This window comes from Bacillus sp. 166amftsu (genome assembly GCF_900107445.1).
Lineage (GTDB): Bacteria > Bacillota > Bacilli > Bacillales > Bacillaceae_G > Bacillus_A > Bacillus_A arachidis.
Genome location: NZ_FNQA01000002.1, coordinates 692,057 through 807,399 on the forward strand (window position 1 = coordinate 692,057; position 115,343 = coordinate 807,399).

Consider the following 115,343-nt stretch of genomic DNA (forward strand, 5'->3'; position numbering starts at 1 on the left):
AGCAAAGTAAATCACGCATTGAGCATGAACTAGCTTGGATTACTTCTCTCATGAAAAAAATATAGAAAACTACAAAAAAGAAAATACAGTGAATGAAAATGAAATTTATTATCAATACTATAATTATTAAAAGGGCAACCACCTGCGGTTACCCCTTATTATTTAAGCTTCAGGAATGAAGGTTTTGCAATCAGTTTCTTCCGTTGTAGATGCTTTGTTACCTTTATGGCTCACTACATAAATTGCCTCTGCATTACATTTGTTTCCGTTACCCCAAAATTGACAGTTGTTTACTTCACATAAAACATCTTGTGCCATAAGTATCACACCTCCTTATTCTTTTATCATTAACAAATTTGAGAGGTATGATACTTCTATTTTTTATTTGTATTGATACTACGCTTAAGAATGATCATGTAGAATTAGACAAGAGAAACATTTTCCTCAAACTTTTTTTCTGTTATATAATTGATTTATTATTTTATAAATGATAAAGGAGATTGCATAATGAAAGATCCGTGGAATCCAACAACGAAAGAAATTATTGAATGGGCTTATACCGAAGATGCTATTTTCCCTGAACAAGACTGGGACTTATCGGTATGCAATATCACTAATGTCGCGGAAATGATACTGAATATTGCAAGTGATACAAATTGCCCCAACCAAGTTTTTTTTCTTTATTGTTTATATCTATTAGTTGGAGATGCTATTCGGACTAGCGGAAATACATATAATATAGAATCACTTCAAAATATCTTACAAAGTGCTGCAAATTCAACGAATACAGATATTTTAAGGTGGGTTGAGCGCTCCCAAACCCTTCTATCTAAACCAGAAACATTTTGTTACGACTTATGGTGTGATGGTGGTTTTGTTTATAAAATTGATAAAATGAATGAAAAAAGGAGGACTCATCTTTAATCATGGAGCCCTCCTTTTTTGCATATTTTTCACACTTAAGCGTCTGATAATTTTTTCAACGCTTCCATATCCCCACTTACAATCGCATTAATATTTTCAGAAATAATTTTTATATCCAAGTGCCACCACTTTATTTCTAATAGTCCATTTATGATTTCGTCTGAAAATCTCTTTTTAATTTCAACGGCAGGATTGCCACCGACAATTGTGTACGGTGGAATATCTTTAGTGACAACAGATTTTGTAGCAATAATTGCTCCGTCCCCTATCTTCACTCCAGGCATAATTGTCGCATCCATACCAATTCATACATCATTTCCAATAACCATATCTCCTTTAAATGGTAAGTCAGAAAGTTCCGGTGTGAATCTTTCCCATCCATGACCGAAAATATTAAATGGATACGCTGAAAATCCATCCATTCTATGATTTGCGCTATTCATTATAAATGTAACACCGGGTGCTATGCAGCAAAATTTCCCCATAACCAATCGGTCTCCAAAAATTTCATAATGATATAGCACTTGATCTTCAAATGTTTCCCCGTTTTTCGAATCATAATAAGAATAATCTCCAACAATAATATTTGGTTTTGTTATTGTATTTTTAATAAAATGAACACTCTTGTTACTTTCGATAGGATATTTCACATTCGGATTAGGATTCATGTTGGACGACACCCTCCTCATTTGAAGTTCCTACTACTGGTTTCAAATTATATATTGGTAAAATAAATAATGAACCAATAATAAATAGTAATGCTGTTCCTTCATACATTGTACTTAGTGAAAATACTTCTTTTAATGAACCAGCAATGCTCATCGTTAATACCATTGAACCTGTAAATAAAGGACTCAAAATTCCATTTACCCGTCCAATAAAGTCTGTATCCGAATTTTGAATAATAAGTGTGTTTATCCCAATTTGGATACAAGGAAGAGCTAAACCACTGAAAAACTGAGCGATAAGTGTGATCCATAAATTTGTAGAAAACCCAATGATACCGATGCCAATTGCCTGTGCTAACATTCCTAAAATTAACATCTTTTGCGGCGCAATATTTTTCGCAAATACCATCGCTAAAGCTCCGCCAATAATCATTCCAGCACCATTTACAGTTAATAGCCATTGTAAGCTTTCTTTTGATAGATCTAATTGTTCTGTCACGATAAAAATACCGAGTGGCTGAATCAGTCCAATCCCTAATCCTGCTGCCATAAAACAAATACCGAGTAATGTTAATGCTTTCTTTGCTTTTACATATTTAATTCCATCCACCATTTCTTGCAGCAAACTCATTTTTTTCTTTTCTTCTTGTTCTTCAACATCTTTTGGCAGAAATAACAAAACTAAAGCCGCAAATAAAAAAGCAATACCTGTCACAATAATAGAAGTGTAAATTCCGAAGGCTTGAAATATAAACGTTCCAAGTATAGGACCTAATACCATGAAAATCGCAAAAATGGTTTGATATAATGACATAGCCAACTGTACTTCTTCTGTAGATAGATGTTGTTTAAATAATTTCATACCTGAAGGCTGTGAAAATTGCGAAAGAATTGCAGAGATAAGTGTGACGAAAAATACAACTTTCCAACTTCCAAAGATCAGCGTAAGCAATACTGCAAATACTGATAAAGAACTTAAAGCTTCGCACCAAATCATCGTTCTTTTTGGTTTCCACCTATCCGCGAATGTGCCTCCTATAAATGAAAAAATAAAAATTGGTGCAAATTCTGCAACTGAAATCATTGAAATAGCAAATGCATCACCATTCGTCATATCCATTACATACAGCAGTACCGCAAAGTTTCGGATCCAAATTCCTATCTGGAGAAATAATGCTGAAGCAATAATTGCTTGCACAAATCGATTTTTTAATACTACAGATACACTAGCCTTTTGTTTTGTTTCTACATCCATTGACATAAAAAAGCCTCCTATTCCACATTCTAAATAGGAGGCAGCACAATCATATTATAAAAGACAGGTCTATTCGCAGCGCGAAAATACATCCCTTTTACATATAAAAATGTACATACTAATCCTATTCAGAAGAATATTTCGTTTTTTAACGAAGATTTCTTGAAAAATAGAATTAGTTGATCATTGGGATGTCTTCACCCTTCCGTTTCGATTTAAAATTACACATACATACTCTATGTGAACAATTTAAAATATATGCATGTCTCAAATACCTATTCTAGAAAGATAATGGTAATTCCTCTAAAGATCGCATTAAATAATTCCCCTGCCACTTAATTTTTTCTCGCTCACCTTTTATTTGTATATTAGGCATACGTTTTAGCAATGTAGCAATTGCAATTTTTGCTTCTAAACGAGCAAGCGGTGCTCCTAAACAAAAATGACTTCCATGTCCAAATGCAATGTGGCGGTTATTTTCCCTCGTAATATCAAATACGTCCGGATTCATAAAGACATTCTCATCACGATTTGCTGATGCTAGTGAAATGATTACCATATCCCCCTTTTGAATCTCTTGATCATGAATTACAAAAGGTTCAGATGCCCAACGTGCCGTCGTAATTTCAACTGGAGAATAATAACGTAATCCTTCTTCAATTGCTGAATCAATAAACTCTGGCTTTTCTTTTAATAACTGTAGTTGATCTGTATTCTCTAGTAAAGCTAATACAGTATTTGTAATTAGATTCACAGTTGTTTCATGCCCGGCTACAATAAGTAACATAATCATTGAATAAAGCTCTGGCGCACTTAACTTACTTCCTTCACTTTCAGCTTGAATTAATGCACTAACTAAGTCTTCTTTCGGCTCTTTTCTTTTCACATCAACCAAATATTGAAGATATGTAATAAACTCAGATAATTTTATTTCATTATCCTTTATCTCTTCTGGCGTTTCAGGTGAAGCAATTACCTCATGTGACCACACTCTAAATTTTTCTTGATCTTCTTTTGGAATACCGAGCATTTCACTAATTACATTGATTGGTAATGGGAATGCATAATCATTCACAAGGTTCAGAGAATTTGTATGTTCTACTCGGTCTAATAAAGTATCTGCGATATTCTGAATACGTTCATCTAATTGTGAAATCATTTTAGGAGTAAACGCTTTTTGAACAAGTGCTCGCAAACGACTATGATCAGGTGAATCTGAATTTAACATATGCTTCGTTAAATAGTCACTATTCTCAAGAGAATGAAATGGTTTTAACCCCTCTTGAGAAAATACATTTTCGGGATTTTTTTTCAAGCGAGAATCCTTTAAAAGTGGTAATGCATCTTCATATCTTGTAATAAGCCATTCTGTCCACAATTCACTCTTACATACGAATAAAATAGGTTGTAATTTACGTGATTCTTTATAAATCTCATAAGCATCTTCTTTAAAATCTGCAGAAGCTAAATGAATACCATCTTCTATTTTTCTACCAACCTTGTTTTTTAAAGACATTGCACTCCCCCACTTTCATGTATTTGTAAAAATCAATTCAATATAAATTATAACTTAACAAAAATAAGAAAATTGTAAATTTTTTGTTATAATCTTACTTTATATATTGAAAAACAATTAAATAATGGCATTTTCAAAAAAAAGCAGGCAAGAAGAAAGCATTTTCCTCTCGCCTGCTAAAATTCTTTTTTCTTAGTTTATTTTTTGCTAAGCAAAGCACATGAAATTACTAATTTGTTGATATCGATAACTAACTTTTTGGCGACGACCAGCTCGCCATGTGTAACCTGATACTCCATTTCTTCTTACCTCAGTTGGGAAAAACCATAAATCTCTTCCAAACGGACCTGGTCGGTGTAAACGTAAGTATCCCCATCTCCCTAAACAATTACACATCCATGATTTTATATTACCGCTTTGTGCAGGAGCAGCGAACGTTGATGGTACAGAAGGAGCTTGAGATGGTGGTGGTGACGTGGGTGCATCTTCTGCATCATCAGGTCGATATTCCTCAAGTTCCACATCCCTCATTTCATCAGATGTTTCATAGCCAGAAATTTGCGGATTATAGTATGTTGTTTGATTATAATCTACATATGGAAAATAAGTTTGTTGATTATACATAACAAAATCACCTCCTATGATTTATTACTTTATCCAACATATGTTGGATTGCTTTTATATGTAGCTTATTTATGTAGCCCAAAATAACGCGGAGAGATTTAAGGATTCAATCAACCACTCTTCTCTTCTTGAAGTAAAAAAGATGTAAAACTTTATCTCTTAAATCAAAGAGGTCGAAATGAGTTTTGATTAAACTTTTTATAAAGCACAGAGATTTTTAAATTCAAACGTCAATACGATATCTAATATAAAAACTTCTGTATACAAAAAAAGTGCCTATGTGACATGACATAAGCACTTTTTTGCTATTAATTAACCAGTATACATTACCTACACTACATTCGAAACAGCACCTAATGTTTGTCACTTTTTTAACCGAACACTATAATAGCGCATCCCTTCCAAAGTCCCTTCCATTTCGAATACACCTTGTTTAATTAACGTACGCAAACGATATTCAAGAAAAACATCGCCAACTGACTGTTCTATCTGACCAAGAACTTCTCCAATAAGCCTCGCTGATTTATAAAATTGTTCTTCTGCTCTTTCTCTCTCCAGGTTCTTTGCACATTCAATGATAAAAGAATCGAAGTAAGTTTCTTGCACAGATGAAACTTTATGATTTTCCCAAATTCGTAATAAATTTTTCGTTTCAGAAAACCGCTGCCATTCTTGTTCAAATTGTTGTCGCGATTTTTCAGTAAGTACTGTACCCTTCTCATACGTCTCATAAATTGTTGCTAGCTGCTCGGGCGTTAACGCACTCGTCCCGTGAATCCCATAAATTTCATTCTCTTTTTGAAACAACCCTTTATGAGCCTCTGCTGTATTAATGATTCGAATATTTTTCTTATTTCTCAAATGAACAATTGCAAAACATAGTCCAACATGTTCATTTGCATTCTCTCCACTCCAAATCGTAATTGGCGTATCCCTTGGAATAGACTGTAGTTCTTTTAATGATTGAATAAACTTTGGTAAATATTCTTCTTCAAAATATAAATCTTCTAAATTTAAGTTTTTCGATAACCATTGCTGTCTCAAATGTTGTCCAGCGATTGTCTCCAGCTGATTGATTGGACCAATCGAAAAAAACTCTGAAAATGAAATAGCATACTCTTGCTGCAATTTCTTTTTCTTTAACATGTACTTTAAACAACCTGCACTAGATTCCCCAAAAGTAATATGAATGTGCGTGCTCTCGGATATATTTTTCTTATGCAATTTATCATCTATCAATTCGTTCGGAATGCTCGTTAAATATGTAAATGAGTCTTCGTTGTAATTATTTTTTAACAAATCTAATTGCACTAAAATACCTTGAAGTAACTCTTTCGCTTCATCTTCTTGCATTTCATTGACGACTTTTTTTATTTTTTCTATTGTTTCTATCATTTATTTCCCTCTATTCATAAAATGCTATAATGTTTAGTGTAACATATATAAAATAACCTCTTTGTTTTTTTATGAAATAATAGCTAAAAAGAATGAAAAAGATAAAAAAGCACATAGTGGAATAAACAACATGCTGTCCATTTTAGCAAAATACGTATCTTTTTTCTTTTTAAAGATGCCAAAATAATTAAATTCTCCAACCACTCTTAACCCAAACACCAACATACAAATCCAAGAACCACTTCGAATGATCATTTGAGGGATAAATGAAGGAATTATTTCTATCTCCCATAGTAAAAATAAAGCTGCAATGCTTAATAAGAGCGCAACTAATAATGTCATACCCATTCCAGGAGTGAAAGTTTTTTCTCCTGACTCAGTTGGAATCACTGCATTTATCCCCCATTTTCCGCCAAATGCCCAGTAAACATGCAATATACTAATACACATTAAAAGACATGCTGATATAGCGATGATAATAAGCAATATTAACACCTCCAACAATGTATTCTCTACCCCACTTAAGAATATTAAATAAAATAATACTTAGCAACCTATTTTAAAACCGTACAATAAAGTGAAACTTTAATCAGAGAGGGGCCTTAATTATTAGTTGAACCAAATGCTCGTTAATGCGGGATAAATGTAAGTATGCTAAATTCACAAGAAAAAAACACATAGAAAAGCGATTTTCTGCCCAAAACTGAACCGAAAATCGCTTTTTAAATCCTTCGACATACATTTATTTTCGATTATTCATTTCAAACACTTGTTGTACATCTTTATCACCGCGTCCCGATAAATTAACAATAATACTTTGATCGTTTCGTAAAGTTGCTGCTAATTTCATTGCATACGCCACTGCATGGGAACTTTCTAATGCAGGAATAATACCTTCTACACGAGACAATTTATGAAACGCTTCTATCGCTTCGTTATCATTAATTGCTACATATTCTGCACGACCTGTTTCTTTATAATAACTATGCTCTGGTCCAACACCTTGATAGTCCAATCCCGCGGCAATGGAGTGTGCATCTGCAATTTCTCCATTCTCGTCTTTCATCATATAACACTTAAATCCGTGGATAATACCAGGCTCTCCTGCTGTAAGTGGTGCTGCATGCATACCTGTTTCAATCCCTTTACCACCTGGTTCAACACCTACCATATTTACTTCTTTATCATTATAAAATGGGGCAAATAAACCAATCGCATTACTTCCACCACCTACACAAGCAACCAAATAATCAGGTAGACGTTGTTCTTTTTCAATGTGCTGTGCTCTTGCTTCTCTTCCAATTACCGCTTGGAAATGACGAACAATTGTTGGATACGGATGTGGTCCCAGTGCAGAACCTAATAAATAAAATGTACTTTCATAGTTTTGAGCGTAATCTTCAAGCGCCGCATCTACTGCTTCTTTCAGAGTGCGTCCCCCTTCTTGTACAGCAATTACCTTTGCCCCTAATAATTCCATACGAAATACATTTAATTGTTGACGTCCTGTATCCATTCCTCCCATATAAATCGTGCAATCTATTCCGAACATAGCGCATGCAGTAGCTGTAGCCACTCCATGCTGTCCCGCTCCAGTCTCTGCAATGATACGTTTTGCTCCCATTCTCTTTGCGAGTAAAATTTGTCCTAATACATTGTTAATTTTATGTGCTCCAGTATGATTAAGATCTTCTCTTTTCAAATAGATTTTTGCACCACCAATTTCTTCACTCAAACGCTTTGCATAGTAAAGTGGATTAGGCCGCCCTACATATTCTTTGAGATAGTATTCATATTCTTTTATAAACTCTGGATCATCTTTATATTGATTAAATGCATCCTCTAGATGAATTAAAGCCTCTTGTAGTTGTTCTGGTACAAAACTACCTCCGAATTTTCCAAAATATCCATTTTCCGCATGTAATAAATTCATGTTACTTCCTCCCTTTAGTTATTAATTGTTGAATAAAAAAAGCGTGTGAACGCAAAAAGCCCCCTACATGCATTAAAGCATGTAGAGGGCGATATATACGATTATACCGTGGTGCCACCTCTTTTGATTCTTTGTCACATAGACTAAGAACCCTCTCGTTTTTGGATACGGAAAAACAAATTCGATATCCTCATCCTTATAACGGCGGAACCCGGGTCGCATACTCCTAACGTTTCAGCGTACCTCTCCTAAGCCCATTCAGTATAATCTATCGTACTGGATCGCACCATCTCCAGCTCTCTGTAACGCATCAATTAAACGTACTTTTCTTAGTCAACGATTTTTATTATTTAAATTTAAATATGATATTATCCGATTGTTTATGTTTTGTCAATAAAATTTGAAAATTCAATCGCTTTTTTCATCAGAATCTAGAAGGAATATCTAATATACGTAATTAAAAAAACGCAGTACCCTTTTATCATAAAATAGGGCATTGCGTTTTTAAATATTTGTCTAGGAATCTCCTCTACGCATTATAACGATTTCTTCTTCGTTCCATTCTTGTTTGACCTTGCGTTGTTTCTATTTCATGATGTTGATGCTCCGTTTGCGTTGTATGATACATTGGCACTCTTTCTTCACGATTTGGTTCATACGTACGTGTTTCTTTTGGGTTAGAAGATTTTCTACTGAACTTTGGTATCTTCACCTTCAATCTTGGTAAACTCGGAATGCGAATTTTAAAATTCGGTTTAATTCGTTTCTTTTTTTGTTTGAATAGATTTGTTGTTTCTTGTTTTTCATTGATACTACCACGCTTTAGCATGTTGGCAAACAACCCACCAAGTATAAATCCGACTACTAGTAAGAGTAGATACAGTCGTTCTGAAGTTAATAAGTTCAGAACACGTCCAAGAACAGCTAATGATTGGGTTTGTTTTATATCCCACAATAAACCACCCCATAATGTCAGTAATCCTAAAGTAATTGCATAGGTACGGAATCGGAGTATAAGTGGAATTACCGCAATACATGCAGCGATTTTTGCGTTTGCTAGTAACGAGCTAGTTGTTACGTATTGGTTCCAAATTGAGAGCAAGAATGTGATAAATATAGTGTAAGCGAGCCAACTACATATTCGTGAATACATTCGTTTTGCATAATAGCTTCCAAAGCTCGTGAAAAACAACAGTCCTCCTAAATAAAATGACAATTCAAGAGGAATTTTTTTCATAATACCTGCAATTGGGAACAGGAAGCTGAGTACCATTAAAAGCACATCAAGTTTCTTCAAAACTCTCATCCCTTTCTTTTTTCTATCTTTCTTCTATATTACTAAGCAAATTTTCTTGTTTTTTAGCATGTTTCTCACTTCCACCAAATTTTCGTGTATATGCATGCAAATAATAACATTCCTAAAAAACATCTTAATCCTACTAGTACTAAAAAGTAAACAAAAAAACAAGGCTATACTTGACAATAGAGATCTAGATTTGTATAAAGAAATGACAAATCCCGCTATTTGTAAATTAGCGGGATTTTCAAATTAGCCTATTGTACTACTTCTTGTTCTTTTTCTATCCAAAAGTTGGTATTTTAAAAATGATTTTATCTTACATGTAAAAAATCGTAATTAAATGATACTGTCCTTATTCTTATTTCGATCTTTCTTGCATCCAAGTAGCGATATCATTAATAACATACTCAGGGATATTGGCAGGACTATAATATTCATCCGGTCTACTTAATTCCCCATCACCTTCTGTAAAGAAGTGATTTAACTTCGGATACAGTCGATAATCTACGTTATCTCGTTCTTTTAATTGTTCTTTCCAAAGAGGAATTTCGATTTTTGATTGAACTTGATAGTCTCTTTCTCCTTGAATAATAAGAAGAGGTGTCTTTTGTTCTTTGGACATTTCTGCTGCTTTAGTTTTACGGATAGAATCCCAAAATACTGGTGATCCTAAATAAAAATCTTTTGGAGGGTTTTTGCTAGAAAAATTAGGATCATTTAATAATTCAAATTGCGATTTGTAAAATTTATATTCTTCAGGTTTCATTCCTCCAATAGAAAAAAGATACTCAAGCTGATCCAAAACAACATCTTGGATCGTACGAGCCGGTCCTCCCATCACAATTGCTCCAGCAATATTTTGATTTTGGTCTTTTTCGATCATTTTCGGAACCATCATTCCACCTTGACTATGGCCAAGAATATAAATTTGATTCTTATCTATCATAGATTCATTTTGAAGAAAACGAGTTGCAAGAAGTGCATCATCCGTTGTCTCTTTATCAACTGTATAAAAAGGACTAAATTGTGTCTTCAATCCATGTTCATATGTTCTTTTATTATAACGAAGAACAGCAATTCCCTTCGAAGCAAGACCTTCAGCTAAATCGCGAAATGGTTTTAAAGCAAACGCAGTTTCATCCTGATCGCTTGCTCCAGATCCTTGAACAAGAATTACCGCTGGGAACGGCCCCTCTCCCTTTGGAACAGACAATGTTCCTGGTAATGGAAACGCGCCACTTCCGACTACTACTTCTTTTTCAACAAATGATTCCGGCTTACTATATGATGGTCGCTCTGCAACAGTACGATACGACATACTAAGTTGAAAGTCATCTGTTTTTCCAGATGGATCTAATTTAATTAGTAAAGGCACAGTAAATTTTTCAAAAACCAATCCAATCTCTACATTTGTATGAACGGAATTTGTCTCTTTTTGTTTTACCTCTCCAATGCCAATAAAAGAACCTGCTTGTAATTGTACCGGGAGTCCCTTCCAATAACTCTCCAGCCATTCTTCAGATATTATCTTCTGTAAAGAGCGAGAAGTTAAATCAAATGCAGATTTATAATTTTCAGTATGCATATAACGGATAAATTTAAGAGTAGTAGATATAACAGGATTTTCATCATCCGCATTGTCTATTTCTTTCATATTTGAGTTTGACTCTTTTAACATTGAGATGAATGGATGGTTGAACGGATTATTATATGTATTGGGATAAAAACTTGTTTTCAATACATCTGTATCCCCCCCCTCATACAGACTTGAAGAAATAGCGAAATTTGTAGGTGAAATTTCTTCCTCAGCATGTGAAACAAAAGGAACACTTATCATACAAATTGTACTAACGAGTAAAAACTTATTCCCTATTCGTTTTCTCATTCTCATATTTATTGACTCCTTTCAAAATTAAATTTTTTTAATACAACATTTAGTATTGTAAGGAAATAAAAAGTGTTAAAGAGATTAATAATCTCTCCTCCCTAACATTCAATATAAACTACCTTCTACCTCTTTTTTATTGTGTAATTTTTTTATAATATGTAATCAATTAATTACTAAAATTAATTGATTACATGGATAAATCCATACAAAAAAATGACTAAACTAAGTTAGTCATTTTCTATACCCTTGCATCTATCTTTTCCTTATACACCTACATCTTCTACTTGTTCTTCCACTGGCCACTTTTCTAATGTGTAAGCCATCTCCCAAAATGAATATTCATATTGACTGCTAATTACAAAGTGTTGTTTCATTCGCTTACGATCAGCTTCTGTTACTGTTTCCGCAATCGCATCTAATCTAGCAATTTGCTCTTCTACTAAAGTACGGAACCAGTCAGAGCCATATGCGGAAATCCATTCTTGATAAATCGGTTCTTTAGGTTGACATTCTTTTAAACGTTCACCAATTTCATAATAAAGCCAATAGCACGGCAAAATTGCTGCGATAATATGCCCTAAATGTCCTTCATATGCAGCACGATACATATGTGATGTATATGCATAAGCAGTTGGAGCAGGAACGAATGATTCTTTTTCTTCCGCCGTAATACCTAGTTTTTTCGCAAAATTCTCATGTAGTGATAATTCAGCCTGATATGTATTTTGTGCATGGTGTGCCATACGAGCCGTTGTTTCTAATTCAATAGCTTTCGCTGCTCCTAACGATTGGACTCTTGCGAAATGACTTAGATAATATGAATCTTGCAGAACATAATAGCGGAAACTAGCTACATCTAATGTTCCATCTCCTAGTTTTGTAACAAACGGATGATTAAAACTTGCTTCCCAAATCGGATTAACTTCTTTACGTAATAACTGTGAAAATGACATGATAAACCCTCCCATAAACGTTTTGATTAAAACTTGCACCTACTTCAAATAGATGTACAAAATAAAAAAACTTTCTTTACACACGTAAAGAAAGTGGTTTGGACATCATCAATATTTTAATAAATATCCTCTTCTGTCACTTCCACTTCCCTACGCCAGTATTACCCAGATCAGGTCCTAAGGGTCTCAAAAATATATTTTTGATCTCAGCCTATATAGAGGCACCCCTAGTGGATCACATATAAACTATTTAACTCGATATTTATCATAACATATTCTGGAATACTATCAAATATGATTCATAAATTTAACACTTATAATATATAAGTGCACAAATGTTATCTATCTTCTACTAATCTCTCAATTTGCTCCTTCACATTTGAATTACAAATACCACCGTGATAACAAATTACCGTCTCTATATCAAATTCTAAAAATCTTCTAAGTGATTCTGTAGCTTTTTTCATGTCTGGCGTTGTGTGCGGAACAGGTCCTTTTAAGTTTCCATCAACGCATACCATCGCGTCACCCACAATTAATGTTTTATATTTTTCACTATATAAACTGATATGTCCTGGAGTATGTCCTGGAGTATGAATCACTTCGATACCCTCTAAAAATGGTAGTCTTTGTCCATCTTCTAATGTCCAATTTACTTTAGCTGTCGGCGGATTTTTATATAGTGCTTGCACAACATCTGGAAGTGCCGCCCATTTCTCTTCACTCATTTTATTTGGATCTCCTTTAATAAGGGGCAGCTGTCCTTCAATGTAAGGTTTGTCCAATTCATGGGCGTACACTTCAATAAAATGATCTGCTTTCTGCTGTAATTCAGGAAGACTTCCAATATGGTCTATATCTTGATGGGTTAAAATCACTGCTTGTAATTGTTCAAAAGGCACTCCAATACCAATCATCGTATCGCAAATCGCTTCTAATTGGCCCGGCATACCAGTATCGACTAATATAGCTTTTTTTCCATCCCAAAGTAATGTTGGATTTAATTCGAATTCTTGAATTTTTAATTTCAACACAGCTAGACCGTTTTCTATTTTCATATTACAAGTCCCCCTCGGTACATAAATTAGTGAAGTTATTTTACTTACTAAAATGTATCACGCCAAGGTTTTTAAATCAATTGTTAAATAATTGATAATAACATAAAAACATTTATTTGTCAATGTATTTTAATCTAAAACTAGATTTTTTCATCACACATCTTTTCGATACAAATTAATTAAGTCTTTCAGAGCTGCCGCTGCTGCTCCTCTTGGACTCGAGGCTCCCCCGATTGAAGTAACTTTCCCCATCGTATCAGTATGAAAAGTAATTCCTTTTTCCGTTCCATTTACATAAGCCAATGGATGTCCTTTCTCTATTTCACGCGGGCATACTTCAAGTTTCAGATTTCCTGAATGATCTTTATATACCGATCCAATTAGTTTCAAAGATTTACCTTGTTCTTTTGCTTTCAGTATATCTTGTTTCGTAATGCTCTCTATTCCTTTTATAGATATAGAATTTAATGAACACTCTGCTTGCAGCAGACTATTTGCCAATAATAAGAGTTTACATGCACTATCCATTCCACTTATGTCTAATGATGATTTTGTTTCAGCGATTCCTTTTTGCTGAGCTTGATACAATGCTTCCTCAAATGTTATATCTTCTTCGTACATCTTTGTAAGAATATAATTTGTCGTCCCATTTAAAATACCTTCTATACTCTCAATTTGACATCCAGCTAAACTAAATTGTCCAATATCTAACGTGGGGAGTGCAGCTGCAGTTGCCCCACCGTAACGAATGCTTGCGTTTGCTTGTGTTGCTTTTTCCTTTATTTCTTTCCACGCGGTAACAAGTGCTCCTTTCGAAATAGCTACTACATCCATATGGTTTTCAATCGCTGTTTCGATATACGTTCTTCCAGGTTCACCAGTTTGAAAATTAGTTGGTGTTGATTCTATTAATACATGACCAACAGGAATTTTTTCACTATTATCAAGTGGATAGCGGCTGAGATATTTCCCCAACGCATAAGAACCTGTACCATACGTTAATAATTCTTTTATATGTAAACCGTTGCCGTTATAGAGATTGACTGTACTTCCAATAACTCCAGTACAAACAAGTTCTATCCTGTACATCTCTTTTATATATGAAGCTTTCTCAAATACTAATCTTACAAACTCTTTTCCAACAGTTCCATATCCAGATATCACTATATTTATCCTCATATTATCACCTCAGGCTATTATGCTATTTTTAAAGTTAACTTCATTATACTCTGAAAGTACGCTGTGATTCACGAAGTAAAGCTCCCTCAAAAGAATTTGAAGGAGCTGTTACATTTCAATATAAATATGGATCCAGTTATTTTGGTAAATCTTTGTAACGTTCAAAAACAGGTAAAGTAAATTGTTCGTCCCCAATCATTACCATGCCGTTCGTAGGCCGTTTATTTTCTTCAGAGGAAGAACAGGCACTTAGGCTTGTTACGATTTTTTAACCATTTTTTCATTTCTTTCTTATAACCTCTACGTAAACATATACTACCATATTTTTTCTTACTTATTTTTAAGAAATCATTGCATGACTATTTTAATACTTCATTTCTTTTCCTATATGACAGGTGTCATTTGCTTTAACTGACACCTGTGCATACAAAATATTCCTTTTTAAAGATACAATAATGACAAAATCATAAGAAAAGAGGAAAATAATGAGTAATAACAACAAAAGAATTCGTTTGCTTGATATATTAAGGGGCTTTGCTGTATTAGGAACACTTGGTACAAACATTTGGATTTTTGCATATCTAGGGGATGTTTCTTATATCTTTACGTTCGATCATGCAATTTGGTGGATGTCAGTTAATGATTTCATTCGTCTATTCGTTCTATTTTTTGTGAACGGAAAACTTCTCGGTTTATTAACAATTATGTTTGGTATAGGACTTGAACTCAAATACCAACAATCTTTACGCAAAGGCAATACATGGCCTGGCGTTTACCTATGGACTTCTTTTGTACTTTTATTAGAAGGTTTCATTCATTTCACCTTAGTTATGGAATATGATATTTTAATGAGTTACGGAATAACCGCAATAATTGTTGCTTTTATTATTAAACTTGGTGACAAATGGATTAATCGAGCTATGAAAATGATAGGTATCTTTCACGGGACTGCTATGCTTTTCATTCTTGCTATATTTATATATTTAAAATTCATAGGAAGTAACATTTCACTAGGTAACGCTAATGAAATTATAACCCTTTATAGTGATGGAACTTGGTTTGAACAAATCCATTATCGCCTAACAAACTTTATCGCAAATCGACTAGAAGTAATTTTTGTTATCCCAATGAATATTGTCCTTTTCCTATTAGGAATACGTCTTATGCGCGCTGGCGCCTTCTCCCCTGATGAAAAAGGGAAAAGAATTCGTACAAAAATGCTTAACATCGGCATTATGATTGGTGTCCCTCTCAATCTGTTAATCTTTATTCCAGGCGGTATCTTTGATTTACCAGCTCGCTATTTATTTGCACCTTTCCTTTCTATTTTGTATATTGCATTGATTGCTAAAATGATAGAAAGATTTGAACACTTTTGGTTATGGCAGCGCCTTGAAAATGTAGGAAAAATGTCTCTTAGCTGTTATGTTCTTCAAAATATTCTTTCTTCCATTCTCTTTTACGGTTGGGGCTTTAGCCTTGGCGGGAAAATGAACTCATTATCGATTGTCTTTATTTGGCTTTGTATCTGCTTCTTTGAAATGTATTTCGCAACATTTTGGCTAGCAAGATTTAAATTTGGTCCAATGGAGGCCGCACGAAGATACACATCTGGTTTCATTAAGTAAAAATGATTCTTAGTGGGATTTCACCATTCTCACTAAGAATCGCTCTTTTTAAGATTTTGTGTACTTTACCATGAAATAGAACTTATTATAAAGTCTTATTCCATCTTAGTAGGAGGATAGTAAAATGTTTAAAAAAATTTATCCCCACGATCAAATTGAAAAGTACTTATACTTAGATATTATTTTTATTGTCCTTTTGATTTACAATGTAATTCGAGCAGAAACAACCATTAACTTATTCTTAAAAATTGTTCTTTTACTGCTCGTTTTGTTGTCTTTTTACTTCGCATTGTGGTATAGAGATTGGCGCCTTCTCTTTTCTAGTTTATTTAGCTGCGTATTATTTGCACTACTTGCAATATTCATCGAATCACGGCTACTTTTGTATGGTTTTGTCATCGGGAATTTATTAGGAAGAGCCCAATCTAAATTGTATATCAGCATCGGTACAGTAGGTATCGCAATGATGTTTTTTCTAGTTAGTTGGTATACCTTTGGTCAGCCTTTTTCCATATTAAAAACTTCTTTTCTTCTTGTCTTTATTCTTCAACTTATACAGCCATTTGTCATCCACGTCCGGGAAAAAGCAAAATCTTTACAAAAAGAACTAAGCGCCGCAAACTCTCAAATTGAAAGATATATCCAAGAAGAAGAAAGACACCGCATTGCCAGAGACCTTCATGATACACTCGGACAAACATTAACAATGATTAAACTGAAAAGTGAACTGACAATACGATTAATAGAAAAGGACACAACACAGGCGAAACAGGAATTAAATGATATTTTAGACACATCACGTTTTGCATTAAAACAAGTACGTGAACTTGTTACTGATATGAAATATATATCAATTGAAAGTGAATTAAATCACCTACGTGAGTTATTACGAACAGCCGGTATCCAATTCACAATTCATGCAACCGGAAACGCACCTTTGCTGACAAATGTTGCGGAAACAATGGTTGCCCTCTCTATAAGAGAAGCCATTACAAATATTCTAAGGCATAGCCAAGCAAACCATTGTACAATCGTTCAAAAAATGGATACAAAATGGTTTCAAATAAAAATACACGATGATGGGATTGGCTTTCAACATGATTCACTTGGATTTGGAGTTCAATCAATTCGGGAACGAATGAAGATGATACATGGCACAGTAGATATACATACATTAAGAAACAACGGCACAACGATAATTTTAAAGATACCTATTTCAACAAACCTAGTAAAATCAAATTAGTCTTGTAAAACGATACAAGAAAGGCGGCAGTAAAATGATTCGTATCGTAATTGCGGAAGATCAAAAGATGCTTCGCGGAGCCCTCGTTTCTCTATTAAAACTAGAAGATGACATTGAAGTGATTGCAGATGTTTCAAATGGGCTAGATGCTTGGAACATTATTACAAAACATCGACCCGATGTGTGTCTTCTCGATATCGAGATCCCCGACATTACTGGACTTGAAATCGCAGAAAAATTAAGAACTATTGGACATCCCTGTAAAATAATGATTGTTACAACTTTTGCTCGTCCAGGATACTTACAAAAAGCTATGGACGCAAAAGTGGAAGCATATTTACTAAAGGACGAACCAATTGAATTTCTTATTGAAGCGATTCATAAAGTAATGAATGGTGAACGTATAGTAAGTACAGATCTAGCTGCTACGCTGTTTTTAAAAGAAGATAACCCACTAACTGACCGTGAAGCAGAAATACTCCGTATGGTTAAAACTGGAATGACAACGAGAGAAATCGGTAAAACATTGTATTTAACAAACGGAACGGTTAGAAATTATTTATCATCCTCCATTCAAAAACTTGAAGCTGAATCAAGATTTCAAGCCATTCGTATTGCTGATGAAAAAGGTTGGATATGATGTAAGATGCGGTGTAGAAAAAGGGATGCTATTACATCCCTTTTCCTCCCTTTTAAAATACAAGTTTATTATTAGTTAATTTAAATATTATTTCTCATATCAAAAAATTCAGTGTTTTTGAAGTCTATTTTTTCCTTAGTGCAAATACTATAATCAAATGAAAACTACAAGAAAGGAATGGGATAACCAATGAAACAGCAAAAGCAATATTGGAACGAGGTCGCACATGAAAAGCAATTTACAACCCCTTTTCGATTTGATTTATTTCAAACACATGTAAAGCAAGGAGCTACTATTTTAGACTATGGATGTGGCTACGGAAGGACATTACGCCAGTTAAGAAAAGCACATTTTCCCAATCTTTATGGCGTTGATTTCTCAGAAGAAATGATTAAACGAGCAAAATTAGACGATACAAGTATTCATTTTAGTGTCGTTGAAGATAAAAAACTAGCATTTTCTGATAACTTTTTTGACTCTGTACTATTATTTGCAGTACTAACTTGTGTTCATAGTAACGAAGAACAACAAGAAATTTTAGATGAAATTAAAAGAGTCTTAAAACCTAATGGAGTGGTCTATATTAATGACTTTCTATTAAATCAAGATGATCGTAATGTAAAACGATACGAACAATTCTATCAAAAGTATGATGTATACGGTGTATTTGAATTACCAGATGAAGCTATTTTGCGTCATCATAGTGAAGAGCGAGTAAAGGAATGGATGAGGGATTTTAAACAACTAGCATATGAGAAAGTAGAGTATACTACAATGAATGGAAATCGATCTAATGGGATAGTTTGTATGGGAAAGTTAATAAAATAAAGTATTTAGCAATTTAAAAAATATTGGTTTTATAAACTAACCGATGATGAATGTCCAAAAACCTATACGCGATAACATCTTTACAAAAATGCAGTAATCTTTCAGTTACATTCTTAAGAACATAAGGGTTCGTAAATACAAGTCCTTATGTTCTAGTTATGTTATTAAAAAAATATTTAACTCTTTTTCACGTTCAAGCTTGTTGTAAAATACTCGATTCCCCTTCTTCTTCTTTTTTTAACTGTGATCTATTTACCATTCTACTTAGTCTTGAAAATCTAATAATGATACCATTTTTTCAACACCTATTACATGTATAAGTAAAGGTATCCTCGGACCACTCGGTTGATTGAGAACAAGTCTATAAATGATTTTAAAAAGTAATTTTTGATTCTCTTTCATTACCTTTTTATTTTCATTCTGACAAATTGCATAAATATGTTCCATTAAATTGAGATTATTTACATTCGTACGAACTATTTCACAAACTTCCAAGACCCATTTTTTCTGTATGTCTTCTAATAATTCGTAAAAATCCCAATCTTTCTCTTGGTTCACTTCAATCATTTTTTGAGGCTGTAAATTTCGAATCCAGTGTTCTACACGGTTACTTATTTTCATGATGTCAATCAAGCTATAGTCTGCATCTGTTTTTGCTAATACTTCCTGTAAAATTTGATTATCAAAATTCACTAATGGTAAGATACCTGCTACTTGATTAAACTTTGGTAGTCTAGCTTTTTCAGTATTCGTTCTTGAAAGCTTCAATGCACCACATAAATCTTCATTATTTAACATTTTATTTTGATAACATTCCGTGTACCTTTCATACTCTGTATAATTGCGAAGTACATCCTCATCCATACCAATATGGAATGTAGCATTTGGTTTATATTTTGAAAACATAAATAGAATGACTTCTGGCACATACACATTCAATAACTCACTTGGAGTAATTATATTCCCAGCAGAACTAGACATTTTTTGATTGTCACCTTTTATTCCGATAAAATCATAGGCAACATAATGTGGTGCCTCATAATGAAAGATTTTTCTAACTATCTCCTTCGAAACATTATAACTACCTGTTTCAGCTGAATGATCTCTACCTCCTGGTTCAAAAATCACATCTTCCATCATCCATCTCATCGGCCAATCAATTTTCCAATTTAATTTTATATGACTCGTTTGCATTATTGATAATACATTGCGATTCCCACACTCACATTCATATTGGATTGTTTCCAATGTTTCATCAAAATTTGTTATTTTTGTTGAATCTTTGCAGCATTGCTTACAATATAGTGTAATTGGATAAAAAGTTTTTCGCTCATCTTCGGACGATTCGCTCGTTTTAAATTTCATTAATATATCGTAGATTTCTTTTCTTCTTTTTAATGAGTGTAGTATATGTTGATTATATCTCCCAGTTCTATATTCTTCATGTTGATAAATAAACTCTACTTCAATTCCAAAAGCCTCCAACGATTTTTCAAATTCTTTTTCAAAATGCTCTGCATACGATTTATGACAACCATATGGATCTGGAATATCACAGTATGGCATACCTATATACTTCTTAAATGATGGATCAATGTTTTTCGGAACTTTTCTAAACCGGTCATAATCATCCCATGAAAATATAAATCGTGTCTTTTTGCCTAAATCTTGAAGTGCTTTTACAACAAAGTAAGTCGTAATGATTTCTCGAAAATTACCTATATGAACAGAACCGGAAGGACTAATTCCAGATGCGCATACAAATGTTTCTTTATTTGGATATTTTCGAATCAGTTCATGTGCTATTTGATAAGCCCAATGCATGTACAATTCACCCCTATGAAATTTAATATTTATTTTCTACCTTCTTTTTCAAAATAAAAAAACTCCCACCCCCAAGATTATTCATCTTGAGGACGAGAGTTGTTTACTTCGTGGTACCACCTCAGTTTATTAATATGTCACCATATTAATCTCTTCAGGTACGGCTCAATTCGCTTATACCCTATCTCTATAACGGGAGAACCCGCCGCATCATCCCTAAATTAATTAGTTCCTTGCGAAGCTCCAAGTCTTTTTTCATTAAGATTCTTACTCCTCCTTCTCAGCTACCGGAGTTCTCTGTATGCAATCATTCTTAACTACTCTTCTCTTCATTGCTATTTTTGTTATAAGTTATTTTTACATATAATAATTTACTACACTTTTATTGTCAAATTTTTCTGAGACAAAGGGTGTATGCCCCCTTTCAACGAATGTATATAGGTTAGCTTTTTGGAAAGGAGAAAAATACATTGTTAGAAAAATTAGAATTAGTTGTCGATGCACGAGCAAGTTTAGGAGAAGGCCCTTGTTGGGATGAACAGAAACAACTACTATACTGGGTTGATATTCTCGAAAAAAAGTTATTTATATATAACCCGGCTACAAATAGTAATCGCGAAATTTTATTTGACCAACAAATCGGGTGTGTCGTTTCAGATACATCCGGTGGGATGATATTAGCAATGAAGCAGGGTTTTCATTCTCTTAATCTTGAAACAGAGGAACTGAAGCACATTCATGACCCAGAACCTCATCTGCTGGAAAATCGCTTTAATGATGGAAAGTGTGATCCTGCCGGACGATTTTGGTCGGGCACTACCGATTTATATGGAGTCAATACAGCAGGTTCTTTATATTTCTTAGATACTGATTTTAGCGTAAAAAAGCAATTAAATAATGTAAATACATCCAACGGCTTAGCTTGGTCACCTGACCATCGGTATCTTTACTTCATTGACACGCCTACTAAAAAAGTCACTCGTTTTGATTATGATATACACACTGGAACAATTAGTAACCCAATTGATATCATTAGGATTCCTAATGACGAAGGATTACCTGATGGTATGACAATTGATGAAGAAGGTTGTTTATGGATTGCACATTGGGGCGGCGCTAAAATCACAAGATGGAATCCAATGACTGGTGAAAAGATTTTAACAGTGCCAGTTCCAGCACTCAATGTAACTTCATGTACATTTGGAGGATCTAACTTAACAGAATTATACATTACTACTGCCCGAACAAGAATGAATCCAAATCAATTAGAAGTGTACCCATATGCTGGTGGCGTATTCCGAATAAAAACACAGGTGAAAGGCTGTCCTACTTATCAGTTTAATCATAAGAAATCACAGAAAAAAATGAATCGAGTAACAGACAATAGAAGTAAATTTCCCCACTGAAATGATGATAAATATACTTAAGAATACATATAAGGAATGGAAAGAACTCCATATAAAAGTAAAAATCATTATCATACAACATCATGTGTAATGGAAAGTACATTCAATTCAAAACAAATACGATAACCTTTATAGGGTACAATTTCTTGTAACTTCTTTGTTCATTCCCTATAGGTAATACGTTTCTTTTTTTCTTTATAGGCTCGAGCTTTAAAGCGTTGTTCTTTTTATTCGGCCGTTAGTTTATAAATAACAACACGGACAGGAAATTTATAATCTCGACCAACATAAGCTAGTAGAATCTCATATAATTCACCGGGTTGTAATTGTTGCATGATTTCTTCTAGAGCTATGTTGAAAAATTGAGAGTTCTTTTTTAAAACGCCATTTTTAAAATACATAGCGGTTACATTCTTTTGATAAAGCTTTGTATTCATTTTTAATCTTGAAAGATAATAAGTTCCCTTTTGTTGGATAGCATCAAAATCAGATAAACTAAAATAGCCTAAATCTCGAATACATAGATCTTGTAAATCTACTGTTGATTGAATTTCTCTTCCATAGTTCACATCGTTTTGTTTACCAGGCGCAATCTGAACATGCAGAAATTGGCCACTTAATAAATCATATTCTAATTGGATCTTTACATCAGACGCTTTTCCACTTCCACCGGAACCAGGATATACAGTGGACAACATGTCTGAAACATCACCCCAAATAGTAGAAAAGGTATAAGTACCCATACACATCCATTAACAATTTAATAGACTGAGCATATAAAGTAGTATAATACCTCAAAAAATTAAATAAACAAATTAGGAGTGTTATATCATGCCATTTGGAATTGATGTGAGTCACCATGAGGGAAATATTGATTGGAACGAAGTAAAGAATAATCCAAATCAAGTAAACTTTATGATTGCAAAGGTAACAGAAGGTTCTGAGCAAGGCACCAATTTTGTCGACCCAACCTTTCAATACAATATCAATGGTGCAAATAGTGTTGGCATCCTTACAGGAGCTTATCACTTTTTTCGGGCAATCTCTGTTAATGATGCAAGACAAGAGGCTGCTTTCTTCATTAAAAATTTACAGAGCGTAACATTAACTGCACCTGTATTTGTCGATGTAGAAGTTAATGATGCAAATTTAGATCCGGATACATTAACAGATGCTGTGAATGCATTTTTAACAGAATTGAAAAATGCAGGGTATATAAATACCGGCGTTTACAGCAATCTATATTTCTTTCAAAATAGTCTAAACGTTTCACGCTTACAAGATACTTTATTGTGGGTTGCACGTTATAATCCAAGAGGGGCAGGAATGGAATGTGATATTTGGCAATACACAGATACCGGAAGTGTACAAGGCATTAATAGCAATGTCGATTGCAATATATCCTATGTGGATTTGGATAACGGAAATAATAACAACAATGGACCTAATAGCTCCTATATAGGAATTGCTACTATCGCAGGTGATAATGTGAATTTACGAGATCAACCTTCTATGAGTGGCAATGTCATTGGAACATTGCATCGTAACGAGTCCTATAAAGTATTTTACGAACAACATGGCTGGTTAAACTTAGGTGGGAATGAATTTGTTTTTTATGATCCTAGTTATATTTGTTACTGTAACTATATAGGGATTGCTACAATTACAGGCGATAATGTAAATTTACGAGATCAACCTTCTATGAGTGGCAATGTGATTCGAACATTACATCATAACGAAGCTTATAAAGTATATTACGAACAAAATGGATGGCTAAACTTAGGTGGAAACCAATTCATTTACTATGACCCTAGCTATATCGATTATCAATTACTTTCTGCATGTTCCGATTGTTAAATAGTGGACAACCTCTACTAGGGGCAACTGAGATACGTGCATCTCAGCTGCCTCTCTCCTTTTTACTCTACACCTTCTTCTGCTAAGATATCAGTTTCTAGATTTTCTCTTGATAATTCATCTGTCATAAAAAATAGATTCTAACCTTGAAATCCAATTATTTTTTGCTCCCTTAATAAGATGCTCAATTACCCATAAAGAGTTTATTCTTTCTGGACTATTAGGATAGTTTATTAGGGGATCGCCGCATGTCCATCAAGCTATTATTTTGAGGTATCCTCATTTTTTCGTATTGAAGAACAATATGTTTCTTAACTTGATAGCAATAGGGTACGGCAACAATTCTTTCTTTTTGGAGCCATAAAAAAACAGATAGCATTCAAAGAACATATTGAATACGATCTGTTTTTATTTTTTTACATAAAGAACATTGAGACTGTTTATATTCTTATCAGTCAGATGGTTTACTAAAACATCATCATAACAGTAACAGATAAAATGTCCTATATTTAATCAATATACGAATGCTTTTGACGAGTTTTCCTCTAACAAACTAGAGTTATAATTAGGCGCTAGTACAATGTTTGTATACGTTCCTGTACCTGAAAGGTACTTGTACCTATGTTTTAACCCTGCTGGAATAAAAACAGATGCAGGACTCTCAATGATTTGTAATTCTTCTTCAATTTCCACTTCACATATAAGACCTGTACCATCTACTCTATTCCCCCAGAAAATAAAAGCACTATCACAATGATGTGCGTGAGTATCTACATGTCCCGCTAAGTTCTCATCCATATGGTTGTCATAAAATACACGTTGTATGACATAAAATGAAGCACGTTCATCAGTTCTATAATCCATCTGTACCCAACGTTCTCCTGGACCATCGCGATGGTATAAAAGTTCAGATGCTCCCTTTACAAATGGTTTACTAATTCGAAAAGACTTTGAAAGCTGAGGTCCTTTTCTTTCCATGTTTTTTTGTTGCATCCTCCGTACTCTTCCTATCATTTCAGGTTGAACACCTTCATAGGCAGAAGAATTTTGCTTAACGGCTTTTTTATGATATGGTGCGGTATGGGTAAATACATTTTTTCCAATAATCGGTCTCCAATGATCTACCTTACAACCGGTTGCCAATTGAAGAGATTGGGTTAATTCGGGAATCATTTTTAGTTGAAAGTATTGATTATATTTTTGAGATAACAATACTGATAAATTTAGTAAATCAACAATCCCGGCCCGTTCACCTATTCCACACAAAGTCGCGTCAATGACAGATGCTCCGGCATCAATAGCAGCAAGAGCATTTGCCATTGCTAGCCCTAAATCATTATGAAGATGAACTTCAATTTCACAAGGGAATGCCTCAACAGCCTTTTTCACGATTTCCGCACAATGACTCGGCTCCCAAATTCCTACAGTGTCTGCTAAACTAATTCGATTTGCTCCAGCTTCATACGCAACTTCTCCAAGGTGGGAGATATCCTCCCATGCAGTTCGTGAGGCATCTTCAATCGTAAATCGGATTTTCATTCCTAAAGATTTAGCCTCTTCAATCGCTTGTTTCACTTGATTTACAACGTAATCTTTTGATCGATTCGTATACTTTGTTTGTAAAGAAATAGGATTGATAGACGCCCAAATCCCTACCCAATCAGCCCCAGCACGATAAACCGCATGAACTTCTTCTTTTTTCGCACGAGCATGCATCAATATGTCAGCTTGCTTTGCAGAGGCGGCAACTTCCCTGCAAATTTCTTCTTCTTCTTTAGAAATGCCTGGATGTCCAACCTCAATAAGGGGTACTCCGAAATTTTCCAACATATGAAGTAGTGTAATTTTGTCTTCCTTAGAAAAACGAACACCACATTGTTGTTCCCCTTCACGTAAAGTTGCATCTAATATTGTTATGTGCTTGTTCATTTCTTTTTTCCTTCTTTCATTTCTATAAAGTTTAATACTTGTTCAAATAGGATGGAATGATTTTTTTCATAAACAGCCCAGTGTGTTGCATCAGGGATAACAACTTCTTTTTTTTGTTTTGCCCCTGTTAATTTTGACATCATATTTCGATCTGCAAATAGATCATCTTCTCCATAAATGACAAGTACTGGAGCAGTAATCTTAGATACATCATATAAAGGACGATTATTCCAAATAGAATATAAATCTTCTAGTGGACCGACGGGTCGACGGATCATTTGATTGTTGTTCTCACTCATAGGATCCGAATTGATAAATACTTGTTTTACGGCATCCATCGCTTCATTTGTAACGATTTTTTTATTTCCCATCATCATATGCCAATGATGCATTCCTTTATCAAAGTCCACCATTTGATAGGCTGATGCCTCAGGATTAAATTGATTAGGTTGTAATGGATTTTCAAGAGGTTTTGTCATCATAGGTAGCTCGAATCCATGCGTATATCCGTATAGAATGATTTTGTTAATATCTTGAGGATGGGTTATCGCATAATTACCAGCAACAACGCCTCCATATGACCATCCAACGATATGAATTTTTTTCACATTTCTCTTCTTTTTGATCCAAGTTACGACTGTTTCTAGATCCTTTGTCGCATCATTCAAATGAATAACCGGGCGATTTTTGGAAGGAGGTTCTGACATTTCTTGAGGGTGAGAAGAATGACCAAACCCTCTGAAATCCATAGCCCAAGTATCATACCCTTTTCTAGCATACTCATCCATCCACGAATATTTTGGTACATCAAATGCTTGAGCAGTCGGTACACTAAATGGTTCTAAAAATAAGATTACTTCATCGGATGTATACTGTTTTTTATTATTTAAGTTTTTATGAAGTAAATGTAATTTTTCTTCTCCTTGCTGAATTTCTAATTTTTCTTTTACCACTTTAGAAGTTTGAGCGTTTTGAGAAGTTTCTGTACTATTAAAGCAACCCGACATAAGAATTATCAAAAATAAACCTACTAAACTAATATGTGTCCATTTTATCTTCATTTAGAATGTTCCTTTCATTTCATAGAAACAATAGTTATTATTCCAGCAGCAATAATTAATCCTGCCGGTAACCCTTTTGTAAATAATACGGCAACAAGAGTCCCTACTAAGACACCTAACAAAATCGTAGGGTTCATAGTTAAAACTCCTACTCCTTTTCCTCCTATGTATGACACAGTAAAACCTGCTAGAATGGAACCTAAGCCGATAGGAGAAGTAATTAATTTTATTACGCTTTCACTTGTAATCTTTCCAGATGTAATTGGCACTAAAAGGAAGAGCATGAGAAAGAAAATACCAATTGGAAAAGAATATTGTTGAATAAGATGTAATAAAGTTCTTTGTCCAACAGCAAGTAAAACGCCTAATAAACAAGCCACACCAGCTAGCGCATAATCCTTTACAAGCAGAGAAAGTATAACAATAATTCCAAGTAACAAAAAAGGAAGCATATTCTCTTACCTCATCTATAATGTTGTATAATCCCAACTATCATTTTCAGGTGCAGATACATGTACCATATTTTGATTGGAAAGATTAATTTGTATTAGATTTGGACTTATGACAGGTTTTAAATCTTCTCGATTTATTATAAATTTAAATGCTTCAAAGCTTGCTAGAATACCTACAATATTTGCAACAGGAGACAGTACAGTCCATGGAAGATCTTTTTGTACGTAACTATTTGCCCATTTCTCATCCGCACCATGCTTGACAGAATGAAGAGCACGTCCATTTTTTAATTCATGAATTATATTTTTCATTTCTGGTGTTAGTTCTTGCTGATAAGATGGATATCCTAATGCAATTTCATAGGGTACAGAGTCAGGAGTTAAAGACATCACGCCACCTCTAAAAGGAGGTGTAACTGCAATCCATATAGAAGGAATCCCTAATATCCTGGCTGTACGATGGATAATGACTCTCGCTACTAAATTATCAGTTGCATCTATAATGAGATCTGTATTTTTCAGAAGCTCTAACGCATTCTCTTCGGTAACAAATTCTTTTGTTACGTCTACTTGTAATAAGGGATTAATGTCCTTTAAAACTTCTAAAGCGACGTCTGCTTTAGATTTTCCTAATCTACTAATAGAACTTAGCATTTGTCGATTGATATTGCTTGTTTCAAATACATCTTGGTCAATTACATGTAGAGAACTTACGCCCATTCTTGCCAGTTGGATGAGTGTAATTCCTCCTACCCCCCCTGCTCCAACTACAGTAACGCGAGCATTTTTTAATTTTTCTTGCTCTTCTACAGAAATAACACCAATATTTCGCGTGAAACTTTCTTCATACATCTTTTGCGTATCTTTATTTTTGGTTAACATATTATTTTCCTCCTACAGCGTTTTATAATCCCAACCATCCTTTGGGGCTTCTTTTACTTGAACAGGGATATGACTATCCATATCAATAACAATTCCTTTAGGCGCTCTAGCTAGAGGTTCACGACCAGTTAATACTTGTATTGCTTCATGAAAACTAAATAGGGATAATAGATGAGCACGCATTGGTGTAATGATCCATCCCACTTTTCCATCACAAAAATCTTGTGCCCACTTTTTTGGTGCCCCTTTTTCTACAGAATACCAAGCACGACTTTTCTTTATATCCGCAACTTGTTGTCTTAATTCTGGATTTGTTAATTTATGTCCTACAATTGATACATTCAATGCTTCTTCATAAGGAACTCCTGTTGGGAAGAATGTAGAAACAAACCCTCTTGTAGGAGGACTACCTGACATCCCTACACTTGGTATACCTAATTCTCTAGCAGTTCTATGAATAATAACTCTTGAAGGCATATCATCAACAGCTTCTACTACAATATCGTGCCCTTTTATAAGTTCGGTTACATTATCTTCATCTACTTTTGTTTGTAAGAAGTTTGTTGATATATAGGGATGTATATCTTTCACTACCTGTTCTGCAACTTTTGCTTTTGGTTCACCTACAACACTAGAAAGCGCTAACATTTGTCTGTTAATATTAGAGACTTCAAATTCATCTGGATCAACACCAGTAATATGTCCAACCCCCATCCGAGAGAAGAGAATTGCTTCATATCCTCCTACCCCACCTAATCCAAAAATAATGACCTTCTTATTTCGAAGACATTCTTGTTCCTGTTCAGAATATACACCAATATTCTTCTTGACCATTTCCCAATAATATGAATCCATATCCATTTTGTAGTCTCCCTTATATGTAGTAACTATTTTGAGTAATAATACTTACCAAATAATCCTTATATATAAAGTAAGATAAAAATATGTTACTTTTGTGAGTTATTTGTAAAAAAATTAAAAATTTTCACCCCTTATTGCGATTAAAAGCTGCAAATTAGATTAAAAATAGCCACAATCTTTTCTAAAACAGATTGTGGCTATTTTTAGTGACCCCAAAAGAATGGATCGTTGCTATACCCCCTTATTGTTCAAAACTGTAATCAACAAAAAAAGCCCACCCCTAATTTCATATGTAAAGTGGTGGGCAATCTATTTTGATTTACTTTAAAAGTATGGACAATCCAACTCATTAATTGACTCCCAAGGTGTATTTTCTACACATTCGGTATTTTTGTTCTTTCTCCTGATTACGTTTCTTAAAGGATTTACTTCGATTTTAAACATAGAAGTAGGTTCAACATACGTAAAGAAAACATGATCACTTGGTAAAGTTTTAGATACATCAATATCTCCTACTTGTTTAAACAATTGCTCGGCGCCATATAAAAAAAATCTCGTTATATCAGATTGCTTATTAATCCAAGCTAGCATCTCAGGAGATACAGATTTATTTAAATATACTTTTACCCGATCGCCACATTTATACCTCTTACACCGCATACTCACACCAGCTAACTAATTGTTAAGTTTGTAAATCCTAATTCTTTTTGTTTATGTTCTCTATATCGCGGTGAACATGTATAAACTAATAATCCGCGTGCATTTGTAAAAAGAGGATTATCTACAAATATCACATTTTTTAAACGGCCTTTTTGTTTTAAAATAAGTTCCAAACTATTTTTAATGATAACCGCGCCTCCACCATAGATAAATACATATGGATCATCTTTCATATCATCAATTTTATTAATAATATCTGTCGCAACCCGTGCAGCTAAGCCTAGAAGTGCTTGTTGGGATTCTGCTACTAATAGTGCATGCCTTGGGTGTTTCTCATATAAATAAATTTGATTGAACTCTGTAATACTATCTATTGTTTTTGTTGGATACTTCCGATTCCATCTCGTAATTATTTGTAATAAGGTTTCTTTCACACCGTATGACAGCCCTTTACTTAATTGCGGTCTAAAATTCACTCCAAACGAAACGACTTCTTCGGTTGTCCCCGCTCCTATATCAAATGATAATAATGTTTTGTCAACGAAATCTATCTCAGTCGTTGAATTTTTTTCACCTTCCACTTTATGTTTTAAGACATTTCCATCTTCATCGTATATAATCCCCCAAGTACCAGATGCACCTTCAGGTAAACATTTGCAAAACTCAATGGAGACATTTACCGTTACATCTCTTCCGTTCGGATAATGAAAAATAACTTTATGATTTCCCATATAACGGTTAGCGTTTTCCGATGCAATTTCTTGTGTAATAATTTGCATTGGAAGAGCAACTGATAAATCGTAACGAATATTAATATGATCCAATTTGGGACTATGACGCATAGCACTAATTGCTAAACCTGATAAAATCGTTAATACCATTAATTCATCTGTAGATTTATCAGATTTTTTCTCAATCTCTGTTCCTTTTAGCTGATCATTAATCACTTTCTGCCCCACAATATAACGCACGTTGTTTAACATAAGAGATGGGGAACAAATTGTTACATCAATATGTTTTTCAATTTCAGAAATCGGTACATCCTCTTCGTCTAATAAACCTGTAGGCTCCCCAATATATAGTGAATAAATACTTGGAATATAAATCGGCTGTTGCCCTTTCACCATTAGTTTCAATCCGTTATTTCCAGCATCTGCACCAGCTTTTAACAGTGTGGACATATATACCCCCTGATTTTATCTGACATCCCTTCCAAATATATGCGAACATTAACTTTTACATTCAAATTAGAGTGAAATCTTTTTTTAGCTTCTAATACATTACTAAATTATAATGTAAAGAATCACTATAAATTCCATCTTTGTGTAAAATGTATTTGACATTACCCTCTACCAATTTTATACTATTAATTTGTAAAGAGTTTTTTACAGTTAGTGAGTAAGGAGGGACTATATTGAATCAGAAGAAGTTTATTTTTCTAATTTCTGTACTATCATTGCTTGGGGTATTCATACATGGTACATATAAATATATAACTGAGGGAGCGATTTTAGGAGGAACGATTTGGGGAGCTTCTTTAATACTTAGTTATTTAATCAATCATATTACATGGGGCGATCCAAACGGCGTTTCAAAAGAAAGTCAAGATGAAATGGGACAACAAATTACATATAAAAGTTTCAAAATTGGATATTTTGTATTAGTCATTATTATGTTTATTTTATTGATTTATTCAGAAGGATTTTCGACCTTATATTCACTTGATAATATTCAAAATCTCCCTTTATTTATTGCACTTTGTTCTTCATTCATTGTTATTCCACTAGTAGAATTTATTGTTTCAAAACGATATCAATAAATGTAAATAAAAAGAGAAGGCGTTTTTTCTTCTTTCTTTTGTTCACAGCCAACGATTAAGCTTAAGCAAAGACTATGACTATAAACTATACATACGATTTTCTTTTTCATAATTGCAACTATCCCCCTCTTAAATATTATTACATCATATATTCCGCTTTCAATAAGCTGAATATTAACAATCAACAAAAACACCCCGTGTTCCTATAACACGGGGTGTTTCTTACCTTTTCAGATGATTATTCGATTGATCCTCTTGTTCTTTTCTTAATTCATTTTCTTCATCCTTCGGTAATTGTTTATCATTAGCTTTAATCGGATTTGTTTCCTTATTTTCTATCAAATCATTTGGTACTTGTGGCATAACACGTCCAACAATTGCAGCAAGTTCTTCAAGAATTCCTTCGCCAGTATTTCCACGCTTAATTTGATTCCCCATTTGCTTTAATCGTTCATACGTATCAATATCAGCCACAACAACTGCATTTGCACCATTTGGATCATGTTTTAAGCTTTCAGCTACAGAATATTTGATGGACTCTACGCGAGAGCGATCCAATTTCGCTTTTACATCTATACCAACAACAGCGTATTTCCCTATAACTACCGCAGTTGCATCTTTCACCCCTGGTATACTAGAGGCTAAAGATGCTAAATGATCTGCAACCTTTTCATTGGGTTTATTATTATTTGCCTGATAATTAACATTTCTCATGGAAATATTTTTTTGCTCTGGTTTTTCTTGAGCATTATTTTGCTTCCCGATGCTACATCCTGTAACAGCTAGACAAATCATAAGCATGTATATAAGAATTTTCATTATTTTCACCACTTTATCATTGATGTTTAGTCATAAACTTTTTCTACAGCCTGCATCTTTTTCACTTTTTCTTCCGTTCCGTCATTTGCATTAATAAAAATTTGATACGTATCTTTTCCTAATGTTCCAACAAACTCATAACATAAAACTTCTTTATGAGTAGCATTCACAATAATCGCTTTACGTTCTTCCATTACTTTCACATCTGGATTGATTTTCTTTCTCGCATCAGCAGCTGTTAATTTTGCAGCTGGAATGGTCCGTTTTTGATGAGATGCTAAATATTCTTTTGCCGAAAAACCAACAATCGATCCATCATCTAAGGCAATTTTCATTTGAATCGCTTCTGGATAAATACGCACATCATTCTCATTCACAACGTACGTAAACACACCAATATTATCATATTGTGAACTATCGAAGAGCTCCATATTAGTAAACTTATGGTCCTTTAAAAAGGTTAATCCTTTACTTCCTGCGTCATGTAAACTGATTTTTTGTTCCTTAATTTCACGGTTATTCATTACCCATATTGGATATCCACCTTTTTCGGTAATATCCATATAAAATTCATTCTTTGTTTTAGGATCTTGAATCTTTACACTATAAAATGATTCTTTCGCACCTTTACCACTTTTCTCAACTTCTACTTTTTCATCGCCTTTTAAATTTAAAAATGATTTTGCAATTTTTGCCGCTTCATCTTTTGAAATCGCTTTGCCTGTTGCTTCAAAGCCACCTTTTTTCGCCTTTTGCATACTTGTGAAAGTTGGACCAAAATTATCTGAAGAATAGGATGTTACATTTTTCTCAACCGTCTTAAGCCCGTCAATAATCGTGTTATCCGCTGGATCTTTATCTGAAGCAAGCGCAAGTTCTACATCCATCCAACGTAAATTATTTTTTAAGACAAGATGTTGTACTTTCCGAAGTTCGTCTTGAATATCAGCTGCATTAGAATATAAACCTTGCAATGCTTTATATTCTTGATCGTTTAAAGGCTCTTTCTCTAAATCACGAATTGCAGTACGATAACTAAAATCACCAATATTCGCGAGAAATTCTTCTGTTTTATTAAACGGCATTAATGTTAAAGGAAGTTGTCCTACATCAGAACGGGCTTCTGATGTTAAACGCCATACATCAGCTAATGCCGGTGATAACGATGTTCGCGAGTTCATTGCGAGTGTTGTTCCAATTTTATCGTGTAATAAATCAACCTCATATGCTAGATCATGGAAAGCACGCTGATAGCTGTTTTCTGCCCGGATTAAAACTGCATTCTTTTCTTGGTGTTCTTTATAGCCCCAATACCCAGTTCCAACTACGCCGATTGTTAACAATACAATTATGATACCTCTTAACATTTCTTCACCTCCACTCTATTTACAGAAAATATGTTTGCCGATTTTTTTAATTTGTGGTCGACTCCAAATCCATTTACTCGTTGCAGTATCTGGATTGAAATAATAAAGTGCATTTCCAGTAGGATCCCAGCCATTAATCGCATCTAATACAGCTTTTTTCGCAGTTTCATTCGGTGTTAAATAAATTTGACCATCAGCAACTGCTGTAAAGGCACGTGGTTCAAAAATCACCCCAGATACTGTATTTGGGAATGATGGACTCGTTACACGATTCAAAATAACTGCCGCTACTGCAACTTGTCCTAAATATGGTTCACCACGAGATTCACCATATACTGCGTTCGCCATTAATTGAATATCATTTTGTGAGTAACCATTTGGCACATTTGTACCTTTATTTTGAGTTGGCTTGCTACCTTGTCCACCACCTGTGTTTCCTTTATTAGCAGTCGATTTCTCGTACTTTGTTGCTTTCGCAAGCATTTGCTTCGTCTTCGCTCCCGCTAAGCCATCTACAGGTAAACCAAACTTTTGCTGGAAATTTCGTAGTGCCCAATATGTACCCCAGCCAAACACACCATCTACTTTTCCTTTATAAAACCCGTTAGATTTTAATCGCGACTGTAATTCAATGACATCTTCTCCAGAGGCACCTCTTTGAATTACTTGATTAGAAAAAGCTTGCACATTTCTTGTTTGCCCACTACTTACAATTACAGATATACCGATTAATACAAATAAAATCAGTATTTTAAAAATTGCGGTAGAACGCATATAATTCCCTCCTTATTTGCAGTGATGATTTCATGGTTATGTTTTGTAAATAAAACTCTTTTATGTAATGAAGACAAAAAAATCCAAACTTATATGATTTAGACAGCATGTACACAATAAGAAAAACGGCTAAAAGGAGTTTATTATGAAGCGTATTTTTACATGTTTCGTATTAGGAAGTGTATTTGCTACAACATATTGCAATATATATATGCACTCATCAGTTGTTCACGCTCAACCACCATATGCAAAATGGGGTAAACTTGCGGTAGAAAAAACGAAAGAAAAATATCCAAAAGCGCAAATTATTGATTACCTTCATATTGGAAGAAAACCAAAGACAGTAAATGTAACAACAGAAAAATTTAAATTATGGCTGCGTGAAGATGGAAAGGAATATGGCGTTTTTGTTGATGTAGAGTTTGATACAAAAACAGAGAAATTTTTGAAGATTATATTTCAGAAAACCAGTAGATAACATGCATTGGCTTTCAATCAAAAGTAAAAACCCCTCTGTTGACAAATGTTAAACAGAGGGGTTTTTACTTTTAGAATAGACATATTAAATTTTTTGGAATCTTAAAGATCGATTTCCTAGGGTTTTTACAAGTACACAAATGAATCCAATTGCGATCCCGATTCCTACACTATATAAAAAGACACTTCCGTAACCATTTATTCTTGGATCCAAGAACAAATATGAGTGCCAATTAATAAGAGCTCCTTGTATTAAACTATAAATTACATATAATAGCGGAAATAATAGCCAACTTACCGCATGTTGCCATTTAATTTCTTTCGTTTGGGGATTTAGAGCCATGCCCATCAAGTTAAGAAAATAGATTACCGCATACCCATCAAGCTAACCAGAAATCTTACATTTTTGTAATATTAGAGATTACAGGTCGTATTTTTGAATATTTTGTGTATTATGTTTATAATAAATTCTTTCACACAAAGGAGATTATACCTATGTCATTTGAACAAACATTAGAAAAGTATGCTACTCTTGCAGTAAATGTCGGTGTTAATATTCAGCCTGGACAAATATTATCTATTAATGCGCCACTTGAGGCAGCTCCATTTGTCCGCCTTGTTACAGAAAAAGCATATAAATCAGGCGCAAAGCATGTATATGTAGATTGGAACGATGAAGTATTAACACGTTTAAAATTTGACTTAGCTCCTGAAGAATCATTCTCAGAATTCCCTGCTTGGAAGGCGCATGCACGTGAAGAGCTTGCAAAAGAAGGCGCTGCATTTATGTCTATCTATGCAGAGAATCCAGATCTATTAAAAGGTGTAGATGCAAAGCGAATTGCAAGTTCTCATAAGGTTGCTGGAGAAGCAATGGAAGTATACCGCGGTTATTTACAAGCAGATAAAGTAAGTTGGTGTGTGATCTCTGTTCCTACGAAAGAATGGGCAGCAAAGGTGTTCCCTGATGTTACATTAGAAAAGCAAGAAGAAAAGCTATGGGATGCAATTTTCCAAGCAACTCGTGCAAATCTAGAGAATCCTGTGGAATCATGGAAAAAACATGATGAAACATTACATAAAAAAGTAGATTATTTAAATGAAAAACATTATAAGGCGCTTCATTATACAGGTCCTGGAACAGATTTAACAATTGAACTTCCAGAAAAACATGTATGGGCTGGAGCTAGTAGCTTAAATGAAAAAAATGTACCATTTATGGCTAACATTCCAACAGAAGAAGTATTTACATTGCCATTAAAAACAGGTGTAAATGGGCAAGTATCAAGTACAAAACCATTAGCATTTGCAGGTAACATTATCGATAACTTTACACTTACATTTGAAAATGGACGCATTGTAGAATATAAAGCTGATATTGGTGAAGAAGCATTAAAACATTTAGTTGAGACAGATGAGGGTTCTCATTTCTTAGGAGAGGTTGCATTAGTACCTCATGATTCACCAATTTCTAATACAAATATTTTATTCTATAATATGTTATTTGATGAAAATGCATCTTGCCATTTAGCAATTGGGCATGCCCATGCAACTAACTTAATCGGTGGTAAGACAATGACAAAAGAAGAACTTGCAGAAAATGGGGCAAACTCTAGTATTATACACGAAGACTTTATGATTGGTTCTGCCAAGCTTAATATTGACGGCATTACAGCAGATGGCACACATGAACCAATTTTCTGTAAAGGAAACTGGGCGTTTTAATAATAAGTCAGGAAAAAAGTACTGTCTCCTGAAAGAAGGCAGTATTTTTTAAATTTTGGCTATGTTTTAAATAGATGTTGAAAATTAATATATTAATAGTAAATATACTATAATTAAGCCATATACATACAGGTTTGGAGGTATTATTACGGCAAGTGTTAATTCTTTGATTTCAGATATTCAAAAACTATCAGTATCTCAACAAGAACAGTTACTTTCCTATTTAGAAGACCTACTTGTATTAGGTACACAAGTAGGTCAAGTAACACAAGAAGTCAAGGAATTTAGATTTGCCAAGGGAAAAATCTGCCCACATTGTAGTGCTGAAACTGTATCAAGAAACGGCAAGTATAAAGGGAAGTAACGATATATTTGTAAATCCTGCAATAAGACTTTTACTGACTTCACAAACTCTGCCACTTACAAAAGCAAGAAAACATTAGATAATTGGCTTAAATACGCTAAATGTATGATTGCAGGTTTTTCCATTGGAAAGAGTGCTACAATTGTAGAGATTAATATTGCAACAAGTTTCTTTTGGAGACACAAAATACTTGATTGTATAAGGTCATTTTTTGGTGTAGGCTCTGTTGAGGGTGTAATTGAGGCTGATGAAGTATCCTTTGCAGAGAGTTTCAAAGGTACAAAACCTTCTAAAACGCCGAGAAAATCTCGTAAAAGAGGAAAACATAAAGAAGGAATTTACCATATTCAACACATTAATGCTGTACACAGCAAATTAAAAAAGTGGATGAATAAGTTTAATGGTGTTGCAACTAAATATATCAGCAATTATTTTTATTGGTTTAAATGGCTACAATTATTTGAAACTGACAAAGAAGTTGTTAAAATCAGGAACTTTATGGTTCAATGCAATGTAGCCCATTCTTATACAAGAATAACAGATTTTAAAGAAAGAGAGCCAATATTTATTTAGGTATATACATTTGTAATATTAGGAATGACGAATTATTTGTATTTCATGGAGGATAAATTGTAATGATGAAAAATAATTTTAAAATAGAAAATATTCCAGCGGTTTTGTGGGGTGACAAATCAGATAAGTTATTTGTGGTGGTGCATGGTAACATGTCAAACAAGGCAGATGACTCAATTATTGTATTTGCAGAAGAAGCAACAGCAGTAGGTTATCAAGTGCTTAGTTTTGATTTACCTCAACATGGTGACCGTAAGGATGATACCTATCTTTACAAAGTTCAAAACTGTGTCCAAGACCTTAATACAATTATGACCTATGCAAAATCGTTATCAAATAATATAAGCATTTTTGCTTGTAGCATGGGAGCGTATTTTAGTCTATTAGAATATAGCCATGAGCCGTTGAAGCAGTGCTTGTTTCTCTCTCCTGTGGTAAATATGGAACGTATCATAAATAATATGATGACATGGTTTAACGTAAGTGAGAGTAGACTAAAAATAGAGAAAGAAATTTCTACACCTATTGGACAAACTCTCTATTGGGATTACTACTGTTATGTGAAAGAACATCCTATTGTTGCTTGGAATAATCCAACTTCAATTCTCTATGGTTCAGAAGATAACTTATGTGAGTTTGACGTTGTATCTGAATTTAATAAACGTTTTAACTGTAATTTGCAAGTAATGGAGAATGGAGAACACTATTTCCATACTGAGGAACAGTTGCAGTATTTCAGACAATGGCTGAAAAAACATATATACGTTAAATGATAATAAAATAAAAAATGATTGATGTATAATCTTCTTTAAAAGCGAATTAAGGGAAGTCAAAATGTCTTCCCTTAAAAGTTATATAATTTCAACATTGTTTTAAAACATCGCCTAAATTTTCTATTCTCTTTAACCTTCACCACTTTACTCCTTTTTATAAAAAACAAAAAATCTGATTTCAAATGAAATTAGAAATAAAAGTAAGTCTATGACCTATTTTTACACGTATCTCGGCTGTACCCCAATTACTGATCAAATCTCTTTACGATTCTCAAGCCAAACATCATAGTAAAGAAAACAACTACCATTACATAGACTAGTACGTATTCTACTCGTATCATATATATAAAACAAACAGTATTACAGCACCAACTAAATGAGAAAGACCGAAGATTTGAGCCATAAATTTCAAACTCACCGTTAACTTGATGGGTATGGGATTTAGAGCTCAATCTAAAATTTATGTATGTTTATGTATCTCTTCTAAATACTCGATAAATAATTTAAGTGGTACTAATCCGCGCTTTGGCATTTGACTACTTATTACTGCCACAAGTTCTAACTGCGGAACAATGATAATATATTGCCCACCATATCCCATTGCAAAATATATATAATACGGTATGTGAAATCTTTCATTGTCTAATATCCACCAGTGATAGCCATATGCCCCAACATGCTCGTATGTTAAAAAACGCGGCTTACTCGATTGTTCAATCCAACTTGAGGATACAATCTTTTCTCCGCTCCAAAATCCATTCTGTAGACATAATAATCCTATTTTTAACAAATCCTCCCCTTTCATTTTCACACCAAATCCACCAACATAAATATTTTGTGGATCTTGTTGCCACTCATATTCGGTAATTTGTAAAGGATTAAATAGATATTCCTTTGCAAACAGCTCCGTTGTCTTTCCAGTTGCAACTTGTAGGATATAGCTTAACAAATGTGAAGAACCTGAATTATAATTCATTTTCGTTCCTATCTCTTCTATTAATGGTTTCTGTAAAATGTATTTTATCCAATTGTCTGATTCCACAAAATCGTTTGGAAATACAACTCCATTACCAAACTCCTTCCATTCTTCACCAGTTGTCATTGTCAGCAAGTGATAAATGGTTAATCCCTTCTTTTCTTTCGGTACATGTGGAATCCACTTTGCTATAGAAGTATGTATATCACTTATGTATCCTTTATCTATTGCTATACCGATTAAAATCGACACGATACTTTTAGTAATAGAATTAATTTTATATAAATTGTTTGCACATTCTTTTGTTTTATAATATTTGGTTGTTAACTCACCTTGTTGATAAACGAGAAATGTATTTACTTTCTTACTTTTAAACATATTTTCTAGCATGTAAAAATCCAATATTCGTTCCTCCAAACACTTGCTTTCTTCTAATAGTCTTTACTATTCTACTGTGAAATAGTGAACCTTTTTTTCTTTAATGGTATTTTTTAATTTTTTTGTTGATTAATTTAACGTTACTAATTGCTTTGCTCTAGGGATGTAATAAAAAAGATGAATGCTATAGTATCTTTTGATGTACTAAACAGCTTATGAACACGATAGTTTCCCTACAGAAAAAAGGAAGTAAATGATTAAAATTTACTTCCTTTTTTCTATGTTTACATACCTAAAAGAATACAACTACATATTACGATTAGAAATAAAACCAATAAACTTTTAGGGAAATTATTCATAGAATACTCCTTTAATTGTGAGATGTGTAACAGATTATAGCATGAATTAATTGCAACGTGTATCACATATATTTATTTTCCAAATATATACAACCTATTGTTTACATCATGCAGAAATATGATTTTTATTTTTGTAAGATTGTTCAAGACCCATCATAAAATGGTAAAAAATACACCTGTATACCAAATAGTTACCATTTGATATCACTCAAAAATATCAAAATTCCCTTCCATACAACTCTTAAAAAATCACATAAATTAAAGTCTTATTTGAGTATACCAAATGTAAAAGCTTGTATTCTATATCTAACAAAAATAAGCCCGATGCTTTCAGTATCAGGCTCATTTTTGTTAACTTAATGGTTATGTTCTTTCGATCATCTTTTTGCTACTTTTTTACAATTTCGTTCTCACATTCCAAAGCTCTGGGAAAAAGCGTTGATCAAGAACACGTTTTAAATAAGAAACACCAGATGATCCACCTGTTCCCATTTTATGTCCAATAATACGTTCTACTGTTTTCATATGGCGGAATCGCCACTGCTGTAACCAATCTTCAATGTCGATTAACTTTTCAGCAAGTTGATATAAATCCCAATATTTTTTTACATCTGCATACACTTCTAACCATGCAGCTTCAACTGTCGCATCTTCTTCATAAGGCTGTGTAATATCACGATTTAAAACATTTGGATTGATTGGGAATCCCTCTTTTACAAGCGCCTGAATTGCAACATCGTAAAGACTTGCTGAATGAAGCGCTTTATGCAAACGAGCATGTAACTCTGGATCTTTTTCATAAATTTTTAATGCATGAGGCGTTTTATAACCAAGTGCATATTCAATCATACGGTATTGATAGGACTGAAATCCCGATGCTTGACCGAGTGAATCACGAAACTCAATATATTCAGATGGCGTAAGCGTTGCAAGAATATCCCAAGATTGAATAATTTGCGATTGAATTTTTGAAACGCGTGCAAGCATTTTAAATGCCGGTGCTAACCTTTCATTTTGAATCGATTCAATCGCTGCGTTAAGTTCATGTAAAATGAGTTTCATCCACAGTTCACTTGCCTGGTGAATAATAATAAACAACATTTCATCATGGTGATCAGATAATCTTTTTTGACTTCCTAACAAACTATCTAATTGTAAATACTCTCCGTATGTCATATTTTCTTTAAAATCCGTATGAATTCCCTTTTCCATAATTACTTTTTCATTTTCTTTCATAAAAATGAACACCCCTTCTATGCATCATCTGCTTGCTCTTATAGTGGTCTTAAAACTGCACGAACCGGACTACCATCCGCATCTGTCAACGCAAGTGGCAAGGCAATCAGTTCATAATCTCCGTCTTGTACATGGTCTAATACAACATTTTCTAAGATATGAATACCGTGTTTAAATAATTGATGATGGGTTGCTAATTCTTTATCATCTAATGGGTCCACAGAAGGTACATCTACCCCGATTAATCGAATGCCTTTTTTCGAAAGAAATGGTGCAATATCAGCACGTAAATACGGAATTACTTGCGGGAACTCCTGTGCATTTCCATGTGAAGAAGTCCGAAGTAATAACCTCTCTATTCCATCTAAAGGGAATTTTTTTAATTCTTTTGCGCCAATACTTTCGATACCTGATACATCTATAATTCGAGCTTTACCAACATAGACGTTAACATCTAAATCTAGTACTCTTTTTCCGTTATTATCAAAATGAAATGGCGCATCAATATGCGTACCTGTATGAATACTCATCGTTAATTTTCCAACATTAACAGATCCGCTTTGTTCTTTTGACCATGAGACTTCGTATGAAAATGGCGTATCTCCTGGCCATGTCGCGATATCATTATTTAATGGTTGTGAAATATCAATCCAATCAGATTCTTTCATCGCTTATGCCACAACCTCTCGCTTATTTTCAAATTTTTTATATTCTTCATCTTTCATGATTTTCTTCAAAATTTGCACAGACTTCCACACTTCTTCATACGTGTTATATAAAGCAACTGGCGCAAGGCGAACTCCATTTGGTGCACGAAAATCAGGAATAACTCCATTTGCCTTTAATGCTTTACATATACGCGCAGCTTCGGGATGCTCTAAATAAATATGTCCCCCGCGTTTCTCGTCCTCTAATGGATTTCCAATTGTGAATCCGAGCCCATTCAGTTCATAGTTGATTAAATCTAGCATATAACGAGTAATGTGTAATGATTTTTCTCGTAATCTTTCAATGCCAGCTTCTTTGAAAATCTCAAGAGAACCAATTAGCGGCGCTGTACTTAACACATGAGGTGTACCAATTTGATATGCCCCGGCGTGTTCAGCTGCCATTAATGTATGTTCCATATCGAATTGCTTATCTTTTCTCGAACTAAACCAGCCAGAAAGCCCAGGAAGACGATCAAAATGTTTCTTGTTTACATATAATCCAGCAACACCACCAGGCCCTGCGTTTAAATATTTATAATTACACCATACTGCGAAATCAACATCCCATCCCTTAAAGTCATGCGGGATTGAACCGATGGAATGGCATAAATCAAAACCAATATGGATACCACGTTTGTGCGCTTCAGCTGTTAATCGCTTCATATCAAGAATTTGCCCACTTCGATATAGCACTGCAGGCAATAAAATTAACGCAATATCATCAGTCATCGCCTCAATAATATCTTCCTCTTGAAGCATCCTACCATCCCTGCTCTTCACTCGTACAAGATGTTCATCTGGATTTAATCCTTTTAAACGGATTTGGCTTTGCAACGCATAAATATCTGATGGGAATGTCAATTCATCTGCAAGAATTTTTGTGCGAATTCCTTTCGGTTCATAAAACGTCGCAATGACTTGATGAATATTCGTTGTCGTGGAACCGGTTACAATTACCTCTTCAGGTAAAGCACCAACAAGAGGAGCAGTTAATTCACCTAATTGTTCAGAGAGAAAAAACCAAGGATGTTCTCCTTCTGTCCACCCATCAATACCATACTCTTTCCATGAATCTAGCATAGTAAGTAAAGATTTTTCCGCTCTTTTTGAAAGTAATCCTAATGAATTACCATCTAAATATATTGTATCTACTTTCTTATAAAATTCTTTTTGAAAATTAGCAAGTTCATCATATTTATCACATTCAATCGCATAGTCGCAAGATGGTTCAAATGGCTCTCGATACATTCTTTCACCTTCTCTTAATTTTCTTTTTATTCCAACTAATTGAAATGTAACATCAAAATTGACATAACGTCAATGATATTATGTCAGTTGACTTTTTGTATTCGATTCAACTAGAATAAAAATATATTTTCAGATATTTCAGTATAAGGGAGTGTCCAGTTTGGAAAAAGGTCTTCTTTCAACAAGACAACAGCGATCTATAGAAACGAGAAATAAATTATTAAAATCTGCCCGCAATGTTTTTTTAGAAAACGGATTTCACAAAACAACAATCTCTCAAATTATTAAACATGCTGAAACTGGTTATGGTACGGCATATGTATATTTTAAAAATAAAGATGAGCTCCTTATTATCCTTATGGAAGATATTATGAACCGCTTTTATCAAATTGCCGAACGTTCCTTTTCGCCTAAAACAAAAAAAGAAGCTCACAGTATGATACAAAATCAAACGCGAGCTTTTTTACAAATAACTGAAGAAGAAAGAAATATATTACAAGTCGTTGAAGAGGCTATCGGTGCGTCAAAAGAAATTCAACGAAAGTGGAATGATATTCAAGAACGTTTTATAAATCGAATTATGCAAGATATCACCTATTCTCAGGAAAATGGATTGGCACGAAATGAATTAAATAAAGCAATAGTAGCACGTGGTTGGTTCTCTATGAACGAAATGTTTCTATGGGAAATTGTTCGAAAAGAGAAGGAAATAGATGTAGAGGAAATTGTATTTACACTAACAGAGATGTATACCTCAGGACTATATAAGAAATCTTAATTTTTCTCATATTAAGAGTAAGCGCGCATTTTTTTGTTTATAATGAATGAATCATTATCCATCTTAATGTTACAAATACGATCGCACTACTTTCTCATTATTCGACTACAAATAAATCCCAGTGTATCAGTAGCAATTTTATTACGATTAAGTACAATTCCTGCGTGACCAGAATTATAAATATATCTAGTTGGCTTATCCCAAGAAGTCCATAAATACTCAGTATCCTGAAAATGTACATATTGATCATATTTTGCTGATAGTAATAGAATGTTTTCTTTATTCACCTTTGGTAGCGCTTGACTAGGCTCCGTAATCTTCCAATATTGGATTAATTGTTCGTATGTGACACCATAATGTTGTAAATCAGCTTTAATGAATTTCCCAGGACTTGTATTCCATATTGAATAGGACAATTGGTTAGCATAGAGTATAGAAGCTAATACATCAATGTTACTCTCAACAAGAGCCGTTAAATTTGTTATAAACCCACCTAAACTAATACCTATTAATACTATTTGTCCTTTCTTATTCCTTTTTATCCAGTCGATTAATGCTCTTAAATCAACTACAGCTTGTTGGACCGATTGAATGGTTCGTTGAATATTTGCGCTAATCATATATTCGCCACTGTATAGAGATTCCTCGGGTTTTCTTTCAAAGTGATATGGAAGTGTAAAATAATACATATTCCATCCTAAATCCATAATTCGTTTATGAAAAATATTTTTAACTCGGTCATTTGATTCCATTCGCCAACCATGAACAAAAATAACATTAGGAACTTCTTTATTTGTATTTAAATAGGCCTCTCCCTTTACAATATCATTATTTAAATGGTCAGATTGAATAGCACTTTCATATTTAAATTCCCCTATTTCATATCTTCCTTCCTGTAATTCATGCGAATTAAAGGCAATAGCAGCTGGATATAATTTATAAAACTCCTCTATCCTCTTTTCACCTTCTAGTTTAGGAAAATTTCGATCAAATTGTAAATCCTTACTTTTTTTCTTGTGTAAATCATATAAAGCAAATTGTTCTATCATTTTCCATATAATCATATTAATTCTCCCTAAATTGTAAATCTTAGTTATTTTTAAATTCAATTATAATCATAAGATATTTTTTAAGATATAACAAAGCTAACTGTGGTATTTCATTTATTTTAAAGTATGGAAGCTTGTAATATTCCCTATCTATTAAAAAAGAACCCTTAATTTACAAGGATTCTATGAATTATTTGCATCTTAACCTCCTATTTCGAAAAAGAAACTTCAATTAGACATCTTTTTTATTATATCCTACTCACAATTCCCAAAATAAACTTATATTCATCCCGCTTCTTTTTTGATTTCTTAAACCCTTCTTTTGAGTCTAATATAAAACAAGTTTTTCGAAACCAAACTCGTAAATAGCATGATTCAAAACAAATAGGTTTCACAACTCCTTTTTGCTCAAATTCAGTCCCATCTTCTCGTTCTATTTCTGTTCGAATAAACCATCTATTTCCGATTCCAACCTCTATATACTTCATTTATAACGCTCCTTTCGCATTACTTCTAGGAAATTTCATTATAAACACTTCTACTATTTCCCCGGTAAGCGCACGTTTTGACAGATTCTCCTTTATTTTTTCTTTATTTATGTGAGCTAAAGGAAAAATATTTATGGTACCGAATAACTCAAAGGTATATAAATATTTCTTAAGAAAGGTATGTATATTATGAATAACCAATTTACTACTCTATTAAGTGAAATGATTTTTATAGAAAGACAATATAAATTTCCTAATCCAGATGCTGTTCTCTATCATCCTGGTCATTACACTGAATTAAATGAACAAATTATCACATTATTTCATGAGGAAAGCTTTAAAACCATTATGATTCCCAGTGTACATAATACATTTTTAAATGCAAATGAGTTTACTTTTCATAAAGAAGTCCTAGTTCAATCAGGAATTCCTGAAGAACTCGTTATTCCAATAACAGGAGAAGCTAATACTGCTAATGATGTTATAAAAAACGCAATGCTTCTTCTATCAAAAACAACCGAAAACAAAAATATTTTATTAGCGGGAAAAACTTTTTTTATGAAAAGATTCTTGCTTATAGCGACCGCGTTTGCTACAAATGACATGACTATCGATGTTCTTCCTTTACAAGATCATAGAAATCTTACGAAAGAAACATGGTACTTAACAGATATCGGTAGGAAACGAGTATGGAATGAATACCATATGATTTCAAAATTTCTTAAAGAAAACTATCATTAAACCGTAAAGTAGTAGACTTTATCGCGTTGACCAACTTAAAAGATTTCCCCTCTCTATAGAAATCATTTCATTCTACTATTTCCCCGGTAAGCGCATATTCCGACAGAACATGCATCTACATACAAAAGAAGTAGATTTACCGACATCTACTTCTTTACAATTGGAACCGTTGCATTCGTTTATAAAACGTACTAGACGGAACATCTAATAACTTTGCCACAGGTGATACATTTCCCTAGCATCCATCCTAATTATATCTAGGTCCTTCCATCTGGCCTCTAAATCCGTACTGTAATAAATCATCTCCCTTTTCTTCATTGTTGGAGATTCATTTTTAGGAGCTCGTGCGAGGAAATATAATTTTATTATAAAACCTCATAAAAACGTTTCCGATAAAATCAGGAGGATGACACAAACATGTTAACAATTCGAATATTTTAATGAACACTTTTGTATTTTCTATACATCACTACATTTTGCACAATAGAACTCACTGCAATAAAAATCCATAACCATTTCATCGGATGATTATTTAGAAAAAATATTGTGCTTGCTATAATGAACAAAACAGTGGACACGATACTAATGCATCATTTTGTTCCTAGTTGTAAGATTCGCACTCCTTTTCGCCTATGTTTCTACTTTATTTTACTCGCTTAGAAACGTCTATATGTAATTTCATAAGCTATTCTCCATTAAATCTTCCCATAATAATAGTATTATAGTATTTACCATCAGCAAGCCTTTTATCATTTTTTAATATTCCTTCTATTTCAAAACCAAGTTTTTCATACAATTTAATTGCTTTACCGTTTGTTTCTAAAACATTCAAAGCAATCTTTTTGATCCCGTTGCTGTCAGCCCAAGAGATAGATTCTTTTAAAAGGTTTTTACCGATACCATATCCCCAAAACTCTTTTAATACACATATTCCAAATTCTACCTTATGCGAGAATCGCTTTAAATTCACTCCCTCACACCTTGAAAAACCAACAATCCTGTTATTCACTACAGCAACTAAAAATAGGTTTCTTGGACTTTCAGTGTCTGTTTGTATAATCTCTTCAAACCCCTTTGTATCTATGAATCCCTCTCCTTTTTCTCTATCCAAATTTTCAGTCTCTCCATCAATCTGTAATCTTAACTCTGATAAGTCTTTTGCATCTTTATCCATTGCAGATCTAATAGTATACATTATCCCATTTACGTCAAACTCTTGTTTGCTAATAATCATAATATACCCCTTTTACATTAAATTGATTTAGAAAAATAAAACAGCTAAAGCCCTTAATAATTTACTGCAATTCTAGCTAAATACCCCCCACCAATTTGTTCGATAAGATATTGTCCTAAATGGTAAATCTTGATAATCACAGTTTATCATAGGTTCCATCAGTTAAGAATAAGTAGCTATTATCACTATCTAAAAAAATGTTTTATTGCTTCAAGCTGTATTTTATGATTACATTCGTCACAGCAATATTTACCTTTCTGGTCTTCCTTGAATTTCTTATATTTTTCAGTTCCTTCATATACCCGAAATACATTTTTACAACAAAAACAAATAACCTCATAAAATATCATGTCCTTCCCCCTTCTTAAGGTAATACGTTACTTTTGAATTACCCGCTCAAAGATCTTGATAAGTTCTTTCGTGTAATCTTTAACGTTAAGATCGGAATTTCTCATTAGCTCTAGGCTATAAGGACGATGTGAAAAACTCTCGAAACCCTCCTTCTGCATGCCCAAACGTAGAATATTTCCAATAGGAAGAAAAATAGTTTTAGTATGGTCTGCTGCAAACCGAACTTTCCCTTCATCTGTTCTTTCATTCGAAACAATTTCTATAACAGCGAATATATGTTTTCAATTTTCATCTATAAATTTCAGATTGGATTCAATATATCTTTGAAGCATTCCTTTTGGAGACATTTGAGTTTCAATTTGCGGACAAATAAAGGACTGGCAAGCTATATAGTAATCAATAACAAATGTATGTAAAGAAACAATATCTATGCTTGACGATGTGATGTAAGAGAATGATAGATTTTCTACACGTAAATCGTTATGATGTAAGAAAAAAGAAAGTGAGCGAAAAATGAGTAAAATCGCGATTATTACAGGTGCATCCAGTGGATTTGGCCTTTTAACTACCCTTGAACTTGCAAAGAAAGACTATTTCGTCATCGCTACAATGCGTAACCTTGATAAACGAGCAGAATTATTATCTCAAGCTACTGCATTACATTTAAAACAAAATATCAAAATTCATCAATTAGATGTTACAGATCAAAAATCTATACAGGCATTTCAATTGTTTTTAAAAGAATTAAATCAAGTAGATCTTCTCGTTAATAACGCGGGATATGCGAGCGGTGGATTTATAGAGGAAATTCCAATAGAAGAATATCGCAAACAATTTGAAACGAATGTGTTTGGAGCAATATCAATATCTCAAATTGTATTACCGTATATGCGAAAACAAAAAAGTGGAAAAATTATTAATGTAAGTAGTATTAGTGGCCAAGTTGGTTTTCCTGGTTTATCTCCTTACGTTTCCTCCAAATATGCATTAGAAGGTTGGAGTGAATCCCTGCGCCTAGAGGTAAAACCGTATGGAATAGATGTTTCATTAATTGAACCCGGTTCCTATAACACAAACATATGGGAAGTTGGTAAAGAACTTGCAGAAAATTATGTAGAAACAACCTCTCCCTATAAAGAATATATGGATAAAATACAGAATCATATGAATAGTAGCAGTGAAACATTTGGCGATCCGATAGATGTTGCTCAAAAGATTGTAGCAATTGCTGAAACAAAAACGGCAACATTACGATATCCAATTGGAAAAGGTGTAAAATTGATGATGGTTGCGAAAAAATTTCTTCCTTGGAGAGTGTGGGAGTTTCTTGTTTTGAGAAGTCTTAAGAAGATGTAATGCAGAGGACTACTAATAAATAAGAGTCGTTATACACATTGAAATTGTGATAACGACTCTTATTATTTTACTCTTTTAACCAACAGGTTGGAATACATATATCATGAAATAATGTAATAATTAAACAAAACAAGAATACAAGTAGAGTCAACACAATCACTTTAGTGAGAGACATCCATTCTCCACTTCCCTGTAATTTACTATAATCACTTCACATGCTGTTTCACTGAATTCAATCGATCCACCCGGAAAGCGATAAAATGTTTCTTGCTTGTCACACTAAACAAGAACTTTAGAATGATCTCCATTCATAATAATCGCTTCTGAACGTAATAACAGCCTTTTCATTTTTCCTCTCTCTGTTGTACTGAATTTACAGATCGGATTTTCTCCGGTTGATCGCTCGGATAAGTAGCATACACACGATTATCATAATCCCAACTCATTATCGTGGCACTATCTCGTCCAAGTTGATGATGAACATGTTCTAGGACATCTTGAACACATTTTGTTAATTCTGGTTTATTTTCATACATATCTTTATACAAATAAAATGGATTTTCATAACGGCGTTCTCCGCATTCTAGTACACCATCTGTTACCATTATGATTCTATTTCTTCCTGTACGTAGTTCTCGAATACCAGAAGAATAACACGGGACTGGTAAAGAAAATGTATTCACATGCCCAATCCATTCATAAAAATGACGTTGGTTCAGCATATATTGTCCTAACTTATGTAATTCTTCATGAAATACATAAACGAGGCAGTCTCCTATAGAAAACCACCAAATATAATTTTCTTTTCTTACACATATTAAGCAAGCTGTTTCACCTTTTACTTGCTGGCACGACTGTTTGAATGAATTTGATTGAAAAAGTGCGAGTAAATGATTTTCAACAGATCGAAATACCGTTTCAACAGGCTTTTCTAATAAAGCTTTTATATTTTCATATTCATTTTTTATTGTATGTACTACTAAAGCAACACTTTCTGCACTATTGTGACCATCTAATATCATCGCAAATTCCCAGTTTCCATTTGACCAAACGAAAGCACCGTCTTCATTCTTCTTTGCGCCTGCACTCTTATTCCCACCATATCTGCCCAGCACTATCTCACCATGTTGCTGAACTGAAATTTCCCCTAAATACATTTCGTCACTACCAACCCATGAATATTGTGTATTATTTGTTGTATGCATACTCATTCACCATATATGTTCGTATTCTTTCACATAGTTTTTGTATTTGTTCTTCTTGTCCATATGGTGCACCTTCCCAATTTGCTACCTTAGTTGGTGACCAAAATTCCTTTGGTGTATTTGGATAACGTGGAATTATATGCATGTGCATATGATTTACTCCATTACCAGAAACGAAAGCATAAATATGTTCTGCACCCTCGCATTCTTTTAATGCACGGCTTACTCTGCTCGTAATTAAACCAAAAGCTTTCGCTTCTTCTTCTGTTAATTCAGCTAATCCTGGCGTATGTCTTTTTATATCAATCATTACATATCCGAGATACGTCTTGTCCTCTTCCCAATAGACATGTCCTACATATACAAGGTTATCTTCATAAATTGTCCCACCAGGTACTTGAATATTTCCGTTATGTTTTTGACAAATGAAACAGCTTTCTTCAGAGAAGTTTTGAATAGACATATGCATCCCTCACATTCCTTAAATTTATATTTTATAATATCATAAAAACGGAATGCAAGTTAGATTTTTCCTAAATATCAGATTTTTTCGGTTATTCATTTACAGAAATGAAAATCAAAATGATCTCGTATTTCGCACTTATTACCTTATTTTTCACAAGTCACCTTTACACGTATATAGGCATTTACTATAGAAAGCCATCTTTTACTGAAGGAGGAAGAAATCCCATGCACCCCTATATGAATTCACATTTCAATCACCTACCTATCCCCCATCAAAACCAAGCTGTATGAACTACACCACCGCTTCCTAACGATTCTTATTATATGATGCAGCAAATGACGAATCTTGAAAATCAATTAGCAAAATTAATCGCGTTAATGAAAAAACAACCAATTAATCAAATCGATGGAACAACAACAAAATCAAGTTTGTGCCCCGGGTGGAGGTTCGGTAATTGTTCGTATGTAATCTTTTCCGATCTTTCATCACAATAAAAAGCACGCATCGTATATGAGAAGATCCATTATGATGCGTGTTTTTATTTAACCTTTTCTTTTCCGGTGAAACCCTTGCGTAATCCGATCTAATATAATCGCAATGACTACAATAGCTAGTCCAGCTTCAAACCCCATTCCAATGTTAACTTGCGTTACAGAACGATATACATCTACACCAAGCCCCGGTGCTCCTACAAGTGAAGCTGTAACAACCATTGATAAGGACAGCATGATACTTTGGTTTACACCAGCCATTATAGTTCCCGTTGCGAGAGGTAACTGAACTTTAAATAACTTTTGCGATGTAGTTGAACCAAATGCATTTGCAGCTTCAATTAAATCTTCTGGTACTTGTCTAATTCCTAAATCCGTAAAACGAATTGTCGGTGGCATTGCAAAAATAACAGAAGCGATAATACCAGGAACAACGCCTACTCCGAAAAATGTAATCGCTGGAATCAAGTATACGAACGCCGGCATTGTTTGCATAAAGTCTAATGTTGGTTTTAATATTTTTGAAAACCGTTCATTTTGGGATGCTAACACACCTATTGGAATCCCGACAATAATGGAAATAATGACTGATGTGAGAACAAGCGCCAATGTTTGCATCGTTTGTCCCCAATAGTTAATGTTTAGAATAAATAATAAGCCGATTAACGCAAATACCACTAAAGATATTTTCCTTGTTGTATACCAAACGAGAAAACATACGATTATAATCATTAAAAATGCTGGAATCAATGTTAAGAAATTTGTAAGTAAATCAACAAAACCACCAATGACATATGAAAACCCTCTAAACAGTCCTTCAAAATTCGCATATAAACTAGCAACGAATGCATCAACCCATTCACCTAAAGGAATACGCGGAATACTATTCACCGTCATTCACCTCTTCTTCAATATTTCCTGCGAGGGCTTGAATGACACTTTCCCGTTTTATTATGCCTCTTAACCTTTTCTTTTCATCAATTACTGGTAACGGCAGCTTCATTTCCGCCATTTTTGCATATGTTTCTTCCAATAATGTATCTAAATAAACATGCGGAATATCCTTCAAGAGTAAATCTGCGATTGGCCATTGTTTTTGAACAGCTTTACTGGCATCATCAGCCGTTAAAATACCTAAAAATTCATGTTTTTTATTTACAACATATACAGTGGACACACCTGCATTTCTCATAATTTGTAGTGCTACACGTGGTCCGCGGTCAATTAGTAATGTTTCTGGTCTTTTCAAAATAGATTCAGCAGTAATCACTTTCCCCAAATTCACATCCGCAACGAATTTCTCTACGAATTCATTGGCTGGGCTTATCATAATTTCTTCTGGAGTACCAATTTGCACAATTTCTCCGTCTTTCATTAATGCGATACGATCCCCAATTCGTAGCGCTTCATCTAAATCATGTGTAATAAAAATAATCGTTTTTTCCATCTTATCTTGCAGCTCTAACAATTCATCTTGCATCTCTTTTCGAATGAGTGGGTCTAATGCGCTAAATGACTCGTCCATAAGTAGAACATCTGGATCATTTGTAAGAGCTCTGGCAATTCCAACGCGCTGCTGCATTCCACCACTTAGTTGCCCTGGATAACTATTTTTATGATGATCTAATCCTACTAATTTAAGTGATTCTAGTGCCTTTGCTTCTCTTTCTTCTACTGAAACCCCTTGTATTTCTAATCCATAGGCAACATTTTGTAAGACGGTACGATGTGGGAACAGTGCAAACTTTTGAAAAACCATACTCATTTTCGTTCTTCTGACTTTCCTAAGCGCCTCTTTCCCCATTGTTGCGATATCTTCCCCGTCTATGTATATGTGGCCTGCTGTTGGCCTTATAAGCTGATTGAGCATACGAACAAGAGTTGATTTTCCGCTCCCAGATAGCCCCATAATGACAAAAATTTCTCCGGTATATACTTCAAACGTTGCCTTTTTCACCCCAACGTTCATTCCTGTTTCTTTCAATATTTCTGATTTACTTTTTCCTTCTTTTAATAAGGCGACTGCTCTTTGAGGATTTTTTCCAAATACTTTTGTTACGTTTTCTACACGTACTTTTGTATTTTCCATAAAACGACTCCTTTTCTGCCTATCTATTCACATAGTGTAACGATTTTAAACAGAAATATTACATAAAGAGGATTTTTTTAAAATTCTTGTTTCCGTTCATAATAAGAAGGTTCACTTATAGATTTATTCCTACTAACAACGCGATCCAAAACGAAATGAAAATTTCTATTTATGAAACGGGAGGATTCAATGAAACGGAAAATATGGCTTATAAGCATTTTGTTATTTATCAGTATGATTATTGCCTCTTGTAATGCTACAAATGCAAATACGAAAGGGAAAATTAAACTTGGTGTAACAAGTTGGAAGGAAAATATTGCGGCTGCAAATATGTGGAAAGTTTTATTAGAACAAAAAGGCTATAAAGTTGAACTCATGTATTTAGAAAAAGCAGCCATTTGGACTGGTGTCGCTCGCGGCGATGTTGATGCAAATTTAGAAGTATGGCTTCCGGTTACCGATAAGCCCTTAAATGATCGGTATAAAAATGACATTGTGTTAAAATCGAAATGGTATGAAGGCACTGGACTTGGATTAGTTGTTCCTTCTTATATGAAAGATATTAACAGCATCGAAGATTTAAACGCCCATAAGGATGAATTGAACAACAAAGTTGTAGGGATTGAACCTGGTAGTAGCCTTATGAACTTAACGGATAAAGCAATGAAAGAATATGATATCAAGCTAAAACTTGTCCAATCTTCGGAAGCGGCAATGATGAGTGAGCTAAAAAAGGCTTATACGCAAAAGAAACCAATCGCTGTAACGCTTTGGAATCCACACTGGGGCTTTTCAGAATTTGATTTGAAATATTTAAAAGACCCTAAAAAAGTATATGGTGAAAAAGACGACATTTATTACTCTGTACGAAAAGGTTTTGAAAAAGATTATCCAGAGATTGTGAAATATTTCGATAGATGGAAAATGAATGACGAACAACTTGGTACTTTAATGGTGATGTTAAATAAAACAAAGGACCCTGAAGAAGCTGCACGAAAGTGGATTAAACAGAATCAAGCATTAGTTGATGAATGGACAAAAGATTGATTTATGGCATAAAAATAGGCCGGAGAATCATATATTCTCTGGCCTATTTTAAGTTATTTTTTTTCAATAACAGCGTCAACAATACCATATACTTTCGCTTCTTCTGCAGTCATAAAGTAATCTCTTTCTGTATCCTCCGCTACCTTTTCAACTGGTTGACCTGTTCGATCCGATATAATTTTATTAATATCATGTTTTAACTTTAATATTCGTTTTGCAGTTATTTCAATCTCCGTCGCTTGCCCTTTTACTCCGCCAAGTGGCTGATGAATCATAATTTCACTATTTGGAAGCGCAAACCTTTTTCCTTTTGCTCCAGCGAGTAACAATAAGGCTCCAAATGACGCTGCGAATCCCATACAAAGTGTTTGAACATCGGGTTTAATCAAATTCATTGTATCTAATATCGCAAATCCCGCTGTAGTTGAGCCTCCTGGGCTATTGATATAAAGAAAAATATCCTTCTCCGCATCTTCTGCCTCTAAAAATAATAACTGTGCCACGATACTGCTTGCTACTTGATCATTAATTTCTGATCCGATCATGACAATACGGTCTTTTAACAACCTTGAATATATATCATAGGAGCGTTCTCCTAATTTTGTTTGTTCTACAACATACGGAATTGCATTCATTATAATCCCTCCATCTACTTTTTAAGCTGCACATAGCATATAACCGTAAGAAGAAGGTGCTTTTGTATTGAATAATAGTACAGGCTGCTTAGGTGATACGTGTTCAAACTGTATTATCGGAAGAAGTTTTGTTAACAATTGTGGTTTTTGTTCACGAATAGCTGTTACAATTACTTCAACGTCATCATCCTGCCCGGCTAATTCAATCTTCTCTTCTTCACTTACCGTTTTCAATCTATTTCTACTACGAAACAAGGAAGCCTTCACTGCGCCTTCTGAGATTGAACATATTTCCGCAATATCTGATAAGCTGTATTGAAAAACATCTTTTAACAAGAAGATAACGGATTGCTGTACATTTAATAAAGACAAGACTTTCTCTGCCATCTCATGCAAATCAGCAATTTTACCATGCGGTTCTTCAAATGGAATCTCCTGCTCTAATTTCTCTTGAACTGATTTTGTTTTTAGTTGATCTAGCCATTTATTTCGAGCAATTTTATATAGAAGCGTAATACAAATATCTTTCTCCACATATTTTTGAAGTACTTTACAAACCGTTTCTTGGGCAAGATCTTCTCCATCCCATTTACTTTTGGTTAAAAATGTACAGTACCTTTTTAACTCTGCGTAATTTTCAATTAAAAAGTTTTTATTTGAATGATTCATATCGATAGGATTTCTTAACATCTGAGTTACTTTTGTGCACAAAATAACCACTCCTTTTCAGCGCTTACTTAATTAACGATTGAACAAATGAAAAAGTTACGGGTCAAATAAAAAAATCATGTTTATGTTTGTAATTGTGCGGTCATAAATATGTTATGTAGAATTTTACACGAGGAGGCTGGAATATGCCAAAATTAACTGTTGTAGGTAATGGCACATTTGATGTAAAAGAAGGAACAAAATTAGTACTAGCACTCGAAGATAATGATATCCATATTCTTCATCGCTGCGGCGGAAAAGCACGTTGTACGACTTGCCGTGTAGAAATCGTATCTGGAGACTTCTGCGAGCCTACACATATTGAGAAGAATGCTATTACTGAAAAAGGAATTGAAGATCATTTGCGATTGTCATGTCAAATGCGTGTACAGACTGATTTAACCGTTCGCCCAATATTGACTGTTGAAAATTCTGGATTAGATGCTGGGCCGCGTCCTGTGGAATGAAAAGGCAACAGAATGAAACATTTAAAACGCTTAGTTGGTGAATATGCTAGTGATTTTGTAAAAGATGGGATGAAAATCGGCCTTGGTACTGGTTCCACTGTATATTGGACAATACAAAAATTGGGACAGCTAGTAAATGAAGGTTTATCTATTCAAGCTGTACCAACATCAATAGAAACTCAAAAATTAGCAGAGCAACTGTCTATCCCCTTAATCTCTTTAAATGACGTAGATTATCTTGATCTCACCATTGATGGTGCAGATGAGATTAACCCGGATTTACAGTTAATTAAAGGGGGCGGTGGTGCACTTCTTCGCGAAAAAATAGTTGCTGTGTCTTCCCAGAAACTTATCATAGTCGCTGATGAATCGAAACTTGTAACGAATTTAGGTATTTTTCCTCTTCCTATTGAAATAGTACCTTTCGCTTGGGAGCAAACTGCAAAACGAATTCAATCATTTGGTTGCCAGACATTTTTACGTATCCAAAACAATAAACCATTTAAAACAGACAATGGAAATATGATCTTAGATTGTATTTTTCCAAATCAAATAACCAATCCACTCGAAACTCATCAGCAGTTAAAAATGATAACGGGTGTAATTGAAACTGGTCTATTTATTAACATGGTAGATAAAGCAATTATTGCAACCGAAAAAGGAATAAAGGTATTATGACAAAACTAAAGGGCATGAGCCCGGTACAATACCGAGTTCATGCCCAAGAAGTTACCTAAGGAAGGAATCGTCTAACTTTTTAGGACACTTCACTAATAGTGGCTAACTAAACGAATTTAGCTAACTCACATTGCAATCTATATCCTTCTAATTCCCAAATTTTATTTACAATACGTTCTTTACAACATTCAATACCAATATTCACATCATAATCAGCAGGATTAGTACATGAGCTGGATTCGGTTAAAATAAATCCATTTGGCAATTTCGCAACCACGACTGTACATTTACCATGAAATTCTTCCACTGTCCATTTCGTTTTTTCTAAAATATTATCAATATCCTGTTGAGTTACCGTATTTTCCATAACTCTATAACCTCCCAATCTTCTGCTAACATATCAGTTTATGAAGCTAACCAAGGAACAAAATTTTCTTGTACTGTTTTCATTGCAATATATGCAACATATGGGACATTATGTCCTGTATGCTTGTTTATCATAAAGATTGATAAAATGGGTTTGTGTAATTACTTAACTAGCTGACAGGTTATTTGAAGAAAAGTATTTTTTCCTTATTCTATAGAACAGTTCGATAAACTCTAAAACATCTCCTCTCCCTAATACCAAAGAGCCGTAAAACATAAAAATCATGGCTACGAAAATACTAGGTACCTATATGAGTTTGATAATAAATGAGAAGTCCTTATTGGATTTTAGCAGAAGGGATGGATGAAAATGGACATTAGGAAAATACGATATTTCATAAAATCCATCTTGTATTACGTGAAATGACAACGGAGCAGCAACTAAAAGCACTCTATGAAAAACAAATTCATATTGGATTTTTTCGTTCTAAACAGAACAATGAGATACTATCTTCTGAAGTTTGTGCTGAAGAATCTTTAAGATTGGTTTTACATCAAGATCACCCTTTCGCCTCATTACCCGAAATTCCACTCCAATTGTTAATTGATGAACCATTTATTTTGTTTCCACGTCATTTTGGTCCAAATTTTTATGATTTAATTGTTAGCTACTTTTTGGATTATGGTGTACGTTTAAATGTTGTTCAAGAAGCTATTCAACTGCAAACTATTGTTAATTTAGTTGCAACAGGAATGGGTGTTTCTGTCGTTCCATCGTCGGTGGAAAGTTATAAACGTCCTGGTTTTGTAGTACCCAAGCTACTGCGAGTTGAGCGAGGGTAAGATCAATCTCTTGTGCGATGGGTTTGAGATTCTAGATAGCAGTGAGCACATTGTCGTTCATCCAACGTTGTGCAAGTTGATTTAATACTTTTCTTTCAGCCAACAACTGCCTTTTGAACTTTTTCTTTTAATATATAATTTTACTTATTCCTTATAATCTTCGTTACTTTCGGTTGGGTCGTTTCTACTGTTACTTGCTCGTCTTGAAACCAAAAATTTGTAATATCTAATATGTGTTCCATTGTACATATACCCCTTTATGAAATCCGAAGCCTTTTATACTTTTCGAAATATGAATTCAAAAAGCATACCTATTCCAACTCCAATTGTATACGCTAATAAATCACTCCACAAAAAACCATATCCTAATATAAGTCCACCTAATGTCGTTGCCCGTATACTATCTATCCATTCCGCATGATATAATTGACTCATTTCAATCCCATAGCAAAATAGTAAACTTAAAAATGCAATCTTTTTAGTCTCCATTTTATGAAAAAGAAATCCAACTCCAATGAAAATCATCAGCGCCCATAGTGCATCTCCTAAATAGGCATTTAATAAATCTGGTAAAACATACGCGAACTTTCTTGATCCCAATCCAAAGATAATTACTATTATGGTTAGTGCCGCATACAGTACCCTATTTCGTTTATATTCCATTCTTAAATCCTCTCTCATCACACCAAACCTTTCACAAAACCTGTACCCCCTATTTTTATAAAAGTGATGTGCATGTTCCCTTTCAGCACGATTTCCGATATATAATCTAATTGAAACTCCTCATTGTTCTATCTATGTACAGCGTCTAAGCGTGTATTTCTGATTTCCACATCTCATTCTACTCTACTGTTCAAAGCCCCTATACCATTATTCATTTATTCCTCATGCAATACTTGAAAATCAGTTACCAGTGAAACTATATTTCCCTTCTCATCAATCCCCCAATAGGAAGGATAAAAACCATCACCATAACCCGAACGGAACATAATAATATTACTCCCCGTTTCCTCACACACTACACAATTCCCCCACTCATCATCATGTTCTGTTAGTACGTCATCTATTAGATCATCATACAAACTAATAAATTCGTCTCCTAGTTCTTGTTGTAGTCTATCTTCTACTTCTTCTAACTTATCAATTGCTTCTACATCTGCAAAACACCCTAGTCCCGTATCAACTGGATAGCCAAAAATGTAGCCTTCCTCTAGTTCACTTACATTCTGCCCTGGCTTTGTTGCCATCTTCCACTCTACCGCTTTTGATTCCGATACTTTCAATTCAGCACCAGCAATTACACCATCTTCCTCGTTCCACCAAGCAATAATTGGATATGTACCTAGCTTAGTTGTTTGTTCGAAGTGATTTTTATTAAAAATAAGAGGATCACAAGCAACCAATTTTCCTGAAGTAACTTTTAAATGATCTAATACTTCAGAACGTAATATTTCACTATTCAATTTAGATAATTCATGTAATAACTTTGACATACTATTTTTCTTCCTCTCGTTCATTTATTCATAGACTTTCCTAGAATTTAAGCTGAGAAATCATCAATAATTTCCACCACTTCAATTTTCCCATTAATTAAAAGCTCTGGAAGCTCATTTTTTACATTACCCTTCCAATATTCTTTAGCTTGTTCAATTTTTCGAGAGAAAGGAACACCATCTTCCTTTGGTAAAAGGTTTCCATCACCCTCAAAAGAATTCCCCATAACTCGAAGCTTAACAATCTGCAAAACTTTCCGACTATAAGAATCAAATAATTTTTTCCATTTCAAAGCATCTTCATAACTTTTCGCAGCGTATAAGCAAGACAATCTTGAAGGATATTCAGGATATTCTTGTAGTCTAACCATTTCTACTATCACTTCTCTAATTGCTCTGATTGTTTGGTCTACATACTTAATCGCTACTTCGGCATTTTCTTTATTCATGTTCAATCCTGTATTTGTATAATGATCTTGTATAATCTGAATAAAGTCTTCACCTTTTGAATTCAATTGTTCTCTCTCAAAAAAGAAGCGATATAAGGTATTATTTTGGTTCTTATCAAAGTTAATTATCTGCCCAAGAATCATTTTTTTCCTAGTAACGATGTGATAAACATACAATTCGTTCTCTTTCATGGCCTGTCTCCTATTGGTCTTCATCAGACTATATTATATAATTTCCATCACTCTTGTCCGCAAAGAATAATTTGTTTCAGGTACTTGATTCATCAGTGTATCAAGTACAAATATTTTATTATGAATTCTCATACATGTAGCATTCCATCCGTCTAGAGAATCTTCGTTACTTTTCTTTTTGAAAAGCAGTATGTACGTGTTGCTTCCTTTGATCCCTTCCCACCTCGTATTCTCTTATCTTGTAAGCTGATTACGATGCATGACTATTTGCCTCGTTGCTTTGAATTGTTGTTTTCCATAGAATTTTATTAATTTTTCTTCACAAAATAGACTTACAATATCTATATGAGCAAGCTCATGAAGCAAGATTGTCATCATTTTCTCACCAATTTCCTTATTCCTTACACTATTATGTACTACAACATCTTCAATATACGCTCGAAACACACCATCAGTTACTGCTCTTGCAAATCCTATTAATTGCTTCTCTTTCCATACACCAATCGCTATACTATTCTCTAACATTTTAGAAATATCTTCTTCATCTCTTTCAGGCCACCAACCAACAGAATTGTACAGTAGCTTCACTTTTTTTGCAGTAATAGGTTGTTTATGATGAAATGTATAATTGTACATTCTATTTACCTCCCAATATTCAATTTACATAATATAATTATTTCACAATTTTAATTGCTTTTCTAAAAAATGTTGACTATACCCTTTAGGATGATCTTCCACTACGCCAAACTCCCTGTAACCATGTTTCTTATAAAATTCAGGTGCTTGAAAACTAAATGAATCAAGTAGTATAAGCCTACAGTTTTTCTCTTTGGCAATTTCTTCGATTTTATTTAATAGTTGACTACCATATCCTCCATGACGTACTGACTCATCCACCCATAAAAAATCGATATGGAGGTGATAAAAATATATTGTGCCTGTTATGCCTCCAAATATTTTGCCAGCATTGTCTTTTAATAGAAAACTTACATGTTCTAGTGGACTTTTTACTTCATCTGGTAGTACAGACATATTGTATTGGATTACTTTATTTTTAATGTACTCGCTGTCTTTTGAATTGTTTTGTTGTGTAATTTCCAAGTCTATTCTCCTTTCTCTTCATTATAAATAGCATCCTGTATACTCTTTATACAAACATTGTAATGTTTCTATTATTTTCATATCAGCTTCTTGATTCTCATACCGATTTGGTAACTCCATTCCACCAATTACATAAAGCAATGGATTTTCATGAAATGTTCCTAGTATACCAATATTCATAACAGCTGTAGACAATCCACCTGTCATATGTGCCAAGTGGTAACTTCGTATTCCCTCATATTTCCCTTGTTGTCTTACCATTCCATTTATAATGGGTTCCCATAACACTGGATCCGATTCATATCCTTGGAATATATGAATTAAAAGTTTAAGAACTTGTTTTAATTTCCCAACGTTTTTCACATCCCTTGGGTCTTTCGTAACATTAATCTTTGAAAAGGAACATTGAATTCTCTTATTTACTTCTTCCCATCCACCGCAAAAGTTCACAACAGATTGTGCAATACAATTGTCATGACATGCAATCATTACTTCCACAGCATTTCTTAATGTTAATACAGTTCTTTTTTGTAGATGTGGATATATTTCTTTACTATCTTCTTTCGGATTAAATACGATATTTGCGATTTCATCACTCCAGCGAACTTGATTCTCTTCAACCATTTTAGCTACCACAAATCCAATTGCCACTTTTGCGGCAGACGCTAGTGGAACCAATATATCATCATTATATAAAGCGATAATATTTTGGCTTTCTGGTGAATAAACAACGATACCTACCTGACCCGATTTTATTTCTTTTATTTTCTTGATTACTTCCTCCATTTGTACGCCTCTTCTCGATTTCGTTTTTATCCCTTTCAGTATTTCGATAATACAAATCAAAAATCCTTTTATGAGGTTAACAAATAGGTATTCTACTATTTTTATTCCAACTCTACTGGTAAAACATAGACGCCATTTTCTTTCTGAAGTTCTACTACTTTCACAACAGCATGAGTATTTACAGTTCCGTATATATGTGGATAGTTTTGACCATTAGAAGCCAATTCATATTTTATCTCCGCATCAACTAATGACGAATCAATTAGAAGTAGTACTAACTCCATTTCCCTGCTAAAATGTTTTTCTGCCACTTGAAGAGATTGTTCTAAAAAAGAACAATGAATAAATCCTTCTTGCATTAGTGAAGCTTCAATTATATTTCCTTTTGCTTTTGCTACTTCCCATTCTCTTTTTTTCATTATCTTTGTAATCATAGTCATTTTCCTTCTTCCCTTCTTAGTTATAGAAAAAACAAGAGGATTTTCCCGCTAGTCACTTGAAAATCCTCTTTAAACATCTATTATTTACTTTCATATAACTCTTCTTGTATTCCTCGAATTAAAGGTGATGCTTCTCCAGAATAGAAGATTCGTAAGTCATGGAGAGCTCTTGTACATCCAACATATAATAATTTTGCATCATGCTTTGTACCTTTATAATGTACTTCATCAACATCGATAAGAAGTACCGCATCAAATTCTAATCCTTTTGCTAAATACACAGGCACAACTGAAATGCCGCCTTCATATTTATTTTGGTTTGCTTCGATGACATTAACAGTGATTCCTTCAGCTGTTAACTTCTCATATAAATCGCGGCATTCCTCATCTGTTCTTCCTATAACAGCGATCGTTTTCACATTTTCATTCTGCATATGTTGTAGAGTCTTTACAATTGCGGCAAATTGGTCGTCAGTCGAAATAACTTTTACTTTCTCACCACTGCGGAAAACAGGGGTTGCGAATCCTACTGGAACTTCAGCATTTTTAATCACTTCATTTGCAAACTCAATAATTTCTTTTGTAGAACGATAACTTCTCGTCAGTTCAAAATAACCCGTTTCTTGAAACACTTCTTTAAAGTCATTCCAGTCTTCAATTCCTTGATAATCATATATAGCTTGCGATAGATCACCTAAAATCGTAAAGGAATTACCCATTGTAATTTCTTTTAATATATAAATTTGGAATGGTGAAAAGTCTTGCGCTTCATCTATAACAACATGGTGGAATTTTTGCCCGATTTCAATACCTGCTAATCTATGGTGAATATGAATAAGAGGTGCTAAATCTTCTACATACACTTCTTTTTTACGGCAACTTTTTTCTGTGTCTTGAACAAGTTCTTCAGGCAAAAGTTCCAATATTTCTTTTCGCTGCATCATCGAACTATAAAATGATAACGGACTCATTTTAGGCCAAAATTTCATATAGGCATTTAATCTCTTTGTAGCTTCTTTTTTTAATACTTTTTTCTCATTTGTTCCTTCAAACTTTTTAAGTTCAATCTCAATCCAGCGTTTTATTCGGCCAACCAATCTTTCTCTACGCTTCATTAATGGATAGTGTTTATATTCCACTTGTATCCATTTTTTAACCTCTTCTACTGTAATAGCAGCTTTATCCCACGCTTCAAAATCTTTTACTGGTACTAAATTCTCTTCAAATTGAGCAATACTTTTTTCAATAAATGACTTAAACTTCAGCGTTCCTTTTAATTTACCAAGCATAACCTTGCTATCATCACGATTTATTGCAAAAGCTTGTTTCAGTTTTTCTTCTGTATTTTTTACTTTCACCGCATCATCTAACGTACGTAGCGCCCAATCTTGAAATGTTGTTTGCCTAATATTTCCGACGCCAAGCTCAGGAAGTACACTAGAAATATAATCTAAAAACAAACTGTTTGGTGCAAATACAATCATTCTCTCTGCCTCTAGCTGTTCACGATATTCATAAATTAAAAAAGCAAGGCGATGTAAAGCGATTGTTGTTTTTCCGCTTCCTGCAACCCCTTGAATCAATAGTGGCATGTTTTTCTCTGCACGAATAATATCATTTTGTTCGGATTGTATCGTCGAAACGATATCTTTTAATTTATTATCTTTATTTTCACCTAATCGATATAGAAGAAAATCATCCGCAAGAGATACATCTTCACTTCCTTTTGTATATGTATCAACCACACGTTCTAGTTCTCTTTTGCGAATGGCGATATTTCTTTTTAAATACACATCTCCTTCTACTAGTCCGTCTGGTGAATGATAAAAAGCCGATTCTTCACCACCAGTAAATGAATAAAACATGCTCGCAACAGGTGCACGCCAGTCAATAACAATTGGTTTCATCGTTTCTTCATCTGAAACACCTACTTTACCAATATAAATTGGATTTGGTTCTAATTGTCCATCCTCCTGAAAATCTAGTCGTCCAAAGTATGGTTCTTGTACACCAACACGTAAGTTTCTCCGACTTGATTCCCTCATACTTTCAAGGATTTGCTCTTTAAAATCTTCTCCATAATAAACTGGGATCTTTTCCAATTTCTCTAATTGCTCATCCATTGTAGCTAAAGTCTCTTTCATCCGCTGGAATTCTTCTTCAAATATAGTACTCATTGTGATGATTCCCTCCTGTCCGTTCGAAAATTTCAGTCGAAATACAATTGTATAAAAAATACGTTTACAAAGTCAATAGATCGAGTAAGAATTTTCCAAAAATAAAAACAGACAAAGGGTTTACGCCCTCCGCCTTTTTGTTTGCCTGCTCTATTAAATTAAATAGATAAGTAACATTCTAAATTGATTTTCCAAATAGTTTATCTGTAAATCTGCAATTTTGACCAATTCTCTAGAACTTGAGCTAAGGACATGTTGCATAATTCCTAAAAAACTTAATTAGTCCTAGCTATATTTTTTGGTAACGTGTCCAATCGCCAGAAGAAATGAGTTTTTGTAACATTTCGTCATTCTGCGCAACATAAACATATGCATCCCTATTATAATCTCCAAAATAGATAGTCTGTATAATACGCTCATATAAATCTTGTTCTGGATTACCTGTATACACTTCCAGTTCATCTAACTTTTTTAAAATCTCATCATCTACTTCATATACTTCGCCATACACTTTATCCTCTTTCGATCGAATCATTGCAGGATAGCCTTCATTTGTATCAAAAAGTTTCCCATGAGTCCATGCTTCTTCAGCTATACACGTTGCCCTATGTAAGTAATGAGCATTTGATTGTTGTTTTCTTAAAGTGCCGTAAACAAAAACATAATGCATTTCCTTATCCCCTTTGTACTTCTCTATTTTCTTATTTGTAAATAAGCACGAATCATAAAGTAACTCACTTCAGCAGGAAGCAGTTCTTTAATCGACTTTAATCCGCCTTCTGCATGTTGCATTGCTGTTTCAATAAGAGATTCATATTCTGCTGGAACGAAACTATGCCAATCCACTTCCATTCCTTCTTCATAACAGCGAATTAAGTGGTTTTCGACAGTTTGACTTGATAAGCCTCGTTCTTTTGCGATTATACTTAACTCCGTTCCTTGTTTATACATTTCATACGTTTCTAAGTGAGAATTTGTCGATGATTTTCCAGGCTTCTTGCGTTCCGTAACAACTTCTGTCTTAATCGTATCCGCGTAATCTGGATTTTCTTCAATAAAATGAATGACTGCTTGTAAAAAGTGCGAACCATACTTCGCAAGTTTATGTTCTCCAATCCCTTTAACTTGTAAAAGTTCTGCATCGCTTTGTGGCATTTTCGCACACATATCTTTTAGCGTTTGATCAGAGAAGATAACAAATGGTGGTACGCCTTCCCCTTGCGCGATTTCTTTCCGAACTTCACGTAATATCTCAAACAATGGATGATCCTGTACAATTTGTCTTGTTGCCACTCTTTCTTTACGTAACACATTTTCATTTCCAAGCAATACTTCTTTCCCTTTTTCTGTTACCTTTAAGGTTGGATACGTCCCGTGTTCCACCGCAATTAATTCTTCTGAAATTAAAAACTCAATAAACTCACTTACTTCTTTTACGCTACGATTCGATAAAAGACCGTAAGTAGGTAATGTATGGAAATTGAATTCAACTACTTTTTTATTTTTTGATCCGGTCAATACTTGTGCAATCATTTGCTTTCCAAATCGCTGGTTTGTTCGAATCATACATGATAAAACCATTTGTGATTCTCTCGTAACGTCGACGCTCTCACGTTCATCTATACAATTCCCACAGCGTCCACAATCTTCTTTTGGTTCTTCACCAAAATACTCTAGAATAAATGATTGTAAACATTGTTCTGTATGGCAGTAATCTGTCATATACTGCAATTTTTCAAGTTCATTTGAGAAACGTGATTCTCCAGTGGATTGATCAATTAAAAAGCGCTGTACTTGTACATCCTGAGAAGAATATAACAAAATACATTCACTATCTAATCCGTCACGGCCAGCACGTCCTGCTTCTTGATAATAACTTTCCATATTCTTCGGGAGTTGATAATGAATAACATAACGAATGTTTGATTTATCGATCCCCATACCAAATGCAGATGTCGCTACCATTACGCTCACTTCATCACGTAAAAATCGCTCTTGCTGTCCATTACGATCATGATCATTCATTCCGGCATGATAACGAGCAACTGAAACCCCTGCTTTATATAAATCTTCATACAACTGATCAACAACTTTTCTTGTCGCTGCATAAATAATTCCAGATTCCTTTTTATTTTGACGAATATAGTCCGCTAAATATGCATTTCGATCCTGTCCCTTGATTACTGAGAACGATAAATTTTCCCGTTCAAACGTTGTCATAATTGTATTTTTTTGATCAATTTCTAGCGCGCGACAAATATCTTCTCGCACTTGCGGTGTTGCAGTCGCAGTTAACGCTAATACAAGCGGCTTTTCTGGAAGATAGTCTAATATACGATGTATATGTAAATAACTTGGGCGGAAATCATGTCCCCACTGCGAAATACAGTGTGCTTCGTCAATTGCAATCATCGGTATCTTCATATCAATTAATTGATCCACAAATTCCATTGAATCTAGACGCTCTGGCGCCACATATAGCAACTTATAATGACCTTGTTTCGCTAATTGGATTCGTTGGTTTGCTTCTGTAATTGAAATAGAACTATTAATGTATGTAGCTGAAATTCCATTTTGTACTAACGTATCTACTTGGTCCTTCATAAGTGAAATAAGCGGCGATATAACTAATGTCGTCCCCTCAAATACTAATGCCGGAATTTGATAACAAATCGATTTACCACCGCCTGTTGGCATAATACAAACGGTATCTTTACCATCCAATACATTTTTAATTGTCTCATCTTGCCCTCTGCGGAATGACGTGTAACCAAAATAGGACGCTAAAAGTTCTTGTGCTTTTGTAAACAAAAAAGATTCACCTGCTTTTCTTAGTCTTTCATCTAGTAATATTATATCATTACTCGAAAATCATTGTACCCTCTACTTCTCTCCATCGCTTCGCATGCTTACGAATAATCGTTACAAACTCATGCAAAGCTGGAGAAAACCATTTATTTTTATGATACGCAAGTTGTGTCGCAAACTTTGTTTCATTTGCAATAACAGCGTGTAATCTCTTATCTTTCCACTCTTGCTGGACCGTAATAATTGGTAATAAAGAAATCCCTAATCCGCACATTACACATTGTTTTATCGCCTCAATACTCCAAAATTCAAATGTACTTTCATGTTGAATTCCTTGTCTTTGTAAATAATGTTCAAAAAACGCTCGGTAACTGCAATCACGTTCCGTATACAAAAAGGTTTCCTCTTGAGAAAATTGGACAACTTGTGAATCTGTTTGTCTTACAATATAGTCTTTAGGAAAAACAAACGCCATTTGCTCCATGACAAGTGGTTCGATATGTAAGTCCTCTTCATGACGCTCTGTGTCTAAGAGAAAAGCAATATCTATATTCCCGCTCTTTAAATCATTTCGTAATTCCCAACAAGTTGAAGCTTTTAATGTGATCTTTACTTTTGGATACTTCTTTTTATATTCGTGAAGAATAGAGGGCAATCGGTAAATTGTTAATGATTCTGGAGCACCAATTACAATTTTTCCAGTAATCTCATTATCCATGCTTGGGATTTGTTTTACTTTCTCGGACAAAGCAATCATTTCATTGGCATAAGGCAGTAAATGCTTCCCTACATCTGTTAACACCATTTTTTTCCCTAACCGATTGAATAAAGGCTGTCCCATTTCTTGTTCAATTGCTTGAATATGTCCTGTTACAGTAGATTGCGCATACCCTAAATAGTCTGCTGCCCGTGTGTATCCTCCTAACTCAACAATTGTTTTAAATGTTTTTAAATGCCGAATCTCCACTTCAATATCCCCATTCTAACATCATAATTTCCGATAATTAACTTCATATATATCTATTTTACTGATAAATAAACCCGATTTACAATAAAAGAAACAAATTTTTTTAATTTTTCAAAAGGAGATGTATGTACATATGAGAAAGAAAAAATTAGGGCCATTACTTCTCAGCAGCTTAATTATTGGTCCCATTTTAGGATCGGGAATCATTTTACTTCCCCCACTTATTTACAAAACAACTGGAGATTATGCCATTATTGCTTGGCTATTTATTATGGGAGTTGGATTTCTTTTTGCTTCATTGTTTGGTAAGTTAAGCATTCGCTTCCCCAGTGAATCTGGAATTGCACATGCAGTCGATCAAGCTTTTGGACCTTCTATAAAACAATTAACTTCTATTCTCTTTATCATAGCAGGTTGTCTAGGACCAACAGCTGTTCTGATGACAGCCAGTCAATATATAGCAGCTTTATTTTCAAACTTTAAATTTCCGTTAGAGGGAATTGGTTTTCTTTTAATGAGCGTTTGTATATTCATTTTATTATTAGATATATCATCTATTGGAAAAATATCATTTATATTTTCAACAGCTGCAACCGTTCTTTTATTAAGTGGAGGAATCAGTTCTATTCCTCATCTTCGATCAGAACATCTATTTCAAACATCTTTTTCTTTTGGTAATTTTGGATATAGTATTTTACTGCTCTTTTGGGCTTTAGTAGGTTGGGAGATTATTGGGAATTACAGTATGGAGGTCAAAAATCGAAAGAAAACGATTCCGCAAGCAATTGCGATAAGCACATTTACTGTAACGGTTGTTTGTCTTGTCGTAGCAGGCGCTACACAATGGATTGAAATTCCAAGTTCAAATCAAGAAAATTTACGAATAACAGTCATATTAGCTACTTTATTTGGTGAGTTTGCTATCCCTCTTATTGCCTTTATTACTACTGTTCTTTGCATGAGTACATATTTATTGGTTGTTGGCGGTGTCTCACGTCTTATCGCTTCTGAGGCGAAATATATAAAGAAATTCTCTAAACTTTCCTATCGTACGAAATCGAATGTACCAATCTTTTCTTTACTGTTATTAGTAAGTATACATACTGCCGTATTTATCTGCCTATATAACCATCTCATTACAGTTGAACAAATCGTAGCCATTGCAAATGCTTTCTTTATCTGTAATACCATATGCGGAATCTTTGCAGCATATAAATTATTACCAGGTTTATTTAACAAAATTCTCTCTTTAAGTTTAATTGTCTGTTTCTTTATCATTCTCTCTTTCTCTTCCATCTGGATTTTAATGAGTATCGGAATACTAGTTGCTTTCTATGGATTACAGTACTTCAAAAACAGACCAAAACCTTATGAAAAGGAAATTTCAATAAGATAATGAAAAGAAAAGATTCTCATTTGAACTATTTCTCACACAAATCACACATTCATTTCCATAATATAACCGCATCAAATTAAAGGAGGTTTATTTATGAAACGCAACAATAATCTAATTGCCTTTCGCTCTTCGGATAAACAACTCAAAGTCTCTAATAATGATGCCTGGAAATATGAATCTATTTATAAATATCGACCTTTATTTTCCTACAAAAAGCTTTTTAACATCTTTTTTAATGAGAAAAAACATGAATAGCATTCATACAACATTTCTCAATGCGCGACCCATGGACTTCATTCATCCTAATTGTTAATATTTAATGAATCTATTGGATTAAAGTCCCTTCTTACGACCTGCCTTTTATTTGCAGGCCTTTTTTATTCCCCCATGACCCTATAAATGTAACAAAAGCATGAATTTGTTACACGTATAAAGTAACTATTGATGACAGCTAAAATTTTTTTCTCAATACACAAACCCCATTCTGTTTGTTACTATAAAGATACTCCAGATGGGTTATTACTCATCAACATTATCTAGCCAAAGAGACCTGCCCGCGGGAAGTAGGTCTCTTTGACTTTGTTTGAAAGATTTCTTATAGCCTCCGCACTAGGCCTCTCTTCATTTGGACGCATTTACCAGCACTATTTCCAAGAAATTCATGTTATGCTTACTTTGTCGAGCCCGACATTCTCGGCAATATACCCTTACGAAGCCCTGTAACTTCCCTTGCAGGGCTTCATTTCTTTTATATCCCCCTTATTAACATCTTCAATTTACTTTCCTACAATTGACTTAAAAAAATCCCCTTTAAGATCCATATAAATTCCCACATCTCTTTATAAAGTGAAACTGATTATTAGCCCTCACCAATCGGACTTTTACGGACAGTTAATCTCCCGCCTAACTTCTTTAGAAAAGCAGAAGCAGCTCGATCGGAATCACAGGTGTAGCTTTAAAATAAAGTTTGATCAAATTAATGAGAATGACGCTGATAAAAGACAAATAGAAAGAGCATGTTTAAAAAAAGATTAATCAAAACATGCTCTTATTTCATCTAATTGCTCAAATGTTTTATGAACATCTAGCACTAACAAAATCAGAGGCTGTATCTATTTTAAATAAAGATTATCAATCCAGTGTTAAATTGTATGACAAAATAGAGAAAGAAGCCTTAGAAATGGCTGACGCTATTACAGCAGCGATCGTAAAACAATTCCCTCAAGTTTTTCAATAACAGAAGATACCGATTCATTTTTGAATCGGTATCTATTAAACTTTTTCTCCCTATCAACTCGTAAATTCCTTTACATAATTATTACCAACCACCTTATCTCTTTACATTTAACATGTATAGAGATATTTTATTAATATCCTTATTTATATTTATAGGAGGAAAAATATTGATTAACGCAGTAGGTATCGCTTTTATTCTTTCTAATAAGCCTGAAAAGAAGAGAAAAGTTTATCTTAATGATAGATTTGCACTAATAGACATTTTTGAATCTAAAGATGTGTATGATTCTGAAGGCATCCCACTAGTAGAGCTAACATGTAAATACAGTATTTATTTGGATGAAAAATACTATTGTAAATCTCTCGAAGACTACACTGGACAAGTATTTCCTTTCCTTAGTTCAAAAATAGGAAAAGGTCTTGTTAGAAATTTAAATTATTATTTTTCATATGTTGATGTGTATAATAAAAAACCACCAGTTAAAGAAATAAGAAGCCTTATGGAGGAAGTAATCAATTACAATTGAACTACCCCCACCTACCGTTACACGCTTGAGGTAGGGGTCTTCTCGCTAAATATGATAAAGGGGATTTCTACATCCCTTTTTTCTATGAATGATTAATCTTCATCTCGATATGTTAATACAGATAAAAATCCTTTTAGTGAATCACTATGTAAAAGTGGCTCCCACTCACCCATGCCATGTTCAGCTGTATACACTGGAAAATTAATATCTTTTACATCAACAAAAAATGGATCTCCCATTAATTCCTCATATCCAATAACAAACCAGCTTTCTTTCCAATCCCCTTTTTTGTTTCCAATAAGAGATTCATTTTCTAACCCTCCTACACGATAACCTAATTGTCCTTCTTCAAAATCAGCTCTAGAAAATAGATAAACAGGCAACATTTCTTCTGTAATATCTAAAATTTCTACCTCTTGATTTTCTAACCGATCGAGCATACATAGCAACTTATCAATTTCATTCTTGTAGGACATTTTAACATCTCCCCATCCAACTTCTCAGCTTATAAGCCTGTATTTCTAACGATACACAACACTTTTTTATACAGTATCAATCGATTTCTTTAACTTTTACTAAATCTCGTTATGATTTTCAACCGCACATTTCAACCTCTGCAACATATATCCAATCCCTTTACATCCCTCTAGCGGGTAAGAAATAATCTCTTCTGGATATAATTTTGTTACTACTTTTTTATGTTTCTTTCCTGCAAGCAGGACAATTTCATCAAAATTTAGCAGCTCTTTATCAATCATCTGTTTTTTTAATTGTTCTATACAAATAATTTCATCGCTTTTTGAATCAAAAGCAAGATCATAGTTTTTTTCTATTATATCAGTTGGCAATAAAAATCCATGTTTAGCTGATAAAATAACCCAGTGTGTAAAAAATTGAGAAGCATATGCTTGGCATGCTTTTCCGAATGGACTAATGTATACACCCTTCGCTTCTGTTGGTCCCTTTTATCCCAAATCTTCTTTTTCCCACATGGAATTATGCATAGTCTTGTCATTATTACGTTCTTTCCCCTCTTCTCTTTCAATCCCATAAAATCTACTTCATAATAAAATCATAGCATTTTTCATTCACGGATAAAAATAGTAGGTTTTTCTTTTCTTCCTGACCAAGGTTTATTTTTTCTAAATGAAATAGGAAAAGAATAGACCTTGATATCCGAAATTTTATCCTTCCTAAAAACAAAAAAGAACAAGCAGACTGTATATCTGCTTGTTCTTTTACATCCGAAGTACTCTTATAGAGCTTGGAACGTTTCTGTTAATACAGGAACGATTTGTTTTTTACGAGACACAACACCTTTTAAAGTTGCTGTATTGTTTTCTAACGTTACGTTGTATGCTTTCTCAACAACATTCACTGCTTTACCGATTGCAAGACCAACTGAATCGTTCGTTAAGATATCAGTTACAACGAATAAGAATAGGTCTAACCCTTTTTCTTCTACTACTGCAGAAATTACCTTTTCTAATTCCGCTTGGTGTACAAGAACGTCGTTTGTATCAACAGCGTTTACTTGTGCAATTTCAACTTTTGCATCGCCCATTTGGAATTCTTTTGCGTCAAGTGAGATTAATTGCTCCATTGTTTTACCGCTTAAATCTGCACCAGCCTTTAACATTTCTAAGCCATAGCTTTCTGCGTCAACACCAGCGATTTCTGCTAATTCACGAGCTGCCGCTACGTCCTGTTCTGTGCAAGTTGGAGATTTGAATAGTAAAGAATCTGAGATAATTGCAGATAACATTAAACCTGCAACCTCTTTACGAATTGCAACGCCATTTTCTTTGTACATTTTGTTTAAGATTGTAGCTGTGCAACCAACTGGCTCACAACGATAGTATAAAGGATCGCTTGTCTCAAAGTTAGCAATACGGTGATGATCGATAACTTCTAACACACGAACAGATTCGATATCGTTAGCACTTTGTTGACGTTCATTATGGTCAACTAAAATAACGTTGTCCACTTCGTTTGCTACTGTCTCAACAAAACGCGGTCCTTCTACTTTAAAATGATCTAACGCAAATTGAGTTTCACCGCTGATTTCACCTAAACGTACAGGCTCAGCATTCATTCCTAATTCTTTTTTTAGCTCTGCATAAGCAATTGCAGAACAAATTGCATCTGTGTCTGGGTTTTTATGCCCGAAAACTAGTACTTTTTCCATGATTTCCACCTCTTCATGAAAAGGATATCTTAAAGAAGCAAATATGACAATATTTTAAACACATTTTTTATAAATAAAATCAAGTTTTTATCATATTCACAAAAAACATCCCTCTTCTCCTATATTAAAAGGAAAAAATTTTGGGAAAACGAATAAAATCATGAAAAGGAGGTTTATTATTATGCCTATTATAAAGCTTGAAAATGGTGTGGAATTATATTATGAAGAACAAGGAAAAGGTACACCTATTCTTTTTCTCCACGGTGTTTGGATGAGCAGCCGTTTTTTTCATAAACAAATTCCTTATTTCAGTGAAAAATATCGTGCGATCTCGATTAATCTACGAAGTCATGGGCGCTCTCCTCATATTGAAACTGGACATACGATTGCAAACTATGCCCAGGATGTACACGCTTTTATAGAAAGCTTATCATTAAAAGATGTCATCTTAGTAGGTTGGTCGATGGGAGCATTTGTTGTATGGGAATATATAAAGCAATTTGGAGAACAAAATATTAAAGGTTCTGTTATTATAGATGAATTAGCGTCTGATTTTAAATGGCCTGATTTCCCTATTGGTGCCTTTGATTTCGCAACACTCATTCACTTCATGAGAGAAGTTCAAACAAATCAAGCGGAGCTTCTAAAGGGGTTTATCCCTCTCATGTTTAAAAATCCTCTTTCTACAGAAGATGCAACTTGGATGCTTGAAGAAGTAACAAAAGTTCCAGCTTCTATTGCGAGTGCTATTTTGTTTGATCAATCTGTTGTTGATTACCGTGAAGAATTAAAGTCAATTACCAAACCAACTTTACTTTGCTTTGGTAGAGAAGAAAAATTAATTCCAGTAGCTGCGGGCGAACATCTGCATGAACATATCCATAATTCTAAGCTTGTTATTTTCGAAAACAGCTGTCATTGTCCATTTCTAGAAGAAACTGATCATTTTAACAATGTGCTTCATTCTTTCTTCCAATCACTTTTATAATAATATATTTTAAAACAAAAGGGATTTTCAGAATCAAAACTTTACACTTTGATCAATCGTAACTTTTTCCTTAGCACTATTTCTTTCTAGTTCTTTACATTTTTCTTCCCAAAATTCAATGCCTTCACATCCTGCTTTTTTCTGACTTTCATAATCCTTCAACATTTTTTAAGCAGATTTTGTTAAAAGTAAAATTGCAAGAAAGTTAAGTTAAGCCATACTTCCTATCCTTCAATCACCAAGATTCCATCAAAAAAGCAAAGGCATTCACCTTTGCTTTCTTTTCTTTCCTTATAGATGCTCTAACTAATTATTTGTAGCCTTTCCCATTGGATCTTTAGATAAAAACAGTATAATACCAAATAAAGCTTTTTCCCCATCTATAATTGCACCATACCTAAAAGTTCATAAGCATAAGAAATGAATTCGATCCTCTCCGCTTTCAAGTTCCAGGTTTATTTCATTTTAAAATATACATACTAAAAAAGAGCTGGCGAGATTACTCTCAACAGCCCTCTTTATTACTCATCCGAGTTATTTAAATTCGCTAATGCGAAAATACCTTCATTATCATCTAATTCAAGTTGTAATCTTGCTGCAAATGGATTGATATTGTATTCCCTATCAAGCCATAAGCGAAGTGCTTCAATTAAGTTTGCTTGAATTAAAATTTGCTGGCGACCATTTACTTCTACTTCAGCAGAAAAACCATAGTCATCATCATACATCAATTCAACTAAAACTGCTTCTGGACCAACTTGACGCTTCTCTGCAATATATACACATAGTGCATTTATAAGCTCTTGTTCAGAGATTTTTATCGTTTCCATACTGCTTCTTCCGCCTGTTTCTTACGTTGATTTTTGAAATATTTAAATGCTCGAATCGCTAACATGACGATACCAGCCATTACTAACATATTTACCATGAACGCTAACACAGAACCAAGTGCTCCCATGTTTGCAAATAAGCTTCCCATTAATAAACCACCAAGACCACCTAGTAATAAACCTTTCATAAAGCTTCCTTTATTACTCTTTGGTGCTGTGTTTGATGCTTTTGTTTTTGAATCAGGGTTTGTTTTCTGTGCATTCACATTAGAGTCTTTTTTGTTTAAATCCACTTTCGAATTCTGTCCTGAACTTGGTGTAAATGATTTTTTACCTGATTTGTAACTCTTCGCTGCTGCATGATCTACGAAAACAAAACTGCTAGCTCCAAAAACAACCATAAATGCAGTCATTACTGTAACGAGTTTTTTCAACATAGTATATCCAGTCTCCTTTTACTATAGATATATGTGAAATCTATCTTTCTCTAAAATAAGAATGATAGATTTATTTTAAAGTTAAATAAAAAGTTCTTATGAACCTATTATATGAACTTTTATTGAAATAAGCAAGCGTTATTTACTTAACTTTATTAATAATTTAAAAAAACTTAAGTTAACAGGAAAAATAAAGAAAAACAGAATTGACTTTACAAGCAACTAAACATAATATAAGTTCATAAGAACTTTTATAATTTTGGAGGTGAAAAGATGGAAACATTTCATCTCACACGAAACGAAATGGCGACGCTCCTTCTTTCTCTTAGAGGATGGAATACAAAAAGGCCTCTCGTTATTTTGCAAGAAGCTTGGGCAAAGTCACATAAAAAAGATATTGAGTGTGGTCAAAGTGTTACAGCTTTTATTACAACCGCTCTTTCACCTATTTTTGAAAAACTAATTAAAATTGAAGATACAGATATTGGTTTTTCATTAAATGAGATTGTTGCGCTTGGTAATCAAATTGAAAACACCAGTTTTTCGGTAACAGCTATGCAAAACTGGGTAAAACGAGATATAAAAGAAATGATCGGTTCACCACAAAAAGGAAAAAAATATTCAATTGAACAAGCAGCATTATTATTTATTGTAGAAGATTTGAAAACTGCACTAGACTTTGAATCTATACGTAAGTTATTAAGACTTATTGTAAATGATCCAGCTGATCGAAGTGATGATTTAATTAATCCTGTTCATCTATACGTTGCTTACTCCTCTTTATTTGAAGAGTTAAATCAAGGTGGTTGTTTACAATTAAACGCGACTGATACCATTCGTACAATTGAAAATATTGTAAAAGAAAAAGCAGATAAAATCGCAAGTAAATTTGACCAAATCAACAATGAACAACGGGAAGCCATTCGTAATGCGATTATTATCGCAACGCTCTCTGTACATACCGCATATGTACAAATGTTGGCAAAACGCTATGTATCGGCAACATTATTTCTACAAAATTTAGATGTGAAACCATAAAAAAGAGGAGCGAAATTCGCTTCTCTTTTTTTCTTTCTTATTATAAATAGTACATATACTCTCTTTTTGGCAAAGCGACCATTTCTTTAATGTATTTGGATAGCTCTAAAATATCCATGAAATGCGAATTTTTATTTATATAAATACCACCTATGTATGAACTATACCCTTTCTTTTCCTTCATAACTTCCGATATATATCGTACTTCTTTTTTATAACATGCAAAGTCACCTTCTAATCCCGATTCCCAATCTAAACTTCGTGATTTTGAAAGATATAATTGAGCTAACTCTGCTAATTGCTCATGTTCCGATACTGCAAAATACTTCATTTCATTTAAAATAACCTCATCAACTAAATGGACAAAATCTTTTACTTCTAATTCTTTTTCTCTTTTTTGAAAAAAGTTTTGTAATAGTGGGCTATAAAATGAAATGTTATCTTCTTTTATCTTCTGAAAAATAAGTTGAAATAATAAATCTTTTCCCACTACAAATGGATGACCAAATCCATTATGATAAAGAGCGCTTTTCACCTTTACTAGATGCTCTATATACGGTACTCCAGATTCTTCAATGACAAGCTTTTGATTCACCATACGCATAGTAGAAATGAGTTTCTCAATTGGAATTCTTTCTACTTGTAGTGATGAATAATATAAATCACGATTCCAAAAATCAAGCTGATCCATACCCAATGAACAAAATAAGAGTTCATCGATAATTGGAAAACTATTTTCTTCTGACAAGGCTTGGATTACACCTTCTAATAAATTAGGTGTCCGTTCTAAGATAGTACGTACATCTCTATCTTCTTGAATAATCTGTATCGTCCAATCACCATGATCTTGACCAGATATTCGTTGGAAGCAATGTGAATATGGACCATGCCCAATATCATGAAGAAGAGCTACTATAGAAACAACTTTCTGCTCATATTCTGTCAAATCAATGTCACTGATTGTAGTAAGATGCGTTATAACTTTATTTACAAGTACATATACCCCTATAGAATGTTCTATCCTTGTATGTGTTGCATTCGGATGTAAATAATATGTATGTCCTTGCTGTTTAATATGAGCCAATCTTTGAAATGCTTTTGTCTTTATTAATTCAATGATATCTCTATCTTGAATCGAAACCCTTCCATAAATTGAATCTGTAATCTGCACAGTTTCCCCCTCCTCAAATAATAAAATTTCTATTATATTATATCGAATTTTCTGTTTATTAAAAACTTCATTCTCCTTTAAGTATGAGAAATTTTTAATATACTTTTTATTGTCTCTTCATGAAATTCCAATTTGTATACCTTACTATAAAGATTAGAAACAAGATCGTACTAACACTATCTTTCACAAATACGTAAAAACCTTAAAATAGCTATACGGTAAACGTTTGATGTATAATTTATATATGAGAAATCAATTATATATTATTTCCCTAAACAGTAAGTGGCATTTCACCTCTTACAATTTTTAAAAATTTATGGACTAGAAGGTGCAACATGTTAGGTAGTTTTATTCATTCCGTATTATCATTTTTAGAAGGCCTTGGTTATTGGGGCGTTATGCTTGGACTTATGATTGAGATTATCCCAAGCGAAATCGTTCTCGCCTATGCAGGTTATTTAGTATTCTCAGGAAACATCTCATTTGTAGGAGCCGTTGTATTTGGTACGATTGGTGGTGTTATCGCCCAAATCTTTATTTATTGGATCGGGCGTTACGGGGGAAGACCTGTACTAGAGCGCTATGGTAAATACATTTTCATCCATAAAAAACAAATTGATGCCGCAGAAGCATGGTTTAACCGCTATGGAACCGGTGTTATTTTCACAGCACGATTCATTCCAGTCGTTCGCCATGCCATTTCGATCCCTGCCGGAATTACTAAAATGTCACCTATACGCTTTATTACACTTACAGCTCTTGCAATTATCCCATGGTCTATCATCTTTATCTATTTAGGCGAAAAGCTAGGAGAAAATTGGGGTAATATTAACGAAGTAGCTGGACCATATGTGACATCGTTCGCTATTGGTGGAGTCATATTAATTGTTTTATATTTCACTTTAAAAATATGGTTTAAAAAACGAAGAAAACTTGGTTAAATGAATCACTTAAGATAACGACTTAAAAAACACCATCAACTGAATTGATGGTGTTTTTTAAGTCGCTATACTTTTATAATTGAATCTGGTTACTTTTTAAAAAATCAATGATTTCTTTTTTATGCTTCAAATCATGTTGAACAAGTATCAAAAAATAATCATTTAACTTCATACTTTCTTTTCCGAATTGATAATCATTATTAAAATTTTGACTAGGAATCTCTTTTATAAGACTGACTAAACGCTCTCTTGTAAGAGTGAATTGATTAATTATCCCATCTTTTGAAATACCAGATCTTGCATATTGAATAGCACTATTATTCATTTTCTCGACATCATTTGAAACATTCGTTAGGCTTTCTAAATGTATGAAATAAGATACCCTATGTTGAATTAAAAACTCGTCCCAAATTATAAAATGTGAAATAACATCTGCAATTCCCCAGGAACCATTTCGAAAAGATTTAAACCATATATGATCAGGTAAACTCTTTAATCCCTTGCACCATTCTATTAAACTTAACTTTTCCTTCAAAATAGATTCTTTACTCATGAGCCTCTCCTTGTTCTTTAATTTTCATTACCATATGTCATTCACATCGACTTATTCTAGACGGTATAAGAAAATCCTCCTGCATTAAGTAAAAGCAAACGGATAAGCAACCATTCCTTTCCTAAGTTCGTATATTATCGTAAAAGGAGGAATTTACACATGCATTGGCAACAAAAAGTTCAATATTTAATCGGTAAGCCTGTCGGAGTTTCTTTAGTAAACGGTCAAGGAACATCTGGAGTCTTATGTGGTGTACACGGTGGACATATTTATTTGTATGAATACTTATATCAAGCGCAATTTGCAATGAAACATTATGATTTTAGACAAATTCAAGATATACATCCTTTTCCAAATTGTCCACAACAAAACCCTTTATATTAAAAATAGGAGCAGCTTCAAAAAGCTGTTCCTATTTTTATATTTGTCCTACATACTAATCAATTTTTATTGAAATACATTCTTAAATTCATAATATGATAATTGACGTCCACCATAATCTACATCGTGCGTGTATGTAAATCCAATCTTTTCTAAAACATTCTTCGATTTCTCATTTGTACTTTTAATTCTTGCGATTAATTTTTGAACCTTCAAATCATGAAATGCATATTGAATCGATGCATGAGCAGCCTCTGTAGCAAACCCGTTCCCCCAAAACTTCGGATCAAGAAGGTACATAATCTCCACATCTCTTGTTTCATCGATATATCTTAAACCACAATGCCCCATTAGTTCTCCCGTTGTTTTATGAAATAGGAACCACACACCAAAACCATTTTCAGTCCAATGTTTTATGATTTTTTCAACATACTGCTTGGCTTCTTCCCTTAACATCCCTCTAGATACTGCAAGCCATCTACCAACTTCATCGTTTTTCACAATTTGATGGAATGCATCAATATCTTCTAAAGTAGGTCTTCTCATTAAAAGTCTTTCTGTACGAATTGATTTGTCATTGACCTGGATTAACATATTCTCTTCCCCTTCATAATAAGTTTATTTCGTTAAATTATATCATGAATTTTCTTTCATTTTATATTACAAATCCCAAAACAACGATATACATCTATAGAAAAAAACAGACTATCGTTCAACCGAAGTCTGTTTTTTCTATACTTCATTTTTATTTTTTCACATCTGCCCATTTCAAGCTAGTTGCTGGCCCAAATTGATGTACATATAAATCTTTTACATATGACTTTTGTATATAAGATAATCCTCGCTGGAACACCGGTGCAATTACCGCTTCATCAAGTAGCATTTTTTCTGCATCTTGCATCGCTTTCCAACGTGCCTTTTCGTCATTTCCTAATTCCATTTTTATCTTTTTAATTAATGAATCATATTCTAGATTGGCATAGCCTGTATTATTGACGCCACTTTCTGAAATAAATACTTCTAAGTACGTCATTGGATCTGGATAATCCGGTAACCAACGTGATAATGACATTTCATATTCTTTCTTTTTCTCTAATGCTAGTTTTTGAGAGTGTGGTTGTAACTTCACTTTCACGGTTAATCCTGGTAAGTTTTTCTCCAATTCTTCTTTAATAAATTCTCCTACTTTTTTAAAGTTATCTAAATCATAGTTTAGCATTTCTAACGTAACTTCATTCATTCCTGTTTCTTGCTTCGCCTTTTCCCAATATTCCTTTGCCTGTTTTACATTCGTTTTATTAAACTCTGTCGTTGTTTCCCTAAAATCTTTTTTATCCGGCCCTTTCAAGAAGCCATTTGGAACGTAGTAGTTGGCAGGTACTGATCCATCGTTTAAAAATGAAGTCGCAAGTCCCTTTTTATCAAAAGCCATACTAAGTGCAAGACGAGCATTTTTATTTTTCAGAATTGGTACATTTTCATTAAAACGGAAGAAATACATAACAGGATCAGTATATTGCTTTAACTCTTTATCATTTTTATATTTATCAACGAATTCGGTTGAAATAACAGCACGATCTACTTTATCTGTTTGATATAAATTTACTACCGTCGAAATTTCTTTAACAATTTGGTAATTTACTTCATCTAATTCCACTTCTTTTTTATCCCAATATTGATTGTTTTTCTTCATTGTGAAACTTGCTTCATGCTTCCATTCTGACAATGTAAATGGCCCGTTATATAGAGTTGTATTCGCTTCCAAACCATATTTATCTCCTTGTTTTTTTGCGTACTTTTCGTTAATTGGATAAAAGGATGGTAAACAAAGTAATTTTGTAAAATACGGGACAGCATGTTCTAACTCTACAGTAAACGTTTTATCATCTTGAGCTTTTATCCCTAATTCATCCAGCCCCATTTGCTTCTTGTTTATCTTTTCTGCATTTTTCACGTCATACATGATATATGCATATTCAGAGCCAGTTTCGGGATTAACAAGCTGTTTCCAAGCATATACAAAATCATGTGCTGTTACAGAATCACCATTAGACCATTTCGCATCACGTAAATGAAATGTATATGTTTTTCCATCTTTACTAACCTCATACTTTTGCGCAATACCAGAAATGACCTCATCGTTTTTTGAAAGTCTAAACAATCCTTCCATTACATTATTTAATACGTTAAATGCAACAGCGTCCGTTACTTTTAAGGAATTTAATGATGGAATTTCTCCTGTCTCAGTTAACTGCAATATTTTCTTCTCTTCTTTTGGTTTTGTAGTCGTTTTTTCTTTTCCACAACCAGCTAAAAATGAAGAAAGTAGTAACGTACTAACTAATGAAAAACGAAGAACTTTGTTCATTCGAAAACCCCCTTGTATTATTGTTCTATTACTCTCTTATTAAGGTAAATAACGACGTGCTCCTGCATATTCTTCAATGTAACCCGGGGTGTTTACAGGAATAATTTCAACTGTTTTTGCTGCATTTGGAGAATGAATCATTTTTCCATCTCCAATATACATGCCCACGTGATGAACACTCCCTTTTCCTTGATTGTACGCAAAGAATATTAAATCACCTTTTTGCAAGTTTTCTCTTTCAACAGCAATCCCCGCTTTTGATTGTGGACCTGAATCCCGCGGAATTGTGATACCATGTGATTTGTAAATCGTATGTGTGAAGCCCGAACAATCAAATCCAAAACCACTTGTTCCAGCCCATATATACGGTAACCCTAAAAATAATTTCCCAGTATTCACTAAATCATCACCTGTTGGAATAGGAATGTCATTTTGTGATTTATATACTTTTCCGTCATTTTTCCGTAACCATGCTTTTTGTCCGTTTGGTAATAATACTCGATACGACATATTATCTTCACTTATTAGTGGTAAACGTGTGTTATAACTAACCTCTAAAGATTTATATTTATCAGATGGATTAATGTATAAAATAGCTGTCGACTTTGTAATTAGAACGAATGGTTGCTCCTTTTTTTCTGCAAATTCTTGATTATAGGTTAGCTGTTTTACTGGAACCCAGCCTGGATAACCAGCCTCATTTCTTGGCGTTGGCTGACCATGAACAACTACTTTTGCCCACTCACCTTGCCGATCAATGATTGTTACTTCCTGCCCCAATAAAGCTTGTGTTTCTAATTTATTTGTACTTGTTAACCAAAGCTTTTCATCAAGCGTCATTGATTTCGTCCATTTCCATAAATCAACAGGATTCGTTGCACTTGGCTCATCAATAGGACGAAGCAAATTGGGCCCAGTCCATAATGTTGCAGCCGCTACATCTACATATGCTTGATTACCTTTTACCTCTTCAGCATTCGCTACAGAAAAAGATGAAAATACTAACAAGCAACTAAAAAACATAGTAATGACTTTCCTCATAAACACATCCCCCTTTTATTAATATTTCTCCCTGTTCAAAAAAATTGTGACTTCAAAGAAAACCCTTCTGCTGGAATTTTATTTTATATTCACTGCATGATGCAGGTTTACCTTTGGTCCGTTATATGTGATTCCGCTCGGCTCTTCCATTAACCATAAAGGAGCATCAAGATCAAAGTAATGAATATTTGGATGAGCGGCTGCTACATGTGCAATCGCTGTTACGGAAAGCGATGATTCCATCATGCTGCCAACCATACATTTTACACCGGCAGCGCCGGCGATATCAGCAATCTTCCACGCTTCCCGTATCCCGCCGCATTTCATCAATTTAATATTTAATAGATCAGCATACTGTCCTTGAACAAGCTTTAAAGCGTCCTGCGCTGAGAAAACACTTTCATCAGCCATAATTGGTGTTTGTACATGATCTTTTACATATTTCATTCCTTCCCAATCTTTCGCATGAACGGGTTGCTCTACAAATTCTATATTTAATTTTCTATTTTCCATTTCCCGAATAATCGCGACAGCTTCTTTTGGACTCCAACCTTGATTTGCATCTAAGCGCAAAGTAACATCCTTCGGTACACTATTTCTGATTGCTTCAATACGCTCTAAATCCAGATCGGCTGATTTACCAACTTTAATTTTCAATATGTGAAATCCTTTTTCCACATGATTTTTTGCTTCTTTGACCATTAATAAAGGCTCATCAACACTTACTGTAATGTCTGTTCGAATCTCTTTCTTTCCACCAAGTAACGCATATAATGGCATATTATGAAGTTGACAATATACATCATATAACGCCATATCTACCGCTGCCTTCGCACTCGTATTTCCTACACAGCTCATTTGAATTTGTAACAGTAATGTTTGAAATTGCTGCAATTCTTTCCCGATTAATACAGAGCGAATCGGTCCTAAAATAGCCTCTTCCATTCCACTCGCAAAGTCCCCAGTAATAACCGGAGTCGCAGCTCCAGCTCCTTTTCCTACAATACCTTCATCTGTGTGAATAAAAACATCAATACTTTCAATTTCAGTTACAGTGCGCAATGCTGTTTTAAACGGTGTATGAAGCTTGATATAGCGCCGTTTTAACGTTAGATCCATGATTTTCATTTTCATTCATCCTTTCTGTCCAATAAAAAAATCCAGCCATAAGAACGACTCTTATGGCTGGATTTTGTCTATGAATGTGTAGACAAAGCAGCGATTTGATTATATTTTTTTTGTGCATCTTTTAATGCTACAAGTAATGCTTTTTGAGAAGATCCGAAATACCGATTTCTAATCTCTTCTACTAATTGTGGGTCATTCATATTTCTATGTAGAAATAAATGTTTTACAAATTGGCTCGTTAATGCAATGGTTGCTGAACAATCCGCATCCACAATTTTCCCTGTATCTTTTTCTACAACAAACGCAACAAAGTAGCTTTTAAACTTTTCTGTAATAGGATTATTTTGAGGTGCTTTAGCGTCCCCTACGATATAAATCGTATTAGAAGCATACACATATATCTTCCTTTCCTATACGAGGATAACGGTTTTCTTAACAGGCGCATGGGCTGACGACTCATCGTTAATTAAGAAATGTATCCGTTTACTGTATATTATATACAATTGACAGAATTTTAACAATATTTATTTTGGTAAATATTGTACAATTAAACTTCCAATCTCTGAAAATATATAATTCGTATGATGTACACATTCAACATTTGAACTTAAAACAGCTACATATACTATTCGGTTATTTATGTTCAGTCTTGCAGCATCATGTGTAACAGTTTGCAGTTCTCCCGTTTTGTTCGCTGTTAAAAGCCCTTTAACCCTCTCTAACTTCCCACATAATTTATAGGTAAATTGTTGATTTTGAAGTGGTTTATAAAACTGTTCTTCGTTTTCATAGTACTTTAGTAAAGATACAATATCTTCAGCTGTTGTGACATTATCCTTTCCCGGTTCCTTAGGTGCTTGCATCATATATCGTTGTAGTTTCGTCCCATTTAACCGTAGTGAATCAATATGTCTTTGAATATGATTCATTTTCAACTTATTTATAAGCCAATTCGTCGCAGTGTTATCAGAAACTGTAATCATCAATGTAATAAGATCTTGTATCGTTATATTTGGTGTACGTAATGAAGCAACTATACCGCTTCCTCCAGTTTTTTCAAGAGATGCAATAGAAATTAATTCATATGGATTTAAAATACCCTCCTTCATCGTTTCTATAGCACATGAAAGAATAGGTAACTTAATAAGGCTAGCTGACGGATGAATCAATTGTTCATTGTACCGATACATAATTTCCCCTTGTACCATGACACTTACATCTCCATTTATACTTTTAATTTGTTTCTCTAATTCATATATAAAGTCTGTTTTTTTCATATTCCCCTCTCCTTTTTGAAAATTATAACAACAAAAACTGTTCGCTATTATCGATATATCCATATATTTTTATAAAGGGCATAAATCAGTGACATTATGCTTTCTTCTCCCAACTCATTCAAAGCGCGTGTAAAAAAACAGTTAGCTCTTTGCTAACTGTTTTTAACACACGCTATCTACTCAGGTAATACAAATATAGTTTCATTCGGCTTAGAGAATTGATACTCTTTTCTCGCAAACTTTAAAATCTCTTCTTCATTATCAGTCAAATTTGCAATCTCACTCTTTAAATAACGGGAATCTTTTTTTATAGAAATTAATTGCTTTTGTTGATTTTTAATCGTAGCTCGCTTTTCTACAATTATTTCTTCTTGCTTAGTAAGAATATATTGAACATAAAAAGTTGCTGAAAAAATAAAAATAAAAGCTAAAATAAACCGACGCAATTTTCTCTTATTCATAACTCGGTATTCATTATACTGTGTTTGTTGTTGTAGTGTATTAGGAACATTTACTTTCTTGAGTTTCCTCATTTTTTAAATCCCCCTAACTCATTTTATTTCACTACCACAGGCATACTTTCTTACTAACCTAAATTCTCTTCACGTAAAATAAGCTCCTCCATAAAAAAATCTCATAAATTAACCAATTAGAGATACCTTTCGACGACATCTCTATATTTCAGATGAAAATTTTATATTTTGTGCTATATATTAGTGTTTTATGTTTTTAAGCTAGGCAAAAAGATCTCATAAACACATTTGCTTTTTCAGTGAATAATTTATTAGTAATTCCTTTTATTAAGGAGGTAAACAAATGAAATACCGCGACTTAGGAAAAACCGGTTTAACTGTTTCTGAAATTGGATTTGGAGCATGGGCAATAGGCGGTGATGAATGGGGACCTGTCAATGATGAACATTCTATTGCTGCTATGAAAACAGCAATAGAGCATGGAGTAAATTTTTTCGATACTGCTGATGTGTATGGATTAGGACATAGTGAAAAATTAGTGGCACAAGTAATAAAAAAACATCGAAATGATATTGTCCTTTCCACAAAAGGAGGTTTAATTGGTCATCACTATGATCCTGATAGAGAACCTGTCTATGATACAGCAGAAAAAATAATTGCAGTATTCGAAACTAGCTTACTTCGCCTGCAAACAGATTACATTGATGTTTATTTTTGTCATATTTGGTGGGATAAAAAAGAAGAAACAGAAGCATTTCTTCGCGCATTTGAAATTTTAAAGCGTGATGGCAAAGTAAGAGCTGTTGGTGTTTCAACCCATGATTTACAATATATAAAAAATTTTAATCAATACGGTGAAATTGATGTTGTACAACTTGACTACAGCATACTTAACCGAGCACCTGAAAATGATATTTTGCCTTACTTACAAGAGAAAAATTTAGGAGCTGTCATTCGTGGACCATTAAAAATGGGGATATTAACTGGAAAGTTTACTGACCAAACAACATTTCCTGATGGTGATTTACGACAAGATTGGCCAAAAGAAACATGGTTTCAAGATGATTTACAAAAAGTTGAACAATTGAGATCTCTTTCAAATCCTAACCGAACTTTAGGACAGGTGGCTCTTCGTTATGTACTATCACACCCTGCAGTATCTGTTGCTATTCCAGGAGCAAAAACCGCTCATCAAGCCACCGAAAATGCAGCTGCTTCTGTACGACCACTTCTATTAGAAGAAGAGTTAGCATATATACTAGAGCTTTAAACAAAAAAATCAGTAGCAATTCATTGTTACTGATCTTTTTTATCCTATTACCTCCATAAGATTTTCATATTCAGCTAATTGCGCAGCTCAATATCATATTCCATTCTTTTTGCTGTTGCTTCTGCAATTTCTACCCCTAATAAATTTTTTACTATATGAAATGACATATTAATTCCGGCCGAAATTCCTCCAGAAGTAATAATGTGTCCTTCATCAACAAACTTTACATTCTCTAATACTTCTACAGTTGGAAATTCATTTCTAAATCTTTCAATACTCGCCCAATGTGTAGTCGCCTTCCTTGAATCAAGTAAACCTGCTTTCGCAAGAAGTAGTGCCCCTGTACATACAGAAGCCATTAACTTTACTTCTTTCATTTGCTGCCTGATCCAACTTATAATAATCTCATTTTTCATTTCATATTCCCTAACGCCTAATCCACCCGGAATGATTAAAATATCAACTGGTGGTAAATTTTTAATACTAAAATCCGGTTGTACTTTCAAGCCATTTCTCGCTGTTATTATTTGGCCCTCTTGGCTGACGGTATGAACAGTGAACGGATGAACTCCATTTGCTTCTGTTGTAACCGAAAAAACTTCAAATGGTCCCGTAAAATCCAATACTTCTACTTCATCAAACAAAAAAATTCCCACATGCCAGTGGTTTATCATATAATCTCTTCCTTTTTTATATGTATTTTTTAAATTTTCTTTATACAAGATGTAGAAGATGCTGATATCCCTTTTCTAATGCGATATCATATGCTGTTTTACCATCATTTTTCTTAATACTTTTATCTGCTCCATTTTCAATAAGTAATGCTACTATTTTTTCATCGCCTAATAAAGCCGCTTCGTGAAGTCCTGTCCAACCGCCACTTTGTACAGCGTTAACATCTGCCCCCTGCTCAATTAAAAATGTAGCCATTTCGATTTTCTTGTTTGCAATCGCTGCTTGCAAAGATGTATTTTCATTTTGATTCTTCGCTTTCACATGTAAATTAGTTCCCTTTTTCAAGAGAAAACTCGCAATTTCCTTATGACCAAAATAAGCTGCTAAATGCAGTGGTGTCCAGCCATCTTCACTATAAACATGCACCAGATTTTGATCTTCATTTATTAATTCCACTACCTTCTCTAGTTCTCCATTCATTACAGCATTTGTAATTGCTATAATTGGATTCATCGTTATCTTCCCCTTACATAGATTCATTTTATTTCCTAACTATGAAATAATTCTATTGGACATGGAGAATTCCTTTTTACCATAGAGTAGTTTACATAATAATATTATAAATGTTAATTTAATTTTCAAGTTATCGTATTAAAAAATATTTTCACAATAAAAAAACGGCCCATTTTTAGAATGAACCGTTCAGGATTCAATTAAATTATTTTTACATAAAATAATTAAACGTTTTTATATAAAAAATACAAAAATATCCGTGTTTTAGTGCATTTATTTCATTTTTAAAATTCGAATATATTTTTACAAATAAGAAAATAGTTAATGAGTTTACTATAAAAACACTCATTGATATTTTTCTATTCGAATTATATTTTCAAATGAAATATAAAAATCATTTTTATATTTCATTTGAAAAATCATTAGTTTTATATTTTTTTATAAATGTAATAGGCTTTACATTAACCTATAGCAATTTTGCTTTCTTCCCTTTCCTGTCTCCTTTAATACATATGATTTTACTACGAGATCGGTTAATGAATCTGTTAATGTTTTATATGATAAATTAGATAGTGCTAGCAGATCATTTGTATATAAAATTCTATGTTTTTCTAATAGTAATAATACTAATCGTTCAGATGGCTTTAATGTTTCATCACTTTCTAGTATAAAATCTACATCTTTCATAGGGATATTACATTCTCCTTATTTTTAAAATTACAATTATCGATTATTAATACGAAAATATTATATAATAAATCTGTTATTATTTCAAAATAGCATATAACTAAGGCATGATGTTTTAGTTAAAGCTACTCCCTTCGCTTCTTCCATTCCCTTTATAACACCCTTTTGGCAATTTCATGTTAAGATCCCTTCCTTTTTTAGTACAAAAAAGCCTCCACATTCGGAGGCTTCCTTCTATTTTACGATTGGCAATGTTAATTCACTTAATTTCACCGTAAGTTTCGTCCCTGCTTTTGGACGAATCGTATAGTCATAGTCACTTGCAATTAATACGACTCCTATTTGATGCCCAGCTTGGAATACATAATCATCCGGCTGCATGTCCCATGTAAATGAGTAATCTTTTCCTGGTATAATTAGTTCTGAGGAGTTTATTCCATTTAAGTTTTGTGGATCCATCCATCCTCTCGTCACAATTTCAGGTTTTACACCACCATAATCAACAAGCAATGCAGTTAAGTTTGATACGGGGCGATCAATACTACCCTTAAATGAAATTTTTGGTGTACCACTTATTCTCATTTCTTTTTCAAGCTTAGGCATTACATATACTAACCGATTTGGTGATTCTAATTCTGGATTTGCTACTAATTGATTCGATTTTATTTTTGCATCATCTAATAATGAGGACACTTGTTGTACCGCCCCCATTCGAAGCGGTAAATCTACTACTTTATTACTTAAAAGCATACGTATTTTAGACGGAGCCGCTGCAGGGTCTGGCCAATTTTCTAGTTTTTGCCACGTTTTATTTTCTCGTTGTACATCTACCATCGGTTCGTTCATAATTCCATTTTCAATTCCGTATAACCAATAATCGAACCATTTATTTTGTGTTTGCTGCCAGTTATTACTTGATGTTCCACCATGTCCCCCTTGATGTAACCACATTTTACGAGGAACATTATTTTCTCCAAGAGCTTCCCACCACCCTGAAAACTGTTTTGTCTTTACATTCCAATCATTTAAACCATGTACAATAAATACACTTGCCTTTATGTTTTTAGCATCCTTCACGTAGTTACGCTTGTCCCAAAAATCATTATAATCTCCCGTTTTTCGGTCTTGTCCATCAGTTAGCTCTTTCGTAATTTTTTGACAAACTTCAGGATTCTCTCGTGTTAGCACTGCTTCTGCCATATTATCTGTATCTTCACCTTGGTAACCACCTGGTGCAACAACTGCCCCATTTGCACGGTAATAATCATACCAGCTACTAATTGCCGCAATTGGAATAATTGTTTTTAACCCTTCAACTCCTGTTGTTGCAACAGCATTCGGCAATGTTCCATTATAAGATGCACCTGTCATTCCAACATTTCCTGTAGACCAATCTGCTTTTATTTCCTTACCATCTTCTGTGAATGCTTTTGCTCTTCCATTTACCCAATCAATGACAGATTTTGTGCCAAGTATTTCTTGTTCGTCACCAGTTGTTGGGCATCCGTCTGATTTTCCAGTACCAATACTTTCTCCTAAAATAACCGCATATCCACGAGGAACATAGTAATTTCCATATGAACCGAGATTGGCTGGTCCTGCATAAGGTTTGCCTCCAGTAAGATGTAATTCTTCATCAACATTATAAACCGGTACATCTTTTATTCCCGACCGGTAAGGACTCATTTCATAAATAACGGGAACTTTCACATCTAGTTCTGTTTTCGGTCGCATTACTTTTATCGACACACGATCCTGCTTCCCATCTCGGTCACTATCAATCTCAGTTTCTACAAATAAATTTTCTACAATCGCCTCATCAACTGAATAAATAGGTTTCGTCATTCCATTTTCCAACTCAATTCTGGTCGACTGGGCTATTGTTTCTGGCACTTTACCATTTAACGGTAGCGAAGAAAATTTTATCGAACTCTCTTCGTTCTTTTCTGCATGTACTGTAATACTAGAAATACCTGATGTAAGTGTTAAAGAAAACATTGTCGAAAGCGCAATTATAAACTGTTTTTTCTTCAAATCCCTTCCCCCTTTATATTCTTCTATCCCTTCACTATACAATAAAATGACAGAAAATTCAGTTTATAAAAGAGCGAAAACTTGAGAAATTTGTAATATTTTAATCTTTCTTATATAGCTTATATGATTTCTCTAACCCAACATTATATTGCGTGTTATTATCTGTCCAATCTTCTCCTAAATTTCCAGGCCACCCTGATGTATTGGCGACATATTTCAAAAGCGCTAATTCTGTTAACCCCTTGTTTACTCCGCGTTTATATGAACTCACCATATGCGAGATCGCTATAGTTGCATTCGTTTTTGCATCTTTTAAGTTCTCTTCTGAAAATTGTGCAGGTGCTAATCCGCCTCGATGTAACTGAAATAGCCCAAAAGATGTCCCTTTATCTCCAACAGCTTTTCGATTAAATTTTGTTTCATGATCAGCAATTGCAAGTGGAATCCATTCTGGTACACCGTATTGCTTCGAGATTTCAGTAATTACTAATTTATTATTTTCAATTTCTTTTTGTTTTTCATACTTCATATAAGCGGCATAGCATAAAAGTGTTAACGTACAAATTGCTACTATATATTTTAATAATTGTTTCATAGATTCATCTCCTATATCGTTTATGCTTAATTCGGGTATACCTATACTATAAAATGTTCATGTGACATCTATTTGACAGAATAAAATTTTTATAAATAAAAAGAGCTTACGAAAGTAATCTGAACTGTACCTTGAATCGTGGAAACTCAAAAAAGATGGTTCCGGTATTGTACCGGAACCATCTTTTAAGTGCTTAATTTCTAAAGGTCTTTTTATTAAACGGTCCACTTTATAAGATACAGTTCATTTTTTCAATTGTTTTTTCTGTAATTACAGCCTTTTATCAGTGTTTAAAATGTGTTATAAACTTGCTCACAAGTTGCGGCCGTTGGTTGAAAAAAACAGTGTTTTTTATAACGTCCTACAAAGGGCTGATTATACCATTGTTGAGGACAATCGCCTGGTGGCCTAAAATACCACAAACTAAATTTCCCAGGCCAGTACCTCTCTCCATTGATAACTCGACGAGCTAAACGTTTTTCACTTTCTCTTGCTCTTTGATAGAAATATCCATGCGTAACAGCTTCAAATGCATGTTCTTGGAAAATCATTTGTCTAATGGTACGAAGATTTTTAAAGTCAGAGCAATTTGCTCTTAGTCGGTTAATTCCTACATTTCCAACGAGTAACATACCCTGAGTTCCTTCTCCTTCGGCTTCTGCTCTGAGTAATCTTGCTAAAAGTGCAATATCTGCATCTGTAGCGTTAACAACTCCCATAACTCCACCTCCATTATATTTTTCTCTTTATAGCATTGTTTATTGGTCAGGATAATGACCTGTATAATATAGGTTGGGATGTTGTCGGCTCGGTATAAAAATAAGGATAAGTTGGGGCAAATGCTTATAAAAAATATTAAAAGTACAGTAACAATTTGTTTCTGTACTTTTTACTGGGATTATCTCCAGATATGAGATATATGATAAAAATGCTGTGTAAAACAATTTTTCATACATCCCGAAAGACAAATATTTTTTACTGATGGTGGAAGAGAAAAGCAATGGCTACATATATTAGAACATAAAAGTGTAAGGTTATGATGATGCTCTACATACGGTCTCAAGTTTTATCCCTCCAAATTGAGGATTATAGATTACTTTATTCTAAATAAGCACAAAAATTAGATTGTCCATTATGAATCAAACAAATTTAATAAATAAAAGTAGATATGGTCAATAAAACCTTTATAGTTACTTGAAGGTGTAGGCACTTATTACTTAGACAACTCTATCTCTATTGGTTCCGTTGGCTTGAATTAGAGAAGGATTTAGCATTTGATAAACGAGTTATTTCAACGTGTCAAAAATCCAATCATGTAACGTTTGATTAATTCATTATGTTTTTTACCTCACTCAATTTACTCCCTCTTTTCTATATACATAAAAAATTGTATTTCCTCTTTTATAATGGAAACACCATAATCAAAACCATGTCGTTCTAAAATGCTCTTTACAATCGCTAGTCCTAATCTATTTCCTGATATTTCTTTATTGCGTGAGGTATCTAATACATAAAATGGCTCCCAAATTTTTCCGATATCTGTACTTACTTCAGGATCAATTCCGTTTTGAATACTAAAATATACATAACTATTTCTTTCTTCAAACACAATCTTGATATTTTGATTTGTTGTATATTTTATTGCATTTGAAATTAAATTATTAAATACCATTTTCATTTTATCCGAATCTGCATAAATAATCGCATCTCTCGCGCGACAATCCATTTGTAAATGTATATCCTTAGCTTGGAATCCAATTTCATGTTTATCAATTATATTTTTAATAAGCGGTTCTATCCGTACCTCTTCTTTTTGTAATGGGTCTCGTTCTAATTTCGAAAAACGTAATAACTCTTCTATTAAATTTGAAATTTGATCAGTTTGTTTAATAATTGTATCTAAGTATGTCCCATCATCAAGACCATCTTTAATCCCTATAGAGTACGCCTTTACTAAAGCTATAGGTGTTTTTAATTCATGGGTAATATCCCCCATAAATCGCTTCAATTTTTCATTTCTATTCGTTAAATCCTGATGAGCTTCATATAATTTATCACTCATAATATTAATACTATTGGCTAAATCGCCAATTTCATCGTTTGTTTTCACTTTTGTTTTCTTAAATTCTAGATTGGAAATATCTTCTGCAACATCGCTTAATTCTTTTAGCGGTGTTGTAATCGTTTTTGATAATATCCAAACAAGTACAATGACAAGAAATATTGCAAATCCAAAAATATATATATTATTTGAGGGAATAGTAAATATGAGGTGTTGTTTCATGTTAAAAAAAATAGGATTCATTTTTCTGTTTTCACTTTTATTATCCGCAAATGTTTTCGCAGAAACAAATAAACAAATCGAAGTTTTTGATTGTCAAAAGGAGATGGTCGTGCAAAAACAATCCCTAGACATAGAAATTCAAAAAGAGGCAATACAGTATGCCAAATCCATTACTGGAGCATTTAAAAACCTAAACGTTGTCCCTAAAACTGGCCATATGATAAAAGTCCCTTTATCTAAACCGGTTACCATTACAAATCAATGGATTCATACAACAATAGATGAAGTACTTGTACTCCTTCCACTTAACGAAAAACCTTATATCATGATTTATGATGATGAAAATAATCCACACTTTTATTATGTACAAGGTCATCCGGAACGTTTATTGAAGCATTTAAAAGTAAAATCATAATTACTTATAAAGAAAAAGATTCCATAAAACATTGTTTTATGGAATCTTTTTCTTTATTTTTTTACCTTGAAAGATTTTATTTTAAATTATTTACGCCGTTTTTTCAAATATCTTTAGATAAGTGAAAATCTTTGTCTATACAGAACCTACAACTTTCTCATCATCTACTTCATATTTTACTAAACAATCATTTTCCAAGACTAGTTCTTTGTCAACTAAGTTACCTGTGACACGATCAACTATTTTTTTATAAACTTTATTTTGTCTGTATACTTGACTATCTATTTTTTTTACAAAACAATGATCTTCTTCAACGATAGAATACTTATATGGAGGATACTGAGATGCCCTAATTTCTCCGTATATATATTCTTCGTCAAGATGTAGATTGACTTGATAGGTAATATTTGAATTGTTTCTCAATTTGAGATCAATAATACCATTCATCAAAGTGGCACCTGTTCCAAATGGAATTACACGTCCGTAGTCAGGGAATGGGTCGAAACTATGACGATATCTTTCCACTGTTTCCAACTCTGAATGAAGAAACATCCAGTAGAGAAGATTCCCTAACTGACAGAGACCACCGCCTATTCCCTTTATCGCTTCGCCATTCATTAGAATAATTCCTTCTTTATATCCAGCCTTTTCATTAGAATTACCAACAAGATGCCAAAATGAAAATGTTTCTCCCGGTCTAATTACTACCTGGTTTATTTTACAGATAGCTAACCTTAAATTGGTGATTTTGTTATATTGCAGCTGTATATCCGTATCACCTAACTTTCTAATAAGCAAAGATTTATGTTTATAAATCCTGTAAGGTAATGGATTTCGCTCAAATGTTTTTGAAAATTTATGCCCTTCAAGACGGTCACTTATTTTTTTAAATAGCCTACGTTGTCTAATTCTAATAGGAATTAAAAAAGGAAATCTTTGCGTTAATAATTTTCTTGCCATTGAGAGTCGAGCTCCTTTACATATTCTTAATCTGTATATTTCAATTTACATTGCTCCAATAATACCGATCTTTCTCATTGATCGTTTAGCTCTTCTCGATTATAGATGAAGTTTCTATCAGAAAAAGTTAATGAACACTTTTCCGGACTCTCTCAGCCATAACGGATACTAAAAATTTCGGAAGGATCAACTGTCGTTTTATTCTTTTAGGCTGTGTTACTAATCTATATAACCATTCTGTACCAGTATCCCTCATTAGTTTTGGAGCTCGTTTTACCGTGCCGGATAAAATATCAATCATACCTCCAATACCAATAGATAAAGGTACGTTTAACCTTTGAAGATTTTCATAAATGAATACTTCTTGCTTAGGAGATCCTAACCCTACCAATAGTAAGTGTGGTTCAAATTTTTGAATGTGAAGTTTGACTTCTTCTATCTGCTCATTTTTGGCAAAGCCATGTTGTCCTTCAAAAATAGCATGTGGAAAGCGCATTTTTAAATTTTCTAACGCTTTCTCATTACTTTCTGGTGCAGCACCGAAAAGAAATACACGGTACCCCTCTTGATTACAATACTCTATTAAGTCATGCGTTAAATCTGCACCTGTAACACGCTCTTTCAATGTTCCTTTTAAAATTTTCGAACCGAGTATCACACCTATTCCATCTGCTGTTATTAAATCCGCAGATAGTAAAATGTTTTTGAAATGTACAGATTCCGCTGAAGTTTGTTTGGCCGACATCACAATTTCAGGATTCGCTGTAACAATAAACTTTGGTTTATTTTCCTTTTCAGATAACCAATTTTTTAATAAGTCTATTACTCTCTTATACTCTAAGCTACAAAATGGTATACCTTTTATGTACTGTTGTTCCATTTCTTACATACACTTCCCCTACGTGTTTTCTTATAATAAATGGCTTAAACTTTCTCTTTTACACGCTGTAAATACTCATCAATATCCTTATTTATTTGAAGCAATGATTTCTCCCAAAACTCATTATCCGCAAGGTCAATGTCAAAGTATTGTTTCACCAACTCTTCGACTGGGCGCTTTCCAGTCTCACACAAGAATTTTTTATATTTGGAATGAAACTCACCACCATCTTGTTTTGCCATTTCTAATAATCCTAAACTTAGTAGATAACCAAATGTATATGGATAGTTGTAAAAAGGAACATTCGCTGAATAAAATTGGCCATATTTCATCCAAACAAAAGGTTGATATTGAGTTAGAGAATTTCCATAAGCTGCTTTTTGTGTGAGTACAGATAATTTCTCTAATTCATCCGCACTTAAAGGTCCCTTATGAATTTCTTCATAAAATGTTTGCTCAAATTGAAAAGAAGCTCGAATGGCCATTACATAATTAAAGCTGTTTCTGATTTTCCAGCTAAGTAATGATTTTCTCAGTTCTTCACTTTCTGCTGTTTTAACTAAATAATCTACAAGTACCATTTCAAAGAATATGGATGCTGATTCAGCCATACTCATTGGAAGGTAATCATCCAAAAATGCGGTAGACTGCTCATCGCTCATTACATAAAAATGCCATGCATGTCCTAATTCATGTGCTAATATTCTTACACTATCAATTGTTCCATCATACCGTAATGAAATTCGAGACTCTCCTTCACTTAAGAAAGGAGCGCAAAACCCACTAGGAGGCTTATTATCTCGTGGCTCAGCATCTACCCATTCATTCATAATAGCGCACTTTGCAAATTGTGCTAGTTCTTCATCAATTTCCTTTAAGGCATCATAAATATTCTCGATCGCTATTGAAAAAGGAATTTCAATCTGTTCATTTTCTTCTGATGTCATAAGTTTATGCCATGTAAGTGTTTCTTTACTATTTCTATAAAAATCTAAAACACTCGATAACTTTTCAAGATTTCCTTCAATGGCATTCCACATTTCCAATAATGCATTTTTAGAAATCCCGTTTGATTGAAGGGATTGTGACAATACCTCTTTTTCTTGTAAGAGGTTACTTTTTAGATTACGCAATCTGCCCATATGATTTAGCACGCTAGCAAATACCGCTTCCTCCTTTTCCAATGCCTCTGTAAGAGAAGAAAATACCGATAATCTTTCATGATGAGTTTCAGCATTCATCGCAAGATAGTTTGCTTTTCCAAATGAGAATATTTCATTATTATTATGTATTTCTAATTTATTTCGTAATTGTATGTACATATCTTCCCAAGCTTTTAATTCATTTTCTATAAAGTTGATATTTTGATTTTCGAGGAAGTTACTTTTTTCATGATTCGATTCTTGTAGTAATATATGAACTTCTGTTTTCAAAGTATTTATTTTTGTGTGGGGGAAAGCAGTAGTCGCTTCATCTGTTTGTTCAGTAGAAAGGCAATAAAAGTAATACTCTGCCTTTTCGATATTTTGTATAATTTTCGAAAGAATTGCTGGGTCTCGATTTTCTTTATATGTTTCTATTAATTGCTCTATTTTCTCTATTTCTGTAGATAACATAGGGTCTTGTTCTTCAGGATATAGCCTTTTCAAATCCCAATTCGTTGGGTGATCAATTATTTGATTCATGTTATAGCCTCCTACTTTTACAAATAGTTACAATACTGCCTTCATTAGCTAATTATATATGAATTAATATAATTTTCATATCTTTCAATATTCCAACTTTTCAAAGGAGACTCCGCCAGTAATCTTACAAATCTCTCCATACCAATCTTGTACATGTCCATTGTTGTAACATAAAAAGGGATTGATCATACTAATCAATCCCCTTACTTTGACAAAGATATTTATACAAAAAATTGATTTATTTCCAAATTTCATTTACCCATTCAGGATGATCTACAAATGGATTTCGGTTATGTTGATACTTTGTATAGATTATTTCATTACGTTTTCGCTCAAAATCATCAACAGGGTCTTGTTCATTCCATTTTAGTAAGACTGATAATTTCCCCATATATGGATCTTTATTGTTATTTACTTTTTCATTAAGTTCTAAATCTACTTCACCGCTATCTCCTTCATAACGAACAGCCATGTAAAATAACATTCTAGCAATATCGCCTTTCACACTATCACGAGGTTCCCAAGAATCTTTATCGTATTTACACTCTGTCGCTTCTGAATGATTCACACCGCCATTATCAAAATCCAAATTCCCACGTGAACTATTGACTGATACATCCGTAGCTCTTAAATGATGAAGGTCAGTTCCAGGACCTGCAGCCGTTCCAAAATCACCGTGAGATTTTGCCCAAACATGCTCTCGGTTCCAATTATCAACCCCTGAACCATTCGTGAATTTCCCTTGTGAACGTCCTGTATATAAAAGGAGCACATTATTTTTATTATTTGGATCTTCATCAGTATCTCTTAGTGCATCCCAAACTGCACTGTAGGATATCTTTGTATGATTATCAATAATATTATGAAGTTCCTTTTTCAATTCTACTCCCGTTTTCCCCTTCGCGCTATTATAATATGTATCATCATAATTCGCTGCCGCTACACCTTGATTTACTTTTGAAGTCGAAGAAGTGCCTTCACCATATACGGTATCTGTAAACGATAAAGATGAAGAACCTAGAATAAATAATGAAGAAATAGTAAAAATAGCAAGTTTTGTATTTCGGAACACCATATACACATATCCCCTTTAAAATTTAATTTTAACTAATGAACGAAAACAACTCTTTCTAAATACATGAAATATTTCAAAACTACATACACATTTTCTTTTAATATTATAGAAAATCCTATTCAGCCTGTATAAGTTTCCATGCTTTTGGTTTATCCGTTTTTTTCCCTAAAACAATCCAGCTTTTTTCTTTTCCATTTTCTTGATAATTGATTGGATAGCCATCTGTATATAAGAAATATTCAGTTGGATTATTCGGATTTGGATACACTTTAAACTGTGCAGTATTTGTTTTTCGTTTCGCAAGGTGTACCCAATTTGTCATGTTAGAGTAATTTAGGAACACATAATTATCATAGTTGGATTGTGTCATTTTCAGCAGTACACTTTCTCCTCGATGAAGGATTCCGTTATTATCTTTATCAAATACAAACTGAACTGGTGTGCCATGAACTTTATTATCATCTACGTGATTCGATAATAATGCGTAGTCATTAGAAGCATATACTTCAAATGTTAAGCCTCTATTTAGAAACTCACTCGGTACGACGAAGTATTTTTTATTTTCTTGTATTGCTTCTCCCTTAGAATCTCTCACTATCGTATTTTCAATATCTTCAGCAGCAGTTTTGCCAACATATGTTTTAAACCATAAATGGATAAATCCCGCTGTATTTCTTTGGGCTGTTTGCAAGCTCCTCTGAACAGCTGGCATAACTTCTTGCTGCCAAAGAGCATTGTCTCCTTTATTATAGTGAGATTTAATCTCGTCATTGGTAATGTTTCCGATTTCCACTTTTGCGAGTCTCGCTGTTTCATGGATCCACTGTTTTGGATCATTAGAATTCACTAAATTATATACGCCCTCACCATCAGATACTTTATACTGATCCTGAATTGTCGTCACGTAATTTTCAAAAGCACTATGAAACTTTAAAGCACTCATATCGACAGCTGTAAAATTAGCGGCATGCATTGGTTGGGTCGCATCTGTAAAGTAATGCGTCGCAACACCTAAATAATAAAAAGCTTGTTTTCGGTCATCCTTCTTGAAGTATTCACCTGCTAATTTAAAATATTTATCTCCTTGCGAGAGAGCTGTTGGTTCTTCTTCCCCTTTATAGTTCTTTCCCGTATCAGGATCATAGAAATGAGATTTCCATCCTCCCCTAATTAGCCCATCGATGCCAATTGTACCTGTACCTCCATCGTTAAATTCATCCAGGTAATCAGCATCATAAAGACCTCTTTCAAATAACTCCTTATATTCAGGCGTATTTAAAAATTGCAATTCATTTTCTTGAACTGTCTTATCTTGATTGCGACTCATAATTTGAATTGCATTTTGTGCAATCCATAAATGTGTACTTTCATTTGAATGATGCGGATGCTCTGCAGACCATCTTTTCACACGTTTATGTTCTTGTTGTTCTTGGTTTTCTTGTTTCATTACTTCTCCTATTCCACAAGCTTGTACTTCTGCTGGGATTACCACTGTACCAGAAGCTATCGCTGTGACAAGAGCCATTGTACATAATTTCTTTTTCATACGAATCTCCTAAACCTTAATTTCATCTATAACGTAAACGGTTTCACTTTAAGCAAAGATACCCTTCTACATTAAAATGTAGTTTAATCATAACTTATATATTTCAATTTATTTATGCAATTATACATATTTGATTACTAGATAAAAGTTCTCTATGCAATGAAATAGAAAAACGAAGATTAAAAACAATTTCTATCCAGTTTGTTTTCAGTATTCTACTTAAATAAGCGATAGAACATATTCCTGATACAAGTTCCCCTTGCGTCAATCCTTTATGTATACGAATTTGTCGTATTCGTTCCCCGATTTGCATGTTTCCACCCCTTATTCAAACATTCCTAATAATGAAATAACTATTTAAATACTGATTCTATTTTAATTGTACTGTTGTAATTGTATAATTTCTATCCACTTATTATTAACATAAACGGCATTGTATATTTTAAATATGATAAACTTGCTAGAAAAAAGATTTGAAGCAAATATAAACAATTGTTATTTCTACCCTATCTCTAGCAGCTTGCACTTATTTATTACACAAATATGATGAATGGATTTCTTATCATACATGTGATATTCGATTCATCACACCAACTTATTACATATGGATTTGTCTATTACGTATTCGGAAAAATCAAGACATCTTAATAAACAAAATAACGGTTGTTAAATGAGCTACAAGGAGTTATTGTTTATCGATTATTACAATCAAAAATATTTATTAAATAAGAAGAGGGATGAATATGATTTAGAGAACACATGACAAAAAGGCGCGAAAAATAGTAAGATATGTTGCAGGATTTACTACACTTTTAATACTAGTATCCTTTATTTATCAATGGAATAACGGTTTAAACATTGATACGACTGAGAGAGTTTCTTTCGGACTAGTTCTCACTTCACTACTTTCCTTTGCAGCTTTTTACCCGTAAAAAAACAAATCAATGAATAATAAAAAAGTACTTGAGGATAGACCTCAGGTACTTTTTTTGCAAGATAACATGTTATGTCTAATTATGTTAGCAGTATTCTTAATTGTATAACAAAAAGGATTGATCAAAAGATCAATCCTTTACTCTACTTCATTTAAGAAAAACAGTGTTACAACGCCTGGTCCTGTATGCGCACCGATTGCTGCACCAATTGTATTTACAATAAATACTTCACAGCCAAATTTTTCAGTAATTAATGCTTTTAATGCATTGGCAGTTTCTAAATCATCACCATGTGTGATTCCGATTGTTTGATCTTTCAGGTTCTTTCCTCGATCTTCCATGATATCAACCATTCGGCCTAAAACTTTCTTTCTTCCTCTTATTTTTTCAAGCGGTACAAGCTTTCCTTCTTCAACGTTTAAAATTGGCTTAATGTTTAATAGGCCACCAATAAATCCAGCTACCTTACTTAAACGCCCACCTCTAACAAGATACTGCAGGTCAGCTACAGTAAAGATATGCTCCATATGTTTTGTTAGAAAAGCAATTCGGTTCAAAATTTCTTCCTTTGAAGCACCCTCTTTAGCCATTTTCGCAGCCTCTAATACAACAAGCCCTTGACCAAGTGAAGCGCACTTTGTATTAATAATCTCTAAATCTAAATCCGCATATGTTTCTTTTACTTCTTCTTTAATTACTACTGAAGATTGATATGTACCAGAAAGTTCAGATGAAAAAGCTACATATATACAAGGTGTACCTAGCTTTGCATATGTAACAAATTTTTCTTGGAATGTTTCTAATGATGGTAACGACGTTTTGTACATTTCGCCCTCTCTCATCTTTTGTAACAATTGAGTCGATTCTAACGTTACCCCGTCTAAATACTCAGTTTCCGCTTCATCATATACACGAAGTGGAATCAAATCTATATCGTAAGTTTGCAGCAATTCTTTTGGTAAATCCGCCGCACTATCCGTAATGATTTTGACGCTCATTTTTTAAACCTCTATTCTATTATAAGTATACGAAAAAAGAATAATTACCTTTAAATTATATACGTAAAACACTTGTGAAGAAAGAAAAAGTATTATTAGACTATTCTATGCATGAGATAGCAAGAAATGAACTTCTTTTCAACATGATTTATATGGAGATACGAAACTATTATTTTATTACAAGTCACGTTATCACCTATATAATAGAAATATAAAAACTTTTCAAGGGGTGTATTTTTATGGGAATCAAGTTTGCTTCATTAGAAGATTTAGAATGGATTAATTATCAATATGAAGACGCGGGATTTGTGCCAAGTGACTTGAAAAAGGATAAAGTTGCGATTATAACGTACAACGGAGAATATGCAGGGTTAGGACGTTTAGTATATATTGATCAAAATACGATAGAGATGGGCGGTATTTACATCCTTCCCAAATACAGAGGTTATAAATTAGCTGGAAATCTCGTTTCTTTTTTAGTGCAAGAAGCCAAACAATCAGATGCATCTCATGTCTATTGTATTCCTTTTGAGGAACTTGCGGATTTTTATAAAAAATATGGTTATAAAAATGTTGATACAGATCAAAAAGCTGTTCATCCTATTATCATAGCTAAATATAAGTGGTGTTTACAAGAATACGATAAGAATGTTTTATTGTTTGCACTATAAAATTTTAATCAGTTATGACTGACAGAAGTCTCCTCCCTAACACATGCCTTGAGACAGGAGACTTCTGTTTGAATGCAGTTAAAGTGTATTATACTTTTTCACTTGTAACGGAATGGTAACTACCTATAAATCAACCGCATAATAAGTAATCCAAATTCCTTTTCCTTCAGCATCCAGTTTTGATTGAAAAAATTGTTCCGACACTTTTCTTTTCCCCCACTTTTTAGGAAACCATTGAAATACTTTAGGAACATTATACTTCTTGTTAGACCACACTTTTAACCTCCATAGAACAAAAATAACTACAATCAGGATGATTAAATTTAAAAAATCAGAATATGAAGCTTTCAAAAAAACCACTCCCCCTTTTTATTAAAAATGTAACAACTACCCTCTTAAAATAGCCTTTTTCACAAAAAAATACATGATAGAAAATAGTAAACATGTACCTACTATACCAAAAATCGCAATTGAAACTTTACCTGCCATCGTTTCATTTGGATCTAAAACATAAGGAAAAACTGTACCAAAAATTGCCACACACGCTAACATTACCATCGTACCTTTTAAAACTTTCACTTTCTTATTCATACTAATTATCTCCTTACGTCCTTAATAGTGGGAATCACATGGTTCTTGTTATGAACTGAAAAATAAATTCTTTATTCCTTATAAAATAATACACAATGATAGTATAAAATCCCATCTAAAAATAAGGAAACAATTTCATGTTTTCATCAAAAAACGTTATAATAGATTGTAGCCTCTACGACTATGTTATAAAGGAGAATGAAATAATGGCTAAAATTAAAGTATACCAAGCAAAAGAAGAACACATGGAAACAGTAAAAGACATTATTGATGTTCAAGAAGAAAACCCAACTGCAGAACATTTACAAATGCTATACACATGTGTATTAGATACAGAGGATATGGCATTGCCTGAATCATATATCGAAGAAGATATTTTAATCGATTCTATTGAAGTAATGGTAAATGTGTCTCAAAATAAATTAAGAGACCTAGGCACATACGATGTAATTGAAGTACAAAACAAAGGCAAAAAAACACAAATTTTATTATTAGCAGACGAAGAATACGAAATAATTGAAGGCTAATTGGTTACGTTACATACGAAAAACTCCTTTCTAATCTAGAAAGGAGTTTTTCGTTTTCTATGCTTTTGATGTCTCTGCTTTTGATGTCTCTGCTTTTATATTTTTTTGTTCCTTCTTATATACCATTCGCTCATTCCCCATAAAGAAGATAAACAAGAATGCTAAACCTGCTGGAACTAATGCCCACATAAATGTCTGAACGATAGAACTCGAAAGTGCATCAATAATTTTATCTAATATTTGCGGTGGAATTTGAGATCTTGCGCCTTCTGAAAGGATTGCTCTTGCATCCCCTAGCGCATTACTATTGATTCCATCGTCCATGCCTTTAAATGCTTCTTCTAATTGATCTTGAAAACCTGTTCTTTGAATCATACCAAAGATAGTAATTCCAAGTGTCATCCCTAGTGAACGAACAAAGTTACTCGTTGAAGTTGCCGATCCTCTTTGATTCATACCGAAATTATGGATTGCAGCCATACTTAATACCGAGAATGAGAAACCTACGCCAAAACCGATAATAATCATATAAATCGTTAACCATACACGACTTGTTTCTGGTGTTAATGTGCTTAGTAAGAACAATCCACCAAGCATAATAACAGCTGAAATAATCATGATATTACGGTAACTTAGCTTTGATGTTAAAAATCCACCTAACTGTGCTGTAACGACTGACCCTAACATCATTGGTAATAGTAATAGACCGGAATTCGTTGCGGACCCGCCATATACTCCTTGAATGAATAAAGGAATATAGACAGTTGCTGACATAAAAGCAGCTCCGTAAAATAAAGCGATAATTGTACTCATCCCAAATAAACGCTGTTTAAACATTTCAAACGATATGATAGGTTCTTCCACTTTTCTTTCGATGAAAATAAACATAATCATTAAAATAGCGAATGCTGCAAATAAACTTAAAATAAAAGTAGAATCCCAATCATACTTCTGTCCGCCAAGTTCTAATGCAAACATTAAGCAAACGACTGCACCAACAAGTGTAATTGCACCAAACCAATCGATCTTTTGTTTTTGATGAACGCGTGATTCTTTATAAAAGAATATAATAAAAATAAGTGATAGAACCCCTAGCGGCAAGTTAATATAAAACACCCAGTGCCAGCTAATATAGTCTGTAATATATGCACCAAGTAACGGACCGAAAATACTAGACAATCCAAACACCGCACCAAATAATCCGCCCATTTTCCCGCGTTTTTCGGGCGGAAAGATATCAAATACAATCGTAAATGCAATCGGAACAAGCGCTCCCCCGCCAATACCTTGAATCGCACGATAAATACCTAACTGCGTAATATTTTCTGCTGTACCACAAAGTGCAGAACCAATCATAAAAACAATTAAACCGAAAATAAAGAATTTCTTTCTCCCATACATATCTGATAACTTTCCAAAAATCGGCATCCCTGCCATTTCCGCTACCATATAGGCGGATACGACCCAGACAAAGTTTTCTAATCCGCCTAAATCACCAACAATCGTTCCCATTGCTGTCACAACAATGGTATTATCCATTGATGCCATTAAAATCCCTAGCAATAAACCGGCAACTACAAAGCCGAGTTTACTATCCTTTGCAACCATGTGTCTTACTCTCCCTCTTAATACCTATATTTGTTTATGATCTTTTACAACTGATTTTCCTTTTTGTTTAAAACTAGTATGGTATTCTACAACACCAATTTCACACCCAGGACCAATGGTAACATTGTTTCCCCTTACTACTTCAGCTATTGTATGTTCTAAATAAATATCATCCCCTTCAATAAGGCTTGCTTGAAGGGTACCAGTATGGGGTGTAAAAGGCATAAATCTAGATTTTTTTTGTACCGTAATCTTTTTGCCGCCTATTTCTCGTATTTTGCTTCCTTCATAACGGAGTGTAATATGAATATTTTCAGCATTTAATAGACCTTCACTTTCAAGTCCACCTGTTAATAATAGCTCTTCTACTTCAATATCCTCCTTAACATGTAAAGCTCCTTTAATATCTACAACATTTCCAGATAATTTGCCTTTGACTTCAAACATACCTCTCACTTTCATCTTCTCAACGTGGCCATTACCTTGTACTTGCGTATTTCCATACACTTTCACATATTCTGCCTGTATATTTCCTTGAACTTCACTTTCTCCATAGACGACATAATTTTTTGCCTTCATATCACCAGAAACATCACTCGTTCCATACGTCTTAAATTCATTACAACTAACATGGTTAGAAATCGTTCCTTCACCACGGATTTTCACTTTATTATAAGCTCCACCTGCTGAACTACCTGATCCGTTCACAGTGAGACTATGCTGATTTCCCATATCTATTCCTCACTTCCTCCCAAAATTAAACTTGCTGAATTTCTTTTACTTTCGCATTTTTATCCACATGAAGAACTCCCGTATATTCAATCAGTCCAATCTCACAATTTGGCCCTACCGTAACATTGTTCCCTCTTACTGTTTTGATTTGTACGTGATCAATATCTATATTGTCACCTTCTAACAATTCAGCTTCTAAGTGCGACCCAAACACTGTTTTAAAAAGTCTACTAAATGCTGTTTCTCTATGCCTTACTTTAATTGTTTGACCACCTATTTCTTTTGCTCTACATGTACCGTGAATATCGATGTCAATTTCATCGGCGCTTAGTAGACCTCCAATTGTAAACTGTCCTTCTGACGAAAAGATATCTACTTCACAATTACCGTCAATAGTCGCTTGCCCGCGGATTTTAAGCTCTTCACCTTTCAAAGTACCACCAATTGCTCCTTTTCCAGCAATTTTCAAATCGTTAGCCGTTACATCTTTTGTAATCGTTGCTTTTCCATCAATTCGCATATTTTCAGTGCTTACTGTACCGTCAACTTTACCAGACCCACTAATTTTTGCGCTCTTGCTTTTTAAATCACCATTTACACTACCAGAACCGTTACATTCAAAGTTGTCACATTCAACATTCCCGTTCACAGTTCCTTTTCCGTTTAATTGTACTTTATGAAACTCCCCACCATTAGAAGAACCGTAACCATTTATAATTAAATTTTCTGTACGCACTATTTCTCCTCCACTATAATAGTTTTGATTTTAACGTTTCTGTATATTGCATAATTGTTAAACGTACAACTACCTTCGTACCTTTCTCGAAAAATAAATCATCTACATTTGATACTAAGAAGCATGTAGAAATACCGAGTTTACGAGCCACAACTAATTCACTATTCTTTTGTTTCATGATTTCATAATGTTCGTGAAATACTTGCAGTATCATCTTGCCTTCTTCCAAGCTAATTTCTCCGGATTGAAGCAATTCCTCTAAAATAAATACATAAAGAATATCTACAAACTGAAATTCTGCCTGTTTATTCATTTGTTCTATAAAAAATTGTACAACCGGTTCTGAAGCAATACCCTTTCGGATGATGTCTTCTTTCATGAAAGAAATCTCAGATACACTTGGTGAAAACATATTTGCTAATTCATCAAGCGATAGGTCTTCTTTCATCGTTTGAATTTTATCAATACGCTCTAATATCTTTTCTTTCGGAAAAAATGTTTCTTGCCCTGTAAAAGTCGATTTCCTGATAAACCAATCTTCTGGTATTAAATTCTTTCGTTTCCACCTATATAGCTGCCCGTATGAAATACCAGTCAGTTCCAATAAATCTTTTTTTGAAATTAAATCTGTACTCAACTGTATAACACTCCTTCCTGATAACAATGTAACATAACACTGTTACATTGTAAATGAGTGTTTTCCATAAATATGCATAATCATGTTCACAACCAGACGTTTATTCCACATAAAAAAGACCCTTTCGTATGCCATTTCATTTCGAAAGAGTCCCTTTATATCAAGGTTTAAACCATATATGGTAAAAATCAATCCATCCTTGAGAATTAATTCTTATATTTTGTACTTTTTCATGTGTACTTATGTGCTGTTTATTACGATATAAAGGAATAATATGAATGTTACGTAACAATGTGTCCTCCACATCGCGTAACAATGTCATTCGCTTTTCTGCATTCGGTTCATTAAAGTACGCATGTAATTGTTTATTAAAGTCTAGAGAGCTATGTTGATTTATAAAACTATTTTTTGCAAGAAACATTTGTAAAAAACTTAGCTCTATTTTCTCACTAATTGTGGCGCTATCATGAATCAAATCCGCTTGTTCCATTGTTTCCGCTCGTAATAATTCCAGTGCATCGAGAAAATGTATTTCAATTGTAATTCCGTACTTTGCACATTCTTTTTGAATCCACTTAGAATCTTCCACATGATCTTGTTCTTTAAACGTATATAAGTATAATACTTCGCCACTATATTCGCTCTTTTGTAGAAGAGTGTTCACACCCTCATTTATGCTCCAAGTTGCACGATTTGCTAGTAATAATTCATCTGCTCCCTCACCGCGTTCTCCCTCTAACTCATCTATTATTTTATTACTATGAATTATTCCATATAATGCTTGCCTAAATATACTATTTTGCAAAGGTCCTTGTTTTTTAGTATTTAACGTAACATACGTTACGTTAGATTCCATTTTAGAAAGTTCTTTATGAGGGTTCTCTATCTCTTTATGCTCAGCTTTCATCGAAACGTCATATTCATCCGTACTTTTCGGCACATTCCAAAGTTCAATTCGATCAAGAAATGGTCGTTCACGAAAGTATGAATTATGTACTTCTAATACAAAGATAGAATCGTTATTTTCTCGTAATTTAAATGGCCCTGTTCCACTTACATTCCCTTCTTCATCTTCCGTTACAATAGAACACTGTTCTGCACCTAGAATATGTAATAGCAACTTATTTTCTGTATGCAAGTATATCTCCACAATATGTTCATTTACAATATGGATTCTTTCAACATGCTGCAACATCCACAAATACGGATTATCCTCCCTATTCATAAATCTATCGAATGAGTAGACAACATCATGAGCTGTGAAACGTTTACCATTATGAAATTGCACACCTTTACGCAAATAAAAAGTCCACACTTTTTGGTCGTCATTATACTCCCAATGAAACGCAAGTCTCGGCTCTATTACATTGGTACTTTCGTTCACATATACAAGCGTGTCGTAAACATGTTTCACCATATGACATTCTGAACGCATTGTAGCATATACAGGATCCAATAGAATCTTCGGACGCATTTCAACTTGTAAACGAAGTACATCTTGTCTACCTTGAGTCGTCATTTCAATTTGATAACCAAATATTGAATTTATCCAAGTTTGGAATTGTTTTTGCAGCATTGGAAAATACTCCATATATTGTTCAACAAATTCTTTTCCGCCTTTTACATCCCCCTGTTTCGTTATTTCTTTCCCCTTTTCTAAAATTAATACAGCGGGATCTTTTTGAAACGATACCTTTGATCGATTCCCTCTCCCGCGTCCTGGAGACCAACAAACCCATCCTAGCTCTTCTAATTTTTTTATAATAAATTTACTGTTTCTATCAGTACAAAACAATGTTTCAGATATATTTTGTAATGTTATTTCTATTTTTTCTCCCTCTGGTCTCCCTTTTCCATACCGGATCCAAAGCTGAACGTACTGATCTAAAATAACCATATTCATCCCCCTAAAAGGTGAAAAATCCCACTCTTTCATTCTACCCTTTTTCATTCCTTGCTTCTATCTTAAGATTTCCATATAGAAAGGAGGAAATAAAGAATGAAAACTCTTATAAAACGTTATAGTAAACCGATTTGGATTCGACTACTAGGTGAATTGTTAACAAGAACAACTGAGGCGATGTTAGCGATAATTTTTATTGTACATGTCAATAAAGCTTTAGAAGGAAATGTCGTCCTGACGATGCTTCTCTTTGGCTTGCAACCACTTTCTGATATCATATTCACAATCATTGCTGGAGGCGTAACAGATAAGTACGGTAGAAAGAAAATTATGTTACTTGGATTATTCATACAGGCAATTGCAATCGGTGGATTTGTTTTCGCTGCATCAGTCCCGTTCTTTGCTTTGTTATATGTAATGAATGGTGTTGGCCGCTCCCTATACATTCCTGCTCAGCGTGCTCAAATTGCAGATTTAACTGCGCCAGAACAACAAGCGGAAATATTTGCTGTTCTTCAATCAGTGGGAGCAGTCGGAGCTGTAATTGGTCCGTTCATTAGTGCCTTTATTTATAACAGTCATCCTGAATACTTATTTATAATTCAAGCTATGGCTCTCCTGCTATATGCCATTCTCGTATGGACGCAGCTTCCCGAAACAGCGCCAATCATTCAAACAGCTCAAAAATCAACACAAGTCACAACAAAGAAAGAATTTATTTTTAAGCATTATGCCGTATTCGGACTTATGATATCTACTCTTCCGATTAGCTTTTTCTATGCTCAAACTGAAACAAATTATCGTGTATTTGCAGAGAATATCTTTCCAAATTTCTTATTCGTTCTCGCATTCATTTCAACTTGTAGAGCAATTATGGAAATCATACTACAAGTTGGTCTTGTCAAATGGTCTGAACGATTTTCAATGCCAAAAATCATCATGATTTCATATGTTTTTTATACATTGGCAGCCATCGGTTATGGTTATTCTACAACATTATGGTCACTCTTCTTTACATTGCTTTTCCTTACAATTGGTGAAAGCATTGCTTTAAATCACTTACTCCGCTTTGTTTCAGGAATCGCACCAAGTCACATGCGCGGATTATATTTTTCCATTTACGGCATACACTGGGACATTTCTCGAACATGCGGTCCCGTTATTGGAGCAATGGTATTAGGCCATGTAAACGGCAGTACCCTATTTTATATTTGTGCCTGCTTATTAATAATCGGTGGAATCATCCAAACCTATTTTGTTTCTTCTGTAGAGCGCAACAAATCAAAAGAGCTGTCTTTGTAAAAGAACAGCTTTTTTTCTTCTCTTTACTAACCAGCACCATTATTCATGTTATCTTCTAGAGAAAATACAGAGATACGATCCTTGGATAATTACTTTTAATGCAATTTGTTGTATCCCCGCCGGTTATTCGTTTATACCGATCGTAATATTACAGGCGCTTATGAGAAAAAATTAGATATAAGTACTGTTTTGAAAAAATAAACCATTAAAAAAAGCTGCCCATTAAAGAGCAGCCCTAAATATGTATTTATACCTCAATATTTTTACCATCTTCAACAATATGGTACAGTAAATGAGCCAAATGATGAATCGGACCATACTCTTCCTCTTCTTCATCTGTTTCCCCTTGGAACTCAAGATCATTTAAGTATAATGCTAAAAATTGATAGAATAATTTCAAATCAAATCCATAGCAAGCACTTGGTTCTTCGTGATCTCCTTCATATTGTAACATTAAGTATTGCTCGTTTCCTTCTGCATCTTCCGCATCAAAGAATACAAAGAATCCTACATTTGTATCTAAATCAAATAGATGGCGAGTACCGTTTTCTGTTACTTTATTGAAGTCCTCTTCACTTAATTTATGTACTGTTGTTGCTTTTGCATTGTCTTCTTGATGAAAGTTTACTGTAAATGATTTCAATGCTGACACCTCCTGATTGTATAACAGTAGCATAACAGATTAGGACAAATAATACAAAAATGGATTGCTGACAATTGACAGCAATCCACTTAATTCACTTTCGCAATGCACGCAGTAATAAGCTAACAATAAATATTAAAATGATTGCACCAATTAATGCTGGAATAATTGCATAACCTCCGATAACCGGTCCAAACGTACCCAATAATAATGTTCCAAGCCAAGAACCAATAATCCCAGCAATAATATTTCCAATTACACCACCAGGTACATCTTTACCAACGATTAAACCTGCTAGCCACCCTAAAATACCACCAACAATTAATGACCATATGAATGCCATATTATTTCCTCCTTCATATCATAAAAAAATAATCCTAAATCATCGCTTACCATTAGTTATGTTACTTTTTTTATTAAGTTATACTTTTAACTTGTGTGTTGTAGAAATACGATTAACCCAAACGATTTAAAGTAACACTGCCATCGTCAACAAGGATTTTACGGGAGACATAATCTATATCTTTATTCTTTGATCTAATTATTCAAGATTGGGTTTAATGGGTGCATGTATAATCCCCCCAAAGGCTCCATAAACAGAACGCATGTTTTGATTTTTTCTTAAGATTCAGTAAAATGAACATATGAAAAGGGGAGCATAAATTGAACAAAGTCGATTTACTATTATTAAACCCATCAGAAGTGAGAAGACGAAGCATAAAAGTTTGGACAACTATTCCTGAGGATACATTAGATTGGAGACCAGATGCTGAGGCATTAAGTTGTAAAGAGATGATAAGACATGTTTTAGAAGCTGAATACATTTATCTGCAAATATTAAAAAATCAAGGTGATGCACAAAATGTAACGTCACCTTATGAGACAAGAGCATTTACATCTGTTTCGGACGAACTCCATTTTGCACAACCATACCATGAACTGTTTATTGATTTTATAAAATCTTTATCAAATGAAGAATTAGAAAATATAAAAATAAATCGTTCAAACCTAACTGAACTTGGATACACGGGATATATTCGCTCTTTAGGTGATATGCTACTACGAATGCGTATCATGAAAGTGTTCATACAGGACAAATATTAGATTATATGAGAACGATGCAGATAGATCGACCAGATATTTGGGACTAAGGTTCTTGATATTTACACATTGAAGAGAATAATTCTCTATTCGGCGGAATAATTGATCCTAGGCCGTGATTTCCATGGATTTCCGGAAAAACAAAGGATCTTCCGCCATCATTGGTCGGCTCGCTCCTTTCATTATTTTTTACCTTCGTAACATAAACATTTCAGTTACAATCTCAAGGATATCAATATTACATGTTTTATCAGCACAATTTAAAGCAGCCGCATCATTGATACCAAAATCTCCAAAAAAAGATTGTTTTTTATTAACTCTCTTCCCCCTCCTTATCATATTCTACTATTATTAGTATGTGAAAAAGACAAGGCGGTGAAACAATAAAAAATAAAAAAGCCACCTATTTGCTGGCAGCTATAAAGAGATAATACAATTGTTTTCCTTATATTCAACTAACGTTCATTTTTTAAATATGAATACAACTTAGTTAGCTTTCATTTTCCTCTTAAAACCTAAAACAGCAATTACAAAGATAATAATCGTATTGCCAACTACCCATAATAAAGGTACAACCAGATCACGGTATTCACCAGATAAAGCAAATCGTGTAGCATCAACCGCATGAGCAAATGGCAATGCGTAACCGATTGTTTTAATTGTACCACCCATCATATCTAACTTGAACCAAGTGCCACTTAACCATGTGGAAATGAAACAAGTTTATCATATTTAGCGAGAAGACCTCTACCTCAAGCGCGTAACGGTAGGTAGGGGGAGTTCAATGTTAAAGGACTTTATTATTAACAGCAGTTTCCCTCTTTTTATAAGACAAATATGCTAATACATTCTTACTTGCATCATATTTGGGATTATTTCCTTTTCTTGGCTCCCTAACATGTGTCTTCTCAAATCCAGGAATTTCAGGCATGCTCTCCAAAAATTCGACAATTTCTTTTTCAGTTCCCTCAATACGTACACGAATCATTTTTACTACTCCTCAATCTTGTTTTTCTCCATATTAAGTATAACGTATCTGGAAAAGGCTGCAAGATAATTATCTTTTTAAAGTTGGGCTTTTTTGACATACAAAGAGCGCCATCTCAGTATAAAACGATTCTACTTTATTATTTTCAAAACAAATTTTGAAAAACTCCTTTATTTCATTTGAAGTTTTCATCATACAATCTGTTAACTTTGAGCGCGTTTGCTGTGGCACATCCATCATGTTGCACCACCAATCAAAATTAAATTGTTTCTCAAATGTAATACATGATCGCATTTGCAAACCGTTTTTTTCTAATAATGAAATCCATTCTGTTTTTGTCAAAGCCCGCTCGTGACTCGGATCACGTTTCTTCTCAATAAAATTATAAAATGTATCATACTCTGGATTTTCT

The 115,343-nt window shown here is 33.8% G+C and carries 118 protein-coding genes, 16 pseudogenes, 1 riboswitch and 2 other annotated features (2 of these 137 running past the window's edge); of the genes and pseudogenes, 36 read left to right on the forward strand and 98 right to left on the reverse strand.

The window, feature by feature from the left end; translation table 11 throughout:
• Positions 1-65: the 3' portion of a PadR family transcriptional regulator gene (locus tag BLV40_RS10320; protein WP_026590945.1), read on the forward strand. The gene continues 433 nt to the left of window position 1, outside the view; only the last 65 of its 498 coding nucleotides appear in the window; its start codon lies off the left edge, out of view; its stop codon occupies positions 63-65.
• A 97-nt stretch (positions 66-162) separates the two neighbouring features.
• Here BLV40_RS10320 and BLV40_RS10325 read toward each other — a convergent pair whose 3' ends face one another.
• The gene (locus tag BLV40_RS10325; protein ID WP_081810977.1) at positions 163-318 is read right to left on the reverse strand and encodes a DUF1540 domain-containing protein; all 156 of its coding nucleotides are present in this window, start codon (positions 316-318) and stop codon (positions 163-165) included.
• A 189-nt stretch (positions 319-507) separates the two neighbouring features.
• Here BLV40_RS10325 and BLV40_RS10330 point away from each other — a divergent pair, with 189 nt between their 5' ends.
• Positions 508-924: a hypothetical protein gene (locus BLV40_RS10330; protein ID WP_090689574.1), complete on the forward strand. Its 417-nt coding sequence runs from the start codon at positions 508-510 to the stop codon at positions 922-924.
• Positions 925-959: 35 nt separating this feature from the next.
• Here the strand turns inward: BLV40_RS10330 and BLV40_RS10335 are convergent.
• The 12 genes and pseudogenes from BLV40_RS10335 to BLV40_RS10390 form a co-directional block, all read right to left on the reverse strand.
• A pseudogene (locus BLV40_RS10335) lies at positions 960-1,592 on the reverse strand (Vat family streptogramin A O-acetyltransferase).
• A complete protein-coding gene (locus BLV40_RS10340; protein ID WP_026590948.1) occupies positions 1,582-2,853 on the reverse strand; it encodes an MFS transporter in 1,272 nt (423 codons plus the stop codon). Before BLV40_RS10340 ends, BLV40_RS10335 begins: the two are co-directional and overlap by 11 nt.
• A 274-nt stretch (positions 2,854-3,127) precedes the next feature.
• A complete protein-coding gene (locus tag BLV40_RS10345) occupies positions 3,128-4,363 on the reverse strand; it encodes a cytochrome P450 family protein (protein ID WP_090689577.1) in 1,236 nt (411 codons plus the stop codon).
• 207 nt (positions 4,364-4,570) lie between these two features.
• The gene (locus tag BLV40_RS10350; protein WP_090689580.1) at positions 4,571-4,987 is read right to left on the reverse strand and encodes a hypothetical protein; all 417 of its coding nucleotides are present in this window, start codon (positions 4,985-4,987) and stop codon (positions 4,571-4,573) included.
• Positions 4,988-5,350: 363 nt separating this feature from the next.
• Complete coding sequence (locus tag BLV40_RS10355) at positions 5,351-6,382, reverse strand: DUF1835 domain-containing protein (protein ID WP_090689582.1); 1,032 nt, start codon at positions 6,380-6,382, stop codon at positions 5,351-5,353.
• Positions 6,383-6,451: 69 nt separating this feature from the next.
• Complete coding sequence (locus BLV40_RS10360; RefSeq protein WP_026590952.1) at positions 6,452-6,868, reverse strand: DUF3995 domain-containing protein; 417 nt, start codon at positions 6,866-6,868, stop codon at positions 6,452-6,454.
• 256 nt (positions 6,869-7,124) lie between these two features.
• Positions 7,125-8,315: a tryptophan synthase subunit beta gene (gene trpB / locus BLV40_RS10365; protein ID WP_090689585.1), complete on the reverse strand. Its 1,191-nt coding sequence runs from the start codon at positions 8,313-8,315 to the stop codon at positions 7,125-7,127.
• Between the two features lie 81 nt (positions 8,316-8,396).
• Positions 8,397-8,661: a binding site (T-box leader), on the reverse strand.
• Between the two features lie 183 nt (positions 8,662-8,844).
• Positions 8,845-9,612 carry a DUF3959 family protein gene (locus BLV40_RS10370; protein WP_026590954.1) on the reverse strand — a complete coding sequence of 256 codons (768 nt, stop codon included), beginning with the start codon at positions 9,610-9,612 and terminating at the stop codon, positions 8,845-8,847.
• A 361-nt stretch (positions 9,613-9,973) separates the two neighbouring features.
• Complete coding sequence (locus BLV40_RS10375; protein WP_139265514.1) at positions 9,974-11,506, reverse strand: alpha/beta hydrolase; 1,533 nt, start codon at positions 11,504-11,506, stop codon at positions 9,974-9,976.
• A 260-nt stretch (positions 11,507-11,766) separates the two neighbouring features.
• Positions 11,767-12,456: a thiaminase II gene (tenA, locus tag BLV40_RS10380; RefSeq protein ID WP_090689587.1), complete on the reverse strand. Its 690-nt coding sequence runs from the start codon at positions 12,454-12,456 to the stop codon at positions 11,767-11,769.
• Between the two features lie 130 nt (positions 12,457-12,586).
• A riboswitch (TPP riboswitch) is annotated at positions 12,587-12,695 on the reverse strand.
• A gap of 99 nt (positions 12,696-12,794) precedes the next feature.
• Positions 12,795-13,514, reverse strand: coding sequence for an MBL fold metallo-hydrolase (locus BLV40_RS10385; RefSeq protein ID WP_090689589.1), 720 nt, complete (start codon positions 13,512-13,514; stop codon positions 12,795-12,797).
• Between the two features lie 153 nt (positions 13,515-13,667).
• The gene (locus tag BLV40_RS10390) at positions 13,668-14,693 is read right to left on the reverse strand and encodes a homoserine dehydrogenase (protein ID WP_090689591.1); all 1,026 of its coding nucleotides are present in this window, start codon (positions 14,691-14,693) and stop codon (positions 13,668-13,670) included.
• A gap of 485 nt (positions 14,694-15,178) precedes the next feature.
• Here BLV40_RS10390 and BLV40_RS10395 point away from each other — a divergent pair, with 485 nt between their 5' ends.
• The 4 genes from BLV40_RS10395 (at position 15,179) to BLV40_RS10410 (ending at position 19,032) form a co-directional block, all read left to right on the forward strand.
• Complete coding sequence (locus BLV40_RS10395) at positions 15,179-16,321, forward strand: DUF418 domain-containing protein (RefSeq protein ID WP_090689594.1); 1,143 nt, start codon at positions 15,179-15,181, stop codon at positions 16,319-16,321.
• A gap of 124 nt (positions 16,322-16,445) precedes the next feature.
• Positions 16,446-17,564, forward strand: coding sequence for a sensor histidine kinase (locus BLV40_RS10400; RefSeq protein ID WP_090689597.1), 1,119 nt, complete (start codon positions 16,446-16,448; stop codon positions 17,562-17,564).
• A 34-nt stretch (positions 17,565-17,598) separates the two neighbouring features.
• Positions 17,599-18,204, forward strand: coding sequence for a response regulator transcription factor (locus BLV40_RS10405; RefSeq protein ID WP_026590961.1), 606 nt, complete (start codon positions 17,599-17,601; stop codon positions 18,202-18,204).
• A gap of 189 nt (positions 18,205-18,393) precedes the next feature.
• Positions 18,394-19,032 (forward strand): class I SAM-dependent methyltransferase, encoded by a 639-nt coding sequence (locus tag BLV40_RS10410; RefSeq protein WP_090689599.1) that lies wholly within the window; start codon positions 18,394-18,396, stop codon positions 19,030-19,032.
• Between the two features lie 264 nt (positions 19,033-19,296).
• On the opposite strand, the gene lysS is transcribed toward BLV40_RS10410, so the two are convergent.
• Positions 19,297-20,856: a lysine--tRNA ligase gene (gene lysS, locus BLV40_RS10415; RefSeq protein ID WP_090689602.1), complete on the reverse strand. Its 1,560-nt coding sequence runs from the start codon at positions 20,854-20,856 to the stop codon at positions 19,297-19,299.
• 85 nt (positions 20,857-20,941) lie between these two features.
• Positions 20,942-21,198: a binding site (T-box leader), on the reverse strand.
• Positions 21,199-21,326: 128 nt separating this feature from the next.
• Here lysS and BLV40_RS10420 point away from each other — a divergent pair.
• The gene (locus BLV40_RS10420; RefSeq protein WP_051588551.1) at positions 21,327-22,262 is read left to right on the forward strand and encodes an SMP-30/gluconolactonase/LRE family protein; all 936 of its coding nucleotides are present in this window, start codon (positions 21,327-21,329) and stop codon (positions 22,260-22,262) included.
• A gap of 227 nt (positions 22,263-22,489) precedes the next feature.
• Here BLV40_RS10420 and BLV40_RS10425 read toward each other — a convergent pair whose 3' ends face one another.
• Positions 22,490-22,960 carry a transposase gene (locus tag BLV40_RS10425; RefSeq protein WP_026590963.1) on the reverse strand — a complete coding sequence of 157 codons (471 nt, stop codon included), beginning with the start codon at positions 22,958-22,960 and terminating at the stop codon, positions 22,490-22,492.
• A gap of 133 nt (positions 22,961-23,093) precedes the next feature.
• Between BLV40_RS10425 and BLV40_RS10430 the strand changes: the two genes are divergently transcribed.
• Positions 23,094-24,119 (forward strand): GH25 family lysozyme, encoded by a 1,026-nt coding sequence (locus tag BLV40_RS10430; protein ID WP_090689604.1) that lies wholly within the window; start codon positions 23,094-23,096, stop codon positions 24,117-24,119.
• 513 nt (positions 24,120-24,632) lie between these two features.
• On the opposite strand, the gene BLV40_RS10435 is transcribed toward BLV40_RS10430, so the two are convergent.
• From BLV40_RS10435 to BLV40_RS10465, 7 genes are all read right to left on the reverse strand, one after another.
• Positions 24,633-26,048, reverse strand: a complete 1,416-nt coding sequence (locus BLV40_RS10435) for a homocitrate synthase/isopropylmalate synthase family protein (protein WP_090689606.1) — start codon at positions 26,046-26,048, stop codon at positions 24,633-24,635.
• Positions 26,045-27,109, reverse strand: a complete 1,065-nt coding sequence (locus BLV40_RS10440; protein ID WP_090689608.1) for an alpha/beta fold hydrolase — start codon at positions 27,107-27,109, stop codon at positions 26,045-26,047. The genes BLV40_RS10435 and BLV40_RS10440 overlap by 4 nt, the downstream gene beginning before the upstream one ends.
• A gap of 14 nt (positions 27,110-27,123) precedes the next feature.
• Positions 27,124-27,561: a DUF441 family protein gene (locus BLV40_RS10445; RefSeq protein WP_090689612.1), complete on the reverse strand. Its 438-nt coding sequence runs from the start codon at positions 27,559-27,561 to the stop codon at positions 27,124-27,126.
• A 15-nt stretch (positions 27,562-27,576) separates the two neighbouring features.
• The gene (locus BLV40_RS10450; RefSeq protein ID WP_090689615.1) at positions 27,577-28,443 is read right to left on the reverse strand and encodes a HesA/MoeB/ThiF family protein; all 867 of its coding nucleotides are present in this window, start codon (positions 28,441-28,443) and stop codon (positions 27,577-27,579) included.
• 12 nt (positions 28,444-28,455) lie between these two features.
• A complete protein-coding gene (locus tag BLV40_RS10455) occupies positions 28,456-29,304 on the reverse strand; it encodes a HesA/MoeB/ThiF family protein (protein WP_026590969.1) in 849 nt (282 codons plus the stop codon).
• Positions 29,305-29,628: 324 nt separating this feature from the next.
• Positions 29,629-29,964, reverse strand: coding sequence for a hypothetical protein (locus tag BLV40_RS10460; protein ID WP_026590970.1), 336 nt, complete (start codon positions 29,962-29,964; stop codon positions 29,629-29,631).
• An 11-nt stretch (positions 29,965-29,975) separates the two neighbouring features.
• Positions 29,976-31,145 (reverse strand): ParM/StbA family protein, encoded by a 1,170-nt coding sequence (locus BLV40_RS10465; RefSeq protein ID WP_090689618.1) that lies wholly within the window; start codon positions 31,143-31,145, stop codon positions 29,976-29,978.
• Between the two features lie 233 nt (positions 31,146-31,378).
• Here BLV40_RS10465 and BLV40_RS10470 point away from each other — a divergent pair, with 233 nt between their 5' ends.
• Positions 31,379-31,783, forward strand: a complete 405-nt coding sequence (locus BLV40_RS10470) for a hypothetical protein (RefSeq protein WP_090689621.1) — start codon at positions 31,379-31,381, stop codon at positions 31,781-31,783.
• A gap of 222 nt (positions 31,784-32,005) precedes the next feature.
• Here BLV40_RS10470 and BLV40_RS10480 read toward each other — a convergent pair whose 3' ends face one another.
• Genes BLV40_RS10480 through sleB form a run of 3 tightly spaced genes read right to left on the reverse strand, consistent with a single transcriptional unit; the run spans position 32,006 to position 34,743 of the window.
• Positions 32,006-32,602: a YhcN/YlaJ family sporulation lipoprotein gene (locus BLV40_RS10480; protein ID WP_026590973.1), complete on the reverse strand. Its 597-nt coding sequence runs from the start codon at positions 32,600-32,602 to the stop codon at positions 32,006-32,008.
• A 26-nt stretch (positions 32,603-32,628) separates the two neighbouring features.
• Positions 32,629-33,969, reverse strand: a complete 1,341-nt coding sequence (ypeB, locus tag BLV40_RS10485; protein ID WP_026590974.1) for a germination protein YpeB — start codon at positions 33,967-33,969, stop codon at positions 32,629-32,631.
• Positions 33,970-33,984: 15 nt separating this feature from the next.
• Positions 33,985-34,743 (reverse strand): spore cortex-lytic enzyme, encoded by a 759-nt coding sequence (gene sleB / locus BLV40_RS10490; protein WP_026590975.1) that lies wholly within the window; start codon positions 34,741-34,743, stop codon positions 33,985-33,987.
• A gap of 145 nt (positions 34,744-34,888) precedes the next feature.
• Between sleB and BLV40_RS10495 the strand changes: the two genes are divergently transcribed.
• On the forward strand, positions 34,889-35,221 hold the full coding sequence (locus BLV40_RS10495; RefSeq protein ID WP_090689625.1) for a YqzG/YhdC family protein: 333 nt from the start codon (positions 34,889-34,891) through the stop codon (positions 35,219-35,221).
• Positions 35,222-35,305: 84 nt separating this feature from the next.
• Here BLV40_RS10495 and BLV40_RS28525 read toward each other — a convergent pair whose 3' ends face one another.
• A complete protein-coding gene (locus BLV40_RS28525; protein ID WP_280138896.1) occupies positions 35,306-35,587 on the reverse strand; it encodes a Pr6Pr family membrane protein in 282 nt (93 codons plus the stop codon).
• Between the two features lie 128 nt (positions 35,588-35,715).
• On the opposite strand from BLV40_RS28525, the gene BLV40_RS10505 reads away from it, so the two are divergent.
• The 3 genes and pseudogenes from BLV40_RS10505 (at position 35,716) to BLV40_RS10515 (ending at position 38,655) form a co-directional block, all read left to right on the forward strand.
• On the forward strand, positions 35,716-36,945 hold the full coding sequence (locus tag BLV40_RS10505; protein WP_090689633.1) for an aminopeptidase: 1,230 nt from the start codon (positions 35,716-35,718) through the stop codon (positions 36,943-36,945).
• A gap of 145 nt (positions 36,946-37,090) precedes the next feature.
• Positions 37,091-37,882 (forward strand): annotated as a pseudogene (locus BLV40_RS10510) (IS1595 family transposase).
• A 62-nt stretch (positions 37,883-37,944) separates the two neighbouring features.
• Positions 37,945-38,655: an alpha/beta hydrolase gene (locus BLV40_RS10515; RefSeq protein ID WP_090689636.1), complete on the forward strand. Its 711-nt coding sequence runs from the start codon at positions 37,945-37,947 to the stop codon at positions 38,653-38,655.
• 245 nt (positions 38,656-38,900) lie between these two features.
• Here the strand turns inward: BLV40_RS10515 and BLV40_RS29760 are convergent.
• From BLV40_RS29760 to kynU, 5 genes and pseudogenes are all read right to left on the reverse strand, one after another.
• Positions 38,901-39,082: pseudogene (locus BLV40_RS29760) on the reverse strand (hypothetical protein); the annotation flags it as partial.
• A gap of 33 nt (positions 39,083-39,115) precedes the next feature.
• On the reverse strand, positions 39,116-40,033 hold the full coding sequence (locus BLV40_RS10525) for a serine hydrolase domain-containing protein (RefSeq protein ID WP_090689639.1): 918 nt from the start codon (positions 40,031-40,033) through the stop codon (positions 39,116-39,118).
• A 731-nt stretch (positions 40,034-40,764) separates the two neighbouring features.
• Complete coding sequence (gene kynA / locus BLV40_RS10530; RefSeq protein WP_026590981.1) at positions 40,765-41,604, reverse strand: tryptophan 2,3-dioxygenase; 840 nt, start codon at positions 41,602-41,604, stop codon at positions 40,765-40,767.
• A 38-nt stretch (positions 41,605-41,642) separates the two neighbouring features.
• Entirely contained in the window at positions 41,643-42,272 is a 630-nt protein-coding gene (kynB, locus tag BLV40_RS10535) for an arylformamidase (RefSeq protein WP_026590982.1), read from the reverse strand.
• A 3-nt stretch (positions 42,273-42,275) separates the two neighbouring features.
• The gene (gene kynU, locus BLV40_RS10540; RefSeq protein WP_090689642.1) at positions 42,276-43,562 is read right to left on the reverse strand and encodes a kynureninase; all 1,287 of its coding nucleotides are present in this window, start codon (positions 43,560-43,562) and stop codon (positions 42,276-42,278) included.
• Between the two features lie 160 nt (positions 43,563-43,722).
• Between kynU and BLV40_RS10545 the strand changes: the two genes are divergently transcribed.
• A complete protein-coding gene (locus BLV40_RS10545) occupies positions 43,723-44,340 on the forward strand; it encodes a TetR/AcrR family transcriptional regulator (RefSeq protein WP_090689645.1) in 618 nt (205 codons plus the stop codon).
• 86 nt (positions 44,341-44,426) lie between these two features.
• Here the strand turns inward: BLV40_RS10545 and BLV40_RS10550 are convergent, their stop codons facing one another.
• On the reverse strand, positions 44,427-45,404 hold the full coding sequence (locus BLV40_RS10550; RefSeq protein WP_090689647.1) for an alpha/beta hydrolase: 978 nt from the start codon (positions 45,402-45,404) through the stop codon (positions 44,427-44,429).
• 233 nt (positions 45,405-45,637) lie between these two features.
• Entirely contained in the window at positions 45,638-45,877 is a 240-nt protein-coding gene (locus tag BLV40_RS10555) for a DUF3977 family protein (protein WP_090689650.1), read from the reverse strand.
• A 189-nt stretch (positions 45,878-46,066) separates the two neighbouring features.
• Here BLV40_RS10555 and BLV40_RS10565 point away from each other — a divergent pair, with 189 nt between their 5' ends.
• Complete coding sequence (locus tag BLV40_RS10565; protein WP_090689655.1) at positions 46,067-46,618, forward strand: hypothetical protein; 552 nt, start codon at positions 46,067-46,069, stop codon at positions 46,616-46,618.
• Between the two features lie 685 nt (positions 46,619-47,303).
• Here the strand turns inward: BLV40_RS10565 and BLV40_RS10575 are convergent.
• Positions 47,304-47,852, reverse strand: coding sequence for a GNAT family N-acetyltransferase (locus BLV40_RS10575; RefSeq protein WP_090689660.1), 549 nt, complete (start codon positions 47,850-47,852; stop codon positions 47,304-47,306).
• A 185-nt stretch (positions 47,853-48,037) separates the two neighbouring features.
• Positions 48,038-48,202: a DUF2197 domain-containing protein gene (locus BLV40_RS10580; protein WP_081810979.1), complete on the reverse strand. Its 165-nt coding sequence runs from the start codon at positions 48,200-48,202 to the stop codon at positions 48,038-48,040.
• 514 nt (positions 48,203-48,716) lie between these two features.
• Between BLV40_RS10580 and BLV40_RS10590 the strand changes: the two genes are divergently transcribed.
• Entirely contained in the window at positions 48,717-49,559 is an 843-nt protein-coding gene (locus BLV40_RS10590; RefSeq protein ID WP_090689661.1) for an oxidoreductase, read from the forward strand.
• A 201-nt stretch (positions 49,560-49,760) separates the two neighbouring features.
• Here the strand turns inward: BLV40_RS10590 and BLV40_RS29255 are convergent.
• The 3 genes and pseudogenes from BLV40_RS29255 to BLV40_RS10605 form a co-directional block, all read right to left on the reverse strand.
• Positions 49,761-49,907 (reverse strand): annotated as a pseudogene (locus BLV40_RS29255) (DNA mismatch repair protein MutT); the annotation flags it as partial.
• Positions 49,904-50,770 carry a PP2C family serine/threonine-protein phosphatase gene (locus BLV40_RS10600; RefSeq protein WP_026590991.1) on the reverse strand — a complete coding sequence of 289 codons (867 nt, stop codon included), beginning with the start codon at positions 50,768-50,770 and terminating at the stop codon, positions 49,904-49,906. The gene BLV40_RS10600 and the pseudogene BLV40_RS29255, both read right to left, overlap by 4 nt.
• Complete coding sequence (locus BLV40_RS10605) at positions 50,748-51,227, reverse strand: HIT family protein (protein ID WP_026590992.1); 480 nt, start codon at positions 51,225-51,227, stop codon at positions 50,748-50,750. The genes BLV40_RS10600 and BLV40_RS10605 overlap by 23 nt, the downstream gene beginning before the upstream one ends.
• Before the next feature lie 227 nt (positions 51,228-51,454).
• Here BLV40_RS10605 and BLV40_RS29765 point away from each other — a divergent pair.
• A pseudogene (locus BLV40_RS29765) lies at positions 51,455-51,698 on the forward strand (hypothetical protein).
• Between the two features lie 74 nt (positions 51,699-51,772).
• Here BLV40_RS29765 and BLV40_RS10610 read toward each other — a convergent pair.
• Positions 51,773-52,612, reverse strand: coding sequence for an ABC transporter permease (locus BLV40_RS10610; RefSeq protein ID WP_090689668.1), 840 nt, complete (start codon positions 52,610-52,612; stop codon positions 51,773-51,775).
• Positions 52,605-53,810 (reverse strand): quaternary amine ABC transporter ATP-binding protein, encoded by a 1,206-nt coding sequence (locus tag BLV40_RS10615; protein WP_090689671.1) that lies wholly within the window; start codon positions 53,808-53,810, stop codon positions 52,605-52,607. Before BLV40_RS10615 ends, BLV40_RS10610 begins: the two co-directional genes overlap by 8 nt.
• Positions 53,811-53,999: 189 nt before the next feature.
• Between BLV40_RS10615 and BLV40_RS10620 the strand changes: the two genes are divergently transcribed.
• A complete protein-coding gene (locus BLV40_RS10620) occupies positions 54,000-54,857 on the forward strand; it encodes a glycine betaine ABC transporter substrate-binding protein (RefSeq protein ID WP_090689675.1) in 858 nt (285 codons plus the stop codon).
• Between the two features lie 53 nt (positions 54,858-54,910).
• Here BLV40_RS10620 and clpP read toward each other — a convergent pair whose 3' ends face one another.
• Both clpP and BLV40_RS10630 read right to left on the reverse strand, forming a co-directional pair.
• Positions 54,911-55,492 (reverse strand): ATP-dependent Clp endopeptidase proteolytic subunit ClpP, encoded by a 582-nt coding sequence (gene clpP / locus BLV40_RS10625; protein WP_026590996.1) that lies wholly within the window; start codon positions 55,490-55,492, stop codon positions 54,911-54,913.
• Between the two features lie 21 nt (positions 55,493-55,513).
• Positions 55,514-56,203: an RNA polymerase subunit sigma-70 gene (locus tag BLV40_RS10630; RefSeq protein ID WP_090689678.1), complete on the reverse strand. Its 690-nt coding sequence runs from the start codon at positions 56,201-56,203 to the stop codon at positions 55,514-55,516.
• Positions 56,204-56,346: 143 nt separating this feature from the next.
• Between BLV40_RS10630 and BLV40_RS10635 the strand changes: the two genes are divergently transcribed.
• Both BLV40_RS10635 and rpiA read left to right on the forward strand, forming a co-directional pair.
• On the forward strand, positions 56,347-56,667 hold the full coding sequence (locus BLV40_RS10635) for a 2Fe-2S iron-sulfur cluster-binding protein (RefSeq protein ID WP_090689681.1): 321 nt from the start codon (positions 56,347-56,349) through the stop codon (positions 56,665-56,667).
• A gap of 12 nt (positions 56,668-56,679) precedes the next feature.
• A complete protein-coding gene (rpiA, locus tag BLV40_RS10640; protein ID WP_090689682.1) occupies positions 56,680-57,345 on the forward strand; it encodes a ribose-5-phosphate isomerase RpiA in 666 nt (221 codons plus the stop codon).
• Positions 57,346-57,451: 106 nt separating this feature from the next.
• On the opposite strand, the gene BLV40_RS10645 is transcribed toward rpiA, so the two are convergent.
• Positions 57,452-57,712: a Gp49 family protein gene (locus BLV40_RS10645; protein WP_090689685.1), complete on the reverse strand. Its 261-nt coding sequence runs from the start codon at positions 57,710-57,712 to the stop codon at positions 57,452-57,454.
• A 398-nt stretch (positions 57,713-58,110) separates the two neighbouring features.
• On the opposite strand from BLV40_RS10645, the pseudogene BLV40_RS10650 reads away from it, so the two are divergent.
• Positions 58,111-58,554 (forward strand): annotated as a pseudogene (locus BLV40_RS10650) (LysR family substrate-binding domain-containing protein); the annotation flags it as partial.
• Here BLV40_RS10650 and BLV40_RS29260 read toward each other — a convergent pair.
• The 13 genes and pseudogenes from BLV40_RS29260 to BLV40_RS10715 all read right to left on the reverse strand — a co-directional run.
• Positions 58,514-58,633, reverse strand: a pseudogene (locus BLV40_RS29260) (aldo/keto reductase); the annotation flags it as partial. The pseudogenes BLV40_RS10650 and BLV40_RS29260 sit on opposite strands and share 41 nt — an antisense overlap.
• A gap of 197 nt (positions 58,634-58,830) precedes the next feature.
• A complete protein-coding gene (locus BLV40_RS10660; protein ID WP_090689687.1) occupies positions 58,831-59,217 on the reverse strand; it encodes a ribosomal maturation YjgA family protein in 387 nt (128 codons plus the stop codon).
• A gap of 215 nt (positions 59,218-59,432) precedes the next feature.
• Positions 59,433-60,047 (reverse strand): DUF4241 domain-containing protein, encoded by a 615-nt coding sequence (locus tag BLV40_RS10665; RefSeq protein WP_090689689.1) that lies wholly within the window; start codon positions 60,045-60,047, stop codon positions 59,433-59,435.
• 47 nt (positions 60,048-60,094) lie between these two features.
• Complete coding sequence (locus BLV40_RS10670; RefSeq protein ID WP_090689693.1) at positions 60,095-60,688, reverse strand: DUF2441 domain-containing protein; 594 nt, start codon at positions 60,686-60,688, stop codon at positions 60,095-60,097.
• A gap of 102 nt (positions 60,689-60,790) precedes the next feature.
• A pseudogene (locus BLV40_RS29265) lies at positions 60,791-60,918 on the reverse strand (MmcQ/YjbR family DNA-binding protein); the annotation flags it as partial.
• A gap of 4 nt (positions 60,919-60,922) precedes the next feature.
• Positions 60,923-61,324 carry a GNAT family N-acetyltransferase gene (locus tag BLV40_RS10680; protein ID WP_026591004.1) on the reverse strand — a complete coding sequence of 134 codons (402 nt, stop codon included), beginning with the start codon at positions 61,322-61,324 and terminating at the stop codon, positions 60,923-60,925.
• 42 nt (positions 61,325-61,366) lie between these two features.
• Entirely contained in the window at positions 61,367-61,720 is a 354-nt protein-coding gene (locus BLV40_RS10685; RefSeq protein WP_231503916.1) for a GNAT family N-acetyltransferase, read from the reverse strand.
• A 90-nt stretch (positions 61,721-61,810) separates the two neighbouring features.
• Positions 61,811-62,575 carry a serine hydrolase gene (locus BLV40_RS10690; RefSeq protein WP_026591006.1) on the reverse strand — a complete coding sequence of 255 codons (765 nt, stop codon included), beginning with the start codon at positions 62,573-62,575 and terminating at the stop codon, positions 61,811-61,813.
• 101 nt (positions 62,576-62,676) lie between these two features.
• Positions 62,677-63,009: a DUF952 domain-containing protein gene (locus BLV40_RS10695; protein WP_090689696.1), complete on the reverse strand. Its 333-nt coding sequence runs from the start codon at positions 63,007-63,009 to the stop codon at positions 62,677-62,679.
• A gap of 86 nt (positions 63,010-63,095) precedes the next feature.
• Positions 63,096-65,192 carry a HelD family protein gene (locus tag BLV40_RS10700; protein ID WP_090689699.1) on the reverse strand — a complete coding sequence of 699 codons (2,097 nt, stop codon included), beginning with the start codon at positions 65,190-65,192 and terminating at the stop codon, positions 63,096-63,098.
• Positions 65,193-65,481: 289 nt separating this feature from the next.
• A complete protein-coding gene (locus BLV40_RS10705; protein ID WP_090689701.1) occupies positions 65,482-65,862 on the reverse strand; it encodes a gamma-glutamylcyclotransferase family protein in 381 nt (126 codons plus the stop codon).
• Between the two features lie 23 nt (positions 65,863-65,885).
• On the reverse strand, positions 65,886-68,003 hold the full coding sequence (gene recQ, locus BLV40_RS10710) for a DNA helicase RecQ (RefSeq protein WP_090689703.1): 2,118 nt from the start codon (positions 68,001-68,003) through the stop codon (positions 65,886-65,888).
• 49 nt (positions 68,004-68,052) lie between these two features.
• The gene (locus tag BLV40_RS10715; protein WP_090689706.1) at positions 68,053-68,967 is read right to left on the reverse strand and encodes a LysR family transcriptional regulator; all 915 of its coding nucleotides are present in this window, start codon (positions 68,965-68,967) and stop codon (positions 68,053-68,055) included.
• A 133-nt stretch (positions 68,968-69,100) separates the two neighbouring features.
• On the opposite strand from BLV40_RS10715, the gene BLV40_RS10720 reads away from it, so the two are divergent.
• From BLV40_RS10720 to BLV40_RS10730, 4 genes and pseudogenes are all read left to right on the forward strand, one after another.
• On the forward strand, positions 69,101-70,363 hold the full coding sequence (locus BLV40_RS10720; protein ID WP_090689710.1) for an APC family permease: 1,263 nt from the start codon (positions 69,101-69,103) through the stop codon (positions 70,361-70,363).
• A 93-nt stretch (positions 70,364-70,456) separates the two neighbouring features.
• Entirely contained in the window at positions 70,457-70,618 is a 162-nt protein-coding gene (locus BLV40_RS28530) for a hypothetical protein (RefSeq protein WP_170833633.1), read from the forward strand.
• A gap of 814 nt (positions 70,619-71,432) precedes the next feature.
• A pseudogene (locus BLV40_RS10725) lies at positions 71,433-71,600 on the forward strand (acetylglutamate kinase); the annotation flags it as partial.
• A gap of 166 nt (positions 71,601-71,766) precedes the next feature.
• The gene (locus BLV40_RS10730) at positions 71,767-72,126 is read left to right on the forward strand and encodes a hypothetical protein (protein ID WP_026591014.1); all 360 of its coding nucleotides are present in this window, start codon (positions 71,767-71,769) and stop codon (positions 72,124-72,126) included.
• A 92-nt stretch (positions 72,127-72,218) separates the two neighbouring features.
• On the opposite strand, the gene BLV40_RS10735 is transcribed toward BLV40_RS10730, so the two are convergent.
• The 3 genes and pseudogenes from BLV40_RS10735 to ppaC all read right to left on the reverse strand — a co-directional run bounded on the left by BLV40_RS10735 (position 72,219) and on the right by ppaC (position 74,314).
• Positions 72,219-72,602: a hypothetical protein gene (locus BLV40_RS10735; RefSeq protein WP_090689713.1), complete on the reverse strand. Its 384-nt coding sequence runs from the start codon at positions 72,600-72,602 to the stop codon at positions 72,219-72,221.
• A gap of 99 nt (positions 72,603-72,701) precedes the next feature.
• Positions 72,702-73,141: pseudogene (locus tag BLV40_RS10740) on the reverse strand (DUF6884 domain-containing protein).
• 240 nt (positions 73,142-73,381) lie between these two features.
• Positions 73,382-74,314: a manganese-dependent inorganic pyrophosphatase gene (gene ppaC, locus BLV40_RS10745; protein ID WP_026591017.1), complete on the reverse strand. Its 933-nt coding sequence runs from the start codon at positions 74,312-74,314 to the stop codon at positions 73,382-73,384.
• Between the two features lie 181 nt (positions 74,315-74,495).
• Between ppaC and BLV40_RS10750 the strand changes: the two genes are divergently transcribed.
• Positions 74,496-75,302 carry an alpha/beta fold hydrolase gene (locus BLV40_RS10750; protein ID WP_090689716.1) on the forward strand — a complete coding sequence of 269 codons (807 nt, stop codon included), beginning with the start codon at positions 74,496-74,498 and terminating at the stop codon, positions 75,300-75,302.
• A 33-nt stretch (positions 75,303-75,335) separates the two neighbouring features.
• On the opposite strand, the pseudogene BLV40_RS29270 reads toward BLV40_RS10750, so the two are convergent.
• The 3 genes and pseudogenes from BLV40_RS29270 to BLV40_RS10765 all read right to left on the reverse strand — a co-directional run.
• Positions 75,336-75,563, reverse strand: a pseudogene (locus BLV40_RS29270) (alanine:cation symporter family protein); the annotation flags it as partial.
• A gap of 260 nt (positions 75,564-75,823) precedes the next feature.
• Complete coding sequence (locus BLV40_RS10760; protein WP_026591019.1) at positions 75,824-76,132, reverse strand: YxcD family protein; 309 nt, start codon at positions 76,130-76,132, stop codon at positions 75,824-75,826.
• A complete protein-coding gene (locus BLV40_RS10765; protein ID WP_026591020.1) occupies positions 76,120-76,569 on the reverse strand; it encodes a hypothetical protein in 450 nt (149 codons plus the stop codon). The genes BLV40_RS10760 and BLV40_RS10765 overlap by 13 nt, the downstream gene beginning before the upstream one ends.
• A gap of 273 nt (positions 76,570-76,842) precedes the next feature.
• On the opposite strand from BLV40_RS10765, the gene BLV40_RS10770 reads away from it, so the two are divergent.
• On the forward strand, positions 76,843-77,607 hold the full coding sequence (locus tag BLV40_RS10770) for a DUF1836 domain-containing protein (RefSeq protein WP_090689717.1): 765 nt from the start codon (positions 76,843-76,845) through the stop codon (positions 77,605-77,607).
• A 40-nt stretch (positions 77,608-77,647) separates the two neighbouring features.
• Here BLV40_RS10770 and BLV40_RS10775 read toward each other — a convergent pair whose 3' ends face one another.
• Complete coding sequence (locus BLV40_RS10775; protein ID WP_090689720.1) at positions 77,648-78,778, reverse strand: HD domain-containing protein; 1,131 nt, start codon at positions 78,776-78,778, stop codon at positions 77,648-77,650.
• Positions 78,779-79,113: 335 nt separating this feature from the next.
• Between BLV40_RS10775 and BLV40_RS10780 the strand changes: the two genes are divergently transcribed.
• The gene (locus BLV40_RS10780) at positions 79,114-79,719 is read left to right on the forward strand and encodes an undecaprenyl phosphate transporter UptA (protein WP_026591023.1); all 606 of its coding nucleotides are present in this window, start codon (positions 79,114-79,116) and stop codon (positions 79,717-79,719) included.
• Positions 79,720-79,792: 73 nt separating this feature from the next.
• Here the strand turns inward: BLV40_RS10780 and BLV40_RS10785 are convergent, their stop codons facing one another.
• A complete protein-coding gene (locus tag BLV40_RS10785) occupies positions 79,793-80,272 on the reverse strand; it encodes a DinB family protein (protein ID WP_090689723.1) in 480 nt (159 codons plus the stop codon).
• 159 nt (positions 80,273-80,431) lie between these two features.
• On the opposite strand from BLV40_RS10785, the gene BLV40_RS10790 reads away from it, so the two are divergent.
• On the forward strand, positions 80,432-80,656 hold the full coding sequence (locus BLV40_RS10790; RefSeq protein WP_090689726.1) for a hypothetical protein: 225 nt from the start codon (positions 80,432-80,434) through the stop codon (positions 80,654-80,656).
• Between the two features lie 63 nt (positions 80,657-80,719).
• On the opposite strand, the gene BLV40_RS10795 is transcribed toward BLV40_RS10790, so the two are convergent.
• The 7 genes from BLV40_RS10795 to BLV40_RS10825 all read right to left on the reverse strand — a co-directional run bounded on the left by BLV40_RS10795 (position 80,720) and on the right by BLV40_RS10825 (position 87,000).
• Positions 80,720-81,247: a GNAT family N-acetyltransferase gene (locus tag BLV40_RS10795; RefSeq protein WP_090689729.1), complete on the reverse strand. Its 528-nt coding sequence runs from the start codon at positions 81,245-81,247 to the stop codon at positions 80,720-80,722.
• A 151-nt stretch (positions 81,248-81,398) separates the two neighbouring features.
• Positions 81,399-83,021 carry a peptide ABC transporter substrate-binding protein gene (locus BLV40_RS10800; protein WP_090689732.1) on the reverse strand — a complete coding sequence of 541 codons (1,623 nt, stop codon included), beginning with the start codon at positions 83,019-83,021 and terminating at the stop codon, positions 81,399-81,401.
• 39 nt (positions 83,022-83,060) lie between these two features.
• Positions 83,061-84,062: a C40 family peptidase gene (locus BLV40_RS10805; protein WP_090689734.1), complete on the reverse strand. Its 1,002-nt coding sequence runs from the start codon at positions 84,060-84,062 to the stop codon at positions 83,061-83,063.
• A gap of 78 nt (positions 84,063-84,140) precedes the next feature.
• The gene (locus BLV40_RS10810) at positions 84,141-85,190 is read right to left on the reverse strand and encodes a dipeptide epimerase (RefSeq protein WP_090689737.1); all 1,050 of its coding nucleotides are present in this window, start codon (positions 85,188-85,190) and stop codon (positions 84,141-84,143) included.
• Between the two features lie 68 nt (positions 85,191-85,258).
• Positions 85,259-85,585, reverse strand: coding sequence for a DUF3870 domain-containing protein (locus BLV40_RS10815; protein WP_026591030.1), 327 nt, complete (start codon positions 85,583-85,585; stop codon positions 85,259-85,261).
• 129 nt (positions 85,586-85,714) lie between these two features.
• Positions 85,715-86,467, reverse strand: coding sequence for a serine hydrolase (locus BLV40_RS10820; protein ID WP_090689740.1), 753 nt, complete (start codon positions 86,465-86,467; stop codon positions 85,715-85,717).
• Between the two features lie 176 nt (positions 86,468-86,643).
• Positions 86,644-87,000, reverse strand: coding sequence for an FtsB family cell division protein (locus BLV40_RS10825; protein WP_090689743.1), 357 nt, complete (start codon positions 86,998-87,000; stop codon positions 86,644-86,646).
• Positions 87,001-87,283: 283 nt separating this feature from the next.
• Between BLV40_RS10825 and BLV40_RS10830 the strand changes: the two genes are divergently transcribed.
• Positions 87,284-88,210 carry an aldo/keto reductase gene (locus BLV40_RS10830; protein WP_090689746.1) on the forward strand — a complete coding sequence of 309 codons (927 nt, stop codon included), beginning with the start codon at positions 87,284-87,286 and terminating at the stop codon, positions 88,208-88,210.
• 74 nt (positions 88,211-88,284) lie between these two features.
• Here BLV40_RS10830 and BLV40_RS10835 read toward each other — a convergent pair whose 3' ends face one another.
• The 6 genes from BLV40_RS10835 to BLV40_RS10860 all read right to left on the reverse strand — a co-directional run bounded on the left by BLV40_RS10835 (position 88,285) and on the right by BLV40_RS10860 (position 93,433).
• Positions 88,285-88,884, reverse strand: a complete 600-nt coding sequence (locus BLV40_RS10835) for a DJ-1/PfpI family protein (RefSeq protein ID WP_090690030.1) — start codon at positions 88,882-88,884, stop codon at positions 88,285-88,287.
• Between the two features lie 40 nt (positions 88,885-88,924).
• A complete protein-coding gene (locus tag BLV40_RS10840; RefSeq protein WP_026591035.1) occupies positions 88,925-89,398 on the reverse strand; it encodes an ankyrin repeat domain-containing protein in 474 nt (157 codons plus the stop codon).
• Between the two features lie 456 nt (positions 89,399-89,854).
• A complete protein-coding gene (locus tag BLV40_RS10845) occupies positions 89,855-90,085 on the reverse strand; it encodes a hypothetical protein (RefSeq protein ID WP_026591036.1) in 231 nt (76 codons plus the stop codon).
• Positions 90,086-90,319: 234 nt separating this feature from the next.
• Positions 90,320-92,119 carry a Xaa-Pro dipeptidyl-peptidase gene (locus tag BLV40_RS10850; RefSeq protein WP_090689749.1) on the reverse strand — a complete coding sequence of 600 codons (1,800 nt, stop codon included), beginning with the start codon at positions 92,117-92,119 and terminating at the stop codon, positions 90,320-90,322.
• A gap of 100 nt (positions 92,120-92,219) precedes the next feature.
• Entirely contained in the window at positions 92,220-92,714 is a 495-nt protein-coding gene (locus BLV40_RS10855) for a transglycosylase SLT domain-containing protein (RefSeq protein WP_090689751.1), read from the reverse strand.
• A gap of 290 nt (positions 92,715-93,004) precedes the next feature.
• On the reverse strand, positions 93,005-93,433 hold the full coding sequence (locus tag BLV40_RS10860; RefSeq protein WP_003198028.1) for a cell wall hydrolase: 429 nt from the start codon (positions 93,431-93,433) through the stop codon (positions 93,005-93,007).
• A gap of 477 nt (positions 93,434-93,910) precedes the next feature.
• Here BLV40_RS10860 and BLV40_RS27975 point away from each other — a divergent pair.
• A pseudogene (locus BLV40_RS27975) lies at positions 93,911-94,044 on the forward strand (IS1595 family transposase); the annotation flags it as partial.
• Positions 94,045-94,071: 27 nt separating this feature from the next.
• On the opposite strand, the pseudogene BLV40_RS10865 reads toward BLV40_RS27975, so the two are convergent.
• A pseudogene (locus tag BLV40_RS10865) lies at positions 94,072-94,986 on the reverse strand (HAMP domain-containing sensor histidine kinase); the annotation flags it as partial.
• Positions 94,987-94,996: 10 nt separating this feature from the next.
• Here BLV40_RS10865 and BLV40_RS10870 point away from each other — a divergent pair.
• A complete protein-coding gene (locus tag BLV40_RS10870) occupies positions 94,997-95,413 on the forward strand; it encodes a hypothetical protein (RefSeq protein WP_090690033.1) in 417 nt (138 codons plus the stop codon).
• Between the two features lie 135 nt (positions 95,414-95,548).
• On the opposite strand, the gene BLV40_RS10875 is transcribed toward BLV40_RS10870, so the two are convergent.
• From BLV40_RS10875 to BLV40_RS10910, 7 genes and pseudogenes are all read right to left on the reverse strand, one after another.
• The gene (locus BLV40_RS10875) at positions 95,549-96,373 is read right to left on the reverse strand and encodes a VanW family protein (RefSeq protein ID WP_090689757.1); all 825 of its coding nucleotides are present in this window, start codon (positions 96,371-96,373) and stop codon (positions 95,549-95,551) included.
• A gap of 127 nt (positions 96,374-96,500) precedes the next feature.
• The gene (locus BLV40_RS10880) at positions 96,501-97,253 is read right to left on the reverse strand and encodes a WecB/TagA/CpsF family glycosyltransferase (RefSeq protein ID WP_090689760.1); all 753 of its coding nucleotides are present in this window, start codon (positions 97,251-97,253) and stop codon (positions 96,501-96,503) included.
• Between the two features lie 44 nt (positions 97,254-97,297).
• Positions 97,298-98,938, reverse strand: coding sequence for a M3 family metallopeptidase (locus tag BLV40_RS10885; RefSeq protein ID WP_090689761.1), 1,641 nt, complete (start codon positions 98,936-98,938; stop codon positions 97,298-97,300).
• Positions 98,939-99,176: 238 nt separating this feature from the next.
• On the reverse strand, positions 99,177-100,013 hold the full coding sequence (locus tag BLV40_RS10890; RefSeq protein ID WP_026591045.1) for an endonuclease I family protein: 837 nt from the start codon (positions 100,011-100,013) through the stop codon (positions 99,177-99,179).
• Positions 100,014-100,128: 115 nt separating this feature from the next.
• The gene (locus tag BLV40_RS10895) at positions 100,129-101,559 is read right to left on the reverse strand and encodes a zinc dependent phospholipase C family protein (RefSeq protein WP_090689763.1); all 1,431 of its coding nucleotides are present in this window, start codon (positions 101,557-101,559) and stop codon (positions 100,129-100,131) included.
• Between the two features lie 211 nt (positions 101,560-101,770).
• Positions 101,771-101,872 (reverse strand): annotated as a pseudogene (locus BLV40_RS27980) (XRE family transcriptional regulator); the annotation flags it as partial.
• Between the two features lie 759 nt (positions 101,873-102,631).
• On the reverse strand, positions 102,632-103,492 hold the full coding sequence (locus BLV40_RS10910) for a DegV family protein (RefSeq protein ID WP_090689768.1): 861 nt from the start codon (positions 103,490-103,492) through the stop codon (positions 102,632-102,634).
• Between the two features lie 239 nt (positions 103,493-103,731).
• On the opposite strand from BLV40_RS10910, the gene BLV40_RS10915 reads away from it, so the two are divergent.
• A complete protein-coding gene (locus tag BLV40_RS10915) occupies positions 103,732-104,163 on the forward strand; it encodes a GNAT family N-acetyltransferase (protein WP_090689771.1) in 432 nt (143 codons plus the stop codon).
• Between the two features lie 123 nt (positions 104,164-104,286).
• On the opposite strand, the gene BLV40_RS10920 is transcribed toward BLV40_RS10915, so the two are convergent.
• Together BLV40_RS10920 and BLV40_RS10925 are read right to left on the reverse strand one after the other, a co-directional pair.
• A complete protein-coding gene (locus tag BLV40_RS10920) occupies positions 104,287-104,523 on the reverse strand; it encodes a hypothetical protein (protein WP_244525381.1) in 237 nt (78 codons plus the stop codon).
• Positions 104,524-104,550: 27 nt separating this feature from the next.
• Positions 104,551-104,754, reverse strand: coding sequence for a hypothetical protein (locus tag BLV40_RS10925; RefSeq protein ID WP_090689773.1), 204 nt, complete (start codon positions 104,752-104,754; stop codon positions 104,551-104,553).
• A 206-nt stretch (positions 104,755-104,960) separates the two neighbouring features.
• Between BLV40_RS10925 and BLV40_RS10930 the strand changes: the two genes are divergently transcribed.
• Positions 104,961-105,281 carry a hypothetical protein gene (locus BLV40_RS10930; protein ID WP_026591051.1) on the forward strand — a complete coding sequence of 107 codons (321 nt, stop codon included), beginning with the start codon at positions 104,961-104,963 and terminating at the stop codon, positions 105,279-105,281.
• A gap of 57 nt (positions 105,282-105,338) precedes the next feature.
• Here the strand turns inward: BLV40_RS10930 and BLV40_RS10935 are convergent, their stop codons facing one another.
• The 5 genes from BLV40_RS10935 to BLV40_RS10955 all read right to left on the reverse strand — a co-directional run bounded on the left by BLV40_RS10935 (position 105,339) and on the right by BLV40_RS10955 (position 110,945).
• The gene (locus BLV40_RS10935) at positions 105,339-106,889 is read right to left on the reverse strand and encodes an MDR family MFS transporter (RefSeq protein ID WP_090689776.1); all 1,551 of its coding nucleotides are present in this window, start codon (positions 106,887-106,889) and stop codon (positions 105,339-105,341) included.
• 24 nt (positions 106,890-106,913) lie between these two features.
• A complete protein-coding gene (locus BLV40_RS10940; protein WP_090689779.1) occupies positions 106,914-107,621 on the reverse strand; it encodes a polymer-forming cytoskeletal protein in 708 nt (235 codons plus the stop codon).
• A gap of 25 nt (positions 107,622-107,646) precedes the next feature.
• Entirely contained in the window at positions 107,647-108,357 is a 711-nt protein-coding gene (locus BLV40_RS10945; protein WP_026591054.1) for a polymer-forming cytoskeletal protein, read from the reverse strand.
• A 13-nt stretch (positions 108,358-108,370) separates the two neighbouring features.
• Positions 108,371-108,994, reverse strand: coding sequence for a YhbD family protein (locus BLV40_RS10950; RefSeq protein WP_026591055.1), 624 nt, complete (start codon positions 108,992-108,994; stop codon positions 108,371-108,373).
• Positions 108,995-109,154: 160 nt separating this feature from the next.
• Positions 109,155-110,945 (reverse strand): ABC transporter substrate-binding protein, encoded by a 1,791-nt coding sequence (locus BLV40_RS10955; RefSeq protein ID WP_090689781.1) that lies wholly within the window; start codon positions 110,943-110,945, stop codon positions 109,155-109,157.
• A 48-nt stretch (positions 110,946-110,993) separates the two neighbouring features.
• Between BLV40_RS10955 and BLV40_RS10960 the strand changes: the two genes are divergently transcribed.
• Positions 110,994-112,199 carry an MDR family MFS transporter gene (locus BLV40_RS10960; protein WP_090689783.1) on the forward strand — a complete coding sequence of 402 codons (1,206 nt, stop codon included), beginning with the start codon at positions 110,994-110,996 and terminating at the stop codon, positions 112,197-112,199.
• Positions 112,200-112,446: 247 nt separating this feature from the next.
• Here BLV40_RS10960 and BLV40_RS10965 read toward each other — a convergent pair whose 3' ends face one another.
• Positions 112,447-112,842 carry a hypothetical protein gene (locus BLV40_RS10965; protein WP_026591058.1) on the reverse strand — a complete coding sequence of 132 codons (396 nt, stop codon included), beginning with the start codon at positions 112,840-112,842 and terminating at the stop codon, positions 112,447-112,449.
• Between the two features lie 94 nt (positions 112,843-112,936).
• Positions 112,937-113,185: a GlsB/YeaQ/YmgE family stress response membrane protein gene (locus BLV40_RS10970; RefSeq protein WP_090689787.1), complete on the reverse strand. Its 249-nt coding sequence runs from the start codon at positions 113,183-113,185 to the stop codon at positions 112,937-112,939.
• Between the two features lie 320 nt (positions 113,186-113,505).
• On the opposite strand from BLV40_RS10970, the pseudogene BLV40_RS10975 reads away from it, so the two are divergent.
• Positions 113,506-113,993: pseudogene (locus BLV40_RS10975) on the forward strand (DinB family protein).
• A gap of 41 nt (positions 113,994-114,034) precedes the next feature.
• On the opposite strand, the pseudogene BLV40_RS29275 reads toward BLV40_RS10975, so the two are convergent.
• The 4 genes and pseudogenes from BLV40_RS29275 to BLV40_RS10995 form a co-directional block, all read right to left on the reverse strand.
• A pseudogene (locus tag BLV40_RS29275) lies at positions 114,035-114,282 on the reverse strand (nucleoside hydrolase); the annotation flags it as partial.
• 147 nt (positions 114,283-114,429) lie between these two features.
• Positions 114,430-114,618, reverse strand: coding sequence for a hypothetical protein (locus BLV40_RS10985; protein ID WP_231503912.1), 189 nt, complete (start codon positions 114,616-114,618; stop codon positions 114,430-114,432).
• A gap of 112 nt (positions 114,619-114,730) precedes the next feature.
• Positions 114,731-114,931, reverse strand: a complete 201-nt coding sequence (locus BLV40_RS10990; RefSeq protein WP_026591061.1) for a YvzF family protein — start codon at positions 114,929-114,931, stop codon at positions 114,731-114,733.
• 69 nt (positions 114,932-115,000) lie between these two features.
• Positions 115,001-115,343: the end of a class I SAM-dependent methyltransferase gene (locus BLV40_RS10995; protein ID WP_090689790.1), read on the reverse strand. It continues 443 nt past the right edge of the window; 343 of the gene's 786 nt are visible here — the last part of the coding sequence; the start codon falls outside the window, past its right edge — the gene reads right to left on this strand; its stop codon occupies positions 115,001-115,003.

Bases quoted from the DNA above. Each gene is read 5' to 3' on its own strand.
- BLV40_RS10590 (WP_090689661.1), top strand. From the start codon at position 48,717: ATGAGTAAAATCGCGATTATTACAGGTGCATCCAGTGGATTTGGCCTT.
- BLV40_RS10735 (WP_090689713.1), bottom strand. From the start codon at position 72,602: ATGTCCTACAAGAATGAAATTGATAAGTTGCTATGTATGCTCGATCGG.
- BLV40_RS10550 (WP_090689647.1), bottom strand. From the start codon at position 45,404: ATGATTATATGGAAAATGATAGAACAATTTGCTTTATATGATTTACAC.
- tenA (WP_090689587.1), bottom strand. From the start codon at position 12,456: ATGTCATTTTCACAGTTATTACGTAAAGAAGTTAATCCGATTTGGGAA.
- BLV40_RS10670 (WP_090689693.1), bottom strand. From the start codon at position 60,688: ATGAAAGAGAACGAATTGTATGTTTATCACATCGTTACTAGGAAAAAA.
- BLV40_RS10575 (WP_090689660.1), bottom strand. From the start codon at position 47,852: ATGATTATTAGCAAACAAGAGTTTGACGTAAATGGGATAATGTATACT.
- BLV40_RS10990 (WP_026591061.1), bottom strand. From the start codon at position 114,931: ATGATTCGTGTACGTATTGAGGGAACTGAAAAAGAAATTGTCGAATTT.
- BLV40_RS10890 (WP_026591045.1), bottom strand. From the start codon at position 100,013: ATGGTGTTCCGAAATACAAAACTTGCTATTTTTACTATTTCTTCATTA.
- BLV40_RS10325 (WP_081810977.1), bottom strand. From the start codon at position 318: ATGGCACAAGATGTTTTATGTGAAGTAAACAACTGTCAATTTTGGGGT.
- BLV40_RS10515 (WP_090689636.1), top strand. From the start codon at position 37,945: ATGATGAAAAATAATTTTAAAATAGAAAATATTCCAGCGGTTTTGTGG.
- BLV40_RS10970 (WP_090689787.1), bottom strand. From the start codon at position 113,185: ATGGCATTCATATGGTCATTAATTGTTGGTGGTATTTTAGGGTGGCTA.
- ypeB (WP_026590974.1), bottom strand. From the start codon at position 33,969: ATGTTAAGAGGTATCATAATTGTATTGTTAACAATCGGCGTAGTTGGA.
- BLV40_RS28530 (WP_170833633.1), top strand. From the start codon at position 70,457: ATGAAACGCAACAATAATCTAATTGCCTTTCGCTCTTCGGATAAACAA.
- BLV40_RS10425 (WP_026590963.1), bottom strand. From the start codon at position 22,960: ATGTTGTCCACTGTATATCCTGGTTCCGGTGGAAGTGGAAAAGCGTCT.
- BLV40_RS10395 (WP_090689594.1), top strand. From the start codon at position 15,179: ATGAGTAATAACAACAAAAGAATTCGTTTGCTTGATATATTAAGGGGC.
- BLV40_RS10350 (WP_090689580.1), bottom strand. From the start codon at position 4,987: ATGTATAATCAACAAACTTATTTTCCATATGTAGATTATAATCAAACA.
- BLV40_RS10445 (WP_090689612.1), bottom strand. From the start codon at position 27,561: ATGCTTCCTTTTTTGTTACTTGGAATTATTGTTATACTTTCTCTGCTT.
- BLV40_RS10435 (WP_090689606.1), bottom strand. From the start codon at position 26,048: ATGAACAAGCACATAACAATATTAGATGCAACTTTACGTGAAGGGGAA.
- trpB (WP_090689585.1), bottom strand. From the start codon at position 8,315: ATGAATTTATTACATGCGGAAAATGGATATTTTGGAAAATTCGGAGGT.
- BLV40_RS10375 (WP_139265514.1), bottom strand. From the start codon at position 11,506: ATGAGAATGAGAAAACGAATAGGGAATAAGTTTTTACTCGTTAGTACA.
- BLV40_RS10955 (WP_090689781.1), bottom strand. From the start codon at position 110,945: ATGAAAAAGGGTAGAATGAAAGAGTGGGATTTTTCACCTTTTAGGGGG.
- BLV40_RS10385 (WP_090689589.1), bottom strand. From the start codon at position 13,514: ATGAAAATAGAAAACGGTCTAGCTGTGTTGAAATTAAAAATTCAAGAA.
- BLV40_RS10495 (WP_090689625.1), top strand. From the start codon at position 34,889: ATGAAGCGTATTTTTACATGTTTCGTATTAGGAAGTGTATTTGCTACA.
- BLV40_RS10390 (WP_090689591.1), bottom strand. From the start codon at position 14,693: ATGAGGATAAATATAGTGATATCTGGATATGGAACTGTTGGAAAAGAG.
- BLV40_RS10960 (WP_090689783.1), top strand. From the start codon at position 110,994: ATGAAAACTCTTATAAAACGTTATAGTAAACCGATTTGGATTCGACTA.
- BLV40_RS10930 (WP_026591051.1), top strand. From the start codon at position 104,961: ATGGCTAAAATTAAAGTATACCAAGCAAAAGAAGAACACATGGAAACA.
- BLV40_RS10855 (WP_090689751.1), bottom strand. From the start codon at position 92,714: ATGAAACAATTATTAAAATATATAGTAGCAATTTGTACGTTAACACTT.
- BLV40_RS10785 (WP_090689723.1), bottom strand. From the start codon at position 80,272: ATGAGTAAAGAATCTATTTTGAAGGAAAAGTTAAGTTTAATAGAATGG.
- BLV40_RS10430 (WP_090689604.1), top strand. From the start codon at position 23,094: ATGCCATTTGGAATTGATGTGAGTCACCATGAGGGAAATATTGATTGG.
- BLV40_RS10940 (WP_090689779.1), bottom strand. From the start codon at position 107,621: ATGGGAAATCAGCATAGTCTCACTGTGAACGGATCAGGTAGTTCAGCA.
- BLV40_RS10440 (WP_090689608.1), bottom strand. From the start codon at position 27,109: ATGAAGATAAAATGGACACATATTAGTTTAGTAGGTTTATTTTTGATA.
- BLV40_RS10840 (WP_026591035.1), bottom strand. From the start codon at position 89,398: ATGAATCCAATTATAGCAATTACAAATGCTGTAATGAATGGAGAACTA.
- BLV40_RS10555 (WP_090689650.1), bottom strand. From the start codon at position 45,877: ATGAAGTATATAGAGGTTGGAATCGGAAATAGATGGTTTATTCGAACA.
- BLV40_RS10635 (WP_090689681.1), top strand. From the start codon at position 56,347: ATGCCAAAATTAACTGTTGTAGGTAATGGCACATTTGATGTAAAAGAA.
- BLV40_RS10825 (WP_090689743.1), bottom strand. From the start codon at position 87,000: ATGAGGAAACTCAAGAAAGTAAATGTTCCTAATACACTACAACAACAA.
- BLV40_RS10400 (WP_090689597.1), top strand. From the start codon at position 16,446: ATGTTTAAAAAAATTTATCCCCACGATCAAATTGAAAAGTACTTATAC.
- clpP (WP_026590996.1), bottom strand. From the start codon at position 55,492: ATGAATGCAATTCCGTATGTTGTAGAACAAACAAAATTAGGAGAACGC.
- BLV40_RS10720 (WP_090689710.1), top strand. From the start codon at position 69,101: ATGAGAAAGAAAAAATTAGGGCCATTACTTCTCAGCAGCTTAATTATT.
- BLV40_RS10870 (WP_090690033.1), top strand. From the start codon at position 94,997: ATGTTAAAAAAAATAGGATTCATTTTTCTGTTTTCACTTTTATTATCC.
- BLV40_RS10780 (WP_026591023.1), top strand. From the start codon at position 79,114: ATGTTAGGTAGTTTTATTCATTCCGTATTATCATTTTTAGAAGGCCTT.
- BLV40_RS10460 (WP_026590970.1), bottom strand. From the start codon at position 29,964: ATGCGGTGTAAGAGGTATAAATGTGGCGATCGGGTAAAAGTATATTTA.
- BLV40_RS10805 (WP_090689734.1), bottom strand. From the start codon at position 84,062: ATGAGGAAAGTCATTACTATGTTTTTTAGTTGCTTGTTAGTATTTTCA.
- BLV40_RS10700 (WP_090689699.1), bottom strand. From the start codon at position 65,192: ATGAGTACTATATTTGAAGAAGAATTCCAGCGGATGAAAGAGACTTTA.
- BLV40_RS10875 (WP_090689757.1), bottom strand. From the start codon at position 96,373: ATGGCAAGAAAATTATTAACGCAAAGATTTCCTTTTTTAATTCCTATT.
- BLV40_RS10925 (WP_090689773.1), bottom strand. From the start codon at position 104,754: ATGAATAAGAAAGTGAAAGTTTTAAAAGGTACGATGGTAATGTTAGCG.
- BLV40_RS10620 (WP_090689675.1), top strand. From the start codon at position 54,000: ATGAAACGGAAAATATGGCTTATAAGCATTTTGTTATTTATCAGTATG.
- BLV40_RS10895 (WP_090689763.1), bottom strand. From the start codon at position 101,559: ATGAAAAAGAAATTATGTACAATGGCTCTTGTCACAGCGATAGCTTCT.
- BLV40_RS10645 (WP_090689685.1), bottom strand. From the start codon at position 57,712: ATGGAAAATACGGTAACTCAACAGGATATTGATAATATTTTAGAAAAA.
- BLV40_RS10600 (WP_026590991.1), bottom strand. From the start codon at position 50,770: ATGAGTATGCATACAACAAATAATACACAATATTCATGGGTTGGTAGT.
- BLV40_RS10810 (WP_090689737.1), bottom strand. From the start codon at position 85,190: ATGAAAATCATGGATCTAACGTTAAAACGGCGCTATATCAAGCTTCAT.
- BLV40_RS10935 (WP_090689776.1), bottom strand. From the start codon at position 106,889: ATGGTTGCAAAGGATAGTAAACTCGGCTTTGTAGTTGCCGGTTTATTG.
- BLV40_RS10795 (WP_090689729.1), bottom strand. From the start codon at position 81,247: ATGTTAATCCAGGTCAATGACAAATCAATTCGTACAGAAAGACTTTTA.
- BLV40_RS10985 (WP_231503912.1), bottom strand. From the start codon at position 114,618: ATGATGGGTGGTACAATTAAAACAATCGGTTACGCATTGCCATTTGCT.
- sleB (WP_026590975.1), bottom strand. From the start codon at position 34,743: ATGCGTTCTACCGCAATTTTTAAAATACTGATTTTATTTGTATTAATC.
- BLV40_RS10770 (WP_090689717.1), top strand. From the start codon at position 76,843: ATGGAAACATTTCATCTCACACGAAACGAAATGGCGACGCTCCTTCTT.
- BLV40_RS10695 (WP_090689696.1), bottom strand. From the start codon at position 63,009: ATGATTACAAAGATAATGAAAAAAAGAGAATGGGAAGTAGCAAAAGCA.
- BLV40_RS10685 (WP_231503916.1), bottom strand. From the start codon at position 61,720: ATGTCTGTACTACCAGATGAAGTAAAAAGTCCACTAGAACATGTAAGT.
- BLV40_RS10835 (WP_090690030.1), bottom strand. From the start codon at position 88,884: ATGATAAACCACTGGCATGTGGGAATTTTTTTGTTTGATGAAGTAGAA.
- BLV40_RS10830 (WP_090689746.1), top strand. From the start codon at position 87,284: ATGAAATACCGCGACTTAGGAAAAACCGGTTTAACTGTTTCTGAAATT.
- BLV40_RS10455 (WP_026590969.1), bottom strand. From the start codon at position 29,304: ATGGATATGGATTCATATTATTGGGAAATGGTCAAGAAGAATATTGGT.
- BLV40_RS10880 (WP_090689760.1), bottom strand. From the start codon at position 97,253: ATGGAACAACAGTACATAAAAGGTATACCATTTTGTAGCTTAGAGTAT.
- BLV40_RS10915 (WP_090689771.1), top strand. From the start codon at position 103,732: ATGGGAATCAAGTTTGCTTCATTAGAAGATTTAGAATGGATTAATTAT.
- lysS (WP_090689602.1), bottom strand. From the start codon at position 20,856: ATGCATTGGGCTTATCAAATAGCACATGAACTGATTCGAAAATATCCA.
- BLV40_RS10885 (WP_090689761.1), bottom strand. From the start codon at position 98,938: ATGAATCAAATAATTGATCACCCAACGAATTGGGATTTGAAAAGGCTA.
- BLV40_RS10340 (WP_026590948.1), bottom strand. From the start codon at position 2,853: ATGTCAATGGATGTAGAAACAAAACAAAAGGCTAGTGTATCTGTAGTA.
- BLV40_RS10605 (WP_026590992.1), bottom strand. From the start codon at position 51,227: ATGTCTATTCAAAACTTCTCTGAAGAAAGCTGTTTCATTTGTCAAAAA.
- BLV40_RS10760 (WP_026591019.1), bottom strand. From the start codon at position 76,132: ATGGAAACGATAAAAATCTCTGAACAAGAGCTTATAAATGCACTATGT.
- BLV40_RS10480 (WP_026590973.1), bottom strand. From the start codon at position 32,602: ATGAAAATTCTTATATACATGCTTATGATTTGTCTAGCTGTTACAGGA.
- BLV40_RS10615 (WP_090689671.1), bottom strand. From the start codon at position 53,810: ATGGAAAATACAAAAGTACGTGTAGAAAACGTAACAAAAGTATTTGGA.
- BLV40_RS10845 (WP_026591036.1), bottom strand. From the start codon at position 90,085: ATGAAAGATGTAGATTTTATACTAGAAAGTGATGAAACATTAAAGCCA.
- BLV40_RS10465 (WP_090689618.1), bottom strand. From the start codon at position 31,145: ATGTCCACACTGTTAAAAGCTGGTGCAGATGCTGGAAATAACGGATTG.
- kynA (WP_026590981.1), bottom strand. From the start codon at position 41,604: ATGAAAGAAAATGAAAAAGTAATTATGGAAAAGGGAATTCATACGGAT.
- BLV40_RS10355 (WP_090689582.1), bottom strand. From the start codon at position 6,382: ATGATAGAAACAATAGAAAAAATAAAAAAAGTCGTCAATGAAATGCAA.
- BLV40_RS10665 (WP_090689689.1), bottom strand. From the start codon at position 60,047: ATGTCAAAGTTATTACATGAATTATCTAAATTGAATAGTGAAATATTA.
- BLV40_RS10450 (WP_090689615.1), bottom strand. From the start codon at position 28,443: ATGTTAACCAAAAATAAAGATACGCAAAAGATGTATGAAGAAAGTTTC.
- BLV40_RS10860 (WP_003198028.1), bottom strand. From the start codon at position 93,433: ATGGGAGTTGTTAACGCTACAGATGCAGATATTGCACTTTTAGCAAGA.
- BLV40_RS10345 (WP_090689577.1), bottom strand. From the start codon at position 4,363: ATGTCTTTAAAAAACAAGGTTGGTAGAAAAATAGAAGATGGTATTCAT.
- kynU (WP_090689642.1), bottom strand. From the start codon at position 43,562: ATGTATCGAGAGCCATTTGAACCATCTTGCGACTATGCGATTGAATGT.
- BLV40_RS10705 (WP_090689701.1), bottom strand. From the start codon at position 65,862: ATGCATTATGTTTTTGTTTACGGCACTTTAAGAAAACAACAATCAAAT.
- BLV40_RS10660 (WP_090689687.1), bottom strand. From the start codon at position 59,217: ATGGAATATAAACGAAATAGGGTACTGTATGCGGCACTAACCATAATA.
- BLV40_RS10565 (WP_090689655.1), top strand. From the start codon at position 46,067: ATGAATAACCAATTTACTACTCTATTAAGTGAAATGATTTTTATAGAA.
- kynB (WP_026590982.1), bottom strand. From the start codon at position 42,272: ATGAAAGAATCTGATTGGATTGATATTTCACAACCATTAAATAATGAT.
- BLV40_RS10910 (WP_090689768.1), bottom strand. From the start codon at position 103,492: ATGAGCGTCAAAATCATTACGGATAGTGCGGCGGATTTACCAAAAGAA.
- BLV40_RS10790 (WP_090689726.1), top strand. From the start codon at position 80,432: ATGCATTGGCAACAAAAAGTTCAATATTTAATCGGTAAGCCTGTCGGA.
- BLV40_RS10765 (WP_026591020.1), bottom strand. From the start codon at position 76,569: ATGTTGAAAAAACTCGTTACAGTAATGACTGCATTTATGGTTGTTTTT.
- BLV40_RS10690 (WP_026591006.1), bottom strand. From the start codon at position 62,575: ATGGAGGAAGTAATCAAGAAAATAAAAGAAATAAAATCGGGTCAGGTA.
- BLV40_RS10750 (WP_090689716.1), top strand. From the start codon at position 74,496: ATGCCTATTATAAAGCTTGAAAATGGTGTGGAATTATATTATGAAGAA.
- BLV40_RS10820 (WP_090689740.1), bottom strand. From the start codon at position 86,467: ATGAAAAAAACAGACTTTATATATGAATTAGAGAAACAAATTAAAAGT.
- BLV40_RS10405 (WP_026590961.1), top strand. From the start codon at position 17,599: ATGATTCGTATCGTAATTGCGGAAGATCAAAAGATGCTTCGCGGAGCC.
- BLV40_RS10580 (WP_081810979.1), bottom strand. From the start codon at position 48,202: ATGATATTTTATGAGGTTATTTGTTTTTGTTGTAAAAATGTATTTCGG.
- BLV40_RS10410 (WP_090689599.1), top strand. From the start codon at position 18,394: ATGAAACAGCAAAAGCAATATTGGAACGAGGTCGCACATGAAAAGCAA.
- rpiA (WP_090689682.1), top strand. From the start codon at position 56,680: ATGAAACATTTAAAACGCTTAGTTGGTGAATATGCTAGTGATTTTGTA.
- BLV40_RS10505 (WP_090689633.1), top strand. From the start codon at position 35,716: ATGTCATTTGAACAAACATTAGAAAAGTATGCTACTCTTGCAGTAAAT.
- BLV40_RS10680 (WP_026591004.1), bottom strand. From the start codon at position 61,324: ATGTACAATTATACATTTCATCATAAACAACCTATTACTGCAAAAAAA.
- ppaC (WP_026591017.1), bottom strand. From the start codon at position 74,314: ATGGAAAAAGTACTAGTTTTCGGGCATAAAAACCCAGACACAGATGCA.
- BLV40_RS10330 (WP_090689574.1), top strand. From the start codon at position 508: ATGAAAGATCCGTGGAATCCAACAACGAAAGAAATTATTGAATGGGCT.
- BLV40_RS10800 (WP_090689732.1), bottom strand. From the start codon at position 83,021: ATGAACAAAGTTCTTCGTTTTTCATTAGTTAGTACGTTACTACTTTCT.